The sequence below is a fragment of the Paraburkholderia sediminicola genome (assembly GCF_046027355.1).
GTDB lineage: Bacteria > Pseudomonadota > Gammaproteobacteria > Burkholderiales > Burkholderiaceae > Paraburkholderia > Paraburkholderia sediminicola_B.
In genome coordinates this window covers 344,855-447,128 of the sequence record NZ_JAQQEK010000004.1, presented here as the reverse complement: position 1 = coordinate 447,128, position 102,274 = coordinate 344,855, and the positions used below count along the sequence as shown (strand labels likewise).

The window sequence follows — 102,274 nt, the reverse complement described above, 5'->3', positions numbered from 1 at the left end:
AATCGTCCAGAGCATGAGCAGAAAGGGCAATTGCTGGGACAACGCGGTGGTCGAGCGCTTCTTCAGAAGCCTGAAGACTGAGTGGATTGGTGAGCAGGAATACGGCAGCCACGAAGTCGCCAGGCAGGACATCGCGGGCTACATCGCGGACTTCTACAACTACCGGCGCATTCATTCGGCGGCAAACAATCTGCCGCCAGTGCGATACGAAACTTCGATTTATTGAAAACCCCCTTTGTGGGTGTCCAAAGAGGCTTGACCACTACAGTGCCGCCCCGCACAGGGGCGACGCTAATAGACCACCGTGAATTCAAGAAAAGGCCAACACGATAAGGAAAACAGAAAAAAACCCAACCCTCAAGCAGCAACCACCGCCGAAGGCACAACCCCAATCGCATTCCGAATAGCATCCGCCAACTCCGAAGCGGCGAACTTCGCCACATACCCATTAGCCCCGGCATTCTTCACATGCGCCTCATTCGCGGCCCCAGTAAGAGAGGAATGAATAATGACCGGAATATCCCTCATACGCTCATCAGCCTTGATTTGCCGAGTGAGCATAAACCCATCCATCTCAGGCATCTCAAGATCGGTCAAAACAAGGGCAATACTATCCTTGACACGAGTCCCATTAGCCTGCGCCTCGCGCGCAACCTGCTGCAAGGTATTCCAGGCCTCTTCCCCAGTCTTGGTCATCACATAATCCGCGCCAATAGCACTCAAAGCCTGCTCAATAAGCTTCCGAGCAAACCCAGAATCATCAGCAGCAAGAATCTTCGCTCCACGCCGAATCCCCAACGCCTCCCCAACGGAAGTCGGATCCACACTAGGATGCTGTGACGGAAACACATCCCGCAAAACCTGCTCGACATCGATCACTTGCGCCAACCGCGAATCACCAGTATTCCCATCGATCCGCGCAATGCTAGTAACAAGATTGCCTCCAGCCGCACCTTCGGCGGACAACACCTGATTCCACTCCAGCCGCACGATATCGTCGACCTCTTCAACCGCAAACGCCTGCGTAGACCGCGCAAACTCCGTCACCAGCAAAATATTCAACCCGCGCGTCGGCTCACACCCCATCAGCCGCGGCAAATCGATCACAGGAATGATCTGCCCGCGAATATCCACAGCGCCCATCACAAACGGCGACGAACCGGCGATCGGCGTAACCGTCGGCATGGTCGAGATTTCCCGCACCTTGAAGACGTTGATGCCATAAAGCTCGTGCGCATCGCTGCCGGGCACGGAGCCCAGCCGGTACAGCAACAACTCGAACTTGTTGGAACTCGTCAGGTTGCTGCGTTCATCGTTCGCGCGGTTTTCTACTGCCATCGAATCTCTCCAGGATTGCGTGTGATGCGCCATGCAACCATTGCGTTCGACCCTGGCGCGCGTCCTACCTTTCTGTTATCGGCGCGGCGGACGGAAAGTTCAGCGATTTCACGCTGTTTTCCTCGCATGCCCTGGTTAACGCGCAGCCGATATTGAGGGCGCGAAGGGGCACGAACACTGCGGCCGCGATACAGGCCTGTCAAGGCATTCATATGAAGGTTACCTAAGGTTACAGAAGCGACAGCGTCGTATCACATGCCGCACAGCGCGCCTCCTAGAATTCATAACGATAAAAGCGTGGCGCCGTCAGCGGCTCGCAAGCTGACTGCAAGGTAACCGTGCAGTCGGCACGACGCCTGAGCCGCACACGCATCGCTGTCGTTTCGCTTCCACCTCAAGGAGAACGTATGATCCGCTTGCCTCTCGCCACTATCACTAGCGCCTGCATGGCTGGACTGCTCGTCGTCGCCGGCGCGGCCAACGCTCAAACAACGCCGGCAGCACCGGCAGCGGCCGCGGCCGACGCCGGCCGCCTGCATGCCGCCGACCAGACGTTCATCGCGGACGGCACCAAAGCCGTCGCGACGCAACGCGACGCCGCCCGCATCGCGACCTCGCGCTCGACCGATCGCGACGTCAAGGCATTCGCCGAGCGCGTCTCCGCCGACAACGCGAAAATCTCCGACGCGCTGCGCGCCGCGAGCCCGCGCGGCGTCGACGTGCCGAAGAACGACCCCGACACAGCGGTGCTCGCGAGCATCAACAACCTGCGTGGCGCCGACTTCGATAAGGCGTACATCGAACAGGTCGCGCTCGCCGGCGAACAGAAAGCGCTGTCGGCGTTCCAGGCGGAAATCGCTTCGGGCCGCGACGAACAGTTGAAGGACGCGGCGAAGAAGGCATTGCCGACGATCCAGGAGCACTACGCGATGGCGCAGGATCTCGCCAAGCGTAAGCATCTGTCGACCGCGCAGTAAGCGGTTCAACGCGCGTCACGTTGCGGCGTGACGCGCGGCCGTTCGAATGCGTGGTTTTCGGCGATAATCGGCTTCGCTCTTTCGAGTCCGCTGCGCGCTTGATCTTGCGCGATGCATCGTTTGCGATTCATCTTGCGTGACGCGCCAACCTCGAAAGCTCTCACCATTTTCACGCGCATTCGATCAAAGCTCTCCGCATGAGCAAGCCTGCCAATCTGCCGCAACAGTTGGACCCTATGCTTCGGCAAGCCGTCGCGCTTCAGCGGAACGGCGCTTTCGCCGAGGCCGAGGAACTCTATCGCGAGATTCTCGAACTCAAGCCCCGTCATTTCGACGCGCTGCAATTGCTGGGCGCGCTGACGCTGCAAGCCGGCCGCCTGCAAGAGGGCGTCGAGTTACTCAGAAAAGCGCTTGCCATCAACGCGAAACAGGCGCCGCTTCATTCGAATCTCGCCTATGCGTTGAACGCCTTGCAGCGTTTCGACGAAGCCCTCGCGAGTGCCGATCGCGCACTGGCCTTGCAGCCCAAATTTCCCGACGCCCTGAACAATCACGGCAACGCGCAAGCGGGCCTGAATCGGCCGCTGGATGCGCTCGGCAGTTTCGATCGCGCGATTGCGCTGATGCCGGATTTCGCGCAAGCCTGGAACAACCGCGCGTGTGTGTTGCGTGATCTGGGCCGTCCCGCCGATGCGCTCGCAAGCTGCGACCGCGCGCTCGCGCTGCAACCGAATTATCCGGATGCGTGGAGCAATCGCGGCAATGCGTTCAGCGACCTGAACCAGCCGGAACAAGCAGAGCTCAGCTACCATCGCGCGCTCGAATTGGCCCCGGCATTCGCCGATGCCTGGAACAACCTCGGCCTCACGCAGATCGATCTCAATCAGCACGCGCAAGCGCTTGAGAGTTACGAACGCGCGTTGGCCGCGAATCCCGCGGCAGCGGAAACGCATTGGAACGAAGCGCTGTGCCTGCTGCAAATGGGACAGCTCGAAGCCGGCTGGCAAAAATATGAATGGCGCTGGGAGCGCAGCCGCATCAAGGCAAGCCGGCGCAGTTTTGCGCAACCCCTTTGGCTGGGCGATTTTTCGATCGACGGCAAGACGATTCTGTTGCACGCGGAGCAGGGCCTCGGCGACACGCTGCAGTTTTGCCGCTATGCCGCGCTGGTGTCGAAACTCGGCGCGAAGGTCGTGCTCGAAGTGCCGCGCGAATTGATGCGTCTCATGGCCACGCTCGACGGTGTGGACCAGTTGATCGAAGCCGGCCAAACGCTGCCGTCATTCGATTGCCACTGTCCGCTGCTGAGTCTGCCGCTCGCATTCAAGACCGGCCTCGACAGCATTCCATCGACAACCCCCTATCTCTTCGCGGATGCCGAAGCGACCCGCCAATGGCGCGACCGGATTCATGCGCAAGCGGACGAGCGCCTCAAAGTCGGACTCGTGTGGGCCGGCGGAAACCGGCCGCATGTCGCGGAGCTTCGCAAGAACGATGCGCGCCGTTCGATCGCTTTCGCGCAACTCGCGCCGCTTCTCGAAGTGCCGAACGTGCGGTTCCTCAGCCTGCAAAAAGGACCGGCGGCACGGCAACTCGAAAGCGACGAGCGGGGCGAACATGTGATCGACTACACGGACGAACTCGACGACTTCGCCGAGACCGCGGCACTGGTGGCGAACCTCGATCTGGTGATTTCCGTGGACACGTCCACCGCGCATCTGGCCGGCGCGCTCGACAAGCCGGTCTGGATTCTGAACCGCTTCGACACCTGCTGGCGCTGGATGCTGGAGCGTACCGATACGCCGTGGTATCCGCGCGCCCGGTTGTTCAGGCAGCCGGCGCTCGGCGATTGGAACAGTGTGATGCAAGCCGCGCGTGAGGCGCTGAGCGTATGGGCTGCGGGCGCGGCGCATCCACGATAACAATCCCGTTCGCACCCGCCACGTTTTCCGTGCGCGCTGGCCGACGCATTTGCGCGGACGCGCGTAGACTGAATGTCCGTTTATCGACGGCTAAGCCACGGAGATTCATCAATGGAATACAGACATCTGGGTGCATCCGGTTTCAAGGTGCCGGTACTGAGCTTCGGCACGGGCACATTCGGCGGCAAGGGCGAGTTTTTCCAGGCGTGGGGCGCGACCGACGTCGCCGAGGCGCGGCGTCTGCTCGACATCTGCTTCGATGCGGGCGTTACCATGTTCGACACCGCGGACATCTATTCGAGCGGCGCGTCCGAGTCGGTGCTCGGTGAAGCGCTCAAGGGCAAGCGCGACAAGGCGATCATCTCAACCAAGGCGACCTTCCGTTTCGACGACGGCCCGAACAGCGTCGGCTCGTCGCGCTTCCATCTGATCCAGGCGGTAGACGCGGCGCTCAAGCGCTTGCAAACCGATTACATCGACCTGTTCCAGTTACACGGTTTCGACGCGAGAACGCCGATCGCCGAAGTCATGTCCACGCTCGACGATCTGGTGCGCGCCGGCAAGATCCGCTACACCGGCGTGTCGAATTTCTCCGGCTGGCATCTGATGAAGTCGCAGGACGTCGCGGACCGTTACGGCTATCCGCGCTACGTCGCGAATCAGACCTACTACTCGCTGGTCGGACGCGATTACGAATGGGAGCTGATGCCGCTCGGCGTCGATCAAGGCGTGGGCGCGGTGGTGTGGAGTCCGCTCGGCTGGGGGCGTCTCACCGGCAAGATCAAGCGCGGCCAGCCGCTGCCCGATTCGAGCCGCCTGCATAAAACCGCCGACATGGGGCCGCCGGTGCCGGACGAGTATCTGTTCCGCGTGCTCGATGCGATCGACGAGATCGCGGCGGAAACCGGTAAGACCGTGCCGCAGATCGCGCTGAACTGGCTGCTGCAACGGCCGACGGTATCGACGGTGCTGATCGGCGCGCGCAACGAGGAGCAGTTGCGGCAGAACCTCGGCGCGGTGGGCTGGAATCTGACGCCCGAGCAGGTGGCGAAGCTCGACGCGGCGAGTGCCGTGCGTCCCGCTTATCCGTACTGGCATCAGGAAGGATTCGTGGAGCGCAATCCGAAGGCGGTGTAAGCGCGCTTTTCGCCTCAAGGCACGCTGCGTGATACATGCTCCGGCTCGGACTCATTTCGCGAGTTCGATTGGGGCGACAAACAGTTCGCTGTAGTAGCGGCGGCCGGCGTCGAGATGCGGGCCGAATGCGAAACCTTGCGCGAGCATGGCGTTAAAGTCGGCACGTTCGATTTTCATCACATAGCTGTGCTCGGTGGTGACGAGGCGGCACGCGGTGCCGGTCGTCACCGCCGCGCTGAACCACTTGCCCGCGTCTGCGTGGTCCGCCGGATAAGCGTGCGGGCCCACTTCGACTTGCCAGCCGCCGTCCAGCAGAATCCACATGGCCTGATCCTCGGCAGTTGCCGCGCTGTCGTTGCATTGCGCGACGACCGTGCCGGCCTGCGCTTCCCATTCATGCGAGTGGCCGATCACCCATCGCAGTTGATCGGTCGTCAGGCTCGTGAAGAACGGCGTGTGCTTCAGCAAATGAAGGTACGTGACCGAGGGTTTCATGGTCGTGCTCCTCGTCGTGATGGAAGTGACGGACGTGCCGGACGCGTCGGACGGTTGAGGTTGGGCATCGCATGCGCCGATGAGAATCGGCAGCAGAACGGCGCATGCGATCAGCGTGATTGCTTTCACGGTGGTATGCATTGCCGTCACGCTCAACGTTTAACCCGCGCTTCCAGCAAATCGCCCATGCCGATTCGCTTGGCGAACTCGATCCGCACACGCTCCGACACGTCGAGCACCTCGCGTGCGCCATCGCCGACGAAGTCGATCACCGAACGCATCGGCCGCTCGCCTGAAGGCAGCCCGACGATCCGCACGATCTCATCGGCCACGGCTTGCGGATCGGCGTCGTCGGGCGTCAGTTCGGACAAGCGCGCGCCGATCTGATCCATCACGCCGTCGTAGCGTGCGTAGGCCGCGGCCCGTTCGGTATCGGCCGGCTTGCCCGCGCTCGGAAAGTGAGCGGTGCCGCGTGTGAACGCGCCCGGCACCACGATCGAGGTCTCGACGCCGAAGCGCGCGATCTCATACGCGAGCGAAACCGCCAGCGAATCCATCGCGGCCTTTGCGGCGCCGTACGGGCCGAGGAAGGGAGGAAAGCCGCCCTTGGTCGTCGAACTGCTGACCCACAGCATCAAGCCCGCTTCCTGCTGCCGCAGAAAGGGCAGCACGGCGCGGTTCACGCGCTGCGCGCCGAACAGGTTGGTGTCGAACACCTTCATCATTTCTTCGGGTGTGAACGCTTCGCTCGGGCCGACCACCAGATGACCGGCGTTCTGCATCACCACGTCGAGCCGTCCTTGTTCGCGCACGATCGTCGCCGCCGCGGCATCCGCCGATGCTTGCGACAACACGTCGAGTTCGAGCGGATGCAACTGGATGTCCTTCGCTTTGGCGAGCGCGCGCAATTCGTCGGCGCGCGGCTGGTTGCGTCCTTCGACGTCGCGCATCGTCGCGTAGACAATGTGTCCGGCTTCGGCGAGCGACTGCGCGCTGAGTTTGCCGATGCCCGTACCGGCGCCCGTCACCAGGATGATCTTCTTCTGCATTTTTTGTTCTCCGATTCGATGAAAGTGGGGCGGCTCGTCAGAGCCTGCCCAGAGAAAACGCGTATCGAGCGCGTCAAGCAATGCCGCCGTTGGCGCGCAGAATCTGACCGTTGACCCAACCCGCGTCCGGACCGGCGAGGAACGCCACCACCGACGCGATATCGTCCGGCTGGCCGAGGCGTTGCAGCGGCGGCATCTTCGCGAAGGTCTGGATCTGTTCTTCGGTCTTGCCGTCGAGGAACAGCGACGTCGCGATTGGACCCGGCGCCACGGCGTTGACGGTGATGTTGCGGCCGCGCAGTTCCTTGGCGAACACGTGGGTGAACGCTTCGACGGCCGCCTTGGTCGCGTTGTAGATCGCGTAGCCCGGCATGTTGAGCGCCAGCGTGGTGCTCGAAAAGTTGACGATGCGCCCGCCGTCGTTCATGCGCGTAGCTGCTTCGCGCAAGGTGTTGAAGGTGCCGCGCACGTTGATGTCGAAGGTCTGGTCGTAGAGCGCGTCGCTGGTGTCGGCGAGCGGCACGGTCTTGAGCACGCCTGCGTTGTTGACCAGCACGTCCACCTTGCCGAGCTGCTGTTCGGTGATCTCGAACATGCGGCGCACGTCGTCGGCGTTCGACACGTCGGCCTTCACCGCGATGGCTTTGGTGCCGGCCGCCGTGAGTTCCGCGACGAGCGCATCGGCTTCGGCCGAACTGGACGCGTAATTGACCGCGACCGCGAAGCCGTCCTTGGCCAGACGTTGCGCGACTGCAGCGCCGATGCCGCGGGATGCGCCGGTGACGATGGCGACTTGAGCGTTTTTAGGCGTGTTCATGATTCGTTTCCTTGGGTCTGTTGGGTGGGTGAGGTGAATCATGGACGCTTTCCGCACATAGATAATCGGGTTAGACTTGGCATCATCATTCCATTTGCTTTAACAATGGACGCGTGGGCCACCCGACAGGCGTCAGAAACAGGCACCGAATATGGATCGTTTCGAGGAAATGCGGGTTTTCATACGGATCGCCGAGCGGCAAAGTTTCACGCGCGCCTCGGACGATCTGCAGATTCCGCGCGCCACCGTGACCAATCTGATGAAGCGCATGGAGCAGCGGCTCGGCGCGCGGCTGCTCGAACGCACCACGCGCACGGTGCGTCTCACGCACGACGGCGAGGCTTACTACCGCCGCTGCGTGCGTCTGATTGCCGACATGGAGGAAGCCGAGGGCTCGTTTTCGAACCTTGCGCCCAAGGGGCTGTTGCGGGTGAATTTGCAGGGCACGCTGGCGCGGCACTTCGTCGTGCCGGCGCTGCCGGCGTTTCTCGCGCGCTTTCCCGAGATCGAGTTGACCATCGGCGAAGACGACCGGCTGGTCGATCTGGTGCGGGAGGGCGTCGACTGCGTGCTGCGCGCGGGCAATCTGCAGGATTCGTCGATGGTGGGGCGGCGCGTCGCGCAACTGCCGCAAGTCACGGTCGCGAGTCCGGCGTATCTCGCCGCGTATGGCGAGCCGGCCGATCCGTCGGCGCTGTCCACGCATCGGGCCGTCAATTACGTGTCGAGCGCGACTGGCAAGGCCGTGCCGCTCGAATTCAGCGTGGCGGGCCGCGAGGTGGCGATGGTCCTGCCGTCGGCGGTGTCGGTGACCGGCACCGAACTCTATACCGGCTCGGCGCTTGCCGGGCTCGGCATCGTGCAGGTGCCGCAATACCGGGTGGCGGCCGAACTGGCGGCCGGGCGGCTGAAAATCATTCTTGCGGACTTTCCGCCGCCGCCCATGCCGGTGTCCGTGCTGTATCCGCAGAATCGTCAGTTGTCGTCGCGGGTGCGGGTGTTTGCGCAGTGGCTGCGCGATATTTTCGAAGCGGCGGCGACAACCGGTGGCGCGCCATGACGGCACGCGTTCAGGCCGCCGCGCGGCGCGGGCAGAAGAGGTTGATCAGCATGATGTCTATTCCCTGACTGCGTGCGGCCGCGAGCGAAGAGCGTACGCCGTCGTGCCTCGGCCGCGCGCAATGAATGTTTCAGGCGCGGCGTTGATCGCGTTTGCAGTGGTTCACTGCTGGCTCGTGCGGCTTTTCCGAAAGCCCACGCCAACTGTGCTTGCTGCTAATGCTGCCGCCATATCGCCATAGGTGGACTAGCATTGGCGCATTGCCGTACCATCTTTCCGTCGAACTCGTTCGAAGGAATGGAACATGTTGTCGGAAGACGAATTGGCTTTGCTCGACGCGATTCGCGAGACCGGTAGCCTGTCGCGCGCGGCGGCGCGCCTCGGCAAGGCGCCGTCCACGGTCTCGCATGCCGCCCGGCAACTGGAGACGCGCTTCGACGCGCTGCTGTTCGACCGGCGCCGCTACCGGCTGCAACTCACGCCCGCCGGCCAGCTTCTCGCTGACGAAGCCGCGCGTCTGATGCTCGACATGTCGCGCATGACGCAGCGCGTGAAGCAGATCGCGAGCGGCTGGGAAGACCGTCTTTGGGTGGTCACGGACGAGATTCTCGAATTCGAACTGCTGATGCCGGTGGTGCGCGCATTCGACACGCTCGACTCCGGCGTCAAGCTGCGCTTCACCCACGAAGTATTGAGCGGCACCTGGGAGGCGCTGCGCGACGGCCGCGCGGATCTGATCGTGGGCGCGACCAACGAGCCGCCGGCGATTCCCGGCCTGCGCTGGTTCGAACTCGGCGTGATGGAGTGGGTGTTCGCGGTGTCGCCGCGCCATCCGCTGGCGGCCGTCGAAGGGACGCTCGGCCGCGAACGGATCCTCGAACATCGCGCGGTGGTGGTGGCGGATTCATCGCGTACGACGGCGGGGCGTGCGTATGGTTTGATCGGTGGGCAGGCGTCACTCGCCGTACCGTCGATGCGCGCGAAAATCCTGGCGCAGCGCGACGGCCTGGGCGTCGGCTGGTTGCCGCGTCAGCGCGTCGCGACGCTCTTGAAGCAGGGCGAGCTGATCGAGAAAGCGACCGCCGATCCGCGCGAGCCGAACGTGCTGTACGTTGCGTGGCGCGGCGATCATGAAGGGCGCGCATTGCAGTGGTGGCTCGAACAGTTGCGGCAACCGCGGCTGGCGAAACGCCTCGTGCGCGGCGTGGATTTGACGATCGGCGCGTGATGTTCACGCCGTTAGTCCGCGATCGAGCGGCGCTTTTTATGCAGGCCGTGCCGCTTCTCGTGGGATCATACGCGCCGTGCTGGGCGATTCTGCTTTCTGCACGGTACGAAACAAGAGGAGCAGGGCAATGATCGATGGACTGGTGGGCGGGCGGTTATACGGCGAGGCGCAGATTCGCACGGGGCAAAACGGCAGGCGTTTCGTGACCTGCAAGGTGCGCGCGGCCACCAACGACGGCGACACGATTTTCGTCAACGTAATCGCTTTCGACGACGACGTGCAAACCGCGCTGCTCGCGTTGAGCGACGCGGACAGCGTCGCGCTGAGCGGCGCCTTGACGCCCAAGGTCTGGACCGACAAGAACGGGCTCGTCAAACCGGCCGTGGATATGGTCGCTCACAAGATACTGACGGCTTACGAAGGCCGCCGCGAAGCGGATGAATGAGGCGTATTCGGCGGCTCGCCGCCGGCATCCCTGAGATACTCGACGAAACGGTCCGCCACGGGCTCCGCGTCGCCGCTCCGGCGCAACAGCAGTACTTGCGACATCAGCGTTTCGCCCGTCAGCGGCAAAAACACGACCTTCGGATCCTGCACCTGACGCAACGTGTACGGCACCAGCGCAACGCCCATGCCAAAGCCAACCATCGTCACGACGGTCTGCCACAAGCGCGCCTCATGGCGAATCAATGGACTGAATCCCGCTCCCACGCACTGCGCGATGATCAGATCGTGATAATGCGGCGACACGGTGCGCGGAAACAGAATGAACGGCTCCTGCGCCAACGCCCGCAGATCGACCTTGCGTTTGCGCGCCAGCGGATGAGCGGCGGGCAGACAGCACAGGAACGGCTCGGAAAAGATCGGCGTGGAAATGACGTCGGACGGGAAATTGCCCCAGTGCGCGCAACCCATGTCGATTTGCATGCGCTGGATCGCGTGCACCTGCTCGCTGGTGTTCATCTCCTTGAGGACGATTTCGACGCCGGGGTAGTCGGCCTCGAAGCGTTTTACCGCCTGCGGCATGCCCCGGTACAGCATCGAATTCACGAAGCCGATGCGCAAGCGGCCGGCGAGGCCGTGCGCCGAGCGAACCGTCATGCGTTCCGCTTCGTTCGCCTGCAATAACAGGCGGCGTGCTTCGCCGAGCAGCACCTGACCCGCATTCGTTAGCGACACCGTCTTGTTAGTACGAGCGAGCAACTGCACGCCGAGCTGCTCCTCGAACTTGCGAATGTCGAAACTGAGCGCTGGCTGCGAAATGAACAGCCGCTTGGCCGCGCGGCCGAAATGCAGTTCCTCGGCGACGGCCACGAAATAGCGCAATTGCTTCAGATCCACGGCTGTCTCCTGATTTTGATCGATAAGCTGCGTCTATCGTACCGGATATAAGTTGTATTAGACGATTATCGACGCCGCTTCTATGCTCCTCTCACAAGCACTAACGTGCATAGCAGAGTAAGGAGACACGCATGAGCGAAATCACTGCGCAGCCGGCACACGGCTCGTCCAACATTCCCGATAGCCGGGGCATCAACTTTTTCACCAGCGATCCCGACTTCGAACGCCTGCTGAAGCTGCATCTAGGCGACACGCTGTTTCAGGAACTCGAAAGCCAATTCGTCTCGCTAGGCCAGCGCGCTTCCGACGAACTCGACGTGTGGGCGCTATCCGCCGACAAGAATCCGCCGCAATTGCACCATCGCACGCGGCGCGGCGAAGCGCTGGAAAGCATCGACAAGCATCCGGATTACGTCGCGCTGGAACGCGTGGCTTACGCGGAGTTGGGACTCGCAGCAATGAGCCACGAGACTCGCGACGGTAAAAAATCGCCGCCGCCGCTTGTGAAATACGCGTTGACCTTCCTGTTCGTGCAAGCGGAATTCGGCCTGTGCTGTCCCGTCAGCATGACCGATTCGCTCACGCGCACGCTGCGCAAATTCGGCGCGCCGGAACTGGTCGCGCGTTTTCTGCCGATGCTCGCCTCGCGCGATTTCGACACGCTATTCCAAGGCGCGATGTTCATGACCGAACAGGCAGCGGGCTCGGACGTCGCGCGCATTGCCACACGCGCGTCGCTCGAAACCGATGCGAACGGTGACGAAACGTGGCGTCTGTACGGCGACAAATGGTTCTGCTCGAATGCCGACGCCGATCTCGCGATGGTGCTCGCGCGCCCGGACACGGCGCCGCCCGGCATCAACGGACTCGGACTGTTCCTGTTGCCGAGGACGTTGCCGGACGGCTCGCGCAACAGCTACCGGATCGTGCGTCTGAAGGACAAGCTGGGCAGCCGTTCGATGGCGAGCGGCGAGATTGTGCTGGAAGGCGCGGTGGCATATCTGATCGGCGAAGTGGGCCGCGGTTTTCATCAGATGGCCGACATGATCAACATGTCGCGTCTGTCGAACGGCGTGCGCGCCGCGGGTTTGATGCGCCGTGCGCTGACCGAGGCGCTCTACATCGCGCGCAATCGCGAAGCGTTCGGCCGCAAGCTGATCGACATGCCGTTGATGCAGCGTCAGTTGCTCAAGATGATGCTGCCCGCCGAACAGGCGCGTTCGATGTTCATGCGCATCGCGCTACTGCTGGAACAGGCCGACGCCGGCGACCGGCAGGCCGCGAAATGCGTGCGCATCCTTACGCCGCTCATCAAGTTCCGCGCCTGCCGCGACGCGCGTCGCGTGACCGGCGACGCGATGGAAGTGCGCGGCGGCACCGGCTATATCGAAGAGTGGAGCGACGCGCGGCTCGTCCGCGACGCGCATCTCGGCTCGATCTGGGAAGGCACCAGCAACATCGTCGCGCTCGACATCGCGCGAGCCGCGAAACGCGACGGCGCGCTCGAACCGTTGCGCACCTATCTGCAGGATCTGCTCGGCGCGGCGGGATTGCCGGCGGCCAGTCTCGCGTTGCTGCGCGCGACGCTCGCGCGTGCTTGCGACGCGCTTGCGAGCGTGGCGGATTCCGGCCGCGACGAATGGGTTCGGCAAGCGGGTACCGCGCTGTATCACGCAAGCACCGCCGTGTTGATGGCATGCGAAGGCGTGCGTCTCGCGCCGGATTACCGGCGTCTTGCGCTCGCTCATCTGGTAGTGCGGCACAAGCTGTTGCCGTTCGATCCTCTCGCATTGCATTCGGCATCGGATGAGAGCGATGTGATCGATGCGCTGGTCAACGGCCGCAGCGTCACGCTCGAACAAGCGCTGCAACTGTTGCCACAAGGGAGCGCGCAATGACCGCATCGCTTCCGAAAGATGGCACGCAAGGCGCGTTGCAAGGCATCAAGGTCATCGACTTGAGCCGCGTGCTCGGTGGCCCGTACTGCACGCAGGCGCTCGCCGATCACGGCGCGCAGGTGATCAAGCTCGAACCGCCCGGCGGCGACGAAACACGTGGCTGGGGGCCGCCGTTCTACGGCGACACCGCGTGGTACTTCGCGGGCGTGAACCGCAACAAGCAGGGCATCGCGGTCGATCTCTCGCGCGACGAAGGCCGGGCGATCCTGTGGAAGCTGTTGGACGATGCCGACGTGCTGGTCGAAAACTTCAAACCCGGCACGCTTGCGCGCTGGGGCATGGACTACGAGCGCGATCTGCGCGAGCGTTTCCCGAAGCTGATTCATTGTGCCGTGTCAGGCTTCGGTCCCGACGGCCCGCTCGGCGGCTTGCCCGGCTACGACGCCGCGATTCAGGCGATGACCGGCCTGATGAGCGTGAACGGCGAGCGCGACGGTCCCGCGACGCGCGTCGGCTTGCCGGTCGTCGACATGGTCACCGGTTTGAACGCGCTCGCCGGCATTCTGCTCGCACTCGCCGAGCGCGCGAAGAGCGGCCGCGGCCAGTCGATCGATATCGCGTTATACGACTGCGGCGTGTCGCTGCTGCATCCGCATCTGCCGAACTATTTTGGCTCGGGCCGCACGCCGCAGCGCAGCGGCAACGCGCATCCCAACATCACACCGTACGACAGCTATCGCACCGCGACCGCGCCGATCTTTCTCGCGGTGGGCAACGACCGGCAGTTCGCGAAGCTGTGCGCGCATCTCGGCGCGCCCGAACTCGCCGACGATCCGCGTTACGTCGACAACCGCAGCCGCTGCGCGCATCGCGAGCCGCTGAAGACCGCGCTCGAAAGCCTGCTCGCGGCGCACGAGTGCGAGCCGCTCGCGCACGCGCTGATCAACGCGGGCGTGCCGTGCGGACCCGTGCAAACCGTCGACGTCGTGGCGCGCCATCCGCATACCTTGCATCGCGGCATGGTGGTCGAGATGGGCGAGTATCGCGGCACCGCGTCGCCGATCAAGCTGTCGCGCACGCCGGCCACGTATCGCAGCGCGCCACCGTCGCTCGGCGCCGACACGCGCGACGTGCTCGACACGTTGGGTATCGACGCCGCTACCCAGCAGCGTCTGTTCGAAGCGGGCGTGCTCAAGGCATAACCGCTGCAGTTCCCGGCGACGGCACGCAGAAGCCGCGCCATCCAGAAGAAAGGCCTTGGAGACAGAGACATGAATCGCGAGCAAGACGACCACGCCGCAGCCCGGCAACCCACACGCGCCGCAGCCGCGGCTTTTGTCGGCACCACCATCGAGTGGTACGACTTTTATATCTACGCCACAGCGTCCGCGCTGATATTCGGCAAGCTGTTCTTTCCCGGCAGCGATCCGTTTTTCGCCACGCTGGCTTCGTTCGGCACCTTCGCGGTCGGCTTCTTCGCGCGACCGTTCGGCGGATTGGTGTTCGGCCACCTTGGCGACCGCATCGGGCGCAAGAAAGCGCTCGTGGCGACGCTGGCGATCATGGGCATCGGCACGGTCGGCATCGGCTTCCTGCCGACCTATGCAAACGCCGGCGTGTGGGCGCCTGTGCTGCTGGTGTTGCTGCGGGTCGCGCAGGGCATTGCGATCGGCGGCGAGTGGGGCGGCGCGGTGCTGATGGCGAGCGAACATGCGCCGCAGGGACGGCGCACCTTCTTCGCGTCGTTCGCGCAGCTCGGCAGTCCGGCGGGCTTGATCCTGTCGCTGCTCGCGTTCCGCGCGGTGGCCTCGATGGACAAGGACGCGTTCCTCAGTTGGGGATGGCGCCTGCCGTTTCTCGCGAGCGCGGTGCTGCTGGTGGTCGGCCTGCTGATCCGCGCGGGCGTCGACGAATCGCCGGAATTCAAGGCGCTCAAGGCGCAACGTCGCGTGGCCGCGCTGCCCGTCGCCGAGGTCGTGCGCGACGCGTGGCGCACGCTGTTGCTATGCCTTGGCGCGAACGTGATCGGCGTGGCCGGCGCATGGTTCGTCAACACCTTCATGCTCAATTACACGACGCAGACGCTCGGTCTCGACCGTTCGTTGATTCTCGATTGTTTGTTCGTGGTGGCGTTCATCCAGTTGTTCACGCAACTGGGTTCGGGCTGGTTCGCGCAACGCATCGGCACGGGGCGCTTCCTGAAGGGGGCGGCCGCGTTGGCGATGCTGTCGCCTTATCCGATGTTCGCGCTCGTTTCGACCGGGCGGCCGGTGGCGATCGTGATCGGCATTGCGCTGGCGGTGATGTGCATGTCGAGTTCGTACGCGGTGATGGCCGGGTTCATGTCGACCGCGTTCCCGGTGCGCGTCAGGTATTCGGCGATTTCGCTGTCGTACCAGGTGTGCGCCGCGCTGGCCGGTGGTCTGACGCCCCTGATCGGGACGTTGCTCGCGCATCGTTATCCGGGTGCGTGGTGGCCGCTGGCCGTGTTCTATAGTGTTCTGGCCGGCGTATCGCTGGTATGCATCGGCACGCTGGAGCGCCGCAAGCGCGGTGCGGCGCACGGCGTCGTCGAAGCGGCCTAGCCGTTTGCCGGTGCGGGCGACGCGGGGCAACACAAGGTAATTTGCGATTCGTGGTTAACACCACGTCATAGTCCGCCTACATAATGTCATCCTCAACCGTGCAAAAGCCGCCTACCATCGAGGCGGACGGCAAAAAAACGACGGGGGGAAGCCATCATGAATCGCTATCGTTCGCTGGGTGTCGTGACGGGCGCGGCGCAACTCGCCAGCGCCGACATCCTGTGTCGGATGACCGCCGCCTGGGACCGGCCGGGCGTGGCGCGGCCATTCGATCTCGTTCTCGAGCAGCAGTCCTGACAAGGGCCGGCCTCGCAGAGCGAGGTGAGCGCCCAGTTCAAGATTCACGTATTCGACACCATGCGTGCGTTCGAAAAGCGCGGCGTCGAGGCGATCGTGTTGCCGTGCTTCCTCAGCCATACCTTCATCGACGAACTCTCGGCGAACGTGACCGTGCCGGTCGCCAACATCATGACGGCGCTATCGGCGCACGTGCGCCAGGCGTTTCCGTCGGTGCGCCGGATTGGCGTGCTGACTTCGGACGCGATCCGTCATAACGGGCTCTTCGAGCGTTATTTCGACGCCGCGCGCTTCGACGTGCTGCATCCGCGCAACGAAGCGGGCGTCGATTGCGTGACGAGCGCCGTCTATAGCGATGAAGGCATCAGGAACGGCCGCCTCTATGGCCGCCCGGTCGAGTTGCTGCGCGCGGCGTGCGCGGACCTCATTGCGCAGGGCGCGGAGATCATCCTACCGGGGCTCGCCGAAATCGCGCTGGTCGCGCGCCCGCTCGGCCGGCTCGAGGTGCCGCTCGTCGACGCCAATCTGGTCTACGCGCGCTACGTCGCGGCGGCCCAATATTCGCAACTGGAGCGGCGCTTCAAGGTGGGCGTGCTGGGCGGCGTCGGGCCGGCGGCGACGGTCGACTTCATGGCCAAGCTGGTGCGCAATACGCCCGCGGCGTGCGATCAGGATCACATCAGGATCATGGTCGAGCAGAATCCGCAGATTCCGGACCGCACCGCCGCGCTCATCGGCAACGGCGACGATCCGACGCTCGCGCTGTATGCCGGCTGCAAGACGCTCGAGGATGGCGGCGCGGACCTCATCGCGATTCCGTGCAATACGGCGCATGCGTTTGTCGAGCGGATCCAGCCGTCGCTCAGCATTCCGATAGTCAATATGCTGACCTGTACCGCCGATTATCTGCATGAGACCTTTCCGGGCTTGCGCGAAGTCGGCGTGCTGGCCACCTCGGGCACGCTCGCGAGCCGCGTCTATGAGCAGGCGCTCGAAGCGCGCGGTTTCGTGCAGGTTGCGCCGGGCGAGCCGGCGCAGGCGCGGCTGATGAACGCCATCTACGGCCCGAAGGGGGTGAAGGCGGGCTTCACGTCGGGCGAGTGCCGCGATGATCTCGCCGCGGCGGTCGACGATCTGGTCTTGCAAGGCGTGCAGGTGATCGTGCTGGCTTGCACCGAGTTGCCGCTGCTGTTGCGTGACGCGACGCTGGCGTGCGCGGGCGGCCTGGTGGTGCGGCTCGTCGATCCGACCGAGGTGTTGGCGAAGCGCTGCGTGGCGTATGCGTTGGGTAACAGCGAAGCGCTGGATGCAGCGCCCGGCGCTGCGGTGTCAACAGGGGGCCGATCAGTGCGGAACGCGTCTACGGTTAAAAACGGTGCACCCGTCACAACCCTGCTGCGCCTTGCAAGCCTGGCGCGATAGCACCGCTTTACGCCTCCGACTCCGCTTCGAGCGGCTTTAGACTCCTCCGTCCCCAACGGCACAACGCTTGCTGCCGCGCTAAGCGGCGCGCATTTTTGCCTCCGTCACCGCCTGACGCGCTTCCAAAGCACAGCCGTGCAGCGCCATGGAAAACTGTATAAATATACAGTATAGTATCCCGTTGCAAGCCGGGCTTCGGCGTGGTTTTCCGCCGGCCCGGCGGCACCGAACTTGCGCGGTCGCGAGGCGTCCGTGAGAGGTGGCCCACTCATTCAGACGGTCGGAAAAATTGGCATCTAACGGCACTATCAAGATTCGCGGCGCGCGCCAGCACAACCTCAAGAACGTCGACCTCGACGTACGGACCGGCGAGATGACGGTCGTCACCGGCCCGTCCGGTTCCGGCAAGTCGAGCCTCGTGTTCGACACGCTTTACGCGGAAGGGCAGCGGCGCTACGTCGAAACATTCAGCGCTTACGCCCGGCAGTTTCTCGACCGCATGGACCGGCCGCAAGTCGACCGCGTCGACGGCGTGCCGCCGGCTATTGCGATCGACCAGACTAATCCGGTGCGCAGTTCGCGCTCCACCGTCGGCACCATGACGGAGCTCAACGATCACCTGAAGCTGCTCTACGCGCGTGCGGCCGAACTGTTCGACCGGAAGACGGCCCATCAGGTGCGCCACGACACGCCGGAAACGATCTACGCCGAGTTGCTCGAACGTACAGCGGAGAATGAGCCGCGGCTCGTCGTCACGTTCCCGGTCGAGCTGCCTGAGTCGGCGTCGGAGCAGGAAGTGGAGCAATGGCTGTCGGCCAGCGGTTACACGCGCGTGCAGGCGCAGCGCGAAGTCGATTCGCCCACCGGCAAGCGCAAGCTGCTCGACGTGGTGGCCGACCGTTTCCGGTTGCGCTCGGTGGACAAGCAGCGGGTGGTCGAGGCGATCGAGGCCTCGCTCAAGCGCGGCGGCGGGCGCGTCAATATCTATGTGCTGCCGGCGTCATCGGAAGGGGCGGACAGTCAGGAAGCCGAACCGCAAATCTGGCGTTTCTCCACCGGCTTGCACAGCCCGGAAAGCGATCTGCGCTATGCCGACCCGCAGCCCGCGCTGTTCTCGTTCAACTCGGCCTACGGCGCGTGCGAGGTCTGCCGCGGTTTCGGGCGCGTGATCGGCGTCGACCTCGGGCTGGTGATTCCGGACGCGCGTAAGACGTTGCGCGACGGCGCGATCAAGCCCATGCAAACGCCCGCGTGGAAGGAATGCCAGGACGATCTGATGCGCTACGCGGCGAACGCCGATATCCGTCGCGGCACGCCGTGGGGCGAGCTGACGGACGCCGAGCGCGACTGGGTCATCAACGGCTCGCCGGATTGGAACGGCAAGTGGCAAAGCCACTGGTACGGCGTCAAACGCTTCTTCGAGTATCTCGAATCGAAAGCGTACAAGATGCATATTCGTGTGCTGCTGTCCAAGTACCGCAGCTATACGCCATGCGAAACCTGCGGCGGCGCGCGCCTGAAAACGGAATCGCTGTTGTGGCGTCTCGGCAGCAAGCTGAACGCGGACGACGTGCTGCCGGCCGGGAAGCGCTTCCTGCCGCGCGGTGTTGACTGGACGCGCGGGCAGCTCGAAGCGTTGCCGGGTCTGACCTTGCATGACCTGATGCTGATGCCGATCGAGCGCATCCGCCGCTTCTTCGACGAAATCAGCTTACCGAGCGCCTTGCTCGACGACGCGCTCAAGCTGCTGCTCGCCGAAGTGCGCACACGCCTCAAGTATCTGTGCGACGTGGGCCTCGGTTATCTGACGCTCGACCGGCAAAGCCGCACCTTGTCGGGCGGCGAGGTGCAGCGGATCAACCTGACCACGGCGCTCGGCACGTCTCTCACCAAGACGCTGTTCGTGCTCGACGAACCGAGCATCGGCTTGCATCCGCGCGATCTGAACCGCATCGTCGAAGCCATGCACCGTTTGCGCGACGCGGGCAATACGCTGGTGGTGGTCGAACACGATCCCTCCGTGATGCTCGCGGCGGATCGTCTGATCGACATGGGTCCGGGACCGGGCGAGCGCGGCGGCTCGATCATTTACGACGGCGCGCCCGAGGCGATCCGTTCGTCAGGCACGCTCACCGGCGAGTACCTCGGCGGCCGCCGGCATGTGGCCGACGCGGCGCATTGGTCGCAGCGTCCGGTGGATGCCGCCACGCCGCGCATCGTGCTCGAAGGCGCGACGGAACACAATCTGCGCGATGTCACGGTGGAAATTCCGTTGCAGCGGCTCGTCTGCGTGACGGGGGTGTCGGGTTCCGGCAAATCCACGTTGCTGCAAGACGTGCTGTATCCGGCCATGGCGCGGCACTTCGGTCTCGCGACCGAATCGCCGGGCGCGTTCAGAAGCCTCAGCGGCGCCGATCAGGTCACCGACGTCGTGTTCGTCGACCAGTCGCCGATCGGCAAGACGGCGCGGTCGAATCCGGCGAGTTATGTCGGCGCGTTCGACGAAATCCGCAAGCTGTTCGCCAAGGCGCCGCTCGCGCAGCAACGCGGTTACGGTCCGGGCATGTTCAGCTTCAACTCGGGTGATGGCCGCTGTCCGACCTGCGGCGGCTCGGGTTTCGAACATATCGAAATGCAGTTCCTGAGCGACGTGTACCTGCGCTGCCCCGATTGCGACGGGCGGCGTTATCGCGCAGAACTGCTCGAAGTGAAGATCGAGCGCGGTGAACCTGCGCGCGCGCTGAGCATTGCCGACGTGCTGGAATTGACGGTGAGCGAAGCCACCGCGTATTTCGCTAAAGATGCCGAAGTGCTGCGCGTGCTGCAGCCGATCGTCGACGTGGGCCTTGAATACGTGAAGCTCGGCCAGCCGGTGCCCACGCTGTCGGGCGGCGAAGCGCAGCGGCTCAAGCTCGCCGGTTTCCTCGCGGAATCGGCGCAGGCGCGGACTGCGCGCAGCGCGAAGCAGCCGGTCGCGAAACGTTTGTTCATGTTCGACGAACCGACCACCGGCCTGCATTTCGACGACATCGCCAAGCTGATGCAAGCGTTTGGCAAGCTGCTCGCGAGCGGTCATTCGCTGATCGTGATCGAGCACAATCTCGACGTGATCCGCGCGGCCGACTGGCTGATCGACCTCGGTCCCGAAGGTGGCGATGGCGGTGGCCGGGTGCTGTGCGCCGGTACGCCGGAAGACGTCAAAGCGTGCCCGGAATCGCATACCGGTGTAGCGCTGCTGCAATATGACCGTGCCATGGGCGCGGCGTCTGAACCGGCGTCGCAAGGCATTCCGCTGCAAAAGGCGTTGAGCGCCGCGCGTGCGCGCCGGGCGATCGAAGGCGAGGACGTGGTGCGCATCGTCAATGCGCGTGAGCACAATCTGAAATCGCTGGACGTGGACATTCCGCACGGCAAATTCAACGTGATTACCGGCGTGTCCGGTTCGGGCAAATCCACGCTCGCGTTCGACATTCTGTTCCACGAAGGGCAGCGCCGTTACCTCGAATCGCTGAATGCCTACGCACGTTCCATCGTGCAGCCGGCGGGGCGGCCCGAGGTCGACGCGGTGTACGGCATTCCGCCGACCGTCGCGATCGAGCAGCGGCTCTCGCGTGGCGGCCGCAAGAGTACCGTGGCGACCACGTCCGAGGTGTGGCATTTCCTGCGTCTGTTGTATGTGAAGCTCGGTTTGCAGCATTGCATCCACGACGGTACGCCGGTCACGTCGCAAAGTGTCGAATCGATCGCGGCGCAATTGCTGCGCGATCACAAGGGGCAGCACGTCGGCTTTCTCGCGCCGTTGGTCGTGAACCGCAAGGGCGTTTATACGGATCTGGCGAAGTGGGCGAAAGCACGCGGCAATACCCATTTGCGCGTGGACGGCGAGTTCGTGCCGGTGGACCCGTGGCCGAAGCTCGACCGCTTCCGCGAGCATACGATCGAGCTGCCGGTGGCCGACATTGTCGTGTCGCCGGACAACGAAACCGAACTGCGTCAGGCGCTCGACCAGACGCTGGAAGTCGGCAAGGGCGTGATGCATCTGCTGGCGCCGCTCGACGGTTTGCACGACGCGATCAGCGGCGGCCATCCCACGGCAAAACTCGGCGCTGTGAAGGTGCTGTCCACCAAGCGCGCGTGTCCGGTATGCGGCACGAGCTACCCCGAACTCGATCCGCGCATGTTCTCGTACAACAGCAAGCATGGCTGGTGTACCACGTGTGTCGGCACGGGCCTCGCGCTCACGCGTGAACAACGCGCGGTGTACGACGATACGATCGTCGTCGACGACAATCGCGGTCGTGAACAGAGCCTGCCGTCGGAAGAGCAGGAACCCGAAGGTCTCGTGGACGAACCGTGTCCGGATTGCGCGGGTACGCGTCTGAACCCCACCGCGCGCGCGGTCACGTTCGACGCGCAGGCGATCGTCGATGTCGCGCAATGGACCGTGTCCGACACGCGCGCCTGGATCGACACACTGGAGATGACCGGTCGCGACGCGGAAATCGCGCGTGACGTGGTGAGCGAAATTGGCAGCCGTCTGCAGTTCCTCGAGGAAGTGGGGCTCGGTTATCTGAGTCTCGATCGCGCGGCGCCGAGTCTCTCCGGTGGCGAAGCGCAGCGCATCCGGCTCGCCGCGCAACTCGGCAGCAACCTGCAAGGGGTGTGCTATGTGCTCGACGAACCGACCATCGGCCTGCATCCGCGCGACAATCAGATTCTGCTGAACGCTTTGCGCAAGCTCGGTGAGAAGGGCAATACGCTGGTGGTCGTCGAGCATGACGAGGACACGATTCGGCGCGCCGATCACATCATCGACATCGGGCCAGGTGCGGGAAAACGCGGCGGCACGCTGGTCGCGCAGGGCAGTGTGGCCGACCTGTCGGCGCAGCCCGATTCGCTGACGGGACAGTTTCTCGCGCAGCCCATCGTGCATCCGTTGCAGCCGCGCCGCGAAGTGGTTGCGCCGAGCAAGCGCACGGCTGCAGTGCCTGAGAACTGGCTGACCGTGCATGGCGGCAAGCTGCACAATTTGCGCAATGTCACGGTCGGCATTCCGCTCTCACGGCTGGTGGCGGTCACCGGCGTCAGCGGTTCCGGCAAGTCGACCCTTGCGCGCGACGTGCTAATGACCAACCTGCTCGATGCGGTCGGACGTTCGGTACTGTCGTCGCCGGCCACGCGGCGCGCGCGTGCCGCGGCCGAGGAAAAGCCGGCAGCCAACCGGCGCTCCAGCGTGCTGGCGCGCACGGCGCCGCGCGCGCCGTTGAACGTGACGCATGCGTGGCAAGGGTGCGATTCGATCACCGGCTGGGAAACCATCGACCGCGTGCTCGAGGTCGATCAAACTCCGATCGGCAAGACGCCGCGTTCGTGTCCCGCCACTTACATCGGCGTGTGGGACGCAATCCGCAAGCTGTTCGCCGGCACGCTCGAAGCGCGCGCGCGTGGCTATACGGCCTCGCGCTTCTCGTTCAACACCGGCGAAGGCCGTTGCCCGGCCTGCGAAGGGCAGGGCGTGCGCACCATCGGCATGAGCTTCCTGCCCGACGTCAAGGTGCCTTGCGATGTGTGTCACGGGCAGCGCTTCAATCCCGAGACGCTCGCGGTCACGTGGCGCGGCAAGAATATCGGCGACGTGCTGACCATGGAGATCGACGAAGCCGTCGAGTTCTTCGGGCCGATCTCGAACATCGCCCATCCATTGCAGTTGATGAAAGACGTCGGGCTCGGCTATCTCACGCTGGGCCAGCCGTCGCCCACGTTGTCGGGCGGCGAGGCGCAGCGTATCAAGCTCGTCACCGAATTGAGCAAGGTGCGCGACGACATCACACGGCGCGGCCAGAAGCCACCGCATACCTTGTATGTGCTGGACGAACCGACCGTGGGCCTGCATATGGCGGACGTCGCCAAGCTGATTCGCGTGCTGCATCGTCTCGCGGACGGCGGCCATAGTGTCGTCGTCATCGAGCACGATCTGGATGTGATCGCCGAGGCGGACTGGATCATCGACCTCGGTCCGGAAGGCGGCGTGGGCGGCGGGTCGATCGTCGCTGCCACGGATCCCGAAGGACTGTCGCGCGTCGCGGCGAGTCATACGGGCGCCGCCTTGCGGCCGGTTCTCGCGCGATCGCGTAACAACAGCGCTGTCGTGGCAGGCGAGGGCACGAACGGTTGATGCAGCAGAGCGGCGCGATCAACGTTGCGCCGCTCCTGCTTGCTCGTTTATTGAACCCGCAAGAGTTTGCCGGCGCATGATTCACGTCTCTCTGGCCAGGCCGTTCGGTCCGCGGGCGATTGCCCTGCATAGCACACCAACGTCGCGCTGACATCGCCAGCCCCTCGGCATCATTTGCGCTGTTGGCTTTATGTAATTTATTGGAATTGTTTTGTAATTCAATAGGAGGCGTAATTGAGAGGCGTATATAGAGTGTCGTAAATACCGCTAAAAATATTTTTAAACGCTTCTTTCCTTCTGCTATCGTCTCGCCTTCGGCGGCGGTCACACCCCGGCGCCCGATCACCACAACAAACGTCCTGTCCACGATCCACGCAAGTCACGCTACGATGGCGCTGAAACGCCTGCCCAGCGGGGATTTCGCGTTCCGAATCAGACGTTCTGCCGACCGTTTCGCGTGCATCGATGCACGCCGAACGTGCAGCGAATTCCCAATTGTCGGGCAGAAAAAGCCAAATGCTTATCTGCTCGACATACGCTTATTCTTTTAAAGCGACGCGAATTTCGCATGAGTTAGAGTTACCTCTCTAAACTAAGTATGTTGTCATCAAAAAAAGTTTGACCGTACATTTTTTGTCCTGCTATCGTTGCCACCCATGAAACGCATGTGACGTTTGCGCAAAAAGTTCCAGGCGCTACGACTTATCGCAATCAGGTGGTCTCCAGCGTTCATGCAAGGCAGAAGTGAGCGGTTCAAATTTAATCTATTAGTAGTTCTACTTGGATCGGCTATTCGGCTCGCATGACGCACGGCCGCGTTCTCCCGGAGGCGCGTCCGTGTCGTCGGATCGGAGCCGGGTAGTGTCACGTCCGTTTTGGACTCCGAATCAAAGACCGCCGGTTATCGGATGGTCGAAGTGAATGTTGTTTGCGGCAGGTAAGCGCACTGCAGTTACAGAAATGGACGATTCACGCCGGAGGAGTAAAGGTGGGTACGAAAGTCGAAGGGCAATTTCCGGCAGTAGCGGCCCGTATGGAGAGGCCGGGGCGCCCGCGTGAGTTTGGGCGCAAGCAGCAAAACCCAGTACGCCGTTTCGGCGGTATCGCAATTGTTCTGCTTTTGCACATCGTGCTGATTTATGCGCTGATCAATGGCCTCGCCACCAAGGTCGTGCAGGTCATTCAGCATCCTATCGAAACGAAAATCATCGAACCGGTGAAGCCGCCGCCCCCTCCGCCGTTGCCCACCGTGCAATTGCCGCCGCCGAAATTCGCGCCGCCGCCTCCGCCGTTCGTGCCGCCGCCGGAAGTGCAGGTGCAAACGCCGCCGCAGCCGACCATTACGCACCAGGCCGCGCCGGTCGTGTCGGCGCCTGCCGTGGCGCCGCCCGCACCGCCGGCGCCGCCCGCGCCGAGCAAGCCTGTGAGCACCGAGGTTGGAGTCGTGTGTCCGAACTCGGATCAGATCCGTTCGTCGATCCGCTATCCGAAGGAAGCGCAGGAAAACAACGTGACGGGTGATGTTCTCATTGAATTCGTCGTCGACCCGCAGGGCCATATTACGAATGAACGCGTTGCCAAATCCTCGGACGACTCCTCACTGGATCGTGCCGCATTCAACGCAGTCAAGCAGTTTACGTGCGTTTCCCAAGGCCAGGCTGTCCGTGTGCAAGTTCCGTTCTCGTTTAACCTGAACTGAATTCACAGGCTGTTCGGTACCGGTAGCGATTTATCAGTCTTAGTTTAGAAGTTGTACTAATGAACTTGGAGCAGGCATGAAGAAGCGTACTCTCGCCGCACTGGCGGCAAGCATGTTGATCGCCGTAACCACGGTGGATACCTTTGTTGCACCGCAAATGGCCCATGCGCAGGCTAGCGACGCGACCGCGTCGGCTACAGTCGCACCGGCCACCGCCGCGCCGCAAGCCGCCAGCGCGGCCGCCGACGAAGCGGTGCCGCCGCCGGCGCCGGCCACGTCCGAAACCGTCAGTAACCCGTACGGCCTCAGCGCCCTCTGGAATAACGGCGACTTCGTCGCCCGTTTCGTGCTGATTCTGCTGGTGCTCATGTCAATGGGCAGCTGGTACATCATGATCACCAAGTTCGTCGAGCAGTTCCGCGCGAACCGCCGCGCGAAGAGCGCCGACGAGCAGTTGTGGACCGCGCCGTCGCTGGTCGAAGGCGCGAAGCTGCTCGACGAGACGTCGCCGTTCCGCTTCATCGCCGAAACGGCTATCGAAGCGGGCGAGCATCACGACGAAGCACTGCTCGAAGCCGTGGACCGCAACACGTGGATCGATACGTCGGTCGAGCGTGCCATCACCAACGTGTCGAATCGTCTGCAAGACGGTTTGGCGTTCCTCGGCACCGTGGGTTCGACGGCGCCGTTCGTTGGCCTGTTCGGTACGGTGTGGGGGATTTATCACGCACTGACGGCCATCGGCATTGCCGGCCAGGCTTCGATCGACAAGGTCGCGGGTCCGGTGGGCGAGGCGCTGATCATGACCGCCATCGGTCTCGCGGTGGCAGTGCCCGCGGTGCTCGGCTACAACTTCCTGGTTCGCCGCAACAAGTCGGTGATGGAGCGTGTGCGTGCATTCGGCGCGCAACTGCATACCGTTCTGCTGGCCGGCAGCCGCCGCCCGGCGCGTGCCGCGGCTCGCGAAGCGTCGCTGGTTCAATAAGCGGAGTCCGTCATGGCAATGAGCGTTGGGCAGGACGACAACGACGAGGTCATCTCCAGTATCAACACCACGCCGCTCGTCGACGTGATGCTGGTTCTGCTGATCATCTTTCTGATCACGATTCCGGTCGTGACGCATACGGTGCCGGTGCAATTGCCGAAGGAGACGATCCAGCCGCTGCAGACCACGCCCAAGAGTATCGTCATCGCGGTCAACCGCGACGGCGACTTCTTCTGGAACGAGAAGCAGGTCGACGCGCCGACGTTGCTGGCACGCCTGAAGACCGTGTCGGTCATGACGCCGCAACCGGAAGTGCACGTTCGCGGCGACCAGAGCGCGCGTTATGAATTCATCGGCCGGGTCATTACCGAGTGCGAGCGCGCCGGTATCGCCAAGGTTTCGTTTATCACCGAGCCGCCCGCGCGCGGCGGCTAACTTTGCATGGGATCGGACCAAGCGTAAAGCGCCAGGTCCGATCGACAGGAGGCGATGATGGGAATGAACGTATCGTCGGGCGGCGGCAGCGAACCGGATGTGATGGTCGACATCAACACCACGCCGCTGATCGACGTGATGCTGGTGTTGCTGATCATGCTGATCATCACGATCCCGATTCAGACGCACGCCATCAAGATGAACCTGCCGGTCGGCAATCCGCCGCCGCCGATCACGCAGCCTGAAGTGGTGCAGATCGATATCGACTTCGACGGCACCACGACGTGGAACGGCCAGCCGGTGCCGAACCGCGCGGCGCTCGAATCCAGGCTCGCGCAAGTGGCCGCCGAGCCGGTTCAGGCTGAAATTCATCTGCGGCCGAACAAGCTGGTGCCGTACAAGGATGTCGCCGAGGTGATGGCGTCCGCGCAACGGCTGGGCGCGACGAAGATCGGCCTGATCGGCAACGAGCAGTACATGCAATAGGGAAGGGCAATGCAAACGATTCATCAACGGTTCAAGCGCGCCGTCATCGCGGCCGCTCTCGTGCTGCCGCTCGCCTCTCATGCCGCAGACACGTTGCGGCCGGATGTGGCGAAACCGCTGAATGCCGCACAGGATCTGTATCGCGCGCACAAGTACAGGGATGCGCTGACGAAGATCGATCAGGCGGCGGCTGTGCCCGGCAAGACGCCGTATGAAAGCACCATGATCGAGCAGATGCGTGGCGCGGCAGCGGCAGCGGCGGGAGACACCGGCGTGGCTGCTCAGGCCTACGAAACGTTGCTGAGTTCGGGGAAGTTGAGCGGCGCGGACGAGCAGCGCACGTCGGCGGCATTGGCCGGCATCTACTTCCAGCAGAAGAACTATGCGCAAGCGGCTAAGGTCGCACAGCGCTATCTGAAGTCGGGTGGTGGTGATCCCGACATGCGCACGCTGCTGGTTCAGTCTTACTACCTGTCGAACGATTGCACGAGCGTGGTGAGCCTGCTCAAGCCGGGAATCGACGCGCAGGTGCATGCCGGCCACGCGCCTGACGAGTCGCAACTGCAATTGCTCGGCACGTGTGCTCAGCGCGTGAAAGACGATGCCACGTACCGCAGCACGCTCGAAAAGCTGGTTGCCTATCACCCAAAGCAGTCTTACTGGGACGACCTGTTCTCAGCGATTCGCAACAAGCCGGGCTATTCGTCGAAGCTCGATATCGACACGTACCGCCTGCGTCGCGCGACCGGGTCGCTGTCGACCGCCGACGACTATATGGAGATGACCCAGCTGGCGATCGTGGCGGGCACCACCGCGGAAGGCAAGCAGGTCATCGATCAGGGCTTTACGGCGGGTGTTCTGGGGCGTGACGCGCAAGCGGATCGCGAGAAACGTCTGCAGGCACTCGCGGCCAAACGTGCGCAAGCGCCGGCCGATCCGGCGAATCCCGTTGCCCCCGTCGACGTGGGTTTCAATCAGGTTTTCGCGGGGCAGGCGAAGCAGGGTCTGGCGGCGATGGATGCCGCGATCGCCAAGGGTGGACTCGACCACCCGGACCAGGCGCAGCTGCATCTCGGTGAGGCGTATTACATGGCGGGCGACAAGGCTCGCGCGGTGCAAACCTTCCGTGCGGTGAAAGGCACCGACGGCTCAGCCGATCTCGCGCGTTTGTGGGTGCTGGTGGCGTCGAAATAAGAGCATTCCGTTCAGTTTTGTTCCATCCGACGAGGCGCGCTCGAGCTCTCCTCATGGCGGGCGCGAGGGGACGCGCTCGTCGTAAGAAATGTGGGTCGTCTCCGATGCCTGCGTGTGGTTGCAGCCGCAACCTTCACAAGACATTCGAAGTATCCAGAAGTCTTCTGGACAACCAATTTGTTCGTGTTGTCCGGAGCGTAATTTCAGTTGACCTGGCAGAGACGTTTTAGGGAGAACGTTGCGCTCGACGAAACATAATTTGTATATATCAAACTATTTTTGACTACGGGATTCTGTCTTGCTATGGTCTTGCCACTCAATAACAAGGCACACGTTGCAGTCTCTATAGGAAGCAAAATCCGCGCGCTGCGCCAACGGCTCAGTCGGACGCTGGATGAAGTGGCAAAAACCGCGGGCATCTCCAAGCCCTTTCTGTCGCAAGTGGAACGGGGTCACGCAACACCTTCGATTACATCGCTGGTCGGTATTGCGCGAGCTCTGGGTGTCACGGTGCAGTACTTCGTCGACACGCCGACCGAAGACAAGTCGGTGCGTCGAGGAAGCGAGTTGAAGTACTTCGGATTTGATGGAACCGCCAATCTGTTTGGAAGGCTGACGAACCTGTCGGTCGGCGGCAAGCTGGAAGTGATCCTCGTCAGGATGCCGGTGGGACAGAACCCGTCGGAAGTCACGACGCATGCCGGTGAAGAATTCCTGTATGTGATGAGCGGCCAGATCTCGCTCACGTTGGAAGGCACAACGTTCGTATTGCAGGCAGGCGACACCGCGCATTACGAGTCTACCGTGCCGCACTCCTGGTCCAATACCGCGCGTGAAGAAGCGGTGGTCGTGTGGGTAGGGACGCCAAGATTGTTTTAGTGCCGTAGGCCACGCTTTAGAAAAAAGCAGTCGCTCGATATTTGTAAGCATAACTTAAGTATATACCCGCGATTTGGGAAAATAAGCCGGCGCGTAGCGGGATCCATTCGCGTGGCAGTAGAAATGGCATCAATTGGAAAGCGCTGCGCATTCCGATTGCAATAAATTAGTAGTCCGACACTGACTTATTTGAAGTTGCTTTAACGGAACGCGGCGCAAGATCGCCGTATATCGAGTAGAGCGGTTCACGAGACCACTCTTCACATACTGCTGTGGCCTTACTGACGAGCGAGAAGGGGAAAAATGAAACAAAGGGCATTGGCGCTGGCCATTAGAAGAATAGTCTGGGCTGAACTGGCATTGTCGGCCGTAATCGCCGTACCGGCGTTTGCACAAAGCCAGCCGGCCACCACCGGCACCGCGGCAGGCGCGACGACGACGGAAAGCACCCCGGCAACGGGCACGGCTGCCACACCGTCCGCGGATAGCAACACTGCGACGCCGACGGGGAAAGGGGTTCAGCAGCTCAAGAAATTTGAAGTGACCGGCTCGCTGATCCGCACGTCGGACAAGGTCGGCAATACGGAAGTTCAGACGATCACGGCCAAGGACATCCAGCAAAGCGGTTATACGACCGTGGCCGACTTCCTGCGCGGCACGTCCGCGAACTCGGGGAGCAGCTGGGGCCAAACGACGATGAATAGCTCCGCGCAAGGCGGTGGCGGCATTGCATTGCGCGGTCTGAGTGAGAAGTACACGCTGGTGCTGGTGGACGGGCAACGGGTGGCGAATTACGGCAAGGCGGTGAACTTCACCGACACGTTCTTCGACGTGAATTCGATCCCGCTCAACATGATCGACCACATCGACATCGTGAAGACGGGTGCGGTCTCGGTGTATGGGTCGGATGCAATTGCAGGCGTGGTCAACATCATCACGAAGAAGGACTTCCAGGGCCTGCAGATCGATGGCCAGCTCGGCAAGGCGCAGCATCCGGGTGACGCGCAGGGCAACTTCAGCGTGCTCGGCGGTATCGGCGATCTGAATGGCGACCGCTTCAACGTGACGGCCGCCGCGAGCTACTATCGCGACACCGGCTCGTCGCTCGGCGATCGCGACATGACCGCGGGTCAGGACTTCAGCCAGTTCCCGGGTGGCCTCGCGGGCCCGCTCGGTCCGAACCAGCAGTCGTTCTGGACCACGGCCGACGGCACCAACACGGCGCTCAGCCCCTGCCCTCCGGGCAGCGTGTCGGCGAACGGCGCATCCACGTGTAAATCGAATCCGGCCAGCGCCACTTCGCTGGTGCCGGCGATCACGCGCCTGAACGCGAAAGTGCGCGGCACCTTCAAGGTCAACGACGATGTGCAGGCTTACGCCGACCTCTGGGTGAGCCGCAACGAAACCGTGCAAAACGAAGGTCCGGCGGTGCTGAGCAGCCAGACCAACGCGTTCAACCCGGCCACGGGTTCGGCGTTGCCGATCTCGCGCACGGTCTCGGGCACCAACCCGTATAACCCGTTCGGCGTGCCCACGCTGATCAACTACACGTTCCCGAACACCGTGTCGGCGGATACGGTGTCGACGTTCTGGCGTGCGATGACCGGTGTGAAGGGCTCGTTCACCACGGCCAAGTTCGGTGACTGGGATTGGTCGGCGGATTACGGCCATTCGCAGAGCACGGTCGACACGACCTACGGCAACGCGCTGAATGTGGCGGGCCTCGAGAACATTCTGCAAAACGGCGTGTTCAACTTCTCGAACCCGTCGGCCACGCCGAACGGTTTGAACGGCGTCTTCCAGAACGACTATGAGCAGGCGATCTCGAAGCTCGACAGCGTCACGGCGAAGACCTCGACGGGCAACCTGTTCAATCTGCCAGGTGGTCCGGTCGGTGTCGGTTTCGGTACGGAATTCCGCCACGAAAGCAACCTGATCAACTCGCGCACTTATAGCGCGCTTGGGGTGACCGCGCCGGCCAACGTGCAGACGGTCGACGGCGAGCGCAATGTGGCCGCCGTCTACTATCAGGTCGATATTCCGATCATCCGCAACCTGACGTTCACGCAGGCGGGCCGTTACGACCACTACAGTGACTTCGGTGGTGCGTTCTCGCCGAGCTTTGCATTGCGCTTCCAGCCGGTGCAGTCTCTCACGGCATTCGCATCGTATAGCCGCGGCTTCCGTGCCCCGACGCTGGTCGAAAACTCGCAGGCGACCTATCTGGCTCACCAGAACCTGGTCGACCCGAACGACCCGAGCGGCACGCCGACCAAGCACTTCACGACGGAACAGGTCAACGGCAATCCGGCGCTGCAGCCTGAGCACACCAAGAACTACAACATCGGCTTCCAGCTTTCGCCGGACTCGTCGACGGATATCGGTGCGGCGTTCTACAAGATCCACATTGACGGCGTGATCGGCACGGACGATCCGAACGCGGTGATGGATGCGAACAACCCGTCGACCGTGATCCGCAATCCGGACGGCACGGTGGCCTTTATCAAGGAACAGTTCGTCAACCTCGGTTCGCTCGACACCGACGGCTTCGACATGAACTTCCGCAAGTCGGTGGGCACGAAGTACGGCACGTTCACGCTGGCAGGCGACTGGGCCTACGTGTGGCACTTCAAGCTGAATAGCCCGGGTGCGCCGACGCAGGACTTTGCCGGCAACAACCTCGCGCTGCTGCAGCCGTTCGGTGCGTCCAATCCGCGTTGGAAGGGTAATACCAGCTTCTCCTGGGATTACCGCAAGCTGACCACCACGCTGACGTGGCAGTACACGGGTCCGTACACCAACGCGGTGGCGTCCGAGTTCGGCGACGGCGGCACGCTGTCGGTGGCGTCGTACAGCCAGTTCAACCTGATGGCCACGTATCGCGGCTTCAAGAACTGGACGATCTACGGCGGCATCAACAACATCTTCGATCGCAAGCCGCCGTTCGACGTCGAGTGGCAAGCCACCCCGGATATCACGGGCTACGACCAGTCGCTTTACACCAACATCGGCCGCTTCTTCCAGGTCGGTGCGACGTACCGCTTCTGAAGTCCTTGATGGTTGTGATGCACTGGCAGTCTGTCTAGACGGTCGGCCGCTCCGGCTTCCGTTCATCGGTACCGGAGCGGCGCAATTCTGTTAGAGACGTGCTTTGGAGTTCCTCGTGCACAGTGCTCGTTCGAGACCACAGCGAGCGACGGCGACCGGTAATCAGCAGCTGAGCGCCAGCGGGGGAAGTTACGGGAGCGACGGCGTCGGGCCGTCACTCGCGCCGATTCGATTTACCGCGCGCCGGCCTGAAGCCGGCGCGCGTCCTTACGCATTCCGAAGATGAGACTTGTGAAGTTTCACTGGCCGCGCACCGTCACGCGAATTGCGCTATCCGCCGGTGCGTGTCTCGCCTTGAGCGCGCTCTGCGCGCAGGCGCGCCCCTCGATTGCGCAATACGACGAGCCCAAATATCCCGCCGGCTTCACGCACTTCGACTATGCGGATCCCACGGCGCCGAGCGACGGCAAGCTCAGCTTCCAGAACTTCGACGAATTGCAGAGCTACGATTCGCTGAATCCGTTTCTCGTACGCGGCGCGCCCGCGCCGGACATCCTGCATCTGATGTTCGATACGCTGATGCAGCGCAGCTGGGACGAGCTGGCTTCCGAGTATCCGCTGATTGCCGACGATGTCGAAGTCGCGCCGGACCTCGGTTCGGCCACCTTCCACATCAATCCCGCCGCGCGCTTTTCGAATGGCGATCCGATCACCGCGGCCGACGTCAAATACTCGTTCGACACATTGACGAGCCCGAAGGCCTCGCCGCTCTTCAATGCGCAGTTCTCAGTCATCAAAAGCGCGACCGTGGTCGACAAAAACACGATCCGCTTCGTTTTCAGGCACGCCGAGCGCGACGCGCCACTGATCGCGGGCGATTTGCCGATCTTCTCGCCGAAGTGGGGCATGCGCGCGGACGGCACACGCCTACCGTTCGACCAGATCGCGAACGAGCCGCCGGTCGCGAGCGGTCCGTATCTGATCGAGTCGCGCAAGAACGACAAGCAGATCACCTATCGCCGCAACCCCGATTACTGGGCCGCGAATTTACCGTCGCGGCGCGGCATGTTCCGCTTCGCGAGCATCACCTTCAAACTCTATCGCGACCATTACACGCAACTGGAAGCGTTCAAGGCCGGCGATGCCGACGCGATTGTCGAATACAGCGCAACGCAATGGGCGCGTAAATACGTCGGCAAGAACTTCGACAATGGACTGCTGAAGAGGGGAGAGTTCGCCGACGGTCCCGCGCAGATGCAAGGCATGCTGATGAACCTGCGCAAGCCGATGTTCCAGGACCCGCGCGTGCGCCATGCGCTGACGATGGCATTCGACTACGACTGGATGAACCGCCTGATGTTCTACGGTCAATACCGGCGCACCAGCAGCTATTTCGCGGCGAGTCCGTTCGGCGCGACCGGCATGCCCGGCCCGAAGGAACTGGCCTTGCTTGAACCATTGAGAGCCAGCGTGCCGCCGGAAGTGTTCGGTCCCATGCTGAAGCAACCCACGACGATTGCACCGGATTCCTTGCGCGGCAACTTGCGCGTGGCGCGCGATCTGCTGGCGCAAGCCGGCTGGCACTATCGCGATGGCGCATTGCGCGACGCCAACGGCACGCCGATGACGATCGAGATCATGGACGATCAGCCCGGCATGGACCGCCTGATCCTGCCGTATATGCAGGCCCTCGGCATGCTCGGCATTCAGGCGCATATGCGCGAGATCGACAGCGCGTTGTACCAGAAGCGGCTGGACAACTTCGAATACGACATGACCACGTTCATCTACCCACCGGTGACGATTCCCGGCGCGGAATTGACACGCCGCTTCGGCAGCGCGGCGGCCTCGGAAGTCGGCTCGGAAAACTATCCGGGCATCCGCTCCAAAGCGGTCGACTCGCTCATTCACTCAGCGCTCTCCGCCGACAATCTCGACGACCTGGAAGCGGCGACTCGCGCGCTGGATCGCGTGCTGATCTATTCGTTCTACCTCGTGCCGGAGTATTACGCACCGGGCGCGCGAATCGGCTACAAGTCGACGCTCGGTCATCCGGACAAAGTGCCGATGTCGTATCAATACGAAGACTGGGTGATCGACTACTGGTACACGAAAACGCCGGCCGCCCAGACCGCATCTTCCACCGCGGCTACGGCCGCCACGGCCCACTGAGGCACAGCATGCTTGCCTACATTCTCAGACGATTGTTGTTGATGGTGCCGACCCTGCTCGGCGTGGTCACGCTGACCTTTGTCGTCACGCAGTTCGTGCCGGGTGGGCCGGTCGAACAGGTGATGACGCAACTCCGCCACGGCGCTGGCCGTGGCGGAGAGGCGGGGGCGGGCGGCGGCGGTTATCACGGCAGCCAGGGTGTCGACCCGCAGCAGATCGAGCAGATCAAGAAGCAGTTCGGCTTCGACAAGCCGCCGCTCGAACGCTATCTGCTGATGCTCAAGCGCTACGCGACGTTCGACCTCGGCCAGTCCTACTATCAGCACGACAGCGTGTGGGACGTCATCAAATCGAAGCTGCCAGTGTCGATCACGCTCGGCTTATGGACGGTGCTGCTCACATACCTGATATCGGTGCCGTTGGGGATCGCGAAAGCGGTGCGCAACGGCTCGCGATTCGACACCGTCACGAGCGTGCTGGTGCTGGCCGGCTATGCGATTCCCGGTTTCGTGCTCGGCGTGTTGCTGCTGATGCTCTTCGGCGGCGGCACGTTCTGGCAGGTGTTTCCGATGCGCGGCCTCACGTCGGATAACTTCAACGATCTCAGCGCGTTCGGCAAGGTGCTCGACTATCTGTGGCACATCGTGCTACCGGTTACGGCATCGGTGGTGGGCAACTTCGCGATCGTCACGATTCTGACCAAGAACACCTTCCTGGAGGAAATCGGCCGGCAGTATGTGCTGACCGCGCGCGCCAAGGGTGCGCCAGAGCGTGACGTGCTGTGGAAACACGTGCTGCGCAATGCGGCGATTCCGCTGCTCACCGGTTTGCCGGCGGCGTTCGTCGGCGCGTTTCTGAACGGCAATCTGTTGATCGAAACGCTGTTCTCGCTCGACGGCATGGGCCAACTGTCGTACGACTCCGTGATTCGCCGTGACTATCCGGTCGTGCTCGGTTCGCTGTTTCTGTTCACGCTGATTGCCCTCGTAACCAAACTCATTGCTGACGTCTGCTATGTCCTCGTCGACCCCCGCATCCAATTCAACCGCCTGGACCGCTGACGCGGCCGGCGCGGCGCACGCGGCGTCGCCGTCCCCGTGGCGGCGTACGTGGCTGCGCTTCAGGCAGCAGCGTCTGGGCTACTGGAGCCTCGTGATTTTCGTGTCGCTGTTCGCCATCAGCTTGCTCGGCGAGGTGTTGTCCAACGATCGTCCATTGCTCGTCCGTTACGACGGGCACTACTATTTTCCCATCGTGAAGGACTATCCGGAGACGCTGTTTGGCGGCGACTTTCCGGCGCGCGCGAATTACCTCGATCCGTATATCCGTTCGCGGCTCGAATCGAACGGCAACTTCGCGATCTATCCGCCGAATCATTTCCACTACGACACGATCGATTACTTCGCCGCGCATCCTTATCCGGCGCCGCCTACCACGAGCAACTGGCTCGGCACGGATCAGTTCGGGCGCGACGTGCTGGCGCGGCTGCTGTATGGTTTCCGCTTGTCGGTGCTGATGGCGCTGGCGCTCACGGTGTCCGGTGTCGTGGTCGGCGTGCTGACCGGCGCGGTGCAGGGCTTTTACGGCGGACGCACCGATCTGATCGGCCAACGCCTGATCGAAATCTGGAGTTCGATGCCCGACCTGTACCTGCTGATCATCTTCGCGTCGATCTTCGAGCCCACGCTATGGCTGCTCTTCATTCTGCTGTCGATGTTCGGCTGGCTCGTGCTGTCCGATTACGTGCGCGCCGAATTTCTGCGCAACCGTTCGCTCGACTATGTGAAGGCGGCGCGCACGATGGGCCTGACCAACTGGCAGATCATGTGGCGCCATGTTTTGCCGAACAGCCTGACGCCGGTGATTACCTTCCTGCCGTTCCGCATGAGCGCCGCGATTCTCTCGCTGACCAGCCTCGACTTTCTCGGCCTTGGCGTGCCGCCGCCGACACCGAGCCTCGGCGAATTGCTGCAGGAAGGCAAGAATAATCTCGACGCGTGGTGGATCTCGATGTCGGCGTTTGCGGCGCTGGTGATTACGCTTCTGTTGTTGACCTTCATGGGCGACGCATTGCGCAATGCGCTGGACACGCGCTCGCGCGGTTCAGCTTTCGGCGGAGGTCCGCGATGACCAACACTCAGGCGCCGATCGGCCGGCCGTTGCTGGAAATCGACCGTTTCTCCGTGCGTTTCGGCGACAAGGTCGCCGTGCACGAACTCAGCCTGTCCATCGCACGCGGCGAGCGCGTGGCGCTGGTCGGCGAATCGGGTTCGGGCAAGAGCGTCACCGCGTTATCCATTCTGCGGCTCGTCGAGCATGCCGAATTGAGCGGCCGCATGCTGCTCGATGGTGAAGACCTGCTGCAGAAAACCGAGCAACAGATGCGCGGTCTGCGCGGCGCGGACGTCGCGATGGTGTTTCAGGAACCGATGACGGCGCTCAATCCGCTCTTCACGATCGGCAAGCAGATCGCCGAGAGCCTGCGTCTGCACGAAGGTTTGCGGCCCAATGCGGCGCGTGAACGCGGCATCGAGTTGCTCAGGCGCACCGGTATTCCCGAGCCGGAACGACGCATCGACAGCTTTCCGCATCAGTTGTCCGGTGGCCAGCGGCAACGCGCGATGATCGCCATGGCGCTCGCGTGCCGTCCGCGTTTGCTGCTCGCCGACGAGCCCACCACGGCGCTCGACGTCACCGTTCGCCAGCAAATCGTCGACCTGTTGATTTCATTGCAGGAGCAGGAAGCGGCTGAGCGCGGCATGGCCGTGCTGCTGATCACGCACGACCTGAATCTGGTGAAGCGTTTCGCGCAGCGCGTCGCGGTGATGGAAAAGGGCGTGCTGGTCGAAACCAATACAACCGAGGCGCTGTTCGCGAGCCCGCAGCATCCGTACACGCGGCGGCTGCTCGACAGCGATCCGCAACGCGCGGTCGAGCCGGTCGAGGAGGGCGCGCGCCGGCTGCTCGAAGTGCAAGGCTTGGCCGTCGATTACCGCATGTCGGCGAAAGGCTGGCGGTCCATGTTCGGGCGCTCCACGTTCCGCGCGGTCCAAGACGTCGATCTGAGCGTGCGGCGCGGCGAAACGCTCGGCATCGTCGGTGAATCGGGCTCGGGAAAATCGACCTTGGCCGCGACCGTGCTCGGCTTGCAACAACCGGCCGCCGGTCATATTCATATCGACGGCTTGCCGCTTTCCACGCTCAAGACGGCAAGCTCGCGCCGCGCGCTGTATTCGCGCATGCAAGTCGTATTTCAGGACCCGTTCGGCTCGCTGTCGCCACGTATGACGGTGGAGCAGATCATCGGTGAGGGCCTCGCCGTGCATCGTCCGGAAGTGGATGCGAAGGCGCGGCGCGCGCGCGTCGGCAGCCTGCTCGAAGAAGTCGGCATGCCCGCCGACGCAATGCTGCGCTATCCGCATGAGTTCTCCGGCGGTCAGCGTCAGCGTATTGCGATTGCGCGCGCGCTGGCCGTTGAACCGGAATTGATCGTGCTCGACGAACCGACCAGCGCGCTCGATGTCTCGATCCAGAAACAGGTGCTGAATCTGCTGACAAATCTGCAGAAAAAGTACAAGCTAAGCTATTTGTTCATTACGCACGATCTGGCGGTGATGCGAGCCATGGCGCATCGCGTGATCGTGATGAAGTCGGGACGCATCGTCGAGGCGGGCGACACACTCGATGTGTTGCATGCGCCGTCGCATCCTTATACCCAGTCGCTGCTGGCCTCGTCGCTCAACGTGCCGGAGCCGGGCGCCGCCGCGACTCATACGGGACACGCCAATGATTGACGAACGTTGGGCGCAAGCCGCCCAAACGCTGAAGAGCCGCGCGGCGTTCTGGTCGCTGCGCATTGTCGACGAGCAGATCGACGACCACGAGATCCGCAACGACATCGCACAGCCGCTGCGCACGGTGCGCGATCGCGGCGCGATGCTGATCGCGTGGGTGGGCGCCGGCGCGGGTTATGCCGCGACCGCGAATCTCTCGGCGGCCGGTCTGCAGGCGGCGCTCGATATGGCGACCGCGCGGGCTGAAGCGAGCGCGGCCTTGTCGCTGATCGACCATCGCGAAGTCGCACGTCCGGTTGCGAGCGGCCAGTACGTGTCGCCGAATGCGCAACGCGCGTTGCCGAGCCGCGCCGAATGGCTCGAACTTCTCAGCGCGGAATGTGCGGGCGCGAACCTCGACGCAAAGATCGTCGAACGTGTGGCGGCGGTGCAGATCACGTACACCGATCAACTCTACATCACCGGCGACGGCGTGCGGATCGACCAGCAGTTTCGCTTCGTGATGCCGCAATTGAGCGTCGCCGCGCACGCGAACGGCGACACGCAAGTGCGCACGTTGGGCGGTAACTACGGCACGCTCGGACAGGGCGGTATGGAAGTGCTGGCGCGCTTCGGCTTCGAAGGCTCGGGCGCGCGCGTTGCTAACGAAGCGCTGCAACTGCTGGCCGCACCGAATTGCCCATCCGGCAAGCGCGATCTGCTGCTGATGCCCGACCAGATGATGCTGCAGATTCACGAATCGATCGGCCATCCGCTCGAACTGGACCGCATTCTCGGCGACGAGCGCAACTTCGCGGGCTGGAGCTTCGTCAAGCAGGACATGTTCGGTTCGTATCGCTACGGTTCGGAACTGCTGAACGTCACCTTCGATCCGTCGCTGCGCGAAGAAGCAGCAGCCTACGCATTCGACGACGACGGCACCGAAGCGCACAAACAATACCTGATTCGCAACGGCGTGCTGGAGCGTCCGCTCGGCGGCGCGCTTTCGCAACAGCGTGCAGGCATGCCAGGCGTGGCGAACTCTCGCGCGTCGAACTGGAACCGGCCGCCCATCGACCGCATGGCGAATCTGAATATCGAGCCCGGCGAGAGCTCGCTGGAGGAGATGATCGGCAACATCGAACACGGCATTCTGATGCGCACCAACACGTCCTGGTCGATCGACGACCATCGCAACAAATTCCAGTTCGGCTGCGAGTTCGGCCAGTTGATCGAAAACGGCAAGCTCACGCAGGTCGTCAAACAACCGAATTACCGCGGTATTTCGGCGAATTTCTGGCGCAGCCTGAGCGCGGTGGGCAACGCGGCCACGCGCGAAGTGTATGGCACGTCCATGTGCGGCAAGGGTGAACCGGCGCAGATCATTCGCGTCGGCCATGCGTCGCCGGCCTGCGTGTTTAGCGATGTCGACGTATTCGGAGGCGCATGATGAGCCAGTTCATCTCTTCGCACGCCGCTACGTCGGTGGATTGGGAGCGGCATTTCACTTTGCTCGCCGATGCGATAGACCGCTTGCAGCAAGGCGGTGAAACCACGCTCAGTTCGTTTGCCGGCGAGCAGTCCGACTTCATTCGTTTCAATTCCGGCAAGGTGCGGCAGACCGGCAGCGTGTCGCAAGGCAAGCTGACCTTGCGCCTGATCGACGGCGCACGTCAGGCCTATTCCACGCTGACCGTATGCGGCGATCTGCAACAGGATCTCGACGAAGTAAGCGCCGCGCTCGCCACCTTGCGCGAAGGTCTGCGCGATGCGGCGGACGATCCGCATCTGCTGTTCGATACGTCGAAATGGCAGCGCACCACGCAGCGCTCCGGCAAACTGCCGAATCCCGATAGCCTCGCGCGCATCGTCGCGCAATGTGCACAAGGGCTCGACTTCGTGGGCTTTTATGCGGGCGGCACCATTGTGCGCGGCTTCGCCTCGACGAGCGGCAGCCGCGGCTGGTATGAAGTGGACAACTTCAATTTCAGCTGGTCGCTATATGACCCGAGCGGCCGCGCGATCAAAACCGCCTACGCCGGAGATGACTGGAGCGATGCCGTGTTCGCGGGCAAAGTCGAACAGGCCGCGACACGTCTTGCCGTTCTGGCGCGCACGCCGCGCACATTGACGCCGGGACGTTACCGTTCCTATCTGGCGCCCGCCGCGCTTGCGGAGCTGCTCGGCGTCACCGCATGGAGCGGCTTTTCCGCTCGCGCGCAGGCGAGTTCACGCAGCGAGTTGTACAAGCTGCATGTGGGAGAAGTCGTAGTCGACCCGCGCGTGACGATCAGCGAAGATCTGAGTCTCGGCATCACGCCAGGCTTTAATGACGACGGTTACCTGCGTGACAGCGTTCCGTTGATCGAGGCCGGCCGCAGCGCCGAACGCCTGACCAACGCACGCAGCGCGCGTGAGTACGGTTTGACGCCCAACGGTGCGCTCGCTAGCGAGTCGCCAGCCGCCCTCTCGATGCAAGCGGGCGATCTGCTGGAAGAAGACGTGCTCGCAAGGATCGGCACCGGGCTCTACATCGGCAACCTTTGGTACGTGAACTTCTCGGACCGCATGAATTGCCGCCTCACCGGCATGACGCGCTTCGCGACGTTCTGGGTCGAGAACGGAGAAATCGTCGCGCCGCTCGAAGCCATGCGTTTCGACGACAGCCTGTACCGTTTGCTCGGCAGTGAACTCGAACAACTCGGCGCGCAAGCCGAACTTCTGTTGAGCGACTCGACATGGGGCGAGCGCGCCACGGGTGGCATGCAATTGCCGGGCATTCTGGTGAGGTCATTCGAATTGACGTTATGAGCCTATGGATCAACACGAAAAAACAAAATCAAAACCTGGGAGCTTGCCCGAGGGCCTGACGCTGCGCGCATTGCGCGTGGCCGATACGGAACAATTTCACGCAATGCTGCAATTGCCCGCGGCGATGAACGGCAATCCGCAGGTGCCGTTTCGGACCATTGCCAGCACACGGGAGTACCTGGAAAAATTCGAGGCCCCCGGAATCGCGATCGCGGCGATGGTCGGCGACACGCTGGTCGGTGAGGCAAGCCTCAGCCCTTTTAAAGGACGCCGCGCGCATGCCGCATCGCTTGGCATTGGCGTGCACGACGCATGGCAGCGGCGCGGTATCGGTCACGCGTTGATGGCCGAACTGCTCGATCTCGCCGACAACTGGCTCGGTCTGCGCCGCCTCGAGTTGCATGTTTACACCGATAACCACGCGGCACTTGCGCTATACCGCAAGTTCGGCTTCGAGATCGAAGCGCATCAGCGCGGTGCGGTATTGCGTCGCGGCGTGTTGATCGACTGTTACTTCATGGCGCGGCTGCGCGAACCGGCGCCGTGGATGTCGCCGCCATCGGCCGCCCATCTCGCTGCGGAATAAGACCATGAAAGAAACAAGGTTGCCGGACGCCGCCGCACATTACAAATGTATTATGGTGCGCGCACTCGAATCGTCGGACATGGATGCGTTCGCCGAGATCATGAGCTTGCCCGGTGTGCGGCGCGGCACGCTGTCGGTCGGCTATCGCAGTCCTGAGCAGCTCGCGGCGTGGTACGAGCGGCGCCTCAAAGGCGGCGTGAACGTGTGCGCTATTCTCGACGGACGCGTAGTCGGCCATGCCGGGTTGGAGGTCCACCGGTCGAGCCGCGCGCACTGTGCGCACTTAGGCCTGGCGGTGCACGACGCGTATCATGGCCGCGGCGTCGGCTCCGCGCTTCTGCAAGGGTTGACCGACTGCGCGGATGCATCGCTCGGCTTGCGCCGCATCGACCTCACGGTGTTTTCCGACAACGCGCCGGCCATCGCGCTGTATCGCAAGTTCGGCTTTGTCGAAGAAGGCCGCTCGCGCGGGTTCGCCATGCGTGACGGCGTGCTGGCGGACGTGCTGCACATGGCCCGTCTGGTCGATGCACCGCGCCTCCAGACAAACTGAACGGATTCCTTGAGTGCCATTTTTCTTCATCGACCGCCCGGTCTTCGCATGGATCGTCGCGCTCGCCATTGTCGTGGCGGGCGCGCTGGCTATTCCGCAACTGCCGGTGGCGCAGTATCCGCGTCTCGCGCCGCCGCGCATCGTGATATCCGCCATGTATCCGGGGGCGTCGACTGAGGTCGTGGACGCCAACGTCGGCAGCATCATCGAGGAGAGTCTCGATGGCGCCGACAATATGCTGTACTACCAAACGACCAGCGACAACCTGGGCGAACTCGAAATCGACGCGACCTTCGCGCCCGGCACCAATCCGGATCTCGCGCTGGTCGACATCCAGAACCGGCTCAAGCAGGTCGAGCCGCGTTTGCCGCAGCAGGTGGTGCAGCAGGGCATCAGCGTGTTCAAGGCGGCCAATACGTTCCTCATGCTGGTCGCGCTGAGTTCCACCGACGGCACGCGCGACTCCGTGCAATTGAGCGACTATCTGAGCCGCTACGTGTTGCGCGAGCTGAAGCGCGCACCGGGCGTGGGCTCGGCCCAACTCTGGGACGCCGACGAAGCGCTGCGCATCTGGCTTGATCCGATGAAGCTGCGCGAATACGGCCTCGGCGCCGCCGAAGTGAACGCCGCCATCGCTGCACAGAACGCGACCGTCACAGCGGGCACGCTTGGCGACGCACCGTTCGTGCCGGGTCAGCAATTGACGGCCTCGGTGAGCGTGAAAGGCCAGTTGATCTCGCCGGCCGAATTCGGCCAGATCGTGCTGAAGGCGCGGCCGGATGGCTCGGCTGTGCGTCTGCGCGACGTCGCGCGAGTCGAACTCGGGCGTGACAACTACTCGTACTATTCGCGCCTTAACGGGAAGGCTGCGGCGACGGTCGGGATTCAACTCGGGCCGCGTGGCAACGCGCTCGAAACGTCGAACGCGATTCGCGCGCGGCTTGCCGAGTTGGCGAAAGGATTGCCTTCGGGCGTCGCGATCGAAATCCCGTTCGACAATGCGCACTTCGTGCAGATCGCGATTCACGAGGTGCTCGTCACGCTCGCGGAAGCGGTGGTGCTGGTGTTCTTCGTGATGTGGCTGTTCCTGCGCGATCTGCGCTACACGCTGGTGCCGACCGTGGTGATTCCGGTCACGCTGATGGGCGCGTTTCTCGCCATGTACGCGTGCGGTCTGTCGATCAACGTGTTCACGATGTTCGGCCTCGTGCTCGCCATCGGCATTCTTGTCGACGACGCGATCGTGGTGGTGGAGAGCGTGCATCGCGTGATGGAAGAAGAGGGCCTGCCGCCACGCGAGGCCACGCGCAAGGCGATGTCGCAGATCGGCGGCGCGATTGTCGGCGTGACGGCGGTGTTGACGGCGGTGTTCGTGCCGATGGCGTTCTTTCCCGGCGGCGTCGGCGGGATTTACCGGCAATTCGCGGTGGCGATGATCGCGTCGATGCTGGTGTCGTCGTTCATGGCCTTGTCGTTGACGCCCGCATTGTGCGCGAATCTGCTGAAGGCGCACACGCAATCGGTGCGTCAACGCGATGCGCGCCGTGGCATTCTCGGTTTCGCGGCGCGCGCCGCGAGCCGTTTCACATCGGGCTTCGATCGCGCCGCGCGTGGCTATCGCGGCCTGACCGCGCGCATGCTGCGACGCATCGGCCCGATGCTGGCCGTCTATGCAGTGCTGGTCGGTGCGTGCGGCGTGCTCTACTGGCAGATGCCCGGCGGTTTTCTGCCGAGCGAGGACGAAGGCCAGTTGCAGGTGATGGTGCAATTGCCCGCGGGCGCCACCCAGGCACGTACGCTGGCCGTGGTGCAACGCATGGAAGAGATTCTCCATGCCGAGCCCGCCATCGCCAACGTCACGAGTGTGATCGGCTGGAGCTTTTCGGGCAGTGGTCAGAATGTGGCGATGGGGTTTGTCGAACTCAAGGATTGGGGCAAGCGCGATGTCGACGCACTGGCGCTGCGCGACCGGCTCAACGCAAAGTTCGACAAGATTCTGGACGGCAACGTCGAGGCGCAATTGCCGCCTTCGGTGCCGGGGCTCGGACATTCTGACGGTTTCGTGTTCCGCCTCGAGGATCGCGGCGGAGTGGGGCTCGACGCGCTGAAGGCCGCGCGCGAGCAACTGTTCGCACAGGCCAAGGCGAGTCCGGTACTGGCCTCGGTGCGCTCGGAAGATCTGCCTGACGCGCCGCGCGTCGAGCTTATCGTCGACCGCGCGAAGGCGTACGCGCTCGGAGTGTCGTTCGATCGCATCGCCGACGTGCTGGGCAGCACCTTCGGCTCGACTTATATCGACGATTTCCCGGCCGGCGGCCGCATGCGCCGCGTAATGATCGCCGCCGACGCCGCCACGCGCATGACCGAAGACGATCTGCTCGCGCTCGCCGTGCCCAACGCGACGGGTGGCATGGTGCCGCTCTCGGCCATCGCGACGCGTGAGTGGACGATCGGCCCGGTGATGCTGACGCGCTACAACGGTTATCCGTCGCTCGACGTGAGCGGCCACGCGGCGCCCGGCTACAGTTCCGGCGCGGCGATGGCGGAGATGGAGCGGCTTGCCGCTTCGTTGCCGGTCGGCGTGCGCTATGACTGGGTCGATGCGGCACGCGAGGAAACCGCGGCCGCGAAACTCACGCCGCTACTGATAGCTCTCTCGTTGCTGGCGGTCTTCATGGCGCTGGCCGCGCTCTACGAAAGCTGGACGATTCCGCTTGCCGTGCTGATGGTCGTGCCGCTCGGCGTGATCGGCGCGGTCGCCGCGGTGCTGTTGCGCGGCATGCCCAACGACGTGTACTTCAAGGTCGGCATGATCACGGTGATCGGCCTCGCGGCGAAGAACGCGATTCTGATCGTGCAGTTCGCCCGCGATCTGTACCAGCGTGGCCTGCCGTTGACGCGCGCCGTGACCGAAGCCGCGGGCGCGCGCTTTCGGCCGATCGTTATGACCTCGGCGGCGTTCCTGCTCGGCGTCGTGCCGCTCGTGGTGTCGAGCGGCGCGGGCGCCGAAAGCCGCCGCTCGATCGGCACGGGTGTATTCGGCGGGGTGCTGGCCGCCACGTTGTTCGGGCTGGTGTTCGCGCCGGTCGCGTTCCATGCAGTTGCATCGCTCACGCATGGACGACGGCGGCTTGCGGAGCTGCATCGCAAGCGTGAGGAACGACGGGCGCGCCGCGCAGCGGTCGAACGCGGATCATTCGACGAATCGACGACGGCCTGACTGTGCTCCGCCTGCGCCGTGCTCACGCGCGGCGCCGCGTTCAACCGGCCGGCTGATTCGCCGCTTGCATGGGCGCCGCGCCAGTCGGCGTCTGCGCATTGCTTGCCGACACGCGCGGCGCGGCCGGCATGCAGTCAGCGCGATACTCGGTCTGCAGCTTCTTCTCTGCGTGTTGCAGATCGCTCGGGTAGTCGTCGTCATCGGCGGTCGGTTGGTAGCCGACCGCTTCGAGTTCGCCGAGTTCGCGCATCAACTGCTTGTGCGTCACTTCGCCTTTCAACTGTGTGAACGGATAATCGTTGCATTGCTGCGGCGTGAGATGCGGCGCGGCCATGGCGGATACGCTGCCAATCAGAAGAAGGGCGCTGAGCAGGGTTTTCGTTGCAAGCTTCATGTTCATATCATCCACGAGAGGGTTCGAGTCGTCCCGCGAAACGGGCTGCGGGTTGACATCAGGCTAGTGGAGGACGCCTACCGGAGCGGCGTCGGCAACATGAAACTTGTTTTATCCTGGCGTGGTTTGCCCGGCTTTCATGGCTTTGCGGCGAACTTAAATTTTTCTTCATGAAGCGGATATCGCTGCGCTAACAGCCCCCGCGTAGCCTGCACGCAGGCACTCGGCGAAGCGCCGACATCCGTCGAACCGCACGCCCGTGCTCTGAACGCGCAAGCCGAATATGGCATCATGTCCTTCTACTGATAACCGGTCGCGACCGCCGCTTGCATCGGTAGAGCGGGCTGCGGCGCATGCAATGATCATGTCGCGAGTACTGACGATCGAAGATGATGAAATTACCGCGAATGAAATTGTCGGTGAACTGAAAAGCCGCGGCTTCACCGTGGACTGGGTGGCCAACGGCCGCGACGGCATGGCGCGCGCGATCAGCGAAGACTACGACGTGATCACGCTAGACCGCATGCTGCCCGGCGTGGACGGCCTCACGATACTGACCACCATGCGCAGCATCGGCATCCAGACGCCGGTGCTGATGCTGAGTGCGCTCGGCGACGTGGACGAGCGGGTGCGCGGCCTGCGCGCCGGCGGCGACGATTATCTGACCAAGCCGTTTGATCCCGAGGAGATGACCGCGCGCCTCGAGGTGCTGCTGCGCCGCAGTCAGACGCCGACCGCGCAACTCGAAACGCACTTGCGCGTCGGCCCGCTCGAACTCGATCTGATTTCACGCAAGGTGCAGCGCGACGGCGAGGAAATCGTTCTGCTGCCCACCGAGTACCGCGTGCTCGAATTCATGATGCGCCACGCGGGGCAGACCATCACACGCACCATGCTGTTCGAGGCCGTATGGGGTTATCACTTCGACCCCGGCACCAATCTGATCGACGTGCACATGGGGCGCCTGCGCAAGAAAATCGACCCGCCCGGCGTGACGCCGATGATTCAGACCGTGCGGGGTTCGGGTTACATCCTTGCATGAGCGGCACATTTTGATGGACACAACCTTCCCCGCTCAATCCGCGCTCGGGCGGCGCTGGCATTCCACCACCTTTCGCCTGCTCTCTGTCTACGCCGTCATCTTTTCGTTTTCCGTGATGCTGCTGCTGGGATTCATCGGCTGGGCCGTGACAGGCGACATGGAGCGCGAGACCGATGTGGTGATGGACTGGCAGCTGATTTACTTCGATTCGCTGCCCGATTCGGGCCTCGCGGACGCGATTCACCGGCGCATCGAACATGAGCGCATGCACACCAATTACTACGGCCTGTTCGCCGCCGACGGCCGACTGCTGGCCGGCGACGTGCTCGCGTATCCGGCCGCGCTGCCCACCAATCGCACCGGCAGGACGCTCGATCTGACGCTCGCGCTCGGGCGCAACGATCAGGCGCCGGTGGTACGCGCCATGGCCGAGCGGCGCAAGGACGGCTCGACGCTCGTGATCGCGCGCGATCTCACGCACATTCTGCGGATTCGCGAGACCATCATCAATGCGCTGGTGGGCGGCGGTGTTTTCTGTCTGCTGGCCGGCGTGGCCGGCGGTCTCGCGCTGAGCGTGCGGCAGATGCGTCGGCTGAAAGCGATCCGGCGCGTCACGCAGCGCATCGCACAGGGCGATCTCGCGCAGCGTCTGCCGATCGGCGGACGCGACGAAGTGGATATGCTCGCGCATCTAGTGAACCATATGCTCGCCGAGGTCGAGCGTCTGATGAACGAAGTGAAGGGCGCTTGCGATGGTATCGCGCATGATTTGCGTACGCCGCTTGCGCATGTGCGGACCTTGCTTGCACACGCGGCCGAGCGCACCGAAACGCTTGACGATGGCGAACTGGCGAAACTGGTGGAGCGCGCGCGCACTGAGACGGATGCGCTGCTCGATCGCTTTCGCGCCATGCTTCGGATCTCCGAGATCGGTACGTTGCAGCGGCGCGGCGGCTTCGGTGAAATGCAGCTGGAGACGCTGATCGAAGAAGTCGGCGAACTTTACGAGCCGCTCGCTGAGAGCCGTTCGATTCGGCTTTCTGTTCATGCGCAGCCGGTGGATGCGATCTATGGCGATCGCGCGTTGCTCTTTGAAGCGTTGAGCAATCTGGTGGATAACGCGATCAAGTTCACGCCTGAGGGCGGCGTGGTGCGTATGGAGTTGCGTCAGACGGCTGCCGGGCCGCAGGTGGATATTGTCGATAACGGGCCGGGCATTGCGGCGGATGAGCGCGATGCGGTTTTGCAGCGGTTTTATCGTGGGGAGAGTACGCGGCATCTGGCCGGGTCCGGGTTGGGGTTGAGCATTGTCTCCGCAGTGATGCGGGTGCACGACTTCACGATGAAGATCGGTAATGCGCAGCCGGGCACTCGGATATCTATCGAATGCTGGTCGAGGACGCTTGCATGAGCTTGCGATCTTTTCTCGTTCTTGCTGGGGAGTGAATGCGCGTTCTTTTCGTGGGTCCTTCTCATCCGGAAGCGGCTTGGCTTTTCAAGGCGCTTCAGGAGAGCGCGCATAGTCTGCAGCGGGCTGATGATCTGCGGGATGGGGTTTTTCTCGCGGCTCAGGAACCGTTTGATGCGATCGTTTTGATGGTGTTGGAGGTGGGGTTTTATTCCGCCTTGCTGGAGTTTGTTGTCGAGTTCGCTGCGGGTGGGAGTGGGGCGGCGATTGTGGCTGTGTTGGGGGCGGCTACTGCTCAGGATCGCACCAAAGTTCTGCGCGCCGGCGCGGATGCTTGCTTCTGTCAGCCTTATTCGTTTATTGAAATGCATGAGCGGATGCAGGCTTTGCAGCGTATTGGAGCCGGGCGCGGGGCTCCTGGCGGTTCTTCTTCTGTTTTTTCTTCGGTTGATGCGCCTTCTCTCGATGCCGCTACTCGGGAGCTTGTTTTTGGTGGGCGGAGGGTTGGGGTCACCCGTAGAGAGTTTCTTCTGCTCGAGTGTTTGATCAAGCAAGTTAATGCGCCTGTGGCTAGGGATCACCTTATTCGGTATGCCTGGCCAGAGAAGGAGGATGTCGATCCTTCTAGTGTCAATCTCGTTGTTTCTCGGTTGAGGAGGAAACTTTTGGGTGATTTGCCTCAGGTTCGGATTGAGACGGTTAGTCGGTTTGGGTATCAGGTTTCGGTTGGGGCTTAGTTTGGTTTCGGGGCTTTTTCAATTCGTAGTGGTCTATTAGCGTTGCCCCTGTGCGGGGCGGCACTTACTTTCTTTGCCGCCGCAAAGAAAGTAAGCAAAGAAAGCGGCTTTGCACCGCTAGCCTATAAGCGGGGCCCTCGCGCAGTCACGGTAGTGGTGCATCTGGAATCTGTGTTCTCGCACATTCCGCCCTGGTGACAAGGCTGTCATTCTTCCGGCGGCGCTGCGCGCGCCGTCGCGGCATCTCTCCAAAACCAATTGGTTTGCTGCGTCCTTGTTGGCTGACGCGTGCGTTGCTTTGCTTCCACTTTTCCCGTTCTTCCCTCGTTTCTACGACCCGCTCGTGCACGCCGGGTCAATGATCTGGTCATGAAAATCCAACGCATTTGTTGAAAGTCTCTCTTGCAGGGGCGGTGTTTTCTGATCTCGATATATTCGTCTCGTGGCTGCATCCATTGCAATGCGGCCGCTGTTATCAGGCATCCTCAATTAAATGGAAGGTGATTCATGAATCAGAAGATGAAGCTGGCGCGTCTGGTTGGGGCACTCGTTTGCGTCGGCGTCGCGTCGTCGGCGCACGCGCAAAGCAGTGTCACGCTCTATGGGCTCCTCGATACCGGCATCGATTTCGCCAGCAACGTCAACGGCAGCCATCTCTATCAAATGGCCAGCGGTGTGAGCGCCGGCAGCCGTTGGGGACTCAGAGGTAAAGAAGATCTCGGTGGTGGACTGTCCGCTATCTTTGATCTCGAGAGCGGTTTCAATTCGACTAACGGTAGTCTCGGCAGCGGGCTCGCGTTCTCGCGTAACGCCTATGTCGGTCTCGCCAGTCAGACGGCCGGTACCGTCACCCTCGGGCGGCAGTGGGATCCGCTCGTCGATCTCATCGAACCGTTCTCGCTCAACGATAGCTACGGCGGCTGGTATTTCTCCCATCCCAACGACATGGATAACCTCGATAACGGCTTCGCAATCAGCAATGCCGTGAAGTACACGAGTCCCACCATCGGCGGATTTACCGGCGAAGCGCTTTATTCTTTCGGCGGTCAAGCAGGGCAGTTCTCGAATAACGCGGCTTATAGCGCGGCAGCGTCGTATACGAACGGGCCGTTCTCCGCTGGTGCGGGCTATTTGCGCGTCAACGATCCTGAGGAGTCGATCCAGAGCTATCAGAATGGTTCGGGCTTTACCAATGCCGTGTACGGCAACTATCTCGCCAATGCGCGCAGTCAAGGCATCTTTGCCGCCGGCGCTTCGTATCAACTCGGCAAGTTCAAGGTCATGGGCAACTTTACCAACGTCAATTTCCAGCAGGGCGACGCGGGTCAGGACGTCAAATTCCAGAACTATGAAATCGCCGGCACGTTCGCCGCAACCAGTCAGCTCAATCTCGCAGCAGGCTACACCTACACGGATGGCCGGGATCACGCGACCAATCAGGAGCCGAAGTATCAGCAGCTCAATCTGAGCGCGGAATACGAGTTGTCGAAACGTACCGCCGTGTATGCACTCGCCGCGTTGCAGAAAGCAAGCGGTGGCGCAGTCGCGCAGATCGCCGGCTTCGATCCGTCGTCCAACGGCAAGCAGGTGGTCGGCCGGGTCGGCGTGCGGCACTCGTTCTAAAACTGAAGCAGTCAGTCAAGGAGCGCGCTATCCGCAAGGGTAGCGCGCTCTTCTTTTTAGGAGCCAAAGTAGATGTTGCAGTAACTGGGGGGGCCGACGCAGTTGTCGGCAGTGCTCGAAGGTGTCGTCGCGCAGCCAGATAACAGCAGGCCTGCTGCGACAGCGGCCGCAGCGAAGCGGACGGAGCGTTTGATCGCGGTGCGAAGTGTCATCGATATCGTCAGAGGAAGAGGGCAGTGCAATTAACGGTAGAGCTGATTCAGATAGCTCATCTGACCGTCACCCTCGGCTTTGATCAGTTCGCGGTAGACCTGAGCACGCGTCTTGCCGTGAGCGTTCGTGGCGTTCGGCGAACTCCATTTGCCGGCGGATGACAGTGTCGTGGATCGGCTGAGCGTGCCGTCCACCGGCGGCGCGGCGACAGCCGAAGTGGCTGCGGCCGCGAGGGCGGTGGCGAACAGCAGCGCGAGAGCGGCGCGTGGTCGGAGATCGAGCATTGCAGGTGTCTCAGTGTGCGTAAATCGTTGAATTCAGATACGCGAGCTGGCCGTCCTTCTCTGCGTGCACCAGTTCACGATAGACCTGAGCGCGCGTCTTTTCGCCAGTGGCCTGGCCATACGGCGGAACCCACGAGCCGGCGGCATTGACGGCAGCCGTGCTATTCGCGGCAACCTGCATCGACGGTGCGGCGCTCTGTTGGGTCGGCGTCGTGGTCGATTGAGCGAAGGCGGAAGCCGTCGCGGTAGCACCGATGAAAGCGATGGCGAGCATCAGAGATTTCATGTTCGTAATCCTCACAAATCAGATTGAATGGGGCCGATGCGCGAATCTCAAAGCATTCGTGGATCGGTTGATGAGAAGGATAGTCAACCGGCTTTAGCGGATCGGCGGCGTGTGCATGAAAAGATATTTATCCGTTCGAGCGTCGATGAACCGGTGAATCAGACACTCACCGGACGCATGTCATGAAGATAAAAAACGTTTCATGAAACGGCCGGTTTTGATCACGGGTGTGTCACCGCGTCTATCTACATTGCGGCTACCCGCACGGTGTGCGGGATCGGTCCGACAATGCGCGGACCGGCGCCTTCTCTTACCCGGAATCAAACATGAACAAAGCATTGGCAACCACACTCGTCGCGCTGGCTGGCACCTTCTGCGCCGCAGCACACGCGCAAAGCAGCGTGACGCTCTACGGCACGCTCGATACGGGCCTCGACTACATCAGCAATCAGAAGACGGCCAGCGGCGGCAAAAGCAACTGGATGATGGAAAGCGGCAACGTGAGCACGGACCGCTGGGGCCTGCGCGGCAACGAAGATCTGGGCGGCGGATTGAGCGCGGTCTTCGATCTCGAGAACGGCTTCAATATCGACAGCGGCAAGTTCTCCAACGGCGGGGACGAGTTCGGACGGCAAGCGTGGGTGGGTGTCGCGAGCAAGCAGTGGGGCACCGTGACGTTGGGCCGGCAATACGACTTTCTGGTGGATTTCGTGGCGCCGCTGTCGGCGACCGGTTCGGGCTTCGGCGGCAATATCGCCGATCACCCGTTCGACAACGACAACCTCAACAACGACCTGCGCATGAACAACGCGCTGAAATTCCGCAGTGCAACCTACGACGGCTTCACGGTCGGCGGCGCCTACGCGTTCAGCAATGCGGCGGGCGGCTTCAGCAACAACAACGCCTATAGCCTCGGCGCGCAGTGGACGGGCGGTCCGTTCAATCTGGCCGTCGCGTATCTGCAGGTCAACCAGCCGGGCGGTGTCAACCAGCCCACCAATACGGGTGGTGCGGTGAGCAGCAGCGACGGCGATGCGGCCTTCACTGGCGCGCGTCAACGCGTCCTCGACGCGGCGGGGCGTTATACGTTCGGCGCGGCGACGGTCGGCCTCGTCTTTACGCGTACGATGCTCGACGATCCGCATCAGATCACGCAAGGGGGCGCCTATTCCACGCTCAACGGCGATCTGCTGACCTTCAACAATTACGAGTTGAACGCGCGTTACGCGCTAACCCCGGCGTTCACACTCGGCGGTTCTTATACATTTACCGACGGACATTACAGCGACGCGGGCAAGAGCGTCTCGCCGAAATGGAATCAGTTCATGCTGCAAGCGGATTACGCTTTGTCGCGCCGCACGGATCTGTATCTGGAGGGCGTTTATCAGCACGTGTCGGGCGCGGACGGCATCGCGGTGCTTGGTAATGCCTCGATCTATTCGCTGGCGGCATCCTCGAGCGACCGGCAGGCGGTGGTGGCCGTCGGCATGCGGCACAGGTTCTGAGCGAAGCGAGCGAACTATCCGCTCGACGAAAGCGCCAGCGCAAACGCAAAAGTCGCCGGTGATGAGCCGGCGACTTCTTCACGTACCGTGGGACACGTCAACCCGCGGCGTCGGCAACGCGTGCTTTAACGGCGAGCGCTTGTGCTTGCGTTTGTGCCTGCGCCGCCTGAACGTCAGGCGCGCTCCCGGCGCCGTCGGCCGACCAGCCACCGCCCAACGCCTGGATCAGACCCACGGAAGCCAGCAGACGCCGCGTATTGAGGTTCAACGCGGCGATCTGTGTATCGAGCTCGGTGGTCTGCGCCGTCACCACGTCCAGATAGCTGACCACGCCATCGCGGTAGCGCGACATCGACAGCGTCAACGTGCGTTGCGCAGCAATGAGCGCTTCGTTCTGTTTCGTGGCCTCGTCGCCGAAATGATGCAGTTGCGCGAGGTTGTCCTCGACCTGCTGGAAGGCAAGCAGCACAGCGGCCTTGTACTTGGCGCCATTCTCCGCGAGTTTGGCGCGGGCCTGATCGGTCATCGCGGCGCGGCGGCCGCCGTCGAACAGTGTGAACACGAGGCTCGGCCCGACCGACCAGATTTCGTTCGGCGCCATCAGCCACGGCGAGAGCGTGTCGCTTTGATAACCGCCGTCGAGGCCGAGCGAAATGTCCGGAAAGAACGCCGCCTTGGCGACGCCGATCTGCGCGTTCGCCTCGGCAACGCGCCGTTCGACCGCGGCGATATCGGGCCGCCGTTGCAGCAGCGCCGCCGGCACGCCGGTCGGAATGGACGGCACGTAGGCCGATTCGGTCGCGGCGGCCAGCGTGAAGTTCGACGCGGGCGCGCCGGTCAGGCTGGCGATCGCGTGTTCGTAGAGCGCGCGCTGTGCGGCGATGTCGTCAGCGGAAGCGCGCGCGGTGTCGAGTTGCGTCTGCGCGCGCGACACGTCGAGATCGGACGCGATGCCACCGGCGTGACGGCTCAGCGTGAGCGTGAGGGCGCGCTGATAGGTGTCGATCGTATCGTTGAGCAGTTGCTGCTGCGCATCGAGGCCGCGCAGGTTGAAATAGGCGCTCGCGAGATTGGCCTGCAAACTCAGGCGCACGGATTCGAGGTCGGCCTCGCTGGCCTGCATCGCGGCGCGGCCGGCGGCCACTTCATTGCGGATCTTGCCCCACAGGTCGAGGTCGTAGGCGATGCCGACGTCGACGGTATTGGCGCCGTACACGGCAGGCTGTCCCGCGCCACGCAGCGGCCGGTTGTCCGACTGCCGCTGGCGTTCGACCGACGCTTCGGCGCCGATCGTCGGAAACAGGCCCGAACGCGCCTGCGAGAGATAGGCCGTGGCTTCGTCGTAGCGCGCAATGGCCGCGGCGACGTCGGGGTTGGCGGCCGCCACCTGCTCTTCGAGGTGGTCGAGCACGGGGTCGCGATACACGCTCCACCACGCATCGCGTGGCACGCGGTCAGCGGGTCGGGCGAGCTGCCACGGGCCGCTTTCCTTGAACGTGGTGGGGATGCTGGCGGGCGGCGCGTGATAAGTCGGCGCGAACGAGCAGCCGTTCAGCAACGCCGCGGCCGCCAACGCGATGCAAAGACGGCGTTTATCCATGAGTACGCTCCGCCGCGCGCCGGCCGGCTAGCGCGGTGTCGTCGGTGCCGCTTGCGCCTGTCTGCAGGCGCACTTCATCGCCGGATGCGAGCGAGTCGGGCGGGTTGTCGATCACGCGATCCGTGGCGTTCAAACCCGAGGCGATCTCGACGTGCGTGCCAAGATCGGTTGCGATCGATACGGGCTTGAGCTCCGCGCGATTGTCCTTGCCGACCACGGCGACTTGCAAACCGTTCTGCCGGAAGATCAGCGAGCTCGCCGGAATCGACAGTGCGTGCGCATTGGTCGGCAACGCGAAATGGACCTCGGTGTACTCGCCGGGGATCAGCAAACCGTCGTGATTGTCGACCGCGAGTTGGACTAGCAGGGTGCCCGAAGAAGGCGTGATGGCGTCGTCGGTGTCGACGAGTTTCGCGTTGAACTTCACGCCGGGCCGTTCGGGCACGGTGAGCGTGGCGCTCATGCCGGGCTGGATCGCGGCGGCTTCGTCCTGCGGCACGCTCACATAGACGCGCAACTGATGCGCGTCGGACACGGAGAACAATTCGGGCCCATTGCCGCCGCCCGCATTGATGAGCGCGCCGATGTCGGTGGTGCGGGCGGTGACGATGCCGTCGAACGGTGCGGTAATGCGCTTGAACGATTCGAGCGCTTCGAGGCGCCGCACGTTGGCCTCGTTGGCGGCGACGGTGGCTTGTTTGGCGACGAGATCGCTGGTCTTTTCATCGGCGTCCTGCTGCGAGACGGAGTCCTGCTGCAGCATCTGCGTCCAGCGGCGCGCGGTGGACGCTGCGAGTTTTTCGTTGGCCACCGAGTTCTGCAAATCGGCGCGCGCCTGCTGCAATTGCTGATCGAGGTCGGGCGTGTCGATCTCGCCGAGCAACTGGCCGGCTTTGACATGCGTGCCGATATCCGCGTACCACGCATGCAGATAACCCGACACGCGCGCATAGATCGGCGCATTGACGAAGGCGGACAGACGGCCGGGCAACACCAGTGCCTGCGCGTCGAGGTCGTGCTTCGGCGTGTAGGCCACCACGGTCGGCACGGCTTGCTGCGCGGACCAGGTGGTCAGTTCCTGTTTCGCATGCACGCGGCTGGCAATGCCGCTCGCCACGATGCCCGCTGCCGCCAGCAGCGCGACGATGCCGATGAGCTTCAGATGACGCAGCCGTTTCGGCGAATTGATCTCGATCTCAGTGGACATGATGGACTCCGGGTTCGGAAGAAGAGTGGTCGTGCGAAGGGCGATGAGCGGCGGCGTCGCGCCGATGCACGATGCTGAACACGACGGGGACGAACAGCAGCGTGGCGAAAGTCGCGCAAAGCAGGCCGCCGATCACGGCGCGGCCGAGCGGCGCGTTCTGCTCGCCGCCGTCGCCGAGACCGAGCGCCATCGGCGCCATGCCGATGATCATCGCGAGCGCGGTCATCAACACCGGGCGAAAGCGCGTGAAGCCTGCTTCCATTGCGGCTACCAGCGCGTTGCCGGTGACGGCCAGCCGTTCGCGCGCGAAACTCACCACCAGAATGCTGTTGGCGGTCGCCACGCCCATGCAGAGAATCGCGCCGGTCAACGCGGGCACCGAGAGCGGCGTGTGCGTGGTGAACAGCATCCACACGATGCCGGCCAACGCCGCGGGCAATGCGGTGACGATCACGAACGCGTCGCTCCATGAGTGGAAGTTCACGACGATCAGCAAATAGATCAGCGCAATCGCGCCGACCAGACCGAGCGACAAACCGAGGAACGCGCCATTCATCGTCTGCACCTGGCCGCGCAGCGTCACGATGGAACCCTTGGGCACATCTTTCCCGGTCGCGTGCACGATGTTCTGGATCTTCGCCGCCACCGCGCCGAGATCCTGGCCTTGGGTCGTCGCGAACACGTCGTAGAGCGGTTCGATGTTGTAATGCGAGACCACCGCATTGCCCACGCCGCGCGTAATTGTCGCAATGCCGCCGAGAATCTGTGCCTGGCCGCTCTTGCCGGTCACCGGCAGGTTGTTCAGATTCGACAGGGACGTCATGCGGTATTGCGGCGTCTGCGCGACGATCGGATACGACACGCCGTTCTTCGGATTGAGCCAGTACGTCGGCGACACCTGGCTCGTGCCGGACAGACTCGCCACCACGGAGTTGGTGACATCCTGTTCGGTGATGCCGAGTTGATCAGCGCGCGAGCGATCCACGGAAACGGTGAACTGCGGATAGGTCGACGCCTGTTGCATGCGGGTATCGGCAATGCCCGGGATCATGCGCATACGGCGCATGACTTCATTCGCGTACCGGTGATTGGCGGCCTGATTCGGGCCGGCGACTTGCAGATCGATTGGCGCGGGCGCGCCGAAGTTCAGAATCTGGCTGACGATATCGGCCGGCAGGAAGGCGAAAGTCGTGCCCGGAAACTGGCGCGGCAGGGTTTGACGCAATGTGCGCACGAAGTCCGCGGTGGGCCGGTGATTTTCGTTCAGCGAGATCAGGATGTCGCCGTCTTGCGGGCCAACCGTGCCGCTATTGTTATACGTAAGGTTGATCCCGCTATTCGGCAAACCGATGTTGTCGATGATGCTGCGCAACTGGCCCGGCGGAATTGCGCGGCGCACCGCATTTTCGATCAGATCGAATTGCGCGGCCGTGTCTTCGATTCGTGTGCCGATCGGCGCGCGCACGTGGATCGCGATTTCACCGGAATCGATATCGGGGAAGAAATTGCGGCCGAGCCACGGCGCGAGCAGGAACGACGTCCCCACCACGATCAGAAAGCCCGTCACGAAGCGTTTGCGATGCGTGAGCGCGAGACCGAGCACGATCCGGTACACGCCGCGCACGCGTTCGAAGCGCTGCTCGAAGCCGCGTTGGAAGCGCACTAGCGGATTGCGCGAAGGCGCCGCGTGGGAGTGGCCGCCATGCGGGTCCAGTGTCGCGGCCAGTTCGCCGGACGCGTGGCCGCCCGATGCATGGGCGCGCAGCAGGTATTGCGCCATCATCGGCACGAAAGTGCGCGAGAGGATGAACGAGGCGATCATCGCGAAGATGACGGCCTCGGCCATCGGCACGAACAGGAAGCGCGCAATGCCGTCGAGCAGCAGCATGGGCACGAACACGATGCAAATGCACAGCAACGACACGAACGCGGGCGCGACGATCTGCGCGGCGCCATCGAGAATCGCGCTCTTTACGTCCTTGCCTTGTTCCAGATGCCAGTTGATGTTCTCGATGGTCACGGTGGCATCGTCGACCAGAATACCCACCGCCAAGGCAAGGCCGCCGAGCGTCATCACGTTGAGCGTTTCGCCCATTGCCGCGAGCCCGGCGATGGCGGCCAGCACGGCGAGCGGAATCGACGCGGCGATGATCAGCGTGGAGCGCCAGCTGCCGAGGAACAGCAGGATCATCAGCGAAGTGAGTGCGGCGGCGATCACGCCCTCGCGCGCCACGCCGCTGACGGCGCCTTTCACGAAAGTCGACTGATCGCCCATCGTGACGAGCTTGAGCCCCGGCGGCAAGGTCGCCTCGATACGCGGCAGTTGCGCCTTCACGCCGGAGATGATGTCGAGCGTGGAGGCTGAGCCGTTCTTCAGGATGCTCATCAGCACCGCGCGGTGCCCGTCCACGCGCACCACGTTGCCTTGCGGCGGATAGCCGTCGCGTACGTGCGCCACATCGCGGATATAGATCGTGGCGCCATCCACGGTTTTGATCGGCAGCGCGTTCAGTTCGTCGAGCGCGAGCGGACTGTTGTTCAGCTTGATGTTGTATTCGAAGCGGCCGATCTTCTCGGTACCCGCCGGAATGATCTGGTTTTGCTGCGCGAGCGCCGTGGCGACATCGTTCGCCGAGAGCTTTTTCGCCTGCAAGGCCTGCGGGTCGAGATCGATCTGCACTTCACGCGTCTTGCCGCCGTACGGCGTCGGAATCGCGACGCCCGGCACGCTCAGCAATTGCGGACGAATGAAGTTGGTCGCGTAGTCGGCGAGCTTCTGTTCGTCGAGCGTATTGCTGGTTAGCGCCAGTTGCAGCACCGGCACCGTGGACGCGTTGTAGTTCAGAATCTGCGGCGGCGTGGTGCCGGGTGGCATTTGCTTGAGCACCGTCTGCGAAACCGAAGTCACCTGCGCGGTCGCGGTGCGGATATCCACGGTCGGCTGGAAGAAGATCTTCACGATGCCGTAGCCGCGAAACGATTGCGACTCGATATGCGCGACGTCGTTGACGGTGGTGCCGAGCGTGCGCTCGTAGTACGTGACGATGCGCCCGGACATGTCGTCCGGTTGCAGGCCGGCGTAATTCCACACCACGCTGATCACGGGAATGCGGATGTCGGGGAAGATGTCCGTCGGCGTGCGCAATGCGGCAAGCGGGCCGATCAACAGGATCAGCATTGCGAGCACGATAAACGTGTAGGGCCGGGTCAAAGCTAACCGGACTATTTTTAACATCGAAGGCTGCTCCGTTCAGAGGCGCGATTGAATCTGCGCGGGCGTGTGGCAATGGGGACTCGCGTCAATGGCGCGGCCCGGTAAAGGCATTCTGGGGAGCGGGTCCTAACAGGCGCGGACAAAACAAATGAAACTAGTTTTAGGAAGCGGCGTGTGATGTGCGATTGCGTCGATAGGCGTGCTGAAGCGACGTTGGTGCTGCATGCAGCGCCAACGCTCGTTCTTCAGAATTGCGAAGTGCCTGGGTCAACCGAACAGATAGCCCGAGCCGCGAATCGTGCGGATCAACGGACGCTCGCCGGGCATCTCGACTTTCTTGCGCAAACGCCCCACGTGCACGTCGATCAGATTCGTACCCGGGTCGAAGCGGCAACCCCACACGGCTTCGAAAATCATCGTGCGCGTGAGCACCTGGCCGGTGTGGCGCATCATGAATTCGAGCACACGGAATTCGGTGGGTTGCAGATCGAGTTCGCGCTGACGGTGCGTGACTTTACGGCGCACCAGATCCAGTTCGAGTGCGCCGTTGCGCAGCATCGTTTCAGCTTTCGCGTGACGTGGACGCCGCCGCAATAGCACCTCGACGCGCGCGAACATTTCCTCGGGCGAGAAGGGCTTGGTCAGATAATCGTCGCCGCCGGCACGCAGGCCCTGAATGCGCTGGTCGACATCGGACATCGCGCTCATGACCAGCACGGGCGTTTCCATGCCGACGCCGCGCATGGTCGCGACGATCGTCAAACCGTCGAGATCGGGCAGCATGCGGTCGAGCGTGACGACGTCGTAATCGCCCGCCATCACTTTCGCCATGCCTTCGCGGCCGGTGCGCGCCACATCGACGGAAAAGCCGCTCGCACTGAGCGTGCGAACAATGTCGTGAGCGATCAGTTCGTCATCTTCAATCGTCAATATCCTGGGCATGATGCGCGCCCGCTTCAGGCGACCGCGCGCAGTGCAACCGGGCGGTCCGGGGCGCGATACTGGCTGACCGCGAAGTCGATGAAGCTGCGCACGCGCATCGACAGGTAATTGCGGCCGGAGTAGAGAATCGACACTTGACGTGGGCCGCCGTTGATCTCGAACTGTTCGAGCACGGGGACTAGCGTGCCGCGCGCGAGATCGTCGGCGATGATCGGCATGGGTAGCAAGGCGATGCCCATATGGTTGAGCGCGGCCACGCGCACCATCGCGCTGCTGGTCGCGGTGAGCGCGCTGCCTGTGTTGACGCGATAGAGGCCGTCGGCGTCCGCGAACTCCCAGCTTCGCGACGAACCGTCGGACACCGTCAGCAGGCCATGCCGGTTCAAGGCAGCGGGATCGCGTGGGGTGCCATTACGCGCTAGATAAGTAGGGGACGCGACGGTGAGTTCGTCGACGCTGGTAAGCGTGCGGCTCACCAGCGTGGAATTGGCGAGGCGCCGGTCGTCGGAGAAGCACACGTCGAAGCCGCCTTCCACGAGGTCGATGTGCGTGTCGAACGTCGTCACGTCGAAGTCCACGCGCGGATTCAGCGTGCGGTAGGCGGCGAGCAGCGCGCCCAGACCCGCCGTGGCGAAGGTCATCGGCGTGGCGATCCGCAACGTGCCCTGCGGGTCGCGTGTGGTTTCCAGCAGATTCGATTCCATCTCGTCGAGCTTCTCGATGATCGCGCGGCAACCGTCGAGATATTCGCGGCCCACGTCCGTCAGCGAAAGACTGCGCGTGGTGCGGTTCAAAAGGCGCATGTTCAGATGCGCTTCCAGCGTGCCGACGCTGCGCGTGACCGCAGCCGCTGACATGCCTAACTGTCTCGCCGCGAGATTGAAGCTGGCGAGATCGACTACTCGTGTGAAGACACGCATCGCTTGTAGCTGGTTCATGTTGGAACAGTAGAGAAGGGCGATGGGTGCATCATCGGCGATGGCGGATAAATCCGCGCTGCTAGGTGCATTAAGTCTTTTTTAATTTTGTGCAATGTTCATGAACTGTACGCGCGGACTGTTTGCCGGTTCCAGGAGAACCATCAGCAACGCTAAGCAATGGACAAAAAAAGAGCGCGGACAAAGCCGCGCTTGTGAAAGAGACTTGAACGAAAGTAACCGCAGCTACGCGGTGACTGAAGTATAGGTGGGCTGCGTGACGCGTTGCGCGCGTGATCTGAAACGCAGTCCTGCGTGAAACGCAACAAGCCCGCGTGCCGGTAGTTCAGTTAAGCATGCCGTGCACTTCCAGCGAAGCTTCCAGTTGCTGCGTGAGTGCGTGGTGCAGTTTGGCGAGGCTTTCGGTGGGCAGCGCGAACCCGGCCCAGCCTAGACCGGAATGCCGCAGGAACAGCACGGCGCCATCGTGCAGCGGATGCTTCTCCGCATGCCAGCACGGATCGATCTCGATCACGTACTGATGGGTGCGCAGCGGCTCCTTGGGCACTTCCGGGCGCATGCCGGCCCGCAGGGCGCTGAGGTGTTCGATCACGGCGTCGAGATCGGCCACGTCGAGCAGCACGGCGCTGTCTTCGATGGCGATGCGAACTGCGTGCTGACCATACTCGTTGACTCTTTCGATGCTCATGGGGCGCGACATGTGCTGGCTCCTTGCGGCTATCACGATGCACGAATTATGTCGCTGCCGCGCCTGGCGAATCCTTAAAGAGCACGATCCGCGGATGAAACTTTGTTTAAGGAACGTGCTTGCCGCACTCGCCACGGCCGGTTCCCAATAGTCTGACGTTTTCCAGAATTGTGCGCTGCAAACGTGAATTGATCATACGTATAAAACGGCCAATGTTTCAATATAGAAACATTTTTAGATGTTCGAAAATCGCGTTTTCAAATATTTAATCGGGATCGATTCGTTAAATGCGGGTTCGATTGCATTGGGCAGTCAATAAATTCCCAATTTGCGAATAAAGCCGGTATTGAACGGTCATTATCTGCGAGGTTTGGAGTTCAAGTTTGAAACACTTTTGGATGGCGCTCCGCCATACGCGGGTCACAAATCGATTGCCTGCCGGCAGGCTCGGATGACACCTGCCAATGCCTGAAGAACGAGGCTCCGGGCCGCTTCGCGGCCAGGTGCCGCAAATGGCACCAGCATGGTTTGCTGTGGCGGCTACGCAACCTGCCAGTTGTCATATCAAACGCGAGATAACGGTTTTCTTCATACATTCTGTTTCTCGATAGTAATTTGTTTTTCAAATTTACTATAGCGAGCCATTCCGCTAACATCACGCTTAATCCGTTAAGTGGCCTTGCTGCGATTTCTTCCGGCAATAAATCATTCCGCTCATACCGGCTGCTAACGGCGATCGGGGTCCACAATGTACGACAGTTTGGGGAAATATCATGCCGCACATGCACCTTGATACTGCGAGGATCACCTGGTTACATACGCCGACATTGAACGTGCGTAGTGCAACGCGGCGAATCGGCGTGTTGCTGTTCGACGGCTTCTGGCTGCTCGGCCCAGGCACCGTGGTGGAGATGTTCCAGACCGCGAACGAACTTTCGGGTTCGCGCGCCGGTGAAGAACAGCCTTACGAAGTGCAATTCCTTTCCATGGACGGCGGCAGCGTCGCCAGTTCTTCTTCCGCGCGCATCTGGACTGACCGTATCGACGCGCGCTTTGCCAGCGGCTTCGACGTGCTGTTCATCGCGGGCGGCTACGGCGCACATGTGGCCGCCCGCGACGAGCGTGTGCTCGGCTGGCTGCGTACGGTGCAATCGCGTACGCGCGCGATCGAAACGATCGGCGAAGGGCGGCTCGTGCTGGAAGCGGTCGGCCCGACGGATACGGATGCACCGCAGGTGAACCGCTATCTCAGCAGTGTCACGGGCGAGTCCGCGCTCAACGCGTCCAACGATCGTAACGACTGTGCCCGCAGCGCGCTCATGTTCATCAAGCGCGATCTCGGCGCCGAGCTTGCTCGCAGCGTCGCAGACCGTGTGATGCCCGGCATGGCTGCCACCTGGGTGCCACTGCCGGCGGAGGGCGGCACGCTCAGCGTGGCCGAGAAGATCCGTGCCGCGGCGCGCTGGATGGAGGCCAATTGCGACCGTCCGGTTTCAGTGGCCGACGCCGCGCAGGTCGCGGCGATGAGCGAGCGCAATTTCCTGCGGCGTTTCAAGCATGAAATGCAGGTCACGCCGTCGGACTATCTGCTGCAGGTCCGACTGCGCATTGCCTGCAACTTCCTGACCGAGACCGAACTACCGGTCGACAAGATCGCGCGGCGCAGCGGTACGGGCAATGGCGATCGTCTCGCGAAGATTTTCCGCAAGCGCATGGCGCTGTCTCCAACCGAATATCGCGCGCGCAGCCGCGTGGCGAGCGAGGCGTAATATTCATGCAGGTGCCCGTGCCGGCGGCGGGGCGCCATATGACACGTGGACGCGTCCGTCGTGGCGGCCGCGTTTTCGCCGGTCAGGCTTCTTACGAGCACAGCAGCAATGGGCAACAAGGTGATCGCGACGGCATTGCCGGAGGTGAAACTCATCGAGCCCGAGGTGTTTTGCGACGAGTTCGGCTTCTGCTTCGAGAGCTTCAGCGCGGACGAGTTTATCGACGACGTCTCGCAAGCTTTCCAATTGGTGCAGGACCGGCATTCGCGCGCGGTGCATGGCGTGCTGCGCGGCTTGCACTATCAGGTGCAACGCCCTCAGGGCCGGCTCATGCGGGTCGTGGTGGGCGAAGTTTTTGCTGTCGCCGTCGACGTGCGGCTCAATTCGCCGAATTTCGGCAAGTGGTGCGGGGCGTATCTGAGCGCGGCCAATTACCGGCAGATCTGGGCGCCGCCGGGCTTCGCGCACGGTTTCGTGGTGCTGTCCAATTTTGCCGAGTGTTTGTGGAAGACCACTGAATACTGGTTTCCCGAACTGGAGCGCTGCATTCTGTGGCGCGATCCCGACATCGGCATCGAGTGGCCGATCGATTTCGAGCCGACCCTTGGCGCGAAGGATGCCGCGGGCCGGCGTCTTTACGAAGCAGAAAATATCGCCTGAGCTAAGCGCACGGTCTTGCCGCGCCGAGGCGCGCGCGTCGTGCCGCAGCTTTCAGCGCGTCGCCACCACGGCGCCGACGCTCGCGGTCACCACTAGCAACGTGCCCGCGATCTGTAAAACCCCCATCGGCTGATGCAATACGACGAAGCCGGCCAACGCGCCGATCGCCGGTTCGACGCTCATCAGGATTCCGAACGAGGCGGCCGGCATGTGCCGCAACGCCACCATTTCCAGCGCGTACGGCAACAGCGGGACCAGCAGCGCGAGGCCCGCCGTCGCCACGATCTGGCCTGTCGCGACATGAAGACCGCTTTGCGCCAATCCGAATGGGGTGGCCACGAGCGCCGCCGCGATCAGCGATACCGACAGTCCTTCGAGTCCCGCGAACAGGGTGCCGGTCTTCTTCATCAGCACGATGTAGGTACCCCACCCGAGCGCCGCGCCGCAGGCAAGCAGCACGCCGAGCGGTTCGCCGATCCAGCCGGCGCGATCGCGCGAAAGCAGTATTACGCCGGCGATCGCCAGCGCGGGCCATAGCAAGGCTCGCGCGCGACGGACCGCGAAGGTCGCGACGGCGAGCGGCCCGAGAAAGTCGATTGCGACGGCGAGTCCTAACGGAATGCGCTGGAGCGCCGCGAAAAAGCACAACGTCATGCCCGCCATCGCCGCGCCGAGGACGCCGGCGGCAGTCCAATGCGCGCGCGAGTAACTCAGAAAGCGCGGACGCACCAGCAAGGCGAGCACCAATGCCGCCCAGCACAAGCGCAGCCACGTGGTGCTGAGTGAACCGTAGGTGGCCATCGTCGGCGCGGAAAGTGCGGCGCCGAATTGCACGCACGACATCGACAGGACGCACAGCAATGCCGCCCCGGCCGCGCTGCGGGCGGGTTTAACGCTGGTTTGCGCGGGATTCAGCGCGGATTGGAGGGTGGTGTCCTGCATGGTCGTCTGGTGAGTTGGCGCTCGATCGGAATTCGTCATCGCTATCTTATCGGTGCCGGCGGTATTAAGATAAGTTGATATTTCTTATGCTGACTTCAAGAACCCTTATGACCCGAGATCTCGACAGCAGCCTGCTGCGCGCCTTCGTCACTGTGGCTGAGGCGGGCGCGGTGGGCGTGGCGGCGACGCGCCTTGCGCGTACCCAGGCCGCGGTGAGCATGCAATTGCGCCGGCTCGAGGAAGAACTCGGCCAGCGTCTGCTCGACCGCTCGCCGCGCGGCGTGGAGCTCACCGAAGCAGGTCACTTATTGCTGCCGTATGCCCACACGATACTCGGCGCGGGCGCCGATGCGCGCCGCGCGTTGAGCGCAGGGCAGGTGTCCGGTACCGTGCGGCTCGGCATGCTGGAGGACATTGCGGTCGGTCGTCTGCCGCGGGCGTTGCGGCGTTTTTCGATCGCTTATCCGCAAGTGGCGCTGGAGATCGTCGTCGACAGCAGCGCGGCGCTGTCGAACCGGCTCGCGGATGGCAGCCTCGACGTGGTGGTCGGCGATCCCGCGCTGGTCGACGCAGCGCCGCTTCTCACGTGGACGCAGCCGCTCTTCTGGGTCGGCGCGCGCGGCTTCAGCCGCGAAGCACAGGCCGCGTTGCCGGTGGTGGCATTCGGCGGCGCGTGTCTGTGGCAGCAACAGGTGTTGACGGCGCTGCGGCGCGCGGGGATCGCGTGGCGCATCGTGTGCACCAGCACCAGTCTGCCGGCCGTCCAATCCGCGGTTGAAGCGGGGCTCGGTGTTTCGGTGCTGCTCGACGGCAACATTCGTTCGGAATCGATGCGCGTGCTCGGTCAAGGCGACGGTTTGCCCGACGCGCCCAGCGCGGACTTCGGGCTCTTCATGCGCGAGGTTTCCGGCACGCAGGCAGCCGCTGTGCAAACCTTGCAAACGTTCCTGTGCGAGGAATTGCATCTCGGTCTGCGCGAAGGCGAGCCGCAACTCGTGCCGGCTTTGGGTTAGTGCGCCGGCAGCTGTTCCCATGTGAGTTTTTACGACATTTTTTCTTGAGACGCATCCACGCCAAATCTACACTTCGAGCATCCTGATACCACGAGGTGCTCAACGTGAAGCGACCTGCAACGAAGCAACAATCCGTTCGTATCGACTACGTGTGTCACGGCATGGGCCGTGTCGAATTGCGCCGCTTCGATCCGGCGCGCGATTCGTTCGTCGCGTTGACGGCGTTGTTGCATCGGGCCTTCACGCCGCTCGGCGCAATGGGCCTCAATTGCACGTGCGTGGATCAGACCGTCGAGACGACACGCTTGCGCGCAACGCGCGGCGATTGCTATGTGGCGGTGTGCGACGGACGTATCGTCGGCACGATGACGCTCTATGCGACAGACCGTGAATCGGCGTGCGAGCTATACCGTCGCGACGATATCGCCAGCTTGCGCCAGTTCGCGGTCGAGCCGGTGTGGCAGGCGCGCGGTATCGGTACGTTGCTGATCGCATTCGCCGACCATTGGGCCGCGACGCGAGGTTATGCGGAGCTTGCGCTCGACACGCCGCAACCGGCTGCGCATCTGATCGCGTTTTATCGTGGACAGGGGTTTCGTATCGTCGATTTCGTGCGCTTCGACGGCAAGCGTTACGACAGTGCGATCCTGAGCAAGCCGCCCGTGGCGACGCGTACGCTCGCTAACTGGTCGCATCGATTGAGCGTGCGTGCGCCGATTGCGCGCGCGGCGTGACGACAAGGAAGCGACAACGAGGAATGGAGAAGTGCTGCAGTGCAATGCCTTGTAGAGAACGCATTGATGCAGGTCGAGCCCGGAAGTGAAAACCCGGGCGCGGGCAGCAACAATTGCAATACGGTGCGGCAAGTATTGCAACGGATTGCTGATTCTCGCGCCGGGGCAGGTGTGTTTCCGCCTAAACGGTCGAAGCGTTCATCAGCGTCGCATCACGCCCATCAGCAAGGTGACGAGGAAGATCACCACGAAGATGAAGAACAGGACCTTGGCGATTTCGGTCGCGCCCGCGGCGATGCCGCCAAAGCCGAATACCGCGGCGATGATTGCGATGATGAAGAAGATTGCAGCGTATCGAAGCATGGGGCCTCCCACCGATGGATTGCTGGATTGAAATGGAAAACGGCGACTCGTTGTGGGCACTGCGTGCTTTGACGGGTGATTTGCCGGCGAGCGGAATAGAGCAATAGGTGTGCCCAGACCCGGGCGTACGAGGGCGTGCCTCTGATCGGTGCGTCGGCTTGCAGGAGATTTCGTTCGCGGCACGGCGGTGGCCGGCGTTCTAACCCGAGCATCCACGAATGAATGCCGGGCTATAAGATGCTGCGGCCGGCGTCGCCGGCCGCAGCAAGCAGCATGTCGATATGAGTCAGCTCATCAACGCGCGGCGGCGTCCGTCACTTCATCGTTCCAGTAGGGCGGCAGCGCCTTGTACGGATTGCCACCGGCAAGCGACGTGACATACACGCCGCCCGCGCCATGCGTCTTCGCGTATTGCACGACGCCCGGCAACTGCGCTGCAGTCGCGCCGTACACCATGTGCACGAAGCGGCTCTTCGGATAGGCGGCTTGCCAGCTCATCGGCTGATATTTTGCGTAACTCTTCGCAGTACTTTCGAACACGACGAACTGGTCGGCCGTCGGCAGGCTCGCGTAAAGCTCAGGAATGTTGGTGCCCGGATTGGCCGTCACCGAGTAGGTGGCGTTCAGTCCTTTGATGTAGTTGTAGATCGACTGGTAGAACTGGATGTGCGACATCTGGCTATCGGACGTCATCTCGTCGATGAAGAAGCCATCCACCTTATACAGCGCCACGTAGGTATTGATGTCGGCCACGACCGCGGAGAGCGAGCGCTTTCCGTACGAGGTGGACACGTAGCCGAGTACCTTGCCGCCCGCGGCGCGAAGCTTGGCGACGGCGGCGGCATAGTTCGGGTCTTCCTTGACGCCGGGGCCGCTGTTCGGATTCAGAATCGCGGTGGTCGGCACCTTGCGCGCCGTGGTCACGAGGCTGTTCCAGTTCGCGACGCTGCCGGTAGCGTTGAAGTAGGAGGGTACGACGAGACTGGTTGCCGTGCTGCCGGCGAAAGCCGTGCCGTTGAGACATCCCAGCAGTAGACCTGCGATAAGCCCGGCCCGTTTCAGACACCTGCCGGTGCGCCCCGCAAGGCGGGTTCTTTCCGCCGATTCCAAAGCAATGACCGCACCCACACCCGCAACCGCACCCATTCCCCGATTTTCTTGCATGTAGCCTCCTGACGCGGTCTTTCGAAACCGCTGTCGATTGGCCCGCCGTGGACACGGCGGGCAACTGGCAAACTCCCGCAAGGGAGTCCCTGTAGTTTTGCGTCGCCGGATCGCTCCGGGTTTGCCCAAACTGCGCTAACGGCATCCCTTGAGTTTTCTTTAGGGGGCCGATTTATTTTTCTCGTTCTTTGGTTCGAGTGTCCCAAGAGTAACCGAAAATCGAATTCTGTTTTGCGTTTCGGTATTTATTGCCGCATGTGGCGCTGATCCAAGCCCGCGAGCGGGTCGAATACGCCTGTTAGACGGGGCTTAAAAAGATTTGAAAGAATTGAGAAAAAGTACAGCAGCGCATCTTTCTGCTGCGATTTATTGGTCAGAAGATTAAGCGCCCGACAGGCTTGATTTGAACCTGCTGCAGCGGTTTTCCAACACATTGCGGATCCCCTTGACGAATCGCTTTTAAGCAACCGCAACACTGATATCGGTTGTATTCAGGCGCGCAATCGTTTGCCTTTGAATTCAAGCGGATGCATTTACCACTATTTAACGATCCTGATTCAGCCGACGCCGTAAGCGAGCTTGAGACGCCACATGTCATGTGCTATCTTCCACCGCCTTACCAGTAATCAAACAAAAAGTCGGTATCGCATCCGGCGCAATGTCAGTTTTGCGCGATGTAAATAATGCCGACGGGCCGGCTCGAAAATCCGCTAGCGGAAACATTCTCCCCACAAGGAGAACGCCGCTCGCGTTCAGACTGAACGGGGAAAAGATTTTGGCGATGAAGAAGCGGACCCGGGCATGCGCCGGCGGGGACTCTTGCGGGGTGGTCGAACGTGCGGGCGAACGATTTCTTACGCGCAGCTTGATTGCGGTAATCCTTGGCGCGGCAGGCATTGCACCGCTTGTGACTCATGCAGTGACACAGACGGAAGCTGCGCCGCTGCGGTCCGCTGCCGCGGCGACCAGCTCCAGCTCCGCCGCGTCTCGGCCCAACGTCGCTTTCTTTTATGCGGCCAATCCGCCTGTCGGTGAATTGCAAGCATTCGATGCCGTCGTAGTTGACCCCGCCACGGGTTTCGACCCGGCGGCTCACCCGCTGGCTCATACCACGTGGATCGCGCGCACCAATGGCGCCGAGTCCGCGGGCTCGGCCGACGCGTTTCTCTCCAGTCAGATCGAACCGCTGTGGCAGCGCGGCTATCGTGGCTTCCTGCTCGACACGCCCGCGGCCGTGGCCGCCGCCGGCCGCATTCATGAAGCGCATCCGGACGCACGCCTCGTGGCGGGCGGCGCCGACGTCATGCGCAACGCGCTGCCGGTTGCGAAGTCGCTCTACGCGGCAGTCGGCGAGTCGCTGGTTCGTGGACTCGACGACAGCGGCCAGCTTCTCGAAGTCCCCGAATCGTTGCGCGCACAACGCATTGCGGAAGCGCGCGCGTTCACGCAGCAAAGCGGCGTGCCGGTGGTGTCCGTGGAATATTGCGCGCGCAACGACCGGCAGTGCGCCCGCGACACGGCCGCGCGCGTCGTGTCGGCCGGCATGCTGCCTTATGTGACGAGCAAGGCACGCGACGTGGTGGGCATCGGCAAGATCGAAGTGCTGCCGCGCAAGATTCTCGTCGTGCAGGATCGCGACACCAAAGATCCGCTTGACCTGAGCGCGGGTGTGCGCGATCTGGCCACGCCGCTCAACTATATGGGCTACGACGTCGAGTACGCCGATTTCTCGTCGCGTCTGCCGGACGCCATCACGCCGGACCGCTATGCGGGCGTCGTCGCGTGGATCCAGCGCGGCGCGGTGCCCGATCCTGAAGCGTGGCAGCGCTGGGTCGCAGCGCGCATGGCGGATCACGTGCCCGTTGCGTTCCTTGGGCAGTTCGGCTTCGACGCTGCCGGCTCGGCCGGCGCGGCGCTCGACCTGCAAGCCGTGGGCGGCACGCTGGCCGCGCCCGTCACGGTGGTCAAGAGCGATCCGATGGTCGGCTTCGAAATCAGCCCGAAGCCCGAGCCGCGCGATCTGCAAGGCGTGCGCGTGGGTTCGCGCAGCCAGCCGTTGCTGCGCGTCTCGGCCAACGGCGTGCTGCTCGATCAGGTCGCGCTTACGCCGTGGGGCGGCTACGCACTGAGTCCGTACACTGTGGCATCGCTCGACAGCATCGAGCAGGAGCGCTGGGCGATTCAGCCGATGGCGTTCATGAAAGCGGCGCTGCATTTGCAGGACATGCCGTCCCCGAGCGTCACGACTGAAAACGGCCGGCGTCTGCTCATGTCGCACGTGGACGGTGACGGCTTCGCCTCGCGCGCCGAATTCCCCGGTCCCGACTATTCCGGCGAAGCGCTGTATCAGCAGATCTTCACCCGCTATCAGGTGCCGATGACGCTCTCGGTGATCGAAGGCGAAGTCGGGCCCAAGGGCCTGCATCCGGATATCTCACCGCGTCTCGAAGAGATCGCGCGCAAGATGTTCGCGCTGCCGCACGTGGAGATCGGCACGCACACGTATTCGCATCCGTTCCAATGGGAGCAGGTGGACAGCAAGACCGGCGCGCAGGTGGACCGCGGAGGTGGCGACGCGGCGTTCTCCCTGAATATTCCGGGTTATCACTTCAATATCGACCGTGAGATCACCGGTTCGATCGACTACATCAACACGCGTCTCGCGCCGCCCGGAAAGAAGACTGTGCTGCTGCAATGGTCCGGCGATTGCCGGCCGCCGGGTTTCGTCGTGCGCAAGGTGTATGAGGCCGGTGTCTACAACTTCAACGGCGGCGATACGGTGATCACCAAATCGGCCAATAGCTGGACCAATATCGCGCCGATCGGCGTGGACAAGGGGCCGGGCGCGTATCAGGTGTATGCGCCGAATCAGGACGAGAACGTCTACACGAACGACTGGCAAGGTCCGTTCTATGGCTTCACGCGCGTGCTCGAAACCTTCTCGATGACCGACCGGCCACTGCGCTTCAAGCCGATCGACATTTACTACCACATGTATAGCGGCACCAAGGTGGCCTCGCTGCGCGCGCTCGACCAGATTTTCTCGACGGTGCTCAAGCAAGCGGTGATGCCGGTCTACGTGAGCGAGTACATCCGCAAGGTGCTCGACTGGCACACTTTCGCCGTGGCGAAAGAGGTGGGCCCGCAGGCCAGCGACTGGATCGTGCGCGGCAACGGCGAGGTGCGCGAGTTGCACTGGCCGCAAGCGGCCAAACCGTCGCTCGGTAACGCGTCGGGCGTGACCGGTTTTGCAACGGGTCCGGACGGTACCTATATCCATATCGACGGCGGCAGCGCCCGCTTTGCGATCGGCAACGCCGCGACCGCGGGGGCGGCGCCGTATATCGGTGAAGCCAACGGTTTCGTGCGCAACTTCCGGCGCACGGCGCAGGGCATGCGTTTCGAATTCGCCGGTCACTACCAGCCGTTCGTCAAGCTGGCCAACGCGCAGCAGTGCAAGGTCAGCGTCAACCAGCAGGGTGTCGCCACGCGTCGCGATGGCGAGTTCCTGCGTTTCGATACGCCGGCTGACGTCGGACAGAAATTGAACTACCGGTCAGTCGAGGTCGCTTGTGGCCGATAACCGTCCTCGCATCGCGCCCACGTGGCTCGTCCTGCTGCTCGCGGGCGTCGTGTTGGTCACGCTGTATCTCGTGCATCCGCGCGGCGGCCTGCGTAGCCGGATGACGTCGACCGACGCGCCGAGCGATCTCAGCATCGCCTATCTCGAAGCATGGCTGCGCGTGCAGCCCGACAACACGGAAATCCTTTCGGTGCTCGGCACGCAGTATGTGCGTCTGGGCCGCAACGAGGACGCGCGCCGTATCGCCGCCCGCATGGAGGCCATTCCGAACGATCACATGCGCCGCGCGGCGCAGTTGCTGCGGCTGACGGTCGACACGCGCGAGACGTTTGCGCTGCCCGCCAACGACCCGGGCCGCGATGCCGCGCTCGCCCGTTTGCGTACGCAGCTCTCGAATGCGGCGGCGCTGACGTGGTCGAATGCCGATCTGCAGATGCTGGCTGAAGCGGCCGCGTCGGTGAACGCGCAACAGCTCGCCGGCCAACTCTATGCGCGCCTCGCCGAACAGGACCCCGCGCAACAAACGCGCTGGAACCGCGAAGTGGTGCGCTTCGCCATGTATGGCGGCGACTATCGCGGCGCGGCGAACGGCTGGTTCCGTTTGCAAGCGAGCGCGGCAACGTTCGATGCGAAACGTCAGTGCTTCATCGAAGGCATTCGGGCCTTGCAGTCGGGCAATCTGCTCGACGAAGCGCTCGCGGCCGCCAACCAACACGGCGCCGCGTTCGCCCACGATCATGAGACGCTCGTCGTGTTGCTGAACCTGGCGCGTGCGGCGCATCGTCCGGATCTCGTCGTCCGTTACGCAAAGGCGCTGGCCGGCTATGCGCAGGCTCAGCCTGATGAAGACGGCGCGCTGCGCCTCGTCGATTTCATCCGCGAACGCGCGCGTGAAGACGGGTCGCAAGGGCAGTACGCTTATATGGATGGTCCGCAAGGCGGATCCGGTTTAGCCACACGCACTCGCACGCACGGCTCGAGCGATGTGCAGCTCGTGCGCGTCGCGATGTCCAGCGCTGCGTCTACGCCCGCGCCTGCCGCCGCGGCGTCGAGTCCCGCAGCAGCTTCGCCTGCGGCACCGTCTGCCGCATCGAACTCCGCGGCCGCATCGAACGACGTCCCGAGCCTGCTCTATCAGTCCTTCCTCGAATCGAGCGATCTGCCCAACGCACAGCGCGTGGCCACCGAGCAGGTCAGCAAGAACCCAGGCTCGCCGGTCTGGACCAAGCGCCTTGCTCAGGTCGCCGAATGGAACCACGCGTCGCCGCTCGCCTTGCAGATGTGGCTCACTTACGCGCAGGCCACGCACGATCCGGAAGGCTGGAAAAACGTCATGCGCCTCGCACCGATGCTCAACGACGACAATGCCTATCTGGCGGCGTTGATCCAGGCATCGAATGCCGCGCCCGGCGATCTCAAGCTGGTCGACTCGGTGGTCGCGGCTTACGAGCGTCTCGGCCGTCCGGACGACGCGCTGGCTTTCCTGCGCGGCCGTCAACGCAATTCGCCTGCTGAAGCGATCGACTCGCGTCTGGGTCAGCTCGCGGAGCGCTCCGGTCACGACGACGAAGCGCTGACTTACTACCGCAAGCTGAATCAGCTCTATCCGTCGAACACGCAATACGCGCTGCGCACGGCGAGCCTGCTGTATCGTCACGGCGACTACAAGGGCGCGCTCGACACGCTGCTCGCCGCGCGCCGGGGCGCCAAGGACGACGACGTGCTGTTCTGGCGCAATGCCGCGCAACTCGCGCGTCTGTTGCAGCGTGACGACATCGCGAACGACGCCTACAAGCATCTATTGGCGAGCGGCCAGGCCACCCCCGAAGACCTGAGCGCGATGACGTACTTCTACGACGCGTATCCGGTCGACGCGGCCCGCACGTCCGAGCTGCAGTTCCGCCGCGACCACTCGCAGCGCGCGCTGCAGAGCGCGATTCACTATTACACCGATGCGGAGCAATACGATCGCGTCGACGCGTTGCTCAAGAGCCTGACGCCCGAGCAGCTGACGGCCGCCGAAGCCGATCCCGCGTTCCTGCGTGTGCGGGCCGAATACTATCGCCAGACCGATCGTCCGCTCGACGCACTGCACGATCTGCAGCACGCGGTGTCGCTGCCCGGCGCGCCGCTCGACTTGCGCGCCGCGCTGCTCTGGACGCTGGTGGACTACGGCAGCGAAGCGCAATTGCGCGAGGCGGTCGCCGAATGGCGCGATGCACCCGCGCAGGCGCCCGCTTTGTGGGGGCCCCTGGCCGCCGCGCTGATGCGTCTGAACCGGCCGGAAGCGGCGTTGAAATATCTGCGTCTGCAGTCGGCGTCGATGTCGCGCGATCCGCTGTGGCAACTCACCTACGCCGAAGCACAGGACATGGCGGGGCGCAGCGATCTCGCGTGGTCGATCCGTCGCAACGTCTGGCGTCAGATGCAGCAGGAAGAAGCCGCGATTCGCGCCAACACGGAGCAAGGCCAGATCGTGCTGCGCACGCGCGCCTCGCAGGGCAGCGAAGTGCGTGAGCAGATGCTCGGCCGACGCGTCACGCTGGCGTCGATCTTCGAAAACGCGGACGTGTCGAAGGCGTTCCTGATCGATCTGCTCGCCAGCGACGCAGGCCGCAACGACAACGCCGAAGCGCGCCGCACGTTGCTCGGCGACGCAGCCGGCCTGCCGCCCGCGCAACCCGTGAAGGCGGGCGCCGCTGCGAAGTCGCCGGATCAGGCGCAGTTGACTTCGTCGGTGGCGCGCGACGTGGCGCTCGCCTGGGCCATGTCGCACGAAGCGAATCCGTTGGCCAGGCGCTGGCTGGCTCGCCAGTACGCGAACGTGCTGGTGCAGCCTTCGGAGCAATTGATCGCGATCGCGCTCGCCGAAAACGACAAGCCCGCGATGGAGCGTCTGCTCGACCAGCAGGGCGCGCGCTTGCCGCTCTATAACCGCATCGACGCATCGATCGCGGTGGATCGTCCGGGCGCGGCTGAAAACCTCGCGTTTCAAGGCCTGGAAGGCGCACCCTACGATTCGGAACTGCATGGCCGGCTGGAGCAGACCGCGTTGACTTGGCCGCAATCGCTCGATGCGACCGTGACCAGTTACGTCGAGCATCCGCTCGACTACATCGAACAGACGGTGGCGGGCAGCATCAAGGTCGCCGATCTCTACATGGTCGGTGTGAACGGTATCCAACGCTTCCAGCACTCGACGGATGAGTCGCAACTCACCAACGTGCCTTCCGTGGATCGTTCGGTGGAGTTCTTCGCGCGCCGTCAAACGTACGACACCGCCTTCATGGTGACCGCCGGCCGCCGCGAAGCGCTCGACAGTTTCTATAGCGTGGCGGTGGCAGCCGAGTGGGGCAGGAATTCGCCGTTGTCGATCGCACTCAAGGCGGGCCGCAATCAGACGGCGCGCGAATCGCAGGCACTGCAGGTCGGCGGCATGAAGGACAACGTGGTCGGCACGATCACGTACCGCGTGACGCAGCATCTGTATGCCACGGGCACCGTCGAAGCCGATCGTTTCTATAGCCAGGCGCGCAACTACCTCGGCAGCGGCGTGCTGTCGACCGGCGAGATCGGCTATCGGATCCGCACGAACTACCCGGACTACACAGTGCGGCTGATCGGCGCGCATGGCGACTACAGCGCGAGCGGCGACGCGGACGGCCTGATTTCGCGGCTGATTCCCGTGACCGCGGGTCCGGTCACCGCGTCGACCTTCATCCCGCAGACGTACTCGCAATACGGGCTGTTCTTCGGTTTCGGCAACGATCTGATCGACCAGTACACGCGCGCATGGCGGCCGTTCCTCGACGTCGGCCTGCTGCACGACTCGTTCCAGGGCTGGGGTCCGGAAATCAGCCTGGGCCTCGCGGGCACGGTGTTCGGCGGCGATCACGCGGCACTCTTTTTCTCGCATCAGCGCGTCTCGCGTCTCGGCACGCCGGTGACCCAGATCGGCGCACGCTATAGCTGGTTTTATTGAACCGGATTTCGCATATATATCCCAAGGAGAATTCTTCATGTACGGCATTAAACGATTGGCTCGTACGAGCGCCTGGTGTGTCGCGGCAACCGCGCTGGCCCTGATGGTGAGCGCGTGCGGCACGGTGCGCCAGACCTCGGGCCCCGCGCTGTCGCGCGGCGACAAGGTGGCGGTCGTGTCGATCGCCAACTACACTGAAACGCCGGATGCCGGCCATAGCGCCGAGTCGATCGCGGCCAACACGCTGCGCGCGGGCGGTATCGCCGATGTGCGCATCGCTCCGGCCGACTCGAACCGCAATTCGTTGTTCGACACGACGCAGCGCGCCGACGGCGACAAGGCGCTGGAATGGGCGCGCTCGCAGAACGCCCGCTATGTTCTGTCGGGCGCGGTCGAGGAATGGCGCTACAAGACGGGCGTGGACGGCGAGCCGGTGGTCGGCGTGACCTTCGAACTGATCGACGTGTCGAACGGCGCCGTGGTGTGGAGCGCGACGGGTACGCGTACGGGCTGGAGCCGCTCGGGTCTGTCGAGCGTGGCGACCTCGCTGATCGCCAAGGTTCTGTCGCCGTTGCAAGCGCGTCAGTAAGGACGTCAGTCAGCATATCCCCAAGGTTGTGGCTTGCGCCCGAAGTGCGGGCCGCAAGCTGAAACCCGACATGTAAAAAGGAAATGGCCGTGAATACCGCAGCCGTGGAAAACAACCCGGGCGCCTCGAAGCCGCGCCATGCGCATCCGTTCGGCAATCTCGGACGCGTGCGCCGCTTGCTGGCGCCCGCGGTGGCGCGGCCGTTCGCGATCGTGGAGACCGTCGTGCTCGTGCTGGTCGTACTGGCCGTGGCCCGCTGGCTTCATCCTGAAGACCCGTTGCTGCTGCACACCGGTTTTCCGTGGCTATGGTTGGTGCCGTTGCTGGTGGCCTTGCGCTACGGCAGCCTGCTCGGCCTGCTAAGCGGCGCTTTCATGCTCGGCGCATGGTCGCTCTTTTATCCGCATGGCGGCGCGTTTCCCGCGCTGTATTTCGCGGGCGGTTTGATCCAGACGATTCTCGCCGGACATTTCGGCGATACGTGGGGCAGCCGCGCCGAGCGCGCGTCCTCGTTGAACGACTACCTGAACGACCGTCTCGTGGCGTTGACCAACAGTCACTATCTGATGCGGCTCTCGCACGAGCGCCTCGAAAAGGATTTGCTGTCCCGCCCGACGACGTTGCGCGATTCGATTACCGAGTTGCGCCGCCTCTCGGTCGCCACCGATACGGCGCTCGCCGTGCCGGCGGCGGGCAAGGAAATCGACCCGCTGGGCGGCGCGAGCGGTCTGCTCGAATTCGTCGCGCAAGCCTGCCAGATCGAAGTCGCGGCGCTGTATCCGGTGCATCACGGCAAGCTCGGCGCGCAGGCCATCGCGCAGATCGGCGACGCGTTCGAACTCGTCATGCACGACGAACTCGTCACGCATGCGCTCAATACGCTGAGCGTCGCGCATCTGAAGAACGAAGACACCGTGGTGCCGGTCAGCCAGTACCTGGTCTGCGCGCCGCTGGTGTCCGCGGATGGTGAACTGCGCGCGCTGCTCATCGTCAAGCGCATGCCGTTCCTGTCGCTCAATTTCGACAACCTGCAACTGCTGCTGGTGTTGCTCGGCTATTACGCCGACGGTGTCGAGCACTCCGCTTTCGTGCAACGCATTCTCGACCGCGTGCCGAACTGCCCGTACGAATTCGCGCTCGATCTGAGCCGCCTCACGCGTCTTCAGCAGAAGGCGGGCGTGGCGTCGTCGCTCGTCGCACTGGCGTTTCCGCGCGATGAAGAGGGCGACTCGCTGTTCGAGCACGTCATGCGCCGCCGCCGTTCGCTCGACGTGATGTGGCCGGTGCAGACCGCCAAGCAGTCGGTGCTGGTGAATCTGATGCCGGCTACCGACACGACCGGTATCGACGGTTATCTGGCACGGATCGAAGCCAGCCTGACGGCCCAGTTCAACACCGACCTGGAACACGCGCGCGTCGGCGTTCACACGCTCCACCTCGAGGGCGACGAGCCGGGCGCGGCGCTGATGCGTCTTCTCAAACGAAGCGGCCTCGATGTCTAAGACTCTTTCTCTCATCGTCAGCGCGCTCGCGGCCGTGGTGGCCGTGATCGTGCAATATCTGGCGATCGCGAGCCTGCTGCAACCGGCCGGCGCGATCGATCCGCTGCTGCGCTTTTTTGCGTTGCAGGCGTTGGCGGGACTCGCCGAGGCGGTCGCGTTCCGCTCGTGGCTGCCGCTGAATTATCGCGAGCCCCGGGCGGTTTCGCTGCTGTTCCTGTGGCTTGCCTGTACCTTCGTGCCGCTATTCGGCGGCCTCGTGGTGCTGATCAGCTGCGTGTGGGCGGCGCTCTTTCCGGCAGCCAAGGACAGCGATCAACTCGCCGATGTGCCGCGGCCGGAATTCGTCACCTACCTGGTGTCGCGTGTCTCGCACGGCGGCGGCGCGCGGCTGCAGGCGCGCCTTGCCAACACCCAGGTGTCGCCCACCGACCGGCTGTCCGCGCTGGTGGCGATCCAGAGCATGCCTACCCGCACTACGGGCACGTTGCTGCGCGAGTTGCTTGCCGACCCGCTCGAGGACATTCGCCTGATCGCTTACGGCACGCTGGATCACGCCGAAAACGAAATCATGCAGAAGATCTTCCGGACCAGCAAAGCGCTGGAAGCGACCGACAACGACGTCGAACGCCACGCGCTCAACCGGATGCTCGCCGAGCTGTATTTCGAACTCGTGTACCAGAACCTGGTGCAGGGCGCGGTCTACCGCCATACGCTGCAACAGGCCGACCGCTATGCGCAGGCGGCGCTCGAAACCGATCCGGGCGACGCCGCGCTGTGGCTGATTCGTGGCCGTCTCGCGCTGGCGAGCGGCCTGCCGAATGCCGCGCACGAATACATCGGCCGCGCGCTCGCGCTCGGTTTCCCGCGCGAACGGCTGGTGCCGTGGCTGGCTGAAGCCGACTTCCTGCGCGGCGACTACGCTCGTGTCAAGCAGCTGCTCGCATCGCTGGGCAATGCCGCCGCGTTGCCCACACTCAAACCGGTTGTGAAGTACTGGTCATGATGAAAGAACTCCCGATCCGCCGTGCCGCCGATGCCGATGTCTGCCTGCTGCTCGAAGGCACGTTCCCGTTCGTACGTGGCGGCGTGTCGAGCTGGGTCAATGAAATGATCCGCTCGTACCCGACGACCCGTTTCGCGATTGTCTTCATCGGCAGCCGGGAACAGGATTACAACGGGGCGGCTTATGCGTTGCCGGACAACGTCGTGCATATCGAAACGCACTACCTGTACGAGCAGGTCGCAGCCGACTTTCAACCGCGTGCCGTCGCTGGCGACGCCGCGGCGTTCGCGCGCTCGCAGGAATTGCACGACGCCTTGCGCGATCCGCGCAACGGTTTGGATGCCGGCGGGCTGATGGCCGGCATGATCCCGATGCTCGGGGCGAATGGCGCGCTGAACGAGGAACAGTTCCTGTCGAGCCGCGCGGCCTGGGACACGATCGTCGATCAGTATCAGAAATACTGTACGGATCCATCGTTCACCGACTACTTCTGGACCGTGCGCATCATGCACAAGCCGCTGTGGCAACTCGCGCGCGTCGCCGAGAAACTGCTGCCGGCGCGTGTGTATCACACGGTTTCGACGGGATACGGCGGCTTTCTCGGCGCGCTGATGCATTACCGCACGGGCCGCCCGCTGCTGATCTCCGAGCACGGCATCTATACAAAAGAACGCAAGATCGACCTGCTGCAGAGCCAGTGGATTCGCGACAACCGCGGCGTGTTCGAACGCGATATCTCACGCGTCAGCTATTTCCGCGAGCTGTGGGTGCGTTTCTTCGAAGCGATCGGCAAGCTCGCGTACGACGCGGCGGACGACATCGTCGCGTTGTACGAGGCGAACCGCCAGCGCCAGGTCACGGACGGCGCGCGCGCCGAGCGCACACAATGCATTCCGAACGGGATCGACGTCGACGCGCTCGCGCCGCTGGTGGCTGAACGCAAGCCGCGCTCACACCGCGTGGTGGCGTTGATCGGGCGCGTGGTGCCGATCAAGGACATCAAGACCTTCATTCGCGCGATCTTCATTGCGTCGCGCACCATGCCGGATCTGGAAGGCTGGATCATCGGACCGGAAGAGGAAGATCCCGCTTACGCGCTCGAATGCCGCGCGCTGGTGGAGAGTCTCGGGCTTAGCCACAATGTGAAATTCCTCGGCTTCCAACGCATCGACGACATGATGCCGCAGGTCGACGTGATCGCGCTGACGTCGATCAGCGAGGCGCTGCCGCTGGTGGTGCTGGAAGGTTTCGCCGCCGGCGTGCCGGCCATTACGACGGACGTGGGCTCGTGCCGTCAACTGATCGAAGGCGTGGATGCGGAAGATCGCGCGCTAGGCGCGGCGGGCATGGTGGTCCAGCTCGCGGACCCGGCGGCATTCGCCCAGGCGGTGCTGTCGTTGCTCGCCGACGAAACCCGCTGGCAGGCCGCGCAGCAGGCCGGCCTCGCCCGTGTGCGCCGCTATTACACCAAGAAGCAGATGATCGACCGCTATCGCACGCTGTATGAGCGCCTTGCTGCGCTGCCGGACCGCGAGCGCAATCGCACGTCCGCCGACGCAGCGCGCTGCCCGATGCACCACGGCGCCCAATCCAAGGCGGAGCCGCGCGTGCAGCCGGCGCAGCCCGTTCAATCGCAGGAGACACGCTGATGGCGGGTATCGGCTTCGAATTACGCAAGATCATGCGGCGCGACACGCTGACCGGCGTGGCGCGCGCCTATGCCTACGCGGGCCTGATCAGTTCCGGTCCGCTGATCCTGTCGATCTTCGGGATCCTGATCATCGGGCTGATCAGTCTCACTTCGGTGATTCCGACCTTCGCGATCGTGCAGTTTCAGGTGTCGGTCACTTATCTGATCGCGCTCAGCCTCATTCTGACCGGGCCGCTGCAACTGTCGTTCACGCGGTTCATTTCGGATCGTCTGTTCGAAAAGCGCGACGACCTCGTGCTCTCGAACTATAACGGCGTGGTGCTGGTGTCGTCGGTGCTGGCCAGCGTGGTCGCGGTGATCGCGATGCTGGTGGGTTTCCGCGGGGAGCCGCTGATCTACCGCCTGCTGATGATTACGGGCTTCGTCGTGGTCAGCAATATCTGGATCGCCGTGATCTTTCTGTCGAGCGTGAAGCAGTACCGGCAGATCCTGGTGGTGTTCGCCGTGGGCTATGCGTGCGTGGTGTGCCTCGCGCTCGCGTTGAACGGCTATGGGCTGGTCGGCCTGTTGGGCGGGTTCGTGGCGGGGCACATCGTGCTGCTCGCCGGGTTGTCGGGTCTGATCTACCGTAACTACCGCAGCGAGCGTTTCGTTTCGTTCGAAGTGTTCGAGCGGCGCTTCGCCTATCCGAGCCTCGCGCTGGTCGGTCTGCTGTTCAACATCGGCGTGTGGCTCGACAAGTTCATGTTCTGGTATGCGCCGGGCACGGGTGCGAGCGTGATCGGGCCGCTGCGTGCGTCGGTGATCTATGACATTCCGATTTTCATCGCCTACGTGTGCGTGATGCCCGGCATGGCGACCTTCCTCGTGCGTATCGAGGCGGATTTCGTCGAGTACTACGACGCCTTCTACGACGCCGTGCGCAGCGGGGCGACGCTGCGCCACATCAACGAAATGCGCGACATGATGGTGGGCAGCGTGCGTGCCGGCCTGTACGAAATCATCAAGGTGCAGACGGTCGTGCTGCTCTTGATCATCGCCTTCGGCGAGCGCGTGCTGGGCTCGCTCGGCATTTCGCCGCTATATATGCCGCTGCTCGTCGTCGACGTGGTGTCGGCGAGTCTGCAGGTGTTGCTGCTGGGCCTGCTCAACGTGTTCTTCTATCTCGACGGACGGCGCGTCGTGCTGCGGCTCACCGGCGCATTCGTGGTGCTGAACGGAGTCTTCACCGGCATCACGCTCAAGCTCGGACCGGATTTCTACGGCTATGGATTCGCGCTGGCGCTGCTGGTCGTGGTGGTGGCATCCGTGAAGGTGCTCGATCGCAAATTCATGTCTTTGGAATACGAAACGTATATGTTGCGGGGTTGAATCGTTCGACTTCGGATTCCACCATGCATCAGTATGATCTTGGCCCGCTCCGGCGGCCCGCGCGCGCGCGCCTTGCCGCCGATGTTCAATACGGCCGCCGCGTCGCGCAACGCTGGATCGGTGCGGCCGCGGTCGTGGCGGCCTGCAGTCTGCTGGCCGCCTGCGGAGGCGGCGGCAGTGGTACGGGCAGCACGAATGATTCGACCGCGGCTGCGGCGACCTCGGCGAGTGGGAGCGCCAGTACCTCTGGCAACCCGACCGGCTCGACGAACTCGACCAACTCGACCAACTCGACCAACTCGACCAACTCGACCAACTCGTCCGGTTCGAGCAATTCCTCGACGAATACGAATTCCGGCTCGACCACCACGCCGACGATCTCGACGGCCCGCGCCTTGCCGGCGTCGCCGGTCTGGGCAGCCTATTACGGCCAGGGCAGCGCGATCAACATCGCCCACGCGGCGGCCACGTTCAAGCTAATCGTGATCGACGCGGATCCCGGCAATGGCACGCCCGCCTTCTCGGCCGCGCAGATCGCAGCGTTGAAGGCGAACGGCGCGAAAGTGCTCAGCTACCTGAATTTCGGCGCCTGCGAGAAATCGCGGACTTACTGGAACACGGTCCCGTCCGGTTTCGTGTCGTGCGGCGCGAATTCCTCGGCGCAAATCAGCCGATATTCGGGCTTCCAGGAATACTGGATGAATCCCGCCAACGCCGACTATCAGAACCTGATCGTCAACTACGTCGCGCCGCGTCTCGCGGCAACCGGTGTCGACGGATTCATGCTGGACAACTTCGAAATCGTCGGCCACGGCGCCAATGCGTCAAGTGCCCCGTGCGATGCAACCTGCGCGCAAGGCGGTCTCGATCTCGTCAAGCAACTGCGCGACCGCTTTCCGGATCTGGCGATGGTGCCGAATGCGGCGCCGGTGCAGGCCATCGGCGGGACGACGGGCGGTGTATCGTTTCCGTGGCTAATCGACGGCGTGATCGCGGAACAGGTCTTCTTGCCGTCGAAGAGTTCATCAGTCGTGCAGCTGTTGAATTCGTGGCAAACCACTGAGCAGAATCTCGGCCGCGGCGCTTTCTTCGTGGGGTCGCTCGACTATACGTCGTCATGCACGGCGACCTCGACCGCGCAAGCCGCGTGGACGGCTGCGCAACAGGCGGGCTTCAGTCCTTCGATCTCGACTGTGTCGCTCGATAGCATCTGCTGGTGGTCGTTCCTGCCGGTGGGTAGTTAGAAACGACAGCCAGAAACCGGCAGCGTTGCAAGAACAATATGAAAGAGGAACCGGCTTTGTCCGAACACGATCACGATTACGGCCGACGTTTCACCTTGCGCGCGCTGCTGCGTCGTGTCAGCCGATTCGCGCGCATGGCCGCGCTCGGCGCGCTGGCTTCGGTGGCGCACGCGCAGAGCGCGACGGATGCGCCGGCGGGACCGTCGGTGGCGCTGTACTACGGCGCGAATCCGCCTGTCGAAGAACTGGCCGCATTCGATGTCGTCGTGGTCGACCCCGACGCGCACTTCGATCCGCGTGCTCACGCGAAGACGCATCCGGCGTGGTTCGCGTATGTGAGCGTCGGCGAGGTGAACCCGCATCGCGCGTACTACAGGTCCATACCGTCCGCGTGGCTGCCGGGCGTCAACGAGGCTTGGGCCTCGCATGTGATCGACCAGACGGCCGCTGAATGGCCGGCGTTTTTCGTCGACAAGGTGATCGCGCCGTTATGGAAAAAAGGCTATCGAGGCTTTTTCCTCGACACGCTCGACTCCTACCACCTGATCGCCAAAACCGACGCCGCGCGAGCCGCGCAGGAGGCGGGATTGGTGCGCGTCATCCGCGCGATCAAGAAGCGTTATCCGAAGGCGAAACTGATCTTCAACCGCGGGTTCGAGGTATTGCCGCAGGTCCATGATCTCGCCGACATGGTGGCGTTCGAATCGCTGTACCGCGGTTGGGATGCCGGCAAGCAGCGTTATACGGAAGTGCCGCAGGCCGACCGCGACTGGCTGCTGATGCAGGCGGCGATCATCCGCGATCAATACAAGTTGCCGGTACTGTCCATCGACTATTGCCCGCCCGCCGACGATACCTGCGCAGCCGCCACCGCGGCGCGGATTACCGCGGCCGGGTTCGTGCCTTACGTCACCGACGGCGGACTCGCGACCGTCGGCGTGGGCGCGGCCGAGCGGCAATGAGCGGCAATGCGCAGCCGTGACACTCGAATTGAATAAATATAAAAGGGAATTTCGCATGGACTTGAAAGGCACGATTCTGGTAACCGGCGGCGCCGGCTTTATCGGCTCGCATACCTGTGTCGAATTGCTGAACGGCGGCTACGACGTGGTCGTGGTCGACAACCTCGTCAACAGCAACCGCGAGTCGCTCAAACGCGTCGAGCAGATCACGGGTAAGCGCGTCGCGTTCTACGAAACGGATTCGCGCGATGAAGCGGCGCTGCAACGCATTTTCGACGCGCACGCGGTGACTGGTGCGATTCACTTCGCGGCGCTGAAAGCGGTGGGCGAATCCGTCTCGAAGCCGATCGAGTATTACGACAACAATCTCGGCAGTCTGCTCACGCTGCTCTCGGTGATGCGCGCGCGCAATGTGAAGCAGTTTGTGTTCAGTTCGTCGGCCACGGTGTACGGCGTGCCGAAAACGTCGCCAATCGACGAATCGTTTCCGCTGTCGGCCACGAATCCCTATGGACAAACGAAGCTGATCGCCGAACAGATCCTGCGCGATCTGGAGATATCCGATCCGTCGTGGCGGATCGCCACGCTGCGTTATTTCAATCCGGTCGGTGCGCACGAGAGCGGTTTGATCGGCGAAGACCCGGGCGGCGTGCCGAACAACCTCATGCCGTATGTCGCGCAAGTCGCGGTCGGCAAGCTGGAGAAGCTGCGCGTGTTCGGTGGCGATTACGACACGCCGGACGGCACCGGCGTGCGTGACTACATCCACGTGGTGGACCTGGCGCGCGGCCACCTTGCCGCGCTCGACGCGCTGCTCGAGCGCGATGCGAGTTTCGTCGTGAATCTCGGCACGGGGCAGGGCTATAGCGTGCTGGACGTGGTGCGCTCGTTCGAAAAGGCGTCGGGCAAGCCGGTGCCTTTTGAAATCGTGGCGCGCCGTCCGGGCGACGTCGCATCCTGTTTCGCCGACCCGGCCGCGGCGGACAAGCTGCTCGGCTGGCGTGCGCAGTACGGCATCGAACGCATGTGCGCCGATCACTGGCGCTGGCAATCGAGCAATCCTGCCGGGTACGCCTGAGGCTCAGCTCGATTCGGGGCGGCTCGCCCCATCCGATACAACATCACGTGGGAAAGCAAATTTATGTGTGGCATTGTCGGCGCGGTAGCGCAACGTAACATCGTCCCGGTTCTGATCGAAGGACTGCGACGTCTCGAGTATCGCGGCTACGACTCGTGCGGCGTCGCCGTGCTGGCGGCGGCCGGTCCGCGCCGCGCGCGCAGCACGGCGCGCGTGGCGGACCTCGACGCGCAGGCGCGCGAGACGCATCTCGAAGGCGGCACGGGCGTCGCGCACACCCGTTGGGCGACTCACGGCGCACCGGTCACGGACAACGCGCATCCGATTTTCTCGAAGGACGAGTTGGCGCTGGTGCATAACGGCATCATCGAAAACTACGAACCGTTGCGCGAGATGCTGCGCGCGAAGGGCTACGTGTTCGTTTCGCAAACCGACACCGAAGTGGTCGCGCACCTCGTGCATAGCCTGTATCGCGGCGATCTGTTCGAGGCGGTTCGCGAAGCCGTGAAGCAACTGGACGGCGCGTACGCGATCGCGGTCGAGCATCAGGCTCATCCGCATCTGGTGGTGGGCGCGCGGCAGGGTTCACCGCTCGTCGTCGGCATCGGCGAAGGCGAGAATTTCCTCGCGTCGGACGCGCTGGCTTTGGCCGGCGAGACCGAACGCTTCATCTTCCTGGAAGAGGGCGATGTGTGCGAGCTGACGCTCGAGCGCGTGCGAGTGGTGAGCCGCGATGACGTCGACGTAGAGCGCGAAGTGCGCACGGTGGCCGCGTATGGCGGCGGCGTCGAACTCGGCCCGTACCGGCATTTCATGCAGAAGGAAATCTTCGAGCAGCCGCGCGCGATCGCCGACACGGTGCCGCAGGGGGAGTCGCTCGATGCGTCGTTGTTCGGTGAAGAAGCTGCCGCTGTGTTTGCGGATATCGACAGCCTGCTGATTCTCGCGTGCGGCACCAGCTATTACTCGGGACTGACGGCCAAATACTGGCTCGAATCAATCGCGAAAATTCCCACTCAGGTCGAAATCGCCAGCGAATACCGCTACCGCGATTCGGTGCCGAATCCGAAGGCGCTGGTGGTCGTGATCTCCCAATCCGGCGAAACGGCCGACACGCTCGCTGCCTTGAAGCATGCGCAGTCGCTCGGACACAAGCACACGCTGTCGGTCTGCAACGTGGCGACGAGCGCGATGGTGCGGCTGACCTCACTGTCGTTTCACACGCACGCGGGCCGCGAGATCGGCGTGGCGTCGACCAAGGCGTTCACCACGCAACTGGTCGGACTGTTCGTTCTTGCCGCGACGCTGGGGAAAATCCGCGGCACCGTGAGCCCGGAACAGGAAGCCGATTATGTGCGCCAGTTGCGCCATTTGCCGGCCGCGTTGAACGCCGTGCTGGCGCTGGAGCCGCAGATCATCGCGTGGTCGGAGAAGTTCTCGGGCAAGGAAAGCGCGCTGTTCCTCGGACGCGGCTCGCACTATCCGATCGCACTCGAAGGCGCGCTCAAGCTTAAGGAGATTTCTTATATTCACGCGGAGGCTTATCCAGCCGGTGAGCTGAAGCATGGCCCGCTGGCGCTCGTTACCGATGCGATGCCGGTCGTGACGATCGCGCCGAACGATGCGCTGCTCGAGAAGCTGAAGTCGAATCTTCAGGAAGTGAAGGCGAGAGGCGGCGAGCTTTATGTGTTTGCTGATACCGATACGCGGATTGGCAGTGAACCCGGGATTCACGTGATCAGGATGCCGGAGCACTATGGGCCGTTGTCGCCGTTGCTGCATGTGGTGCCGTTGCAATTGCTGGCCTATCACACGGCGTGTGCGCGTGGGACGGATGTCGATAAGCCCAGGAACCTGGCGAAGTCGGTCACGGTGGAGTAAAGGGTTAGCGGCGGGGCGGCCGGCGGCCCCGCCGGCTTCGTTGTTGAATGGTTGCGGACCGTGGTTTGTTTGTAGTTTGACAATTGCGCCCGAAAGCCCGCCGTCAGGCTCCCTGCCTGCCAAAGCTTGCTCAGAGCTTTGATAATCGCTCGCGAACCGCGCGGCGACTGCATTCTCGTGTTCTTTACTCTTCAGCGTCACGACCCGAGTGCAAGCTGCCCGGTGCGACGATCATTGGATTGCGCAAAGACCTGTATGGATGTACAGTATCCTGAATGGGATTTCGTGGCGCAGTCGGAATGGTGACGGCGCGAGCGATGGAGCATAGGGAGAGAACATGTTTCGACTTTTGGGCTTGGGCGCTCTGCTGTTCGCGGCGGCTTCGACGGCCATGGCCGGCGAGCACTACGTCGAAGTCTGGAACCCGCCGGAAGCGCGAGCGAGCATGCCGCATCGCGCGGTCGTTGCCCATCGACCTGCCGGTAGCCGGCACCTCGTTCCCCATGCGATGAAAGCGCGCGCGCGGCCCACACCGGCGCCAGTTGCCAGGCTCGTCGCGAAAACGGACCGGCGAGAAAACGCGCCTGTCCATGCGCCGGATATGTCCGAGATTCCGCGGCAGATCACGCCCGAGGGCAATGTATTGCGGGTGGATTCGCGCGGCATGACGGCTGAGGTGACGCGCTGATGGAGTCCCAGACTTATCACGGCTACACCGTCTGGGGTCACGCCATCTTGCAGCAGGAGGACATCTTGCAGCCCGAGCGGTACGCCGCCAGCGGGACCATTACGCTGGCCGGCAAGCTGATCGAAGCGTCGGGCATTCTCGCCCACTTCGATACTGAGGAAGAAGCGCAACGCGCGGGTCTGGAGTGGGCGCGTGCCTGGATCGATAGCCACGGGTGACCAGCGCGGAAAAACCGCGCAGGCGCCTGACTCATCGCATCCAATCACAGTAGTTTCGGCAAAGCGCTCGCATCGAGCGTGACAACCCGTCGTGCGATCGCCGTCCGAGCGGGCTGTCATCGCCTGTCAGTCTCTCAGTCTTACTTCGCCGCACGAGCCGCCGTGATAATAGCTGCCGCGACTTCCGTCGGCTGCGACAGCATGGCAACGTGGCTCGCATTGACCTTGACCAGCGTGGCGCCGATCTGTTGCGCCATCGCGGCCTGCAAGGGTGCGGGGATCATGCGGTCCTTCTCCGTCAGCACGTACCACGACGGCTTGCTGTGCCACGCCGCGGTCGCCACCTTGTCGTCAGAGCAACCGGCAAACCAGGGGCCTTGCGTCGCCGCCACGATACGGGCTTGGGCCGGCGGCAGGTCCTGCGCGAAGTCCTTGATGATCCCGTCTGTCGACAGTGTCAGATAGCCGGCGGAGTCCTTCCGCAACTCCGTCGCCCACGAGGGCGCGGGCTTGCCTTTGAGGATGTCGTTGATCGATTGACCGTTATCCGGGGCAAACGCCGCGACATAGACGAGCGCCTTGACCTTGTCGTCGTTGCCTGCCTGAGAGATCACCGCACCGGCCCACGAGTGGCCCACCAGAATGACGGGCCCGTTCTGTTGTTCGATGACGCGTTGCGTTGCCGCTGCATCGTCGTCGAGCGACTTGAGGGAGTTTTGCACCGCCACCACGTGCAGACCTTTTGCTTCGAGCAGCGGAATCACCTTGTTCCAGCTCGAGCCGTCGGCGAATGCTCCGTGCACCAGCACGACGTTCTTTCCCTTGAGATCGTCGTTCGGCGCGGCGGCGCTTGCCGGCGTGACGGCGGCCAGCGACAGCAAGCCTCCCAGCATCAGCGTGGCAGCCAGGCACTTTTTCAGCAAGGTATTCATAATGTTCATCCTCTTCGTCAAATTCGTTGGGTAAGAAACAACGTGCGGACTGGAGGATGCGCCGGTCGGCCGATTTCCTGTATCGGTCGAATGACCGAGCCGACACAGTCCGGCTGGACGCGCGAGTACTGACAACAAGGTCGAAAGCTATGCATGACGTTTCTGCAATCCGGGTGCTGGACGCGGTCAAGGCCCTCGCGTTCATTGGCGACCTCAGCATGGGGCAGCCCACCGACCATTCGCCGCGCACGGCCTGGCTGGCGGCGCGACTCGCCGCCGAGGCTGGTCTGGACGGCGCGCAATGCGACGTCGTCAAGGAAGTGTCCCTTCTGAGGTGGTCTGGCTGCACGGCAAACGCAGCCGGTTTTTCCGACTGGCTCGGCGACGACATCGGCGGCCGCGCGGCCATGCTTGCCATGCGGCCGGACTGGACCGGGACCGGCGAGTCGCCGGCGCAAGTGGGCGCCGCGATCACGCCGCTCGCCCAGATACACTGCGAGGTTTCGGGCGAGGTGGCTCGTATGCTCGGGCTCACTCATGCGACTCAGGAGGCGCTTCGACGTATTTTCGAAAGTTGGGACGGCGGAGGTTTCCCTGACCATCGGCCTGGGCGCGATGTACCCGTCGCGGTGTTCATCGTCGCTGTGGCCGGCGATCTCGAGATTCTGAGCCGGGTCTACGGTCTCGAGCGCGCGCAGATGCTGATCGCGCAGAAGGGCGGCCGGCAATACCCGTTGGAACTTGCGCAGCTCGCCTCGGCTCGGGCGGCCGCGTGGCTCAAGGAGCTCGACGATTCGACCGCGCAGCGGCTTGCTGAGCCCGCGCGCACGGATGCGCTGCAGCTTGGCAGCGCGCCGGAGATCGTCGCCGACGTGATCGACCTGAAGCTGCCGTGGATGACCGGCTATTCGCGGCGAGTCGCCGAGACGGCCGGTGCCTGCTGCGCGCATTTAGGGCTGAGCGACGCCGCGCGGCGCAGCACCTACACGGCGGGGCTGCTCCATGGCATGGGACGCATGGCGGTCCCCAACGCCATCTGGAACACGGCGGGCGAGCTTTCTCCGGCAGCATGGGAAAAGGTACGCCTCGTGCCCTACTGGACCGCGCGTGCGGGCAAACAGATCGAGGGCCTCGCTCGCGAGTCGGAGATCGCATCTTTCGCATACGAGCGTCTCGACGGTTCGGGCTATTTCCGCAGCAGCGCGGGCGACGCGATTGGACGCGAAGCGCGTGTGCTTGCGGTTGCTGCCGCCTGGGTCGCCTTGCGCTCAGCGCGCCCTTGGCGGCCGGCATTTTCGCCGGAACAGGCCACGGCGCTGCTCAACGAGCAGGCGCGGGCGGGGCGTTTCGATACGGAAGCGGTCGAGGCGACCGTTTCCTCCGAACTCGGCGATGTCCCCGCGTCCGGCGAACGTGCGCGCAATCCGAAAGCAGGGTTGCTGTCGCCGCGAGAAGCGGAAGTGCTCAAACACATCAGCCTGGGTGCGAGCAACAAGGAGGTCGCGCGCATTCTCGAACTGAGCCCCAGTACCGTGCGCACGCATGTGGAAAGCGTCTTTCGCAAGCTCGAATGTTCGACCCGTGCCGCGGCCACGTTGAAGGCTTCCGCGCTCGGGTGCATCTAGGCCGATGCGCTGCGTACGGGTTTGCCGTGGTGCGGGCACCCGTACTTTCTGAAAGTTTCTGTCTCCCGACAACACCACCTGACGACAACCGCGCCGGCGGCGGTCACCTCAACTGCGTCACCGCGAGCAGCAGCACCATGCTGCCGATTGCGCCATCCAGCACGCGCCATGCCGTCGCCCGCTTGAAGAGCGGCGCGAGGGCGCGTGCACCGTAGCCCAATCCGATAAACCAGATCCCGCTGACCGCCATCGCGCCCAGCGCGAAGGCGACCCGCGCGCCTTCGGGTTCGCGGGCGCCGGCCGTGCCGATCAGCAGGAACGTGTCGAGATATACGTGCGGATTGAGCCACGTGAAGGCAAGCGTCATCAGAATGATCGGCACGGCGCGCTGCACAGGCGCCGCGCTGACGTCCCCGCCTTCCAGTACCGCATGCCCCGGCCGCACCGCGCGGCGCAACGCGTTGATCCCGAACCACGCCAGATAGGCGAGCCCGACATACAGCATGGCGTGGACGAACACGGGATAGCGCTCGACCAGGACCGAGGCGCCGCCGACGCCCGCGCCGATCAGAATGAAGTCCGACAACGCGCACAGCGCGACGATCTTGCCGACGTGCGAGCGCATGATGCCCTGACGCAGCACGAAGGCGTTTTGCGCGCCGATCGTCACGATCAGGGAGGCGCACAGGGCGGCGCCGTGAGAAAAAGACAGCCAATTCATAATCGATCCAGTAGACGGGAGAAGCGAACGAGGCTAGTCTGCGGGTTTGCTGCTCATAAGAGAAGCTAATTTACTTAATGCCGATTAAGGAACGCTAATGCTCGATTATGCGTTGCTCGATGCGCTGGCCGCCGTGGTACGTCACGGCTCGTTCGACCGTGCCGCCAGCGAACTGAATGTGACGCCGTCCGCGGTATCGCAGCGGGTCAAACTACTGGAAGAGCGCGTGGGCAGCGTGCTGGTGAAGCGCGGCCAGCCTTGCGTCGCGACCACCTCGGGCGCGCTGCTGTGCCGCCACACCGAACGCGTGCAATTGCTCGAAGCGGAGCTGACCGGCCGCCTGCCGACGCTGCCCGGCGCGCTGGTCGAACCGTGGCCGGCGCTGCGCGTCGCGGTCAACGACGACAGCGTCGGCACCTGGTTCATCGACGCGGTCGCGCAATTCTGCGTCGAGCGGGAGATGCTGCTGGATCTGGTGATCGACGATCAGGACCACACCGCGCAGCGGATCCGCGACGGCAGTGTGCAAGGCGCGGTCACCACGCAAGCCGAGCCGGTACAGGGTTGCCGCTCCACGCGCCTTGGACGGATGCGTTATCTGGCAGTCTGTTCACCGGAGTTTCTCGCGCGTCACTTTGCCGACGGCCTTACGCGCGAGAGCTTGCGGCGCACGCCGTGCGTCGACTTCAATCCCAAGGACCAGTTGCAAAAGCGTTTCATGCGCCGCATCACGCGCGCGGACATCGATCCGCCGTTGCACTGGATTCCGCACGTCGCCGGTTTTTTGCGCGCTTGCGTCACGGGACTCGGCTGGGGCATGTGCCCGGAGCGCATGATCGCCCCGCATCTGGCCAGCGGCGAACTGGTGGAGATCGCGCCCGGCAAGCATATCGATGTCGACCTCTACTGGCAGAGCTGGCGTTTGTCGATCGACTGGCTCGACGACTTCGGCGCGGTGTTGCGCAAGCGGGCAACGGAGTTTCTGGACTGACCGACAGTGCCCAATGCGTCGTCAGCTTGCCGGCCAGTGCCGGTATTCGATCCGCACTCCGCTGGTTTGTGCATCCGCCATGAAGCCGTCGATCACGCGCCGCACGTCGTAATCGATATGGTCGGCCTGGGTCGCGTCGAGAATCAAGGTCGCGCCCGGCGGAATCTCCCCGAGATAACTTTTCAGTTGCGGCGTGCAGAAGAAGGTCGCGTTTCTGCGCAGGGTCAGCACGTAGTGATCGCCGTCGCGCGTAAAGCTCATCGCGCGATACCGATCGCGTTCGACGACAAATACCACGCTCAGCGCGAAGCCGATTGCAATGCCGCTCAGCAGATCCGTCAGCAGAACCCCGGCGATGGTGCCGATGAACGGCACGAACTGGGCGCGCCCGGCGCGGCCCATCGCCACGAACAGTTGCGGCTTTGCGAGTTTGTAGCCGGTATGGATCAGGATCGCCGCGAGGCTGGCGAACGGAATCATATTGATCACGCTGGTCAGCGTGAGCATGGCGACTAGCAGCACCAGCCCGTGCGTCATGCACGAAACACGGCTGCGGGCACCCGCGTGCACGTTGGCCGCGCTGCGCACGACCACGGCGGTGAGCGGCAGCGCGCCGAGCAGACCGGCTAGCATGTTGCCGACGCCTTGCGCCTTCAGTTCACGATCGGGCGGCGCTCTGTGATGCACGGGATCGATCTGTTCGAGCGCTTCGAGACTCAGTAAGGTTTCCAGACTCGCGACGATCGCGATCACCACGGCCACGCGCCACACAGCGGGGTCGAGCCAGTGCGCGAAGCCGGGAAACGTGAGCGCATCGCGAAACGCATCCCATGATCCGAGCGAGGGCATCGCGACACGTTGCACGGACGCGATCGCGTTGCCCGGCGCGAGAGAGTCGGCGAATCCCGAGACGGCGATGCCGATCAACACCACCACAAGCGGCGCGGGGGCCGCGCGTACGAGACGCCAGCGCTGTAACGCAGGCGTGTCCCACGCCACGAGTATGCCGATCGACGCGACCGCGAGTAGCGGCATGACCACGGAGAGGCCGTCGCCACCGATGCCCACAGCCAGCGGCAACTGACTGGCGATCAGCAGAATGCCGATCGAGGCGAGCATGCCGTTGATCACCGGCACCGGCACATAGCTCGCCAGCCGTCCGGCGCGCAGAAAGCCCAGCATGATCTGCAAAGCGCCCGCGATCACGAGCGCGCTCAGAAACGCGGCGAAGCTACCGAGCGTGGCGAGCGCATCGACGACGATCACGACGAGCCCGGCAGCTGGCCCACTCACGCTGAGCCGCGAGCCGCTCAGCAACGCGACCACGAGGCCGCCGATCACGCCGGCCAGAATGCCGGCGAATGGCGCGACGCCGGAAGCTTGCGCGATGCCCAAACACAGCGGCAACGCGATCAGGAAAACGGTAATGCCCGCGAGCAGATCGCTGCGCCACGCATACGTGCGGGACGCAGGGCTGTTGTTGACTTCAGGTTGTTGAGAGGTGGATGGAATCATCGTAGAGCTTGCCTCGAAGCAGGGGAGTCGAAAAAAACGCCGCGCTTATCGGCGGCGTTTGTCGTGCGCGGTTGCAGCAGCGCGGGCGATTGGGATTGATCGGTCTCCTCGCGCGGATTCCGACTGATTGGCGCAGAGGCAATCAGCCCACTTCGGCCTCGGTGTCCGAGTTGCGGTTCGCGGTCCAGGGCGTGTCGGTCAATGTTTTCAGGCGTCCTTCGAGCATCGAGAAAATCCAGCCGTGAATCTGCACCGTGCGCCGCGCGCGCTGAATCAATGGCATGGTGTGCAGCGTCTGTACCTGCGCCAGCACATTGAGTTCGGCGAGCCGGTCCGCGCGTGCCTCGAAGCTCGGCAGCTCGCGCAATTCGGCGGTATGCAGCGCGCAGAGCCGGCGAATTCCGCTGATGCGGCGATTGACATTAGGCAACTCGGGCGCGGGCGCGCGCAGCGCCGCTTGCACACCGCCACAACAGTGATGCCCGCAGACGATCACATGCTCTACCTTCAGCACGGTGACCGCGTATTCGAGCACGCTCGCGAGGCTGTCGTCGTTGTCGGCGACGAGATTCGCGATATTGCGATGCACGAAGATCTCGCCGGGCGTCGCCCGTGTAATCGCTTCCGGCACGCGGCTGTCGGAGCAACCGATCCACAGCACGTTCGGTTGCTGATTGCTGGCAAGGCGCCGGAAATACGCAGGATCACGGCTGTTGATTTCGTCGGACCAGGCGAGGTTTTCGACGAGCATGCGCTTCGGATATGTCATGAACGAGCTTCCGTTGATGCGACGATCGCGTTGGGGATTGCAGCGGTATCTGTTGACGAACGAGCGTCAATCGTTCTCGGCCCAGTAACGCTGCACGGCTGCATGGCGGGCTTTATTCGCGTCGATGCTCCGTTGGCTCGGTGGATAGTCGGCCTCGGTGTTGGGGATGAGACCTTGCCGCTGAGCCTCGATTAACTCCTGGCGCACCTGCTCGCGGGATTTCCCCATCTGTTGCGGCTGCCCCGCGAGGGTGCCTTGCGGTAGCAAGGTGAAGGTGGGAATGCTGTTGCTGTCGTTTGCCACGGCGGTGGTGGCGAGTGTGCTCAGAATCAGGGCGGCCAGGGCGGTTGTGTAGTGTCTCATCGAGTCCTCTGCAAGTTGATTCGGATATCTGATCAAAGTTGATCAGGCAGGGACATTGTGCATAGCAGACGATGAGACCGTGGTGATCGCCGCATGATAGTTTTGTCATCGTGCGGGCGTGTGCTTGGCTCAACTGATCGGCGGATGCTTCGGAAAGCGCAGGCTGAACGTGGTGCGCACGTGCGGCACGCTTTCCACGCTGCATTCGCCGTGATGTTCGTCCATGATCGACTTGACGATGGCAAGTCCGAGGCCCGTGCCGCTCGCCGAGTTGTGCCGCGATGGATCGACCCGGTAGAAACGGTCGAAGATGCGCTCCAGATGCGGTCGCGCGATACCGGTGCCGGTGTCCGACACCGAGATGTGCGCGAAGCGCCGGCGTTCCGCGCACTGCACGTCGACGGTGCTGCCGCGCGGCGCGTGGGTCAACGCGTTCGAAATCAGGTTGCTGAGCGCCCGCTGCACCATCAGCACATCGCCTTCGAAACGCGCATTGCCCAATACGACGATCTCGACGCCGGCATCCGCCGCCATGATTTCGTAGTAGCCGGCAATGCGCAGCGCTTCGCTGCGCGCGTCGACACACTGCAGCGTCAATCGGTGGCGAATGCTGTCCGCGCGCGCGAGAAACAGCATGCTGTCGATCAGACGCGCGAGGCGCTGGAATTCGTCCACGCTCGATTCGATCACGCCGCGGTATTCATCGGCGGAACGCGGTTGCGAGAGTGCCACTTGCGCTTCCGCCAGCAGATTGGTGAGCGGCGTGCGCATGTCGTGCGCAAGGTCGGACGAAAATTGCGTGAGACGCGTGAATGACTCATGCAGGCGCGCCAGCATCCGGTTGAAGGCGCGGCTCAGTTCCTTCAGTTCGCCAGGCATGTCGTGCTCGGGCAATGGTTGCGCAAGATGACTGCTGGAGATCTGCTCGGCGCGCGCCGTCAAGCGGGCCAGCGGCCGCAGTCCGAAACGGGCGGTCGACCACGCAAGCAGCGCATTCACCAGCGTCCCCGTCACGATGACGAACAGCACGTTGAGTGCGTAGGCGCGCAGTAACGCGCGTTCGCCACTCGCGTCGTATTGCACGACCACGCGCACTTGGGTACCGGAGGGATCGCCGAGCGGCGCCATTGCCACCAAAAAGCGCAGCGGCAGTTTTTCGATCGACACGCGCACGGGTGCTAGTCCGGCGCGCACGGTCATGGTCTCCGCATTCGGCCAGTAGCCGTTGGTGCGAATGAGCGGTGCGCTACGCGCGTCGAACAACGCGATGTCGAGGTTCTGATGTCCGTATAACTGGTTCTGCCAGGTCCCACGATCGGCGTTGACCGCCTGGATGCTGGGCATGGTGTGCAGGCGCAATTGCAGCGCGGCGAGGGTGGTGGTCATCTCGCGCGCCGACGCCGCTTCGATACGCGTTTTCAGGCCGTGATACAGCAATACGCCATTGAAGATGAGGAGCAGCGAAGTCGCAAGGGCGAAGAGTATGGATAGCCTCGCACGCAAGGTGCGCGGCACGAGCAGCGCCGGGGGCTTGAAGCGCCGCGTTTTCGCGGGCAGGCGCAGCGCCGCGAGTAGACGTCGGATCATGACTGCGATGGGCCGCGCTCTTCCAATACGTAGCCCATGCCGCGCACGGTGTGGATCAGCTTGGGTTCGTAGTTGTCGTCGACCTTCGCGCGCAGGCGGCGGATCGCGGCGTCGACGACGTTCGTGTCGCTGTCGAAGTTCATGTCCCACACCTGGGAGGCGATCGTCGAACGCGGCAGAATTTCACCCTGACGACGCATCAGCAGCCATAGCAACGCGAATTCCTTGGCCGTGAGCAGGATCATGTCGCCGTGACGCGTGGCCTTGCGGCGCGTCAGGTCGAGCACCAGATTCGCTACTTGCACGGAAGCGGCGTCGCGCGTTTGCCCACGCCGCAGAATCGATCGCACACGGGCGAGCAGTTCGGCAAAGTCGAACGGCTTGACGAGATAGTCGTCGCCACCCATGTTGAGGCCGCGCACCTTGTCGTCCACCTCGTCGCGCGCGGTGAGCAGCAGGACCGAAGTCGAATGGGTGCGGCGCAGGTTTTTCAGCACCGTCCAGCCGTCCTGGCCGGGCAGCATGACGTCGAGCACGATCAGATCGTAGTCCTCCGTCAACGCGCGGTGCTGGCCGGTCACGCCGTCTTCCACCCAATCGACGATAAAGCCCGCTTCGGTCAAGCCTTTCCGAAGATACGTGCCGGTTTTGATTTCGTCCTCGACGATCAGGATACGCATGATTTTCTCTCAGTGCCGCGGGTCAGCGGCCGATGCGTGCATTGGGCGCGCATGACGTGGAGGTATTGGGTGCATCGAGTCCGTGATCGGTTGCAGGCAGCGAACTGGAAGTCCGCGGCATGGTGCGAGTCATCGCGGAAAACACCTCGAGCGAGAGCAGGCCTCGCGTGAACAATGGCTCGTCCTGGCCGCTTGGCTTTCCATATGCGGAAGTGCAGGATGGTGCGCCGCCGTCGAACAGCCCGTCAGGTTGATTCCACCAGAACGCCAGCGAACTGAGCGCGATGACGAGCAGCGCGGCCCCCAATGAGACCGGATGGTCGATGCTGAGCCGTTCCCAGCGTGCCGGAACGCTTGCGCTGAAATGCGTGATGCGCGTCGTCAGGCTTCGCATTCGTTGAAAGTGCCGCATACGGTTCAATTTGATTAAAGAACGGTCCCATCGTACGGATACCTGATCGATGCGAACATGAACGCAACATGACAATTTCGTCATATATCTTGCGTGCATGTTTTATTGCGGTGCATCGCACGCATGACAGGATCGTCATGGCGCGCTCATGTTCAAGGAGCCACTCCGATCTAGTATGTGGGATCAATCAAACGGAAACGGAGAATAGATCGTGCGGAATGCGAAGTGGTTTGCGGGAGTCGTACTGGCCTTTGCCTGGATGAGCGTGTCGGTGGCGAACGACGGTGTCCCGCAGCGTGACTCAGCCACGGGGCCGCTTGTGGCTTACGAGGCTCAGGAGCAGGTACAGAAAAAACCGCAGCAGATGCAGGGCGGGGAAGAGGGGGCGGTGCAGAAGGCGCGGCAGGCGCCGCAAGGAAAGACCCGCGAGGAAGTGAAGCGTGAACTGGCCGTCGCGCGCGCGTCGGGCTGCATGGATGTGTCGGACAGCCAGTATCCGCAGCCGTGTCCGTTGCCGGATGGCGAGCGTTCCGTGGCGGACGCGTTTCAGATGCGCTAGGTTGAAGTAGGTAGCAAGCCGCTCACTTGCCGAACCGATCGCATCTGCCGGCGCGTGAGCAGCAAAGTTTTCTTTAGTGCAGACGGATCACCGGATGCACGCGTCTGCGCAACCAGTGGCTCGCCGTATCGAGTGCCATGCGAGCGAAGCCGGTCAACGTCATGACGTGCCGTCGATAGATGAGCTTGTAGACTGCGGTGGCGAGCCAGCCATCGACAAACACCGGCTGCGTCAGCAAGCTGCTGCTGAGGCTGCCAATAGTGCCTTCACGCCCGAAGCCGACCAGCGTGCCGGCGTCGCGATACACGAACTCGGGCAGTGCTTCGCCCGCCATCCGGCACTTCAACGCACGCGCAAGAAACAGCGCCTGTTGATGCGCGACCTGCGCGCGCGGCGCGAGGAACGCGCCGGCGTCGTCGGCGGGGCAGGCCGCGCAGTCGCCAAGGCCGAAGATGTTCGCGTCGTTCGTGCACTGCAACGTGCGATTCACCTGGATCTGCGCGTTGCGATTCACCGCGATGCCGTCCAGCTTGCGCAATACCGGCGGTCCCGAGATGCCCGCCGTCCAGATCGCGATGTCGCTGGCGAGCGGAGCGCCGCCGTCGGTCAGCACGGCATCGGCACGTACTTCGGTGACGCGTGTGGCACTCAACACCTCGACACCGAGGCTCCCGAGCATCCGCTCCGCGCGCGCTGAAATCGTTTCGGACAGAGCGGGCAGCACACGTCCGCTGCTTTCGATCAAGCGGACGCGGAAGTCGCGCACCGGATCGAGCGAAAACGGTGTATAGCGATTCAGCAACCGCACCGTGTCGCGCAACGCCGCGGCAAGTTCGACGCCGGTCGCGCCCGCACCGATGATGTTGATCGACACCGGCGTCTCCGCTTGCGCTGTCTGCGCCCGACGCGCATGGTTCGCGCGCAGGCAGGCATCGAGCAGCTTGCGGCGGAATGCTTCCGCATGCGCGACCGATTCGAGCGGCAATGCATGCTCCGCCGCGCCGGGCACACCGAAATACTGCGTGACGCTGCCCATGGCCAGCACCAACGTGTCGAAAGCGAGTTGACGTGCCGGCAGGATTTCGCGGCCGTCGGCGTCATACAGCGCGCTCAGGGTGATATGCCGCTCCGCACGATCGAGCGCAGTGAGTTCGCCCTGTTCGAATTCGAAGCCGTGACGTTGCGCCTGCACCGCATATTGCAGTTGATGGGTCGCGGGATCGAGTTGACCTGAAGCGGCTTCGTGCAGCAGGGGCTTCCAGAAGTGCGTGGGCCAGCGGTCGACCAGCACGATCTGCGCGCGACCGCCACGCCCGAGCGATTCGGACAGACGCGTAGCGAGCCCGAGTCCACCCACGCCACCGCCGACGATCACGACCCGATGCGCCGCCGTATCGTCCGGGCGTTGCGTGGATTGCGTGCGGTGCGCCCGTTGCGTTGTTGCGCTTGCCTGCTGATCGATTGCGGCCATGATCTCTATCCTCCTGACGTTATTGGTGCCGGGCCGGTGCTGGCGCCGCGCGGAGTGCGATTCCAAACATTCCCCGGCTCATCTGTCAGGCCAGTATAGAATCGGCGAAAACCGCAGCACAATTTAATGTTTATACGGAACATATAGGTTTTCACTTATGTTAAAAGCCGCGACGTTTCGTCAGTTGAAGGCCTTGCATACGATTGCGAAGCTCGGCAGCGTGTCGCGCGCGGCCGAGGAATTGCGGCTCACACAGCCGGCTGTGTCGCTGCAGGTGCGGCTGCTCGAAGAGGCCGCGGGCGCGCCGCTCTTGCAGCGCGTGGGGCGTGGCGTGCAGTTGACTGCGGCCGGCGAGATCCTCGCCCGCTATGCGCTCGAAATCCTCGACCTGTGGAACGGCGCGTCGGACGATCTGGCCGCGTTGCACGGCGAGCAGGGCGGCACGCTGCGCATCGGCGCGATCACCACGGCCGAGTATCTGATCCCGCCGTTTCTGGTGCGTTTCACCGAATCGCGTCCGCAAGTGAAGGTGCAGTTCAAGGTCGGCAATCGCGCCGACATCATCCGCATGCTGGCGACGCATGAGATCGATCTGGCGGTGATGGGCAGCGCGCCGCGCGAGTTGCGCACGGCGGCGACCGCGTTCGCCAAACATCCGATGGCGTTCGTCGCCTCGCCCGCGCACGCGCTGATGAAGAAAAAGCGTTTGTCGCTCGACGATCTGCAAAGCGCGAATCTGTTCGTGCGGGAACGCGGCTCGGGCACGCGTTCGACCGTCGAGAATCTGTTTCGGCTCGCGGGCCTCAAGCTTCACATCGGCTCGGAGTTGTCGAGCAACGAGGCGATCAAGCAGTTGGTCGAGGCGGGATTGGGTATCGCCTTTCTGTCGCTGCATGCTTGCTCGCTGGAGTTTCAGGCGGGTTTGCTCGCGCTGTTGCCGATGCCCGCCAACCCGATCGAACGCGACTGGTATGTGATGCACATGTCGGATAAACGTCTGCCGCACGTGGCCGGGCTGTTCCGCGATTTTCTGATCGAACACGGCATGTCGGGCGCGGTGCCGGTGCCACTGCCGGCTGTCGCCGCCGCGAAAAAACGCCGCCAGACGCGTCAGGCGGGCGGCGCGGACGCTGCTTAATGCGTGGGGATTCTCGCTATTCGCTTCGACGTTTGCGTCGAGCGGGCCCTGCGGAAAGTCCCTGCACGGCCTTTCAGTGGCCCTGTCGAGCCTTAGCGGGCGGGGCTTGCGGGTTACATCGCTGGAAATCGAAGTAAAGGTTGGGCGGGCGATATTTTTGCCCGCGCCGATTGTCTTTACAGTGGCGTCCAGACATCTGAGAAAAGTGGACGCCGCATCCCCGTGGCGAGCCATTGTGATTGACCTGGCCGTTACAGGAGTCGGAGACAATGAGCAGCAACAGCATCACTCAAGTCGAAACATTCGGTTTCGAACGCATTCCGGATCGCTCGCGCTATGCGCGGCCGATCGATCTGTTCCGCTTGCTGTTCGGCGGTTGCAATACCTTTTCGACCTCGGTGCTCGGTAGTTTTCCGGTGCTGCTCGGTTTGTCGTTCAAGGCGGGCGTTTATTCGATCGTGCTCGGCGTGCTGATCGGCTCGTGCATTCTTGCGCCGATGAGCCTGTTCGGTCCGCGCAACGGCACCAGCGACCCGGTCTCGTCGGGCGCGCATTTCGGCATTCACGGACGGATTGTCGGCTCGTTTCTGGCCGTGCTGACCGCGGTCGCGTTTTTCTCGCTGGCGGTGTGGAGTTCGGGCGATGCGCTCGTGGGCGGCGCGAATCATCTGTTCGGTTTGCCGGTCAACTGGATGACGCTGAGCTTCGCGTACGGTCTGTTCGCGGTGCTGGTGCTCACCGTCTGCGTGTACGGTTTCCGCTTCATGCTGTGGGTCAACAAGATTGCTGTGTGGGCGGCGAGCATTCTCTTCGTCGTCGGTCTGTTCGCGTTCACCAAGTCGTTCGATGGTGCGTACGCCGGCAAGGTCGCGCTCGGCTCGGTGGGTTTCTGGCCGGCCTTCGTGAGCGCCGTGCTGGTCGCAATGAGCAATCCCGTATCGTTCGCCTGCACGCTCGGCGATTGGGCCCGCTATATTCCGGAGAACACGCCGAGAAAGCGCACGATCCTCGCGGTAATGCTAGCGCAACTGGCCACGTTCGTGCCGTTCTTCTTCGGCCTCGCCACGGCGACGATCATCGCCAGCAAGGCGCCGGATTTCATCGCGTCGAATAACTATGTGGGCGGTCTGCTGGCGATCTCGCCGAACTGGTTCTTCCTGCCGGTGTGTCTGATCGCGATCATCGGCGGCATGTCCACGGGTACGACCGCGCTGTATGGCACCGGTCTCGACATGTCGAGCATGTTTCCGAAGGTCCTGAACCGCGTGCGCGCCACGTTGCTGATCGGCAGCCTCGCCATCGGCTTCATTTTTCTCGGCCGCTTCGCATTCAATCTGGTCGAAAGCGTGTCGACGTTCTCGGTGCTGATCAACGTCTGCAGTTGCCCGTGGATGGTGATCATGATCATCGGCTTCGTCACGCGGCGTGGTTTCTATCTGTCCGACGATTTG

The 102,274-nt window shown here is 63.1% G+C and carries 80 protein-coding genes, 1 pseudogene and 1 riboswitch (1 of these 82 only partly in view); of the genes and pseudogenes, 55 read left to right on the top strand and 26 right to left on the bottom strand.

Annotation, left to right across the window (positions count from 1 at the left end; genetic code table 11):
* Positions 1-226, top strand: a 226-nt coding sequence (locus PQR42_RS10190; RefSeq protein WP_408391996.1) for an integrase core domain-containing protein, incomplete at its 5' end; no start/stop codon positions are given.
* A 131-nt stretch (positions 227-357) separates the two neighbouring features.
* On the opposite strand, the gene PQR42_RS10185 is transcribed toward PQR42_RS10190, so the two are convergent.
* Positions 358-1,338: a chemotaxis protein gene (locus tag PQR42_RS10185; RefSeq protein ID WP_408391999.1), complete on the bottom strand. Its 981-nt coding sequence runs from the start codon at positions 1,336-1,338 to the stop codon at positions 358-360.
* 407 nt (positions 1,339-1,745) lie between these two features.
* Here PQR42_RS10185 and PQR42_RS10180 point away from each other — a divergent pair, with 407 nt between their 5' ends.
* The 3 genes from PQR42_RS10180 (at position 1,746) to PQR42_RS10170 (ending at position 5,374) form a co-directional block, all read left to right on the top strand.
* Positions 1,746-2,315: a DUF4142 domain-containing protein gene (locus PQR42_RS10180; RefSeq protein WP_408208107.1), complete on the top strand. Its 570-nt coding sequence runs from the start codon at positions 1,746-1,748 to the stop codon at positions 2,313-2,315.
* A 197-nt stretch (positions 2,316-2,512) separates the two neighbouring features.
* On the top strand, positions 2,513-4,237 hold the full coding sequence (locus PQR42_RS10175; RefSeq protein ID WP_408392002.1) for a tetratricopeptide repeat protein: 1,725 nt from the start codon (positions 2,513-2,515) through the stop codon (positions 4,235-4,237).
* A gap of 111 nt (positions 4,238-4,348) precedes the next feature.
* Positions 4,349-5,374 carry an aldo/keto reductase gene (locus tag PQR42_RS10170; RefSeq protein WP_408208101.1) on the top strand — a complete coding sequence of 342 codons (1,026 nt, stop codon included), beginning with the start codon at positions 4,349-4,351 and terminating at the stop codon, positions 5,372-5,374.
* Between the two features lie 51 nt (positions 5,375-5,425).
* Here PQR42_RS10170 and PQR42_RS10165 read toward each other — a convergent pair whose 3' ends face one another.
* The 3 genes from PQR42_RS10165 to PQR42_RS10155 all read right to left on the bottom strand — a co-directional run bounded on the left by PQR42_RS10165 (position 5,426) and on the right by PQR42_RS10155 (position 7,735).
* The gene (locus tag PQR42_RS10165; protein WP_408392004.1) at positions 5,426-5,869 is read right to left on the bottom strand and encodes a cyclic nucleotide-binding domain-containing protein; all 444 of its coding nucleotides are present in this window, start codon (positions 5,867-5,869) and stop codon (positions 5,426-5,428) included.
* Between the two features lie 152 nt (positions 5,870-6,021).
* Positions 6,022-6,918, bottom strand: a complete 897-nt coding sequence (locus PQR42_RS10160; protein WP_408208095.1) for an SDR family oxidoreductase — start codon at positions 6,916-6,918, stop codon at positions 6,022-6,024.
* Positions 6,919-6,991: 73 nt separating this feature from the next.
* Positions 6,992-7,735 (bottom strand): SDR family oxidoreductase, encoded by a 744-nt coding sequence (locus PQR42_RS10155; protein ID WP_408208092.1) that lies wholly within the window; start codon positions 7,733-7,735, stop codon positions 6,992-6,994.
* Between the two features lie 151 nt (positions 7,736-7,886).
* Here PQR42_RS10155 and PQR42_RS10150 point away from each other — a divergent pair, with 151 nt between their 5' ends.
* The 3 genes from PQR42_RS10150 to PQR42_RS10140 all read left to right on the top strand — a co-directional run bounded on the left by PQR42_RS10150 (position 7,887) and on the right by PQR42_RS10140 (position 10,468).
* On the top strand, positions 7,887-8,795 hold the full coding sequence (locus PQR42_RS10150) for a LysR family transcriptional regulator (RefSeq protein WP_408392006.1): 909 nt from the start codon (positions 7,887-7,889) through the stop codon (positions 8,793-8,795).
* A gap of 304 nt (positions 8,796-9,099) precedes the next feature.
* Positions 9,100-10,023, top strand: coding sequence for a LysR family transcriptional regulator (locus PQR42_RS10145; RefSeq protein ID WP_408208086.1), 924 nt, complete (start codon positions 9,100-9,102; stop codon positions 10,021-10,023).
* Positions 10,024-10,150: 127 nt separating this feature from the next.
* Positions 10,151-10,468 carry a single-stranded DNA-binding protein gene (locus PQR42_RS10140; RefSeq protein WP_408208083.1) on the top strand — a complete coding sequence of 106 codons (318 nt, stop codon included), beginning with the start codon at positions 10,151-10,153 and terminating at the stop codon, positions 10,466-10,468.
* Here the strand turns inward: PQR42_RS10140 and PQR42_RS10135 are convergent.
* The gene (locus PQR42_RS10135; protein WP_408208080.1) at positions 10,438-11,364 is read right to left on the bottom strand and encodes a LysR family transcriptional regulator; all 927 of its coding nucleotides are present in this window, start codon (positions 11,362-11,364) and stop codon (positions 10,438-10,440) included. The two genes, PQR42_RS10140 and PQR42_RS10135, sit on opposite strands and share 31 nt — an antisense overlap.
* A gap of 131 nt (positions 11,365-11,495) precedes the next feature.
* On the opposite strand from PQR42_RS10135, the gene PQR42_RS10130 reads away from it, so the two are divergent.
* The 21 genes and pseudogenes from PQR42_RS10130 to PQR42_RS10030 all read left to right on the top strand — a co-directional run bounded on the left by PQR42_RS10130 (position 11,496) and on the right by PQR42_RS10030 (position 45,582).
* A complete protein-coding gene (locus tag PQR42_RS10130; protein WP_408392015.1) occupies positions 11,496-13,262 on the top strand; it encodes an acyl-CoA dehydrogenase family protein in 1,767 nt (588 codons plus the stop codon).
* A complete protein-coding gene (locus PQR42_RS10125) occupies positions 13,259-14,464 on the top strand; it encodes a CaiB/BaiF CoA transferase family protein (RefSeq protein ID WP_408208074.1) in 1,206 nt (401 codons plus the stop codon). Before PQR42_RS10130 ends, PQR42_RS10125 begins: the two co-directional genes overlap by 4 nt.
* A 69-nt stretch (positions 14,465-14,533) precedes the next feature.
* Entirely contained in the window at positions 14,534-15,847 is a 1,314-nt protein-coding gene (locus PQR42_RS10120; RefSeq protein WP_408208071.1) for an MFS transporter, read from the top strand.
* A 156-nt stretch (positions 15,848-16,003) separates the two neighbouring features.
* Positions 16,004-17,566 (top strand): annotated as a pseudogene (gene cuyB, locus PQR42_RS10115) (cysteate racemase).
* Between the two features lie 289 nt (positions 17,567-17,855).
* Positions 17,856-23,741: an excinuclease ABC subunit UvrA gene (gene uvrA / locus PQR42_RS10110; protein WP_408392017.1), complete on the top strand. Its 5,886-nt coding sequence runs from the start codon at positions 17,856-17,858 to the stop codon at positions 23,739-23,741.
* Between the two features lie 1,033 nt (positions 23,742-24,774).
* A complete protein-coding gene (locus PQR42_RS10105) occupies positions 24,775-25,440 on the top strand; it encodes an energy transducer TonB (protein ID WP_051377527.1) in 666 nt (221 codons plus the stop codon).
* Between the two features lie 76 nt (positions 25,441-25,516).
* Positions 25,517-26,425, top strand: coding sequence for a MotA/TolQ/ExbB proton channel family protein (locus PQR42_RS10100; RefSeq protein ID WP_408208062.1), 909 nt, complete (start codon positions 25,517-25,519; stop codon positions 26,423-26,425).
* Between the two features lie 12 nt (positions 26,426-26,437).
* A complete protein-coding gene (locus PQR42_RS10095) occupies positions 26,438-26,860 on the top strand; it encodes an ExbD/TolR family protein (RefSeq protein WP_012432473.1) in 423 nt (140 codons plus the stop codon).
* A gap of 57 nt (positions 26,861-26,917) precedes the next feature.
* A complete protein-coding gene (locus PQR42_RS10090; RefSeq protein WP_011487696.1) occupies positions 26,918-27,346 on the top strand; it encodes an ExbD/TolR family protein in 429 nt (142 codons plus the stop codon).
* Between the two features lie 9 nt (positions 27,347-27,355).
* Entirely contained in the window at positions 27,356-28,540 is a 1,185-nt protein-coding gene (locus PQR42_RS10085) for a tetratricopeptide repeat protein (protein WP_408392020.1), read from the top strand.
* A 303-nt stretch (positions 28,541-28,843) separates the two neighbouring features.
* Positions 28,844-29,419 (top strand): helix-turn-helix domain-containing protein, encoded by a 576-nt coding sequence (locus PQR42_RS10080; protein ID WP_132375140.1) that lies wholly within the window; start codon positions 28,844-28,846, stop codon positions 29,417-29,419.
* 303 nt (positions 29,420-29,722) lie between these two features.
* Positions 29,723-32,467: a TonB-dependent receptor plug domain-containing protein gene (locus tag PQR42_RS10075; protein WP_408392022.1), complete on the top strand. Its 2,745-nt coding sequence runs from the start codon at positions 29,723-29,725 to the stop codon at positions 32,465-32,467.
* A gap of 282 nt (positions 32,468-32,749) precedes the next feature.
* Positions 32,750-34,639 (top strand): extracellular solute-binding protein, encoded by a 1,890-nt coding sequence (locus PQR42_RS10070; RefSeq protein WP_408392025.1) that lies wholly within the window; start codon positions 32,750-32,752, stop codon positions 34,637-34,639.
* Between the two features lie 8 nt (positions 34,640-34,647).
* Positions 34,648-35,700 (top strand): microcin C ABC transporter permease YejB, encoded by a 1,053-nt coding sequence (locus tag PQR42_RS10065; protein ID WP_091795321.1) that lies wholly within the window; start codon positions 34,648-34,650, stop codon positions 35,698-35,700.
* Positions 35,654-36,769: an ABC transporter permease gene (locus PQR42_RS10060; protein ID WP_408392028.1), complete on the top strand. Its 1,116-nt coding sequence runs from the start codon at positions 35,654-35,656 to the stop codon at positions 36,767-36,769. The genes PQR42_RS10065 and PQR42_RS10060 overlap by 47 nt, the downstream gene beginning before the upstream one ends.
* Entirely contained in the window at positions 36,766-38,433 is a 1,668-nt protein-coding gene (locus tag PQR42_RS10055) for an ABC transporter ATP-binding protein (protein WP_408392030.1), read from the top strand. The genes PQR42_RS10060 and PQR42_RS10055 overlap by 4 nt, the downstream gene beginning before the upstream one ends.
* Complete coding sequence (locus PQR42_RS10050; RefSeq protein WP_408392032.1) at positions 38,426-39,862, top strand: TldD/PmbA family protein; 1,437 nt, start codon at positions 38,426-38,428, stop codon at positions 39,860-39,862. Before PQR42_RS10055 ends, PQR42_RS10050 begins: the two co-directional genes overlap by 8 nt.
* Entirely contained in the window at positions 39,862-41,223 is a 1,362-nt protein-coding gene (locus PQR42_RS10045; protein ID WP_408392034.1) for a TldD/PmbA family protein, read from the top strand. The genes PQR42_RS10050 and PQR42_RS10045 overlap by 1 nt, the downstream gene beginning before the upstream one ends.
* Before the next feature lie 4 nt (positions 41,224-41,227).
* Positions 41,228-41,809 (top strand): GNAT family N-acetyltransferase, encoded by a 582-nt coding sequence (locus PQR42_RS10040; RefSeq protein WP_408392036.1) that lies wholly within the window; start codon positions 41,228-41,230, stop codon positions 41,807-41,809.
* A 4-nt stretch (positions 41,810-41,813) separates the two neighbouring features.
* Complete coding sequence (locus tag PQR42_RS10035; protein ID WP_408392038.1) at positions 41,814-42,362, top strand: GNAT family N-acetyltransferase; 549 nt, start codon at positions 41,814-41,816, stop codon at positions 42,360-42,362.
* A gap of 13 nt (positions 42,363-42,375) precedes the next feature.
* Positions 42,376-45,582, top strand: a complete 3,207-nt coding sequence (locus PQR42_RS10030; protein WP_408392041.1) for a multidrug efflux RND transporter permease subunit — start codon at positions 42,376-42,378, stop codon at positions 45,580-45,582.
* Between the two features lie 40 nt (positions 45,583-45,622).
* Here the strand turns inward: PQR42_RS10030 and PQR42_RS10025 are convergent, their stop codons facing one another.
* Positions 45,623-45,976, bottom strand: a complete 354-nt coding sequence (locus PQR42_RS10025) for a DUF4148 domain-containing protein (RefSeq protein ID WP_408392043.1) — start codon at positions 45,974-45,976, stop codon at positions 45,623-45,625.
* Positions 45,977-46,340: 364 nt separating this feature from the next.
* Between PQR42_RS10025 and PQR42_RS10020 the strand changes: the two genes are divergently transcribed.
* The 4 genes from PQR42_RS10020 to PQR42_RS10005 all read left to right on the top strand — a co-directional run bounded on the left by PQR42_RS10020 (position 46,341) and on the right by PQR42_RS10005 (position 50,786).
* Positions 46,341-47,018, top strand: a complete 678-nt coding sequence (locus tag PQR42_RS10020) for a response regulator transcription factor (RefSeq protein ID WP_201640322.1) — start codon at positions 46,341-46,343, stop codon at positions 47,016-47,018.
* A gap of 13 nt (positions 47,019-47,031) precedes the next feature.
* Positions 47,032-48,429 carry a HAMP domain-containing sensor histidine kinase gene (locus tag PQR42_RS10015; protein ID WP_408208022.1) on the top strand — a complete coding sequence of 466 codons (1,398 nt, stop codon included), beginning with the start codon at positions 47,032-47,034 and terminating at the stop codon, positions 48,427-48,429.
* A 35-nt stretch (positions 48,430-48,464) separates the two neighbouring features.
* Entirely contained in the window at positions 48,465-49,163 is a 699-nt protein-coding gene (locus tag PQR42_RS10010; RefSeq protein ID WP_408208019.1) for a response regulator transcription factor, read from the top strand.
* A 525-nt stretch (positions 49,164-49,688) separates the two neighbouring features.
* Entirely contained in the window at positions 49,689-50,786 is a 1,098-nt protein-coding gene (locus PQR42_RS10005) for a porin (RefSeq protein ID WP_408208128.1), read from the top strand.
* Between the two features lie 242 nt (positions 50,787-51,028).
* On the opposite strand, the gene PQR42_RS10000 is transcribed toward PQR42_RS10005, so the two are convergent.
* The gene (locus PQR42_RS10000; RefSeq protein WP_408208016.1) at positions 51,029-51,283 is read right to left on the bottom strand and encodes a DUF4148 domain-containing protein; all 255 of its coding nucleotides are present in this window, start codon (positions 51,281-51,283) and stop codon (positions 51,029-51,031) included.
* A gap of 10 nt (positions 51,284-51,293) precedes the next feature.
* Positions 51,294-51,569: a DUF4148 domain-containing protein gene (locus PQR42_RS09995; RefSeq protein WP_408208013.1), complete on the bottom strand. Its 276-nt coding sequence runs from the start codon at positions 51,567-51,569 to the stop codon at positions 51,294-51,296.
* A 326-nt stretch (positions 51,570-51,895) separates the two neighbouring features.
* Here PQR42_RS09995 and PQR42_RS09990 point away from each other — a divergent pair, with 326 nt between their 5' ends.
* Entirely contained in the window at positions 51,896-53,074 is a 1,179-nt protein-coding gene (locus tag PQR42_RS09990; protein WP_408392045.1) for a porin, read from the top strand.
* A gap of 97 nt (positions 53,075-53,171) precedes the next feature.
* Here PQR42_RS09990 and PQR42_RS09985 read toward each other — a convergent pair whose 3' ends face one another.
* The 6 genes from PQR42_RS09985 to PQR42_RS09960 form a co-directional block, all read right to left on the bottom strand.
* Entirely contained in the window at positions 53,172-54,674 is a 1,503-nt protein-coding gene (locus PQR42_RS09985) for an efflux transporter outer membrane subunit (protein ID WP_408385993.1), read from the bottom strand.
* Entirely contained in the window at positions 54,667-55,881 is a 1,215-nt protein-coding gene (locus PQR42_RS09980; RefSeq protein WP_408385995.1) for an efflux RND transporter periplasmic adaptor subunit, read from the bottom strand. Before PQR42_RS09980 ends, PQR42_RS09985 begins: the two co-directional genes overlap by 8 nt.
* On the bottom strand, positions 55,871-59,116 hold the full coding sequence (locus tag PQR42_RS09975) for an efflux RND transporter permease subunit (protein ID WP_408385997.1): 3,246 nt from the start codon (positions 59,114-59,116) through the stop codon (positions 55,871-55,873). The genes PQR42_RS09980 and PQR42_RS09975 overlap by 11 nt, the downstream gene beginning before the upstream one ends.
* A 246-nt stretch (positions 59,117-59,362) precedes the next feature.
* Positions 59,363-60,037 (bottom strand): response regulator transcription factor, encoded by a 675-nt coding sequence (locus tag PQR42_RS09970; protein WP_408207998.1) that lies wholly within the window; start codon positions 60,035-60,037, stop codon positions 59,363-59,365.
* A 14-nt stretch (positions 60,038-60,051) separates the two neighbouring features.
* Positions 60,052-60,975, bottom strand: coding sequence for a LysR family transcriptional regulator (locus PQR42_RS09965; RefSeq protein ID WP_408385999.1), 924 nt, complete (start codon positions 60,973-60,975; stop codon positions 60,052-60,054).
* A 325-nt stretch (positions 60,976-61,300) separates the two neighbouring features.
* On the bottom strand, positions 61,301-61,675 hold the full coding sequence (locus PQR42_RS09960; protein ID WP_408386001.1) for a hypothetical protein: 375 nt from the start codon (positions 61,673-61,675) through the stop codon (positions 61,301-61,303).
* A 761-nt stretch (positions 61,676-62,436) separates the two neighbouring features.
* Between PQR42_RS09960 and PQR42_RS09955 the strand changes: the two genes are divergently transcribed.
* The gene (locus PQR42_RS09955) at positions 62,437-63,432 is read left to right on the top strand and encodes a GlxA family transcriptional regulator (RefSeq protein ID WP_408207989.1); all 996 of its coding nucleotides are present in this window, start codon (positions 62,437-62,439) and stop codon (positions 63,430-63,432) included.
* A 108-nt stretch (positions 63,433-63,540) separates the two neighbouring features.
* The gene (gene rfbC, locus PQR42_RS09950; protein WP_408207987.1) at positions 63,541-64,092 is read left to right on the top strand and encodes a dTDP-4-dehydrorhamnose 3,5-epimerase; all 552 of its coding nucleotides are present in this window, start codon (positions 63,541-63,543) and stop codon (positions 64,090-64,092) included.
* A 51-nt stretch (positions 64,093-64,143) separates the two neighbouring features.
* Here the strand turns inward: rfbC and PQR42_RS09945 are convergent, their stop codons facing one another.
* Entirely contained in the window at positions 64,144-65,034 is an 891-nt protein-coding gene (locus tag PQR42_RS09945; RefSeq protein ID WP_408208125.1) for an EamA family transporter, read from the bottom strand.
* Between the two features lie 107 nt (positions 65,035-65,141).
* Here PQR42_RS09945 and PQR42_RS09940 point away from each other — a divergent pair, with 107 nt between their 5' ends.
* Complete coding sequence (locus tag PQR42_RS09940; protein ID WP_408386003.1) at positions 65,142-66,047, top strand: LysR substrate-binding domain-containing protein; 906 nt, start codon at positions 65,142-65,144, stop codon at positions 66,045-66,047.
* Positions 66,048-66,151: 104 nt separating this feature from the next.
* Entirely contained in the window at positions 66,152-66,781 is a 630-nt protein-coding gene (locus PQR42_RS09935; protein WP_408386005.1) for a GNAT family N-acetyltransferase, read from the top strand.
* Between the two features lie 201 nt (positions 66,782-66,982).
* Here PQR42_RS09935 and PQR42_RS09930 read toward each other — a convergent pair whose 3' ends face one another.
* Positions 66,983-67,144, bottom strand: a complete 162-nt coding sequence (locus PQR42_RS09930; RefSeq protein ID WP_007182451.1) for a DUF1328 domain-containing protein — start codon at positions 67,142-67,144, stop codon at positions 66,983-66,985.
* Positions 67,145-67,438: 294 nt separating this feature from the next.
* Positions 67,439-68,308: a spherulation-specific family 4 protein gene (locus PQR42_RS09925; protein ID WP_408207977.1), complete on the bottom strand. Its 870-nt coding sequence runs from the start codon at positions 68,306-68,308 to the stop codon at positions 67,439-67,441.
* A gap of 56 nt (positions 68,309-68,364) precedes the next feature.
* Positions 68,365-68,444, bottom strand: a riboswitch (cyclic di-GMP riboswitch).
* 645 nt (positions 68,445-69,089) lie between these two features.
* Between PQR42_RS09925 and PQR42_RS09920 the strand changes: the two genes are divergently transcribed.
* The 13 genes from PQR42_RS09920 (at position 69,090) to PQR42_RS09860 (ending at position 88,060) form a co-directional block, all read left to right on the top strand.
* Positions 69,090-71,891, top strand: coding sequence for a bifunctional glycoside hydrolase/polysaccharide deacetylase family protein (locus tag PQR42_RS09920; protein WP_408386007.1), 2,802 nt, complete (start codon positions 69,090-69,092; stop codon positions 71,889-71,891).
* Positions 71,881-75,873, top strand: a complete 3,993-nt coding sequence (locus tag PQR42_RS09915; protein ID WP_408386009.1) for a tetratricopeptide repeat protein — start codon at positions 71,881-71,883, stop codon at positions 75,871-75,873. Before PQR42_RS09920 ends, PQR42_RS09915 begins: the two co-directional genes overlap by 11 nt.
* A gap of 37 nt (positions 75,874-75,910) precedes the next feature.
* A complete protein-coding gene (locus PQR42_RS09910) occupies positions 75,911-76,462 on the top strand; it encodes an LpoB-related protein (RefSeq protein WP_408207965.1) in 552 nt (183 codons plus the stop codon).
* Between the two features lie 89 nt (positions 76,463-76,551).
* Positions 76,552-77,964 carry a PelD GGDEF domain-containing protein gene (locus PQR42_RS09905; protein WP_408386011.1) on the top strand — a complete coding sequence of 471 codons (1,413 nt, stop codon included), beginning with the start codon at positions 76,552-76,554 and terminating at the stop codon, positions 77,962-77,964.
* Positions 77,957-78,967 (top strand): tetratricopeptide repeat protein, encoded by a 1,011-nt coding sequence (locus PQR42_RS09900; RefSeq protein ID WP_408386013.1) that lies wholly within the window; start codon positions 77,957-77,959, stop codon positions 78,965-78,967. Before PQR42_RS09905 ends, PQR42_RS09900 begins: the two co-directional genes overlap by 8 nt.
* Positions 78,964-80,616, top strand: a complete 1,653-nt coding sequence (pelF, locus tag PQR42_RS09895; protein ID WP_408207957.1) for a GT4 family glycosyltransferase PelF — start codon at positions 78,964-78,966, stop codon at positions 80,614-80,616. The genes PQR42_RS09900 and pelF overlap by 4 nt, the downstream gene beginning before the upstream one ends.
* Positions 80,616-81,989 (top strand): exopolysaccharide Pel transporter PelG, encoded by a 1,374-nt coding sequence (pelG, locus tag PQR42_RS09890; protein ID WP_408207954.1) that lies wholly within the window; start codon positions 80,616-80,618, stop codon positions 81,987-81,989. The genes pelF and pelG overlap by 1 nt, the downstream gene beginning before the upstream one ends.
* A 23-nt stretch (positions 81,990-82,012) precedes the next feature.
* Positions 82,013-83,233, top strand: coding sequence for a glycoside hydrolase family 191 protein (locus PQR42_RS09885; protein WP_408493627.1), 1,221 nt, complete (start codon positions 82,013-82,015; stop codon positions 83,231-83,233).
* 38 nt (positions 83,234-83,271) lie between these two features.
* Positions 83,272-84,195 carry an endo alpha-1,4 polygalactosaminidase gene (locus tag PQR42_RS09880; RefSeq protein ID WP_408386016.1) on the top strand — a complete coding sequence of 308 codons (924 nt, stop codon included), beginning with the start codon at positions 83,272-83,274 and terminating at the stop codon, positions 84,193-84,195.
* Between the two features lie 55 nt (positions 84,196-84,250).
* Positions 84,251-85,273 carry a UDP-glucose 4-epimerase GalE gene (gene galE / locus PQR42_RS09875; RefSeq protein WP_408386018.1) on the top strand — a complete coding sequence of 341 codons (1,023 nt, stop codon included), beginning with the start codon at positions 84,251-84,253 and terminating at the stop codon, positions 85,271-85,273.
* A 63-nt stretch (positions 85,274-85,336) separates the two neighbouring features.
* Positions 85,337-87,154 (top strand): glutamine--fructose-6-phosphate transaminase (isomerizing), encoded by a 1,818-nt coding sequence (glmS, locus tag PQR42_RS09870; protein WP_408386019.1) that lies wholly within the window; start codon positions 85,337-85,339, stop codon positions 87,152-87,154.
* Positions 87,155-87,491: 337 nt separating this feature from the next.
* Complete coding sequence (locus PQR42_RS09865) at positions 87,492-87,842, top strand: hypothetical protein (protein WP_408386021.1); 351 nt, start codon at positions 87,492-87,494, stop codon at positions 87,840-87,842.
* Complete coding sequence (locus PQR42_RS09860) at positions 87,842-88,060, top strand: DUF6566 family protein (RefSeq protein WP_132375102.1); 219 nt, start codon at positions 87,842-87,844, stop codon at positions 88,058-88,060. The genes PQR42_RS09865 and PQR42_RS09860 overlap by 1 nt, the downstream gene beginning before the upstream one ends.
* A 140-nt stretch (positions 88,061-88,200) precedes the next feature.
* Here PQR42_RS09860 and PQR42_RS09855 read toward each other — a convergent pair whose 3' ends face one another.
* Positions 88,201-88,992, bottom strand: a complete 792-nt coding sequence (locus PQR42_RS09855; RefSeq protein WP_408207938.1) for an alpha/beta fold hydrolase — start codon at positions 88,990-88,992, stop codon at positions 88,201-88,203.
* 149 nt (positions 88,993-89,141) lie between these two features.
* On the opposite strand from PQR42_RS09855, the gene PQR42_RS09850 reads away from it, so the two are divergent.
* A complete protein-coding gene (locus PQR42_RS09850; RefSeq protein ID WP_408386023.1) occupies positions 89,142-90,617 on the top strand; it encodes an HD domain-containing phosphohydrolase in 1,476 nt (491 codons plus the stop codon).
* A 103-nt stretch (positions 90,618-90,720) separates the two neighbouring features.
* Here PQR42_RS09850 and PQR42_RS09845 read toward each other — a convergent pair whose 3' ends face one another.
* Positions 90,721-91,338 carry a LysE/ArgO family amino acid transporter gene (locus PQR42_RS09845; protein WP_408386025.1) on the bottom strand — a complete coding sequence of 206 codons (618 nt, stop codon included), beginning with the start codon at positions 91,336-91,338 and terminating at the stop codon, positions 90,721-90,723.
* Positions 91,339-91,435: 97 nt separating this feature from the next.
* Between PQR42_RS09845 and PQR42_RS09840 the strand changes: the two genes are divergently transcribed.
* Entirely contained in the window at positions 91,436-92,329 is an 894-nt protein-coding gene (locus PQR42_RS09840; RefSeq protein ID WP_408386027.1) for a LysR family transcriptional regulator ArgP, read from the top strand.
* A gap of 21 nt (positions 92,330-92,350) precedes the next feature.
* On the opposite strand, the gene PQR42_RS09835 is transcribed toward PQR42_RS09840, so the two are convergent.
* The 6 genes from PQR42_RS09835 to PQR42_RS09810 all read right to left on the bottom strand — a co-directional run bounded on the left by PQR42_RS09835 (position 92,351) and on the right by PQR42_RS09810 (position 97,637).
* Positions 92,351-93,844: a SulP family inorganic anion transporter gene (locus PQR42_RS09835; protein WP_408386029.1), complete on the bottom strand. Its 1,494-nt coding sequence runs from the start codon at positions 93,842-93,844 to the stop codon at positions 92,351-92,353.
* 142 nt (positions 93,845-93,986) lie between these two features.
* Positions 93,987-94,613 (bottom strand): carbonic anhydrase, encoded by a 627-nt coding sequence (locus tag PQR42_RS09830; protein ID WP_408449013.1) that lies wholly within the window; start codon positions 94,611-94,613, stop codon positions 93,987-93,989.
* 66 nt (positions 94,614-94,679) lie between these two features.
* Entirely contained in the window at positions 94,680-94,976 is a 297-nt protein-coding gene (locus PQR42_RS09825; RefSeq protein WP_408386033.1) for a DUF4148 domain-containing protein, read from the bottom strand.
* Between the two features lie 129 nt (positions 94,977-95,105).
* On the bottom strand, positions 95,106-96,563 hold the full coding sequence (locus PQR42_RS09820; RefSeq protein WP_408386035.1) for a heavy metal sensor histidine kinase: 1,458 nt from the start codon (positions 96,561-96,563) through the stop codon (positions 95,106-95,108).
* A complete protein-coding gene (irlR, locus tag PQR42_RS09815) occupies positions 96,560-97,243 on the bottom strand; it encodes a heavy metal response regulator transcription factor IrlR (RefSeq protein ID WP_408386036.1) in 684 nt (227 codons plus the stop codon). The genes PQR42_RS09820 and irlR overlap by 4 nt, the downstream gene beginning before the upstream one ends.
* Before the next feature lie 22 nt (positions 97,244-97,265).
* Complete coding sequence (locus PQR42_RS09810) at positions 97,266-97,637, bottom strand: hypothetical protein (protein WP_408386041.1); 372 nt, start codon at positions 97,635-97,637, stop codon at positions 97,266-97,268.
* A gap of 229 nt (positions 97,638-97,866) precedes the next feature.
* Here PQR42_RS09810 and PQR42_RS09805 point away from each other — a divergent pair, with 229 nt between their 5' ends.
* A complete protein-coding gene (locus PQR42_RS09805) occupies positions 97,867-98,214 on the top strand; it encodes a DUF4148 domain-containing protein (RefSeq protein ID WP_408386043.1) in 348 nt (115 codons plus the stop codon).
* 73 nt (positions 98,215-98,287) lie between these two features.
* Here PQR42_RS09805 and PQR42_RS09800 read toward each other — a convergent pair whose 3' ends face one another.
* Positions 98,288-99,685: an NAD(P)/FAD-dependent oxidoreductase gene (locus PQR42_RS09800; protein WP_408386045.1), complete on the bottom strand. Its 1,398-nt coding sequence runs from the start codon at positions 99,683-99,685 to the stop codon at positions 98,288-98,290.
* Between the two features lie 157 nt (positions 99,686-99,842).
* On the opposite strand from PQR42_RS09800, the gene PQR42_RS09795 reads away from it, so the two are divergent.
* Positions 99,843-100,823 carry a LysR family transcriptional regulator gene (locus PQR42_RS09795; protein WP_408386047.1) on the top strand — a complete coding sequence of 327 codons (981 nt, stop codon included), beginning with the start codon at positions 99,843-99,845 and terminating at the stop codon, positions 100,821-100,823.
* A 269-nt stretch (positions 100,824-101,092) separates the two neighbouring features.
* A protein-coding gene (locus PQR42_RS09790) for a purine-cytosine permease family protein (protein ID WP_408386049.1) crosses the window boundary here: on the top strand, positions 101,093-102,274 show its 5' portion. It continues 423 nt past the right edge of the window; 1,182 of the gene's 1,605 nt are visible here — the first part of the coding sequence; it begins with the start codon at positions 101,093-101,095; the stop codon falls past the right edge of the window.

What these genes read in the sequence shown, in the direction of transcription:
- PQR42_RS10045 (WP_408392034.1), top strand. Translation starts at nt 39,862, where the DNA reads ATGAGCCAGTTCATCTCTTCGCACGCCGCTACGTCGGTGGATTGGGAG.
- PQR42_RS10025 (WP_408392043.1), bottom strand. Translation starts at nt 45,976, where the DNA reads ATGAAGCTTGCAACGAAAACCCTGCTCAGCGCCCTTCTTCTGATTGGC.
- PQR42_RS09920 (WP_408386007.1), top strand. Translation starts at nt 69,090, where the DNA reads ATGAAGAAGCGGACCCGGGCATGCGCCGGCGGGGACTCTTGCGGGGTG.
- PQR42_RS09880 (WP_408386016.1), top strand. Translation starts at nt 83,272, where the DNA reads ATGAAAGAGGAACCGGCTTTGTCCGAACACGATCACGATTACGGCCGA.
- PQR42_RS10140 (WP_408208083.1), top strand. Translation starts at nt 10,151, where the DNA reads ATGATCGATGGACTGGTGGGCGGGCGGTTATACGGCGAGGCGCAGATT.
- PQR42_RS09940 (WP_408386003.1), top strand. Translation starts at nt 65,142, where the DNA reads ATGACCCGAGATCTCGACAGCAGCCTGCTGCGCGCCTTCGTCACTGTG.
- PQR42_RS10085 (WP_408392020.1), top strand. Translation starts at nt 27,356, where the DNA reads ATGCAAACGATTCATCAACGGTTCAAGCGCGCCGTCATCGCGGCCGCT.
- PQR42_RS09925 (WP_408207977.1), bottom strand. Translation starts at nt 68,308, where the DNA reads ATGCAAGAAAATCGGGGAATGGGTGCGGTTGCGGGTGTGGGTGCGGTC.
- PQR42_RS10185 (WP_408391999.1), bottom strand. Translation starts at nt 1,338, where the DNA reads ATGGCAGTAGAAAACCGCGCGAACGATGAACGCAGCAACCTGACGAGT.
- PQR42_RS10035 (WP_408392038.1), top strand. Translation starts at nt 41,814, where the DNA reads ATGAAAGAAACAAGGTTGCCGGACGCCGCCGCACATTACAAATGTATT.
- PQR42_RS09860 (WP_132375102.1), top strand. Translation starts at nt 87,842, where the DNA reads ATGGAGTCCCAGACTTATCACGGCTACACCGTCTGGGGTCACGCCATC.
- PQR42_RS09830 (WP_408449013.1), bottom strand. Translation starts at nt 94,613, where the DNA reads ATGACATATCCGAAGCGCATGCTCGTCGAAAACCTCGCCTGGTCCGAC.
- PQR42_RS09975 (WP_408385997.1), bottom strand. Translation starts at nt 59,116, where the DNA reads ATGTTAAAAATAGTCCGGTTAGCTTTGACCCGGCCCTACACGTTTATC.
- PQR42_RS09800 (WP_408386045.1), bottom strand. Translation starts at nt 99,685, where the DNA reads ATGGCCGCAATCGATCAGCAGGCAAGCGCAACAACGCAACGGGCGCAC.
- PQR42_RS09845 (WP_408386025.1), bottom strand. Translation starts at nt 91,338, where the DNA reads ATGAATTGGCTGTCTTTTTCTCACGGCGCCGCCCTGTGCGCCTCCCTG.
- irlR (WP_408386036.1), bottom strand. Translation starts at nt 97,243, where the DNA reads ATGCGTATCCTGATCGTCGAGGACGAAATCAAAACCGGCACGTATCTT.
- PQR42_RS10165 (WP_408392004.1), bottom strand. Translation starts at nt 5,869, where the DNA reads ATGAAACCCTCGGTCACGTACCTTCATTTGCTGAAGCACACGCCGTTC.
- PQR42_RS10065 (WP_091795321.1), top strand. Translation starts at nt 34,648, where the DNA reads ATGCTTGCCTACATTCTCAGACGATTGTTGTTGATGGTGCCGACCCTG.
- PQR42_RS10090 (WP_011487696.1), top strand. Translation starts at nt 26,918, where the DNA reads ATGGGAATGAACGTATCGTCGGGCGGCGGCAGCGAACCGGATGTGATG.
- PQR42_RS10050 (WP_408392032.1), top strand. Translation starts at nt 38,426, where the DNA reads ATGATTGACGAACGTTGGGCGCAAGCCGCCCAAACGCTGAAGAGCCGC.
- PQR42_RS09855 (WP_408207938.1), bottom strand. Translation starts at nt 88,992, where the DNA reads ATGAATACCTTGCTGAAAAAGTGCCTGGCTGCCACGCTGATGCTGGGA.
- PQR42_RS09995 (WP_408208013.1), bottom strand. Translation starts at nt 51,569, where the DNA reads ATGAAATCTCTGATGCTCGCCATCGCTTTCATCGGTGCTACCGCGACG.
- PQR42_RS09965 (WP_408385999.1), bottom strand. Translation starts at nt 60,975, where the DNA reads ATGAACCAGCTACAAGCGATGCGTGTCTTCACACGAGTAGTCGATCTC.
- PQR42_RS10000 (WP_408208016.1), bottom strand. Translation starts at nt 51,283, where the DNA reads ATGCTCGATCTCCGACCACGCGCCGCTCTCGCGCTGCTGTTCGCCACC.
- PQR42_RS10175 (WP_408392002.1), top strand. Translation starts at nt 2,513, where the DNA reads ATGAGCAAGCCTGCCAATCTGCCGCAACAGTTGGACCCTATGCTTCGG.
- PQR42_RS10170 (WP_408208101.1), top strand. Translation starts at nt 4,349, where the DNA reads ATGGAATACAGACATCTGGGTGCATCCGGTTTCAAGGTGCCGGTACTG.
- PQR42_RS09835 (WP_408386029.1), bottom strand. Translation starts at nt 93,844, where the DNA reads ATGATTCCATCCACCTCTCAACAACCTGAAGTCAACAACAGCCCTGCG.
- PQR42_RS10130 (WP_408392015.1), top strand. Translation starts at nt 11,496, where the DNA reads ATGAGCGAAATCACTGCGCAGCCGGCACACGGCTCGTCCAACATTCCC.
- PQR42_RS10020 (WP_201640322.1), top strand. Translation starts at nt 46,341, where the DNA reads ATGTCGCGAGTACTGACGATCGAAGATGATGAAATTACCGCGAATGAA.
- PQR42_RS10150 (WP_408392006.1), top strand. Translation starts at nt 7,887, where the DNA reads ATGGATCGTTTCGAGGAAATGCGGGTTTTCATACGGATCGCCGAGCGG.
- PQR42_RS10145 (WP_408208086.1), top strand. Translation starts at nt 9,100, where the DNA reads ATGTTGTCGGAAGACGAATTGGCTTTGCTCGACGCGATTCGCGAGACC.
- PQR42_RS09990 (WP_408392045.1), top strand. Translation starts at nt 51,896, where the DNA reads ATGAACAAAGCATTGGCAACCACACTCGTCGCGCTGGCTGGCACCTTC.
- PQR42_RS10070 (WP_408392025.1), top strand. Translation starts at nt 32,750, where the DNA reads ATGAGACTTGTGAAGTTTCACTGGCCGCGCACCGTCACGCGAATTGCG.
- PQR42_RS09840 (WP_408386027.1), top strand. Translation starts at nt 91,436, where the DNA reads ATGCTCGATTATGCGTTGCTCGATGCGCTGGCCGCCGTGGTACGTCAC.
- PQR42_RS09980 (WP_408385995.1), bottom strand. Translation starts at nt 55,881, where the DNA reads ATGTCCACTGAGATCGAGATCAATTCGCCGAAACGGCTGCGTCATCTG.
- PQR42_RS09985 (WP_408385993.1), bottom strand. Translation starts at nt 54,674, where the DNA reads ATGGATAAACGCCGTCTTTGCATCGCGTTGGCGGCCGCGGCGTTGCTG.
- PQR42_RS09930 (WP_007182451.1), bottom strand. Translation starts at nt 67,144, where the DNA reads ATGCTTCGATACGCTGCAATCTTCTTCATCATCGCAATCATCGCCGCG.
- PQR42_RS09850 (WP_408386023.1), top strand. Translation starts at nt 89,142, where the DNA reads ATGCATGACGTTTCTGCAATCCGGGTGCTGGACGCGGTCAAGGCCCTC.
- PQR42_RS10010 (WP_408208019.1), top strand. Translation starts at nt 48,465, where the DNA reads ATGCGCGTTCTTTTCGTGGGTCCTTCTCATCCGGAAGCGGCTTGGCTT.
- PQR42_RS10040 (WP_408392036.1), top strand. Translation starts at nt 41,228, where the DNA reads ATGGATCAACACGAAAAAACAAAATCAAAACCTGGGAGCTTGCCCGAG.
- PQR42_RS09885 (WP_408493627.1), top strand. Translation starts at nt 82,013, where the DNA reads ATGCATCAGTATGATCTTGGCCCGCTCCGGCGGCCCGCGCGCGCGCGC.
- PQR42_RS10095 (WP_012432473.1), top strand. Translation starts at nt 26,438, where the DNA reads ATGGCAATGAGCGTTGGGCAGGACGACAACGACGAGGTCATCTCCAGT.
- PQR42_RS10155 (WP_408208092.1), bottom strand. Translation starts at nt 7,735, where the DNA reads ATGAACACGCCTAAAAACGCTCAAGTCGCCATCGTCACCGGCGCATCC.
- PQR42_RS10120 (WP_408208071.1), top strand. Translation starts at nt 14,534, where the DNA reads ATGAATCGCGAGCAAGACGACCACGCCGCAGCCCGGCAACCCACACGC.
- PQR42_RS09910 (WP_408207965.1), top strand. Translation starts at nt 75,911, where the DNA reads ATGTACGGCATTAAACGATTGGCTCGTACGAGCGCCTGGTGTGTCGCG.
- PQR42_RS09945 (WP_408208125.1), bottom strand. Translation starts at nt 65,034, where the DNA reads ATGCAGGACACCACCCTCCAATCCGCGCTGAATCCCGCGCAAACCAGC.
- PQR42_RS09970 (WP_408207998.1), bottom strand. Translation starts at nt 60,037, where the DNA reads ATGCCCAGGATATTGACGATTGAAGATGACGAACTGATCGCTCACGAC.
- PQR42_RS10080 (WP_132375140.1), top strand. Translation starts at nt 28,844, where the DNA reads ATGGTCTTGCCACTCAATAACAAGGCACACGTTGCAGTCTCTATAGGA.
- PQR42_RS10055 (WP_408392030.1), top strand. Translation starts at nt 36,766, where the DNA reads ATGACCAACACTCAGGCGCCGATCGGCCGGCCGTTGCTGGAAATCGAC.
- PQR42_RS09955 (WP_408207989.1), top strand. Translation starts at nt 62,437, where the DNA reads ATGCCGCACATGCACCTTGATACTGCGAGGATCACCTGGTTACATACG.
- PQR42_RS09820 (WP_408386035.1), bottom strand. Translation starts at nt 96,563, where the DNA reads ATGATCCGACGTCTACTCGCGGCGCTGCGCCTGCCCGCGAAAACGCGG.
- PQR42_RS10180 (WP_408208107.1), top strand. Translation starts at nt 1,746, where the DNA reads ATGATCCGCTTGCCTCTCGCCACTATCACTAGCGCCTGCATGGCTGGA.
- rfbC (WP_408207987.1), top strand. Translation starts at nt 63,541, where the DNA reads ATGGGCAACAAGGTGATCGCGACGGCATTGCCGGAGGTGAAACTCATC.
- PQR42_RS09900 (WP_408386013.1), top strand. Translation starts at nt 77,957, where the DNA reads ATGTCTAAGACTCTTTCTCTCATCGTCAGCGCGCTCGCGGCCGTGGTG.
- PQR42_RS10060 (WP_408392028.1), top strand. Translation starts at nt 35,654, where the DNA reads ATGTCCTCGTCGACCCCCGCATCCAATTCAACCGCCTGGACCGCTGAC.
- PQR42_RS09865 (WP_408386021.1), top strand. Translation starts at nt 87,492, where the DNA reads ATGTTTCGACTTTTGGGCTTGGGCGCTCTGCTGTTCGCGGCGGCTTCG.
- PQR42_RS10075 (WP_408392022.1), top strand. Translation starts at nt 29,723, where the DNA reads ATGAAACAAAGGGCATTGGCGCTGGCCATTAGAAGAATAGTCTGGGCT.
- glmS (WP_408386019.1), top strand. Translation starts at nt 85,337, where the DNA reads ATGTGTGGCATTGTCGGCGCGGTAGCGCAACGTAACATCGTCCCGGTT.
- PQR42_RS09825 (WP_408386033.1), bottom strand. Translation starts at nt 94,976, where the DNA reads ATGAGACACTACACAACCGCCCTGGCCGCCCTGATTCTGAGCACACTC.
- PQR42_RS09810 (WP_408386041.1), bottom strand. Translation starts at nt 97,637, where the DNA reads ATGCGAAGCCTGACGACGCGCATCACGCATTTCAGCGCAAGCGTTCCG.
- galE (WP_408386018.1), top strand. Translation starts at nt 84,251, where the DNA reads ATGGACTTGAAAGGCACGATTCTGGTAACCGGCGGCGCCGGCTTTATC.
- pelF (WP_408207957.1), top strand. Translation starts at nt 78,964, where the DNA reads ATGATGAAAGAACTCCCGATCCGCCGTGCCGCCGATGCCGATGTCTGC.
- PQR42_RS10125 (WP_408208074.1), top strand. Translation starts at nt 13,259, where the DNA reads ATGACCGCATCGCTTCCGAAAGATGGCACGCAAGGCGCGTTGCAAGGC.
- PQR42_RS09960 (WP_408386001.1), bottom strand. Translation starts at nt 61,675, where the DNA reads ATGTCGCGCCCCATGAGCATCGAAAGAGTCAACGAGTATGGTCAGCAC.
- PQR42_RS09795 (WP_408386047.1), top strand. Translation starts at nt 99,843, where the DNA reads ATGTTAAAAGCCGCGACGTTTCGTCAGTTGAAGGCCTTGCATACGATT.
- PQR42_RS10015 (WP_408208022.1), top strand. Translation starts at nt 47,032, where the DNA reads ATGGACACAACCTTCCCCGCTCAATCCGCGCTCGGGCGGCGCTGGCAT.
- PQR42_RS10105 (WP_051377527.1), top strand. Translation starts at nt 24,775, where the DNA reads ATGGAGAGGCCGGGGCGCCCGCGTGAGTTTGGGCGCAAGCAGCAAAAC.
- pelG (WP_408207954.1), top strand. Translation starts at nt 80,616, where the DNA reads ATGGCGGGTATCGGCTTCGAATTACGCAAGATCATGCGGCGCGACACG.
- PQR42_RS10160 (WP_408208095.1), bottom strand. Translation starts at nt 6,918, where the DNA reads ATGCAGAAGAAGATCATCCTGGTGACGGGCGCCGGTACGGGCATCGGC.
- PQR42_RS10100 (WP_408208062.1), top strand. Translation starts at nt 25,517, where the DNA reads ATGAAGAAGCGTACTCTCGCCGCACTGGCGGCAAGCATGTTGATCGCC.